The sequence below is a fragment of the Mycobacterium sp. NGS33 genome (assembly GCF_059812885.1).
In genome coordinates this window covers 1-115,343 of record NZ_JCALDN010000001.1, presented here as the reverse complement: position 1 = coordinate 115,343, position 115,343 = coordinate 1, and the positions used below count along the sequence as shown (strand labels likewise).

Annotated in this window: 88 protein-coding genes, 1 tRNA gene and 2 pseudogenes (1 of these 91 running past the window's edge); 58 read left to right on the top strand and 33 right to left on the bottom strand. The window is 69.3% G+C overall.

Annotation, left to right across the window (positions count from 1 at the left end):
* The 3 genes from ligD to AC5Y5B_RS00445 form a co-directional block, all read right to left on the bottom strand.
* Positions 1-380, bottom strand: partial view of a non-homologous end-joining DNA ligase gene (ligD, locus tag AC5Y5B_RS00455; RefSeq protein WP_500002603.1) — the 5' end (the start) only. 619 nt of this gene lie to the left of the window's left edge; the window shows 380 of its 999 coding nt (coding positions 1-380); its start codon is at positions 378-380; its stop codon lies off the left edge, out of view.
* Entirely contained in the window at positions 377-838 is a 462-nt protein-coding gene (locus AC5Y5B_RS00450; RefSeq protein ID WP_165821861.1) for a ribonuclease FAU-1 family protein, read from the bottom strand. Before AC5Y5B_RS00450 ends, ligD begins: the two co-directional genes overlap by 4 nt.
* A gap of 93 nt (positions 839-931) precedes the next feature.
* The gene (locus tag AC5Y5B_RS00445) at positions 932-3,691 is read right to left on the bottom strand and encodes an FHA domain-containing protein (protein ID WP_500002601.1); all 2,760 of its coding nucleotides are present in this window, start codon (positions 3,689-3,691) and stop codon (positions 932-934) included.
* Between the two features lie 307 nt (positions 3,692-3,998).
* Here AC5Y5B_RS00445 and AC5Y5B_RS00440 point away from each other — a divergent pair, with 307 nt between their 5' ends.
* From AC5Y5B_RS00440 to AC5Y5B_RS00430, 3 genes are all read left to right on the top strand, one after another.
* Positions 3,999-6,068 carry a serine/threonine-protein kinase gene (locus AC5Y5B_RS00440; RefSeq protein WP_112634455.1) on the top strand — a complete coding sequence of 690 codons (2,070 nt, stop codon included), beginning with the start codon at positions 3,999-4,001 and terminating at the stop codon, positions 6,066-6,068.
* Positions 6,069-6,164: 96 nt separating this feature from the next.
* The gene (gene uvrB, locus AC5Y5B_RS00435) at positions 6,165-8,336 is read left to right on the top strand and encodes an excinuclease ABC subunit UvrB (RefSeq protein WP_112634454.1); all 2,172 of its coding nucleotides are present in this window, start codon (positions 6,165-6,167) and stop codon (positions 8,334-8,336) included.
* Positions 8,337-8,393: 57 nt separating this feature from the next.
* Positions 8,394-9,812 (top strand): MFS transporter, encoded by a 1,419-nt coding sequence (locus tag AC5Y5B_RS00430; RefSeq protein WP_500002597.1) that lies wholly within the window; start codon positions 8,394-8,396, stop codon positions 9,810-9,812.
* 9 nt (positions 9,813-9,821) lie between these two features.
* On the opposite strand, the gene AC5Y5B_RS00425 is transcribed toward AC5Y5B_RS00430, so the two are convergent.
* Entirely contained in the window at positions 9,822-11,405 is a 1,584-nt protein-coding gene (locus tag AC5Y5B_RS00425; protein ID WP_500002595.1) for a mannosyltransferase, read from the bottom strand.
* 284 nt (positions 11,406-11,689) lie between these two features.
* Here AC5Y5B_RS00425 and AC5Y5B_RS00420 point away from each other — a divergent pair, with 284 nt between their 5' ends.
* Positions 11,690-12,133: a universal stress protein gene (locus AC5Y5B_RS00420; protein WP_112634451.1), complete on the top strand. Its 444-nt coding sequence runs from the start codon at positions 11,690-11,692 to the stop codon at positions 12,131-12,133.
* An 18-nt stretch (positions 12,134-12,151) separates the two neighbouring features.
* Here the strand turns inward: AC5Y5B_RS00420 and AC5Y5B_RS00415 are convergent, their stop codons facing one another.
* Positions 12,152-12,829 carry an MBL fold metallo-hydrolase gene (locus AC5Y5B_RS00415; RefSeq protein WP_500002587.1) on the bottom strand — a complete coding sequence of 226 codons (678 nt, stop codon included), beginning with the start codon at positions 12,827-12,829 and terminating at the stop codon, positions 12,152-12,154.
* Positions 12,830-12,972: 143 nt separating this feature from the next.
* Here AC5Y5B_RS00415 and uvrA point away from each other — a divergent pair, with 143 nt between their 5' ends.
* Complete coding sequence (uvrA, locus tag AC5Y5B_RS00410) at positions 12,973-15,885, top strand: excinuclease ABC subunit UvrA (RefSeq protein ID WP_500002582.1); 2,913 nt, start codon at positions 12,973-12,975, stop codon at positions 15,883-15,885.
* A 9-nt stretch (positions 15,886-15,894) separates the two neighbouring features.
* Here the strand turns inward: uvrA and AC5Y5B_RS00405 are convergent, their stop codons facing one another.
* Entirely contained in the window at positions 15,895-16,143 is a 249-nt protein-coding gene (locus AC5Y5B_RS00405; protein ID WP_500002578.1) for a hypothetical protein, read from the bottom strand.
* Between the two features lie 266 nt (positions 16,144-16,409).
* On the opposite strand from AC5Y5B_RS00405, the gene AC5Y5B_RS00400 reads away from it, so the two are divergent.
* Both AC5Y5B_RS00400 and AC5Y5B_RS00395 read left to right on the top strand, forming a co-directional pair.
* Positions 16,410-17,126, top strand: a complete 717-nt coding sequence (locus AC5Y5B_RS00400; RefSeq protein WP_500002575.1) for a hypothetical protein — start codon at positions 16,410-16,412, stop codon at positions 17,124-17,126.
* A 125-nt stretch (positions 17,127-17,251) separates the two neighbouring features.
* The gene (locus AC5Y5B_RS00395; protein ID WP_112634447.1) at positions 17,252-17,854 is read left to right on the top strand and encodes a class I SAM-dependent methyltransferase; all 603 of its coding nucleotides are present in this window, start codon (positions 17,252-17,254) and stop codon (positions 17,852-17,854) included.
* 24 nt (positions 17,855-17,878) lie between these two features.
* On the opposite strand, the gene AC5Y5B_RS00390 is transcribed toward AC5Y5B_RS00395, so the two are convergent.
* Both AC5Y5B_RS00390 and AC5Y5B_RS00385 read right to left on the bottom strand, forming a co-directional pair.
* The gene (locus tag AC5Y5B_RS00390; protein WP_112634446.1) at positions 17,879-19,744 is read right to left on the bottom strand and encodes a putative bifunctional diguanylate cyclase/phosphodiesterase; all 1,866 of its coding nucleotides are present in this window, start codon (positions 19,742-19,744) and stop codon (positions 17,879-17,881) included.
* A gap of 152 nt (positions 19,745-19,896) precedes the next feature.
* A complete protein-coding gene (locus AC5Y5B_RS00385; RefSeq protein ID WP_112634445.1) occupies positions 19,897-21,288 on the bottom strand; it encodes a cytochrome P450 in 1,392 nt (463 codons plus the stop codon).
* A 273-nt stretch (positions 21,289-21,561) separates the two neighbouring features.
* Here AC5Y5B_RS00385 and AC5Y5B_RS00380 point away from each other — a divergent pair, with 273 nt between their 5' ends.
* The gene (locus AC5Y5B_RS00380) at positions 21,562-22,404 is read left to right on the top strand and encodes a class I SAM-dependent methyltransferase (RefSeq protein WP_500002571.1); all 843 of its coding nucleotides are present in this window, start codon (positions 21,562-21,564) and stop codon (positions 22,402-22,404) included.
* A 43-nt stretch (positions 22,405-22,447) separates the two neighbouring features.
* Here the strand turns inward: AC5Y5B_RS00380 and AC5Y5B_RS00375 are convergent, their stop codons facing one another.
* The 5 genes and pseudogenes from AC5Y5B_RS00375 to lysX form a co-directional block, all read right to left on the bottom strand.
* Positions 22,448-24,580 carry an Rv1355c family protein gene (locus AC5Y5B_RS00375; RefSeq protein WP_500002569.1) on the bottom strand — a complete coding sequence of 711 codons (2,133 nt, stop codon included), beginning with the start codon at positions 24,578-24,580 and terminating at the stop codon, positions 22,448-22,450.
* Positions 24,581-24,640: 60 nt separating this feature from the next.
* Positions 24,641-25,305, bottom strand: a pseudogene (locus AC5Y5B_RS00370) (TetR/AcrR family transcriptional regulator).
* A gap of 76 nt (positions 25,306-25,381) precedes the next feature.
* Positions 25,382-25,801, bottom strand: coding sequence for a DUF6653 family protein (locus AC5Y5B_RS00365; RefSeq protein ID WP_500002563.1), 420 nt, complete (start codon positions 25,799-25,801; stop codon positions 25,382-25,384).
* A gap of 4 nt (positions 25,802-25,805) precedes the next feature.
* On the bottom strand, positions 25,806-27,287 hold the full coding sequence (locus AC5Y5B_RS00360) for an alpha/beta hydrolase (protein WP_500002560.1): 1,482 nt from the start codon (positions 27,285-27,287) through the stop codon (positions 25,806-25,808).
* A 77-nt stretch (positions 27,288-27,364) separates the two neighbouring features.
* A complete protein-coding gene (gene lysX / locus AC5Y5B_RS00355) occupies positions 27,365-30,751 on the bottom strand; it encodes a bifunctional lysylphosphatidylglycerol synthetase/lysine--tRNA ligase LysX (RefSeq protein ID WP_500003771.1) in 3,387 nt (1,128 codons plus the stop codon).
* A gap of 428 nt (positions 30,752-31,179) precedes the next feature.
* Here lysX and infC point away from each other — a divergent pair, with 428 nt between their 5' ends.
* The 4 genes from infC (at position 31,180) to AC5Y5B_RS00335 (ending at position 33,337) form a co-directional block, all read left to right on the top strand.
* A complete protein-coding gene (infC, locus tag AC5Y5B_RS00350; protein ID WP_112634441.1) occupies positions 31,180-31,785 on the top strand; it encodes a translation initiation factor IF-3 in 606 nt (201 codons plus the stop codon).
* Between the two features lie 67 nt (positions 31,786-31,852).
* Positions 31,853-32,047, top strand: a complete 195-nt coding sequence (rpmI, locus tag AC5Y5B_RS00345) for a 50S ribosomal protein L35 (protein ID WP_066882282.1) — start codon at positions 31,853-31,855, stop codon at positions 32,045-32,047.
* A gap of 80 nt (positions 32,048-32,127) precedes the next feature.
* Positions 32,128-32,523 (top strand): 50S ribosomal protein L20, encoded by a 396-nt coding sequence (rplT, locus tag AC5Y5B_RS00340; RefSeq protein ID WP_007776071.1) that lies wholly within the window; start codon positions 32,128-32,130, stop codon positions 32,521-32,523.
* Between the two features lie 13 nt (positions 32,524-32,536).
* Positions 32,537-33,337 (top strand): TrmH family RNA methyltransferase, encoded by an 801-nt coding sequence (locus AC5Y5B_RS00335; RefSeq protein ID WP_112634440.1) that lies wholly within the window; start codon positions 32,537-32,539, stop codon positions 33,335-33,337.
* On the opposite strand, the gene AC5Y5B_RS00330 is transcribed toward AC5Y5B_RS00335, so the two are convergent.
* Complete coding sequence (locus tag AC5Y5B_RS00330; RefSeq protein WP_500002558.1) at positions 33,324-34,403, bottom strand: oxygenase MpaB family protein; 1,080 nt, start codon at positions 34,401-34,403, stop codon at positions 33,324-33,326. The genes AC5Y5B_RS00335 and AC5Y5B_RS00330 overlap by 14 nt on opposite strands.
* Positions 34,404-34,603: 200 nt before the next feature.
* Between AC5Y5B_RS00330 and AC5Y5B_RS00325 the strand changes: the two genes are divergently transcribed.
* From AC5Y5B_RS00325 to AC5Y5B_RS00245, 17 genes and pseudogenes are all read left to right on the top strand, one after another.
* Complete coding sequence (locus AC5Y5B_RS00325) at positions 34,604-35,521, top strand: adenylate/guanylate cyclase domain-containing protein (RefSeq protein ID WP_500002555.1); 918 nt, start codon at positions 34,604-34,606, stop codon at positions 35,519-35,521.
* Positions 35,522-35,530: 9 nt separating this feature from the next.
* On the top strand, positions 35,531-36,355 hold the full coding sequence (locus tag AC5Y5B_RS00320) for a rhomboid-like protein (RefSeq protein WP_112633790.1): 825 nt from the start codon (positions 35,531-35,533) through the stop codon (positions 36,353-36,355).
* A gap of 148 nt (positions 36,356-36,503) precedes the next feature.
* A complete protein-coding gene (gene pheS, locus AC5Y5B_RS00315; protein WP_500002552.1) occupies positions 36,504-37,547 on the top strand; it encodes a phenylalanine--tRNA ligase subunit alpha in 1,044 nt (347 codons plus the stop codon).
* On the top strand, positions 37,547-40,057 hold the full coding sequence (pheT, locus tag AC5Y5B_RS00310) for a phenylalanine--tRNA ligase subunit beta (RefSeq protein WP_500002550.1): 2,511 nt from the start codon (positions 37,547-37,549) through the stop codon (positions 40,055-40,057). Before pheS ends, pheT begins: the two co-directional genes overlap by 1 nt.
* A gap of 30 nt (positions 40,058-40,087) precedes the next feature.
* Positions 40,088-41,147: pseudogene (argC, locus tag AC5Y5B_RS00305) on the top strand (N-acetyl-gamma-glutamyl-phosphate reductase).
* 26 nt (positions 41,148-41,173) lie between these two features.
* Entirely contained in the window at positions 41,174-42,415 is a 1,242-nt protein-coding gene (gene argJ, locus AC5Y5B_RS00300) for a bifunctional glutamate N-acetyltransferase/amino-acid acetyltransferase ArgJ (RefSeq protein ID WP_500003768.1), read from the top strand.
* A complete protein-coding gene (gene argB / locus AC5Y5B_RS00295) occupies positions 42,412-43,299 on the top strand; it encodes an acetylglutamate kinase (protein WP_112633794.1) in 888 nt (295 codons plus the stop codon). Before argJ ends, argB begins: the two co-directional genes overlap by 4 nt.
* Complete coding sequence (locus AC5Y5B_RS00290; protein ID WP_500002544.1) at positions 43,296-44,492, top strand: acetylornithine transaminase; 1,197 nt, start codon at positions 43,296-43,298, stop codon at positions 44,490-44,492. Before argB ends, AC5Y5B_RS00290 begins: the two co-directional genes overlap by 4 nt.
* Positions 44,485-45,411, top strand: a complete 927-nt coding sequence (argF, locus tag AC5Y5B_RS00285) for an ornithine carbamoyltransferase (RefSeq protein ID WP_500002540.1) — start codon at positions 44,485-44,487, stop codon at positions 45,409-45,411. Before AC5Y5B_RS00290 ends, argF begins: the two co-directional genes overlap by 8 nt.
* The gene (locus tag AC5Y5B_RS00280) at positions 45,408-45,902 is read left to right on the top strand and encodes an arginine repressor (RefSeq protein ID WP_112633796.1); all 495 of its coding nucleotides are present in this window, start codon (positions 45,408-45,410) and stop codon (positions 45,900-45,902) included. The genes argF and AC5Y5B_RS00280 overlap by 4 nt, the downstream gene beginning before the upstream one ends.
* A 27-nt stretch (positions 45,903-45,929) precedes the next feature.
* Entirely contained in the window at positions 45,930-47,147 is a 1,218-nt protein-coding gene (locus tag AC5Y5B_RS00275; RefSeq protein ID WP_500002532.1) for an argininosuccinate synthase, read from the top strand.
* On the top strand, positions 47,144-48,562 hold the full coding sequence (gene argH / locus AC5Y5B_RS00270) for an argininosuccinate lyase (RefSeq protein WP_500002529.1): 1,419 nt from the start codon (positions 47,144-47,146) through the stop codon (positions 48,560-48,562). The genes AC5Y5B_RS00275 and argH overlap by 4 nt, the downstream gene beginning before the upstream one ends.
* Positions 48,563-48,673: 111 nt before the next feature.
* On the top strand, positions 48,674-49,735 hold the full coding sequence (locus AC5Y5B_RS00265; protein ID WP_500002526.1) for a type III polyketide synthase: 1,062 nt from the start codon (positions 48,674-48,676) through the stop codon (positions 49,733-49,735).
* Positions 49,736-49,805: 70 nt separating this feature from the next.
* A complete protein-coding gene (locus AC5Y5B_RS00260) occupies positions 49,806-56,201 on the top strand; it encodes a type I polyketide synthase (protein ID WP_500002525.1) in 6,396 nt (2,131 codons plus the stop codon).
* A 19-nt stretch (positions 56,202-56,220) separates the two neighbouring features.
* The gene (locus AC5Y5B_RS00255; protein ID WP_500002523.1) at positions 56,221-62,577 is read left to right on the top strand and encodes an SDR family NAD(P)-dependent oxidoreductase; all 6,357 of its coding nucleotides are present in this window, start codon (positions 56,221-56,223) and stop codon (positions 62,575-62,577) included.
* A 1-nt stretch (position 62,578) separates the two neighbouring features.
* Positions 62,579-65,662 carry a type I polyketide synthase gene (locus AC5Y5B_RS00250; RefSeq protein ID WP_500002521.1) on the top strand — a complete coding sequence of 1,028 codons (3,084 nt, stop codon included), beginning with the start codon at positions 62,579-62,581 and terminating at the stop codon, positions 65,660-65,662.
* 157 nt (positions 65,663-65,819) lie between these two features.
* Positions 65,820-66,881, top strand: a complete 1,062-nt coding sequence (locus AC5Y5B_RS00245) for a type III polyketide synthase (protein WP_500002516.1) — start codon at positions 65,820-65,822, stop codon at positions 66,879-66,881.
* Positions 66,882-66,918: 37 nt separating this feature from the next.
* Here the strand turns inward: AC5Y5B_RS00245 and AC5Y5B_RS00240 are convergent, their stop codons facing one another.
* From AC5Y5B_RS00240 to AC5Y5B_RS00200, 9 genes are all read right to left on the bottom strand, one after another.
* Positions 66,919-68,691 (bottom strand): ABC-F family ATP-binding cassette domain-containing protein, encoded by a 1,773-nt coding sequence (locus AC5Y5B_RS00240; RefSeq protein WP_500002513.1) that lies wholly within the window; start codon positions 68,689-68,691, stop codon positions 66,919-66,921.
* A 24-nt stretch (positions 68,692-68,715) separates the two neighbouring features.
* On the bottom strand, positions 68,716-69,402 hold the full coding sequence (locus tag AC5Y5B_RS00235) for a PAS and ANTAR domain-containing protein (RefSeq protein ID WP_500002511.1): 687 nt from the start codon (positions 69,400-69,402) through the stop codon (positions 68,716-68,718).
* Positions 69,403-69,507: 105 nt separating this feature from the next.
* Positions 69,508-70,623: an enolase C-terminal domain-like protein gene (locus tag AC5Y5B_RS00230; protein ID WP_500002508.1), complete on the bottom strand. Its 1,116-nt coding sequence runs from the start codon at positions 70,621-70,623 to the stop codon at positions 69,508-69,510.
* The gene (locus AC5Y5B_RS00225) at positions 70,620-71,636 is read right to left on the bottom strand and encodes an SDR family oxidoreductase (RefSeq protein ID WP_500002506.1); all 1,017 of its coding nucleotides are present in this window, start codon (positions 71,634-71,636) and stop codon (positions 70,620-70,622) included. Before AC5Y5B_RS00225 ends, AC5Y5B_RS00230 begins: the two co-directional genes overlap by 4 nt.
* 31 nt (positions 71,637-71,667) lie before the next feature.
* Positions 71,668-73,458, bottom strand: a complete 1,791-nt coding sequence (locus AC5Y5B_RS00220; RefSeq protein ID WP_112633807.1) for a glycoside hydrolase family 15 protein — start codon at positions 73,456-73,458, stop codon at positions 71,668-71,670.
* Complete coding sequence (locus tag AC5Y5B_RS00215) at positions 73,451-75,148, bottom strand: GMC family oxidoreductase (protein ID WP_500002502.1); 1,698 nt, start codon at positions 75,146-75,148, stop codon at positions 73,451-73,453. Before AC5Y5B_RS00215 ends, AC5Y5B_RS00220 begins: the two co-directional genes overlap by 8 nt.
* Positions 75,148-75,894 carry a gluconate 2-dehydrogenase subunit 3 family protein gene (locus AC5Y5B_RS00210; protein WP_112633809.1) on the bottom strand — a complete coding sequence of 249 codons (747 nt, stop codon included), beginning with the start codon at positions 75,892-75,894 and terminating at the stop codon, positions 75,148-75,150. Before AC5Y5B_RS00210 ends, AC5Y5B_RS00215 begins: the two co-directional genes overlap by 1 nt.
* A 19-nt stretch (positions 75,895-75,913) precedes the next feature.
* The gene (locus AC5Y5B_RS00205; protein ID WP_112633810.1) at positions 75,914-76,417 is read right to left on the bottom strand and encodes a hypothetical protein; all 504 of its coding nucleotides are present in this window, start codon (positions 76,415-76,417) and stop codon (positions 75,914-75,916) included.
* Between the two features lie 394 nt (positions 76,418-76,811).
* Positions 76,812-77,666 (bottom strand): SDR family NAD(P)-dependent oxidoreductase, encoded by an 855-nt coding sequence (locus AC5Y5B_RS00200; RefSeq protein WP_500002498.1) that lies wholly within the window; start codon positions 77,664-77,666, stop codon positions 76,812-76,814.
* Positions 77,667-77,756: 90 nt separating this feature from the next.
* Between AC5Y5B_RS00200 and AC5Y5B_RS00195 the strand changes: the two genes are divergently transcribed.
* The 3 genes from AC5Y5B_RS00195 (at position 77,757) to AC5Y5B_RS00185 (ending at position 81,048) form a co-directional block, all read left to right on the top strand.
* Positions 77,757-79,130, top strand: coding sequence for an HNH endonuclease signature motif containing protein (locus AC5Y5B_RS00195; RefSeq protein WP_112633812.1), 1,374 nt, complete (start codon positions 77,757-77,759; stop codon positions 79,128-79,130).
* A 665-nt stretch (positions 79,131-79,795) separates the two neighbouring features.
* On the top strand, positions 79,796-80,047 hold the full coding sequence (locus AC5Y5B_RS00190) for a hypothetical protein (RefSeq protein ID WP_500002489.1): 252 nt from the start codon (positions 79,796-79,798) through the stop codon (positions 80,045-80,047).
* 203 nt (positions 80,048-80,250) lie between these two features.
* The gene (locus tag AC5Y5B_RS00185) at positions 80,251-81,048 is read left to right on the top strand and encodes a hypothetical protein (protein ID WP_500002487.1); all 798 of its coding nucleotides are present in this window, start codon (positions 80,251-80,253) and stop codon (positions 81,046-81,048) included.
* Positions 81,049-81,313: 265 nt separating this feature from the next.
* Here AC5Y5B_RS00185 and AC5Y5B_RS00180 read toward each other — a convergent pair whose 3' ends face one another.
* A complete protein-coding gene (locus AC5Y5B_RS00180; protein WP_165821821.1) occupies positions 81,314-81,694 on the bottom strand; it encodes a phage major capsid protein in 381 nt (126 codons plus the stop codon).
* On the opposite strand from AC5Y5B_RS00180, the gene AC5Y5B_RS00175 reads away from it, so the two are divergent.
* The 3 genes from AC5Y5B_RS00175 to AC5Y5B_RS00165 are packed head-to-tail and all read left to right on the top strand — an operon-like array spanning position 81,678 to position 85,311.
* Positions 81,678-82,043: a hypothetical protein gene (locus AC5Y5B_RS00175; protein WP_112633825.1), complete on the top strand. Its 366-nt coding sequence runs from the start codon at positions 81,678-81,680 to the stop codon at positions 82,041-82,043. The genes AC5Y5B_RS00180 and AC5Y5B_RS00175 overlap by 17 nt on opposite strands.
* A gap of 29 nt (positions 82,044-82,072) precedes the next feature.
* Complete coding sequence (locus tag AC5Y5B_RS00170) at positions 82,073-85,099, top strand: acyl-CoA synthetase (RefSeq protein WP_112633815.1); 3,027 nt, start codon at positions 82,073-82,075, stop codon at positions 85,097-85,099.
* The gene (locus tag AC5Y5B_RS00165; protein ID WP_112633816.1) at positions 85,096-85,311 is read left to right on the top strand and encodes a Trm112 family protein; all 216 of its coding nucleotides are present in this window, start codon (positions 85,096-85,098) and stop codon (positions 85,309-85,311) included. The genes AC5Y5B_RS00170 and AC5Y5B_RS00165 overlap by 4 nt, the downstream gene beginning before the upstream one ends.
* On the opposite strand, the gene AC5Y5B_RS00160 is transcribed toward AC5Y5B_RS00165, so the two are convergent.
* The 4 genes from AC5Y5B_RS00160 to AC5Y5B_RS00145 all read right to left on the bottom strand — a co-directional run bounded on the left by AC5Y5B_RS00160 (position 85,277) and on the right by AC5Y5B_RS00145 (position 88,865).
* Positions 85,277-85,900, bottom strand: a complete 624-nt coding sequence (locus AC5Y5B_RS00160) for a TetR/AcrR family transcriptional regulator (protein WP_112633817.1) — start codon at positions 85,898-85,900, stop codon at positions 85,277-85,279. The genes AC5Y5B_RS00165 and AC5Y5B_RS00160 overlap by 35 nt on opposite strands.
* A 40-nt stretch (positions 85,901-85,940) precedes the next feature.
* Positions 85,941-86,759, bottom strand: a complete 819-nt coding sequence (locus AC5Y5B_RS00155) for an ABC transporter permease (RefSeq protein ID WP_112633818.1) — start codon at positions 86,757-86,759, stop codon at positions 85,941-85,943.
* Positions 86,693-87,457: an ABC transporter ATP-binding protein gene (locus AC5Y5B_RS00150; RefSeq protein ID WP_112633826.1), complete on the bottom strand. Its 765-nt coding sequence runs from the start codon at positions 87,455-87,457 to the stop codon at positions 86,693-86,695. The genes AC5Y5B_RS00155 and AC5Y5B_RS00150 overlap by 67 nt, the downstream gene beginning before the upstream one ends.
* A gap of 130 nt (positions 87,458-87,587) precedes the next feature.
* The gene (locus AC5Y5B_RS00145) at positions 87,588-88,865 is read right to left on the bottom strand and encodes an ammonium transporter (protein WP_112633819.1); all 1,278 of its coding nucleotides are present in this window, start codon (positions 88,863-88,865) and stop codon (positions 87,588-87,590) included.
* 108 nt (positions 88,866-88,973) lie between these two features.
* Here AC5Y5B_RS00145 and AC5Y5B_RS00140 point away from each other — a divergent pair, with 108 nt between their 5' ends.
* The 14 genes from AC5Y5B_RS00140 to xerD all read left to right on the top strand — a co-directional run bounded on the left by AC5Y5B_RS00140 (position 88,974) and on the right by xerD (position 102,661).
* Positions 88,974-89,615, top strand: coding sequence for a DNA-3-methyladenine glycosylase (locus tag AC5Y5B_RS00140; RefSeq protein ID WP_112633820.1), 642 nt, complete (start codon positions 88,974-88,976; stop codon positions 89,613-89,615).
* A 32-nt stretch (positions 89,616-89,647) separates the two neighbouring features.
* Complete coding sequence (gene tyrS / locus AC5Y5B_RS00135) at positions 89,648-90,928, top strand: tyrosine--tRNA ligase (protein WP_112633821.1); 1,281 nt, start codon at positions 89,648-89,650, stop codon at positions 90,926-90,928.
* A gap of 98 nt (positions 90,929-91,026) precedes the next feature.
* Entirely contained in the window at positions 91,027-91,389 is a 363-nt protein-coding gene (locus AC5Y5B_RS00130) for a DUF732 domain-containing protein (protein ID WP_165821822.1), read from the top strand.
* Positions 91,390-91,417: 28 nt separating this feature from the next.
* Positions 91,418-92,218, top strand: a complete 801-nt coding sequence (locus tag AC5Y5B_RS00125; RefSeq protein WP_500002467.1) for a tetratricopeptide repeat protein — start codon at positions 91,418-91,420, stop codon at positions 92,216-92,218.
* Between the two features lies 1 nt (position 92,219).
* Entirely contained in the window at positions 92,220-93,254 is a 1,035-nt protein-coding gene (locus AC5Y5B_RS00120; RefSeq protein ID WP_500002464.1) for an HAD hydrolase-like protein, read from the top strand.
* Between the two features lie 23 nt (positions 93,255-93,277).
* Entirely contained in the window at positions 93,278-93,463 is a 186-nt protein-coding gene (locus AC5Y5B_RS00115) for a hypothetical protein (protein ID WP_066989244.1), read from the top strand.
* 8 nt (positions 93,464-93,471) lie between these two features.
* Positions 93,472-94,281 (top strand): TlyA family RNA methyltransferase, encoded by an 810-nt coding sequence (locus tag AC5Y5B_RS00110; RefSeq protein ID WP_500002461.1) that lies wholly within the window; start codon positions 93,472-93,474, stop codon positions 94,279-94,281.
* Positions 94,278-95,207 (top strand): NAD kinase, encoded by a 930-nt coding sequence (locus AC5Y5B_RS00105; protein ID WP_112634885.1) that lies wholly within the window; start codon positions 94,278-94,280, stop codon positions 95,205-95,207. Before AC5Y5B_RS00110 ends, AC5Y5B_RS00105 begins: the two co-directional genes overlap by 4 nt.
* 25 nt (positions 95,208-95,232) lie before the next feature.
* Positions 95,233-96,993: a DNA repair protein RecN gene (gene recN / locus AC5Y5B_RS00100; RefSeq protein WP_500002459.1), complete on the top strand. Its 1,761-nt coding sequence runs from the start codon at positions 95,233-95,235 to the stop codon at positions 96,991-96,993.
* A 113-nt stretch (positions 96,994-97,106) separates the two neighbouring features.
* Entirely contained in the window at positions 97,107-98,288 is a 1,182-nt protein-coding gene (gene steA / locus AC5Y5B_RS00095; protein ID WP_112634883.1) for a putative cytokinetic ring protein SteA, read from the top strand.
* A complete protein-coding gene (locus AC5Y5B_RS00090) occupies positions 98,289-99,233 on the top strand; it encodes a copper transporter (protein WP_500002458.1) in 945 nt (314 codons plus the stop codon).
* A gap of 122 nt (positions 99,234-99,355) precedes the next feature.
* A complete protein-coding gene (gene pyrG, locus AC5Y5B_RS00085; protein WP_112634881.1) occupies positions 99,356-101,107 on the top strand; it encodes a CTP synthase in 1,752 nt (583 codons plus the stop codon).
* Entirely contained in the window at positions 101,100-101,723 is a 624-nt protein-coding gene (locus AC5Y5B_RS00080) for an NUDIX domain-containing protein (RefSeq protein ID WP_112634880.1), read from the top strand. The genes pyrG and AC5Y5B_RS00080 overlap by 8 nt, the downstream gene beginning before the upstream one ends.
* A complete protein-coding gene (gene xerD / locus AC5Y5B_RS00075) occupies positions 101,720-102,661 on the top strand; it encodes a site-specific tyrosine recombinase XerD (protein WP_112634879.1) in 942 nt (313 codons plus the stop codon). Before AC5Y5B_RS00080 ends, xerD begins: the two co-directional genes overlap by 4 nt.
* Positions 102,662-102,680: 19 nt before the next feature.
* On the opposite strand, the gene AC5Y5B_RS00070 is transcribed toward xerD, so the two are convergent.
* A complete protein-coding gene (locus AC5Y5B_RS00070; protein ID WP_500002452.1) occupies positions 102,681-103,433 on the bottom strand; it encodes an O-methyltransferase in 753 nt (250 codons plus the stop codon).
* Between the two features lie 216 nt (positions 103,434-103,649).
* On the opposite strand from AC5Y5B_RS00070, the gene AC5Y5B_RS00065 reads away from it, so the two are divergent.
* From AC5Y5B_RS00065 to AC5Y5B_RS00035, 7 genes are all read left to right on the top strand, one after another.
* The gene (locus AC5Y5B_RS00065; RefSeq protein WP_066872253.1) at positions 103,650-104,513 is read left to right on the top strand and encodes a ParA family protein; all 864 of its coding nucleotides are present in this window, start codon (positions 103,650-103,652) and stop codon (positions 104,511-104,513) included.
* Complete coding sequence (locus AC5Y5B_RS00060) at positions 104,510-105,325, top strand: segregation/condensation protein A (RefSeq protein ID WP_500002450.1); 816 nt, start codon at positions 104,510-104,512, stop codon at positions 105,323-105,325. The genes AC5Y5B_RS00065 and AC5Y5B_RS00060 overlap by 4 nt, the downstream gene beginning before the upstream one ends.
* A 1-nt stretch (position 105,326) precedes the next feature.
* A complete protein-coding gene (scpB, locus tag AC5Y5B_RS00055; RefSeq protein WP_112634876.1) occupies positions 105,327-106,034 on the top strand; it encodes an SMC-Scp complex subunit ScpB in 708 nt (235 codons plus the stop codon).
* Entirely contained in the window at positions 106,034-106,777 is a 744-nt protein-coding gene (locus tag AC5Y5B_RS00050) for a pseudouridine synthase (protein WP_112634875.1), read from the top strand. The genes scpB and AC5Y5B_RS00050 overlap by 1 nt, the downstream gene beginning before the upstream one ends.
* Positions 106,774-107,445 (top strand): (d)CMP kinase, encoded by a 672-nt coding sequence (gene cmk, locus AC5Y5B_RS00045; protein ID WP_500002446.1) that lies wholly within the window; start codon positions 106,774-106,776, stop codon positions 107,443-107,445. Before AC5Y5B_RS00050 ends, cmk begins: the two co-directional genes overlap by 4 nt.
* Positions 107,442-108,842, top strand: coding sequence for a ribosome biogenesis GTPase Der (der, locus tag AC5Y5B_RS00040; RefSeq protein ID WP_500002444.1), 1,401 nt, complete (start codon positions 107,442-107,444; stop codon positions 108,840-108,842). Before cmk ends, der begins: the two co-directional genes overlap by 4 nt.
* 176 nt (positions 108,843-109,018) lie before the next feature.
* Positions 109,019-109,092: transfer RNA gene (locus AC5Y5B_RS00035), tRNA-Pro, on the top strand.
* A gap of 40 nt (positions 109,093-109,132) precedes the next feature.
* On the opposite strand, the gene AC5Y5B_RS00030 is transcribed toward AC5Y5B_RS00035, so the two are convergent.
* The 3 genes from AC5Y5B_RS00030 to AC5Y5B_RS00020 form a co-directional block, all read right to left on the bottom strand.
* Complete coding sequence (locus AC5Y5B_RS00030) at positions 109,133-110,338, bottom strand: tyrosine-type recombinase/integrase (protein WP_033720053.1); 1,206 nt, start codon at positions 110,336-110,338, stop codon at positions 109,133-109,135.
* On the bottom strand, positions 110,338-110,547 hold the full coding sequence (locus tag AC5Y5B_RS00025; protein ID WP_008257535.1) for a helix-turn-helix transcriptional regulator: 210 nt from the start codon (positions 110,545-110,547) through the stop codon (positions 110,338-110,340). Before AC5Y5B_RS00025 ends, AC5Y5B_RS00030 begins: the two co-directional genes overlap by 1 nt.
* A gap of 204 nt (positions 110,548-110,751) precedes the next feature.
* Positions 110,752-111,186: a hypothetical protein gene (locus tag AC5Y5B_RS00020; RefSeq protein WP_008257533.1), complete on the bottom strand. Its 435-nt coding sequence runs from the start codon at positions 111,184-111,186 to the stop codon at positions 110,752-110,754.
* Between the two features lie 1,364 nt (positions 111,187-112,550).
* Between AC5Y5B_RS00020 and AC5Y5B_RS00015 the strand changes: the two genes are divergently transcribed.
* Positions 112,551-112,844, top strand: a complete 294-nt coding sequence (locus tag AC5Y5B_RS00015; protein WP_129560197.1) for a hypothetical protein — start codon at positions 112,551-112,553, stop codon at positions 112,842-112,844.
* Between the two features lie 562 nt (positions 112,845-113,406).
* Positions 113,407-113,685 carry a helix-turn-helix domain-containing protein gene (locus tag AC5Y5B_RS00010; protein WP_036428947.1) on the top strand — a complete coding sequence of 93 codons (279 nt, stop codon included), beginning with the start codon at positions 113,407-113,409 and terminating at the stop codon, positions 113,683-113,685.
* 468 nt (positions 113,686-114,153) lie between these two features.
* Here AC5Y5B_RS00010 and AC5Y5B_RS00005 read toward each other — a convergent pair.
* A partial coding sequence (locus AC5Y5B_RS00005) for an AAA family ATPase (RefSeq protein WP_500002438.1) occupies positions 114,154-115,343 on the bottom strand: 1,190 nt, incomplete at its 5' end.

Sequence of the window (115,343 nt, the reverse complement as noted above, 5' to 3'; positions counted from 1 at the left end):
CGCACCGGGGAGGCGCGGGCCAGTTCGGGGTCGGTGATGCCCAGCCGGCCCTGCAACCGGGCAAAGCTGGTCCGGCGACCCTCGAACGCCACCACCTCGCCGTCCACGACGAAGCGAGTGGTGCGCTGGGCGGCGAGCGCATCCACCAGCTCAGGATAGGTTCCGTTGAGCGGCTGACGGTTTCGCGACAACAGCCGTATCCGGTCGCCGTCGCGAAACGCCAGGCAGCGCATGCCGTCGAACTTGCGCTCGAAGATCCAGTGCGGATCGCAGAATCGATCCTCGGTGAGCGTGGCCAGGGTGGGGGCCCGCCAGTCCGGCACGGGCTCGTCGCGCAGCGCCGCGCGCACCGCGGGAGGCAGACCGGCGAAGTCCGTCATGACCCGTCCGGCGATGCGGGCCGCCCGCGCCAAGTCAACTCCATGCCGTGGTGTGCCAGCCACCGCGACAGGTCATAGCTGTTGTGGGCCAGCCCGTCGACGGCGGCCACCGCGCGCCGCACCGCCTGCGCGGCGACCTCGGGGGTCAGCAGGCCGTGGCGGACGGCGTCCAGCAGCTCGTCGACGTCGGTGAGGTCCGCCCCGATGCCGGTGCGGACCTCGATGTCCAGGTAGTGGTCCTCGGAATGCCACGCGGTGGGGCCGGGCGAGTATTCGCCGACATCGAGGTAGAAATCGAGGTCGCGTTCGTGGCCGGGGTTGAAGTGAAACACCGTGGCGCGCAACCCCAACGACGGCAGCAGCCACGACTCGAGGTAATGGAACTGCGCGCGACCGGGAGTGGGCCGGGCGACGTAGAGGCCCCACGGGTGCACGGCGTACTCGTCGACGGTCCGCACGATGCCCTTGGGATCGGTGTTCGTGCGGGCCACCAGGTCGAACGTCTCGTGCTTGGGCGGGTGAATGGTGTCACCCTACCGCCGGCGGGCTCGTTACCGGCGCAACCGGATCTTCCATCGCACGAAGCCGGCGTAGAAGATCGACAAGGCGGCGAGCATGCCCATGTCGAGCAGCCACATCTTCGGCGTGTGCTGCCAGAACCGGTCCTGGGACAGCAGAGTGTCGGGCACCAGGTGACGCAGATCCACCGTCGACGACGCCGCGGCGTAGCCCCACCGCGCCGGCATCGCCCACGACAGCTGGTTCAGGCCGAGCCGCCCGGTCACCGGCACCATCCCGCCGCACAGCACCAACTGCGCCATCACCGCCACCACGAACAGCGGCATGATCTGCTCGCTGGAGCGCACCAGCGACGAAATCGCCAGTCCCAGAACGGCCGAGGCGACGCACGTCGCCGCGACGGTGGCGAACAGTTCGACGGTGGCCCCGACGCTCGAGTGGCCGAACAGCACCGCGCCGCGCGTCGGGGCGCTCTTGCCGATCACCACGATCGCCGTCACGATCGCCGACTGCAGTATCGCGAACCCGCAGAACACCGCGCTCTTGGCGAGCAGGTAGGCGGTCGTCGACAGGCCCACCGCCTGCTCACGCTGGAAGATGGCGCGCTCGCCGACCAGGTCGCGAATTGTCAAGGCGGTGCCCATGAATGCCGCGGCCGGCATCAGCAGGGCCAGTATCTGCGCGGCCTCATCGGGCGTCCCCGCGTTCGGTGCGGGAACGTGAAAGCCGTTGCTGCCCGGGACGGTCAACGACAGCGAGCCCAAAATGAACGGCAGCAGCGCCAGGAAGACGAAGTACGCGCGGTCGGCGATCACCAGGCGAACCTGCCGTCGGGCGATCGTCGAAATCTGGCGCCGCACGCTGGTGTGCACCGGTTCCCCGAGGCTGCTCGGCTCGTCGGTCTTGTCCGGCAGGTACCGCTGCGGCCGCTTCTGGGCCTCGTTCTGTTCCAGGAAGCGGCGATTGGCTTCTTCCGGGTCGGCGCCCACCTGGGTGAAGATCTTCGCCCAGTTGGTGGTGCCCATCGCCCCACCGATCTGGTCCGGCGCGCCGCAGTAGGCGGTCTTCCCGCCGGGGGCCATCAGCAGCACCTGGTCGCAGACGTCCAGGTAGGACAGCGAGTGCGTCACCACCAGCACGACCCGGCCGGCGTCGGCCAGCTGCCGCAGCATCGTCATGACCTGCAGATCCAGCGCGGGATCCAGCCCGGAGGTCGGCTCGTCGAGGATCAGCAGCGAGGGCCCTGTCAGCAGTTCCAGGGCCACCGAGGCGCGTTTGCGCTGCCCGCCGGAGAGCTTTTCGACGCGGGTGTCGGCGTGCCGGGTCAGGTCGAGTTCCTCGAGCACCTGGGCGACCACCCGCGCCCGGTCGGCCTTGCTGGTGTCGGGCGGCAGCCGCAGCTCGGCGGCGTAACCGAGCGCCTGGTTGATGGTCAGCTGGCGGTGCACCACGTCGTCCTGCGGGACGATGCCGATCCTGCTGCGCAGGGACGCGTATTCGGCGTGAATGTTGTGTCCCTCGAACGTCACTGAGCCCGACGTCGGGGTGGTGTATCCGGCGATCAGCCGGGCCAGCGTGCTCTTGCCCGCACCCGAACCGCCGATGACGGCGGTCAGCGTGCCGGGTCGCGCGGTCAGCGAGATGTCGTCGAGCAACTGCTTGCCGTTGTCGACGACGTAGCCGACGTTGCGCACCTCCAGGCCGCCGGTGCGGGTGGCGGCGCCGCCGCGTTCGGTCAGGGTGCCGTCGCGGAACACCAGGTCGACGTTGCCGATGGTGACGATGTCGTCCTCGGACAGGATGGCCGACCCGACCCGGGTGCCGTTGACGAACGTCCCGTTGACGCTGTTGTCGCGGATCTCGGTGCCCAGCTGAGTGGGCACCAGCATGGCGTGCTGACGGGAGGCCAACACGTCGGAGACGACGATGTCGTTCTCGGCGGCCCGGCCGATCGTCATGGCGCCGACGGTGCCCGCGGCGGACGACGCGCGCGGCGAGAGCAATTTCACAAAACGCGTCGCCAGGTTCGACACGTCGGCCGTCTTGGCGTCGATCACCGTGAATTCCGCTGCGGGCGTTGCGGCTACCGGTGGTGGGGAGTCGGTTTCGCTCGCGGGGGGCGGGGTGACCTGCAGCCTTGCCGGTGAGCCGGGGTCGATGACGGTCCGCTCCTCGGGCGGCGTGCCGCGCGGCGCCGGTGGCGGCGGGATGCGGGGCGGTGGCGCCTGGCGAGGCGGCACCGCCGGCTGTCGCGGGGGCGCGTTCGGCGGCCTCGCCGGTTGCCACGGTGGCATGGGGCGCGACGGCGCGGCCTGCGGGCCGCCGCGGGCCGCGCCCCTGTTCGGGCCGCCGGGCCGGCCCTGCGGGGGTCGCGGCGGGTGCGTCGGATTCGTTTGCTCGGCAAGCGCGCCCCAGGCCAGGGTCGGCGGCCCGGAATCGTGACTCGGCCGGGTCCGTGGCGGCTGGCCGGCATGACCCTGCTGTGGACCGACCGCGAAGGTCAGCCGGGGCCCCTGCGGGTTTCCGAGGTGAATGCTCTGCCCGTCGTGAATGTCGACCACCGGCATCCGGTAGCCGTTGAGGTAGGTCCCGTTCAGCGAGCCGTTGTCGATTGCCAGCCAACGGCCTTGATCGAACCGCAGGATCAGATGCGCGCGAGAGATCCGCGGATCGGCGATGCGCACATCGGCCTGCGCGTCGCGCCCGACGACCACCTCGTGGCCGGCCGCGAAGGATCGCTGGGACCCGTCGTGCCGGATTGTCAGGATGGGCGGGGCGGGTCGAGTCACCACTCAAGTATCGACCAGCGTTGGTAGTGCCCTCTATTGGAGCCGCCTGTGACTTCCCTTTGTCTCGATGCGGCCACTCATAGCCTCCTCATAGCCTGCTGAGACGAATCGCCTACTGCCGTGCGGCATTATTCGAACGAAAGGGGTGCAAGAAGGGTTGCGTCCGCGCGCGTCGTGCACACTGTTGTGCCGGCGGCGACGCAGACGGCGTAGAGGGCCCAATCGCGATGCGCATGCCCGGGGTGCTGCGATCCGCATCACAGTGCGGGACACCGGGGGCGGCGCCGGGACACGAGGGGGCGGGGCATTGATGAACGAGCACAAGGGAACTACTCGGCGCATCGGCGCCGGGCGACGGCTGAGCCCGCGACAAGCGCGGGAGGCGTTGCGGGCGGGCTTTCACTCGTTGCCCGCCATGCCGATCGGGCAGCTGTTCCGCCGGATACCACCGGTCGATTCGGCCCCGCACGCGGAACCCGCCGTCGCGCAACGGCTCAACGAGTCGAGCGGGCAGCGCCTTGCCGTGGGCAACGGCGCCTCGTTCGCCGGTTACACGATCTTGCGGCAACTCGGCGCCGGCGGCATGGCCGAGGTTTACCTGGCGTTGCACCCCCGGCTGCCCCGCCGCGACGTGATCAAGGTGCTCGCCGAGGCGGTGACCGCCGACCCCGAGTTTCGCGAAAGGTTCAACCGCGAGGCCGATCTCGCCGCGACACTGTGGCACCCGCACATCGTGGGCGTGCACGACCGGGGTGAATTCAACGGGCACCTGTGGATTTCGATGGATTATGTCGAGGGCACCGACGCCTCCCGGCTGGTCAAGGAGAACTACGCCGAGGGGATGCCGATCCACGAGGTGTGCGCCATCGTGCACGCGGTGGCGGGCGCGCTGGACTACGCCCACGACCGTGGCCTGCTGCACCGCGACGTCAAACCGGCCAACATCTTGCTCACCCATCCCGAAGCGGGGGAGCGTCGAATCCTGTTGGCCGACTTCGGTGTCGCGCGCCACCTGGGCGATATCAGCGGGATCACCGAAACCAACGTCGCCGTCGGAACGGTGGCCTATGCCGCGCCCGAGCAGCTGACGGGTTCGCCCATTGACGGTCGGGCCGACCAATACGCCTTGGCCGCAACGGCTTTCCACCTCCTCACCGGCGCGCCGCCGTTCCAGCATTCCAACCCGATCGCGGTGATCAGCCAGCACCTGCACGAGGACCCGCCGCGGCTCAGCGATTTCCGCCCCGATCTGGCCGAGCTCGACGGGGTGTTCGCCCGGGCCCTCGCCAAGCGACCCGAGGACAGGTTCGAGCGGTGCCGCGCGTTCGCCACCGCCGTCAGCGAGTCCTTCGGCGCCGTCGGCGACTCCGGGCGGGGCGCCGCCGCCGGCGCCGTCGTAGCGACCGGGCATCGCAGGCGCGGACCGGTGCACATGATTGCCATTCTGGGGCAACGGGTTTCGTCGAAAGCGCGCTGGGCGACCGCGCTGGTGTGCGCGGTGCTGATCGCCGTCGCGGCGACCTGGTCCATCCTCTACTCCGTCCAGCCCGACCCGCCCCCGAGCAACCCGGCCCTCGCCTCCAAACCGTCCGCGCCCGCCGCCAGCGCGGCACCGACCGCGGGCGGGCCGGTGCTCAACGGGACCTACCGGCTTGCCTACGACCAGACGAAGCGCACCACCAACGGCATCTCGATCCGGCACGACGGGGCCGCGACCGGCTGGTGGGCCTTCCGGTCGGTATGCACCACCAAGGGGTGTGCGGCCACCGGCACCCAGCTGGACGACGCCACCCATCAGGTGGCCGACACCACCGATGGCGGACAGGCGGACACCCTGCGCTTCGTGGGCGGCTACTGGCAGGGTGCGCCCGTGCAGCAGCGGGTGGGCTGCACTCAGCCCAATGGACAGGTGCGGGCCACGCAGCAGGAAACCATCGCGTGGTCGCTGGCGCCGCAGGCCGACGGCACCCTGCGCGGCACCCGGACCGAGACCGTGCTCAGCAACGAGTGCGGGGCCCAGGGGGCGGTGGTGCGGGTGCCCGTGGTGGCCACCCGGGCTGGCGATGTGCCGGCGACGGTGGCGTTGGGGGATCCCACCCAGGTCATCAACGCCTCGACCACCGCGTCCGCCCCGGCGCCGCCGGTGCTCGGCGGCCTTTGCAGCGACGTCGGCAAGGTCGCCTACGACCCGACCAACAACGAGCAGATCGTCTGCGAAGGCAGCAGCTGGGCCAAAGCGCCGATCACGATGGGCGTGCACGCCGCCGGCAGCTCCTGCGACCGGCCGGGCACCTCGGTGTTCGCCATGAGCACGTCCAGCGACGGCTATCTGCTGCAGTGCGATCCGGTCACCCGGACGTGGACGCGCCCGGCGGGATAGTCGGCCTGCGGGTACCCCGAGGCCAGTTTCACACCCCGCCCACCTGGTAAAACCGCCTCCAGCACACTTGTCGGTGATCGCCTCTACCCTGGTGGCATGGCATTCGCCACGGAGCATCCCGTTGTAGCGCATTCGGAATACCGGCCGGCCGAAGAGGCCGTCAAAGGGTTGGTGCGCGTCGGCGGCGACTTCAAGGTCGTCAGCCCGCACGCCCCTGCCGGCGACCAGCCGGCCGCCATCGAGGAGCTGGAACGCCGGATCAGGGCGGGGGAGCGCGACGTCGTGCTGCTCGGCGCCACCGGTACCGGCAAGTCGGCGACCACCGCCTGGCTCATCGAGCGGCTGCAGCGGCCCACCCTGGTGATGGCGCCCAACAAGACGCTGGCCGCGCAGCTGGCCAACGAGCTGCGGGAGATGTTGCCGCACAACGCCGTTGAGTACTTCGTCTCGTACTACGACTACTACCAGCCCGAGGCGTACATCGCGCAGACCGACACCTACATCGAAAAGGACAGCTCGATCAACGACGACGTGGAGCGGCTCCGGCACTCCGCGACGTCGTCGCTGCTGTCGCGCCGCGACGTGGTCGTGGTGGCGTCGGTGTCCTGCATCTACGGCCTCGGCACGCCGCAGTCGTATCTGGATCGCTCGGTCGAGTTGCGCGTCGGCAGCGACGTGCCCCGCGACGGGCTGCTGCGGCTGCTGGTCGACGTCCAGTACAGCCGCAACGACCTGTCCTTCACCCGCGGCTCGTTCCGGGTGCGCGGCGACACCGTGGAGATCATCCCGTCCTACGAAGAGCTGGCCGTGCGCATCGAGTTCTTCGGCGACGAGATCGAGGCGCTGTACTACCTGCACCCGCTGACGGGTGACGTCATCCGCCAGGTCGACTCGCTGCGGATCTTCCCGGCCACCCACTACGTCGCCGGCCCGGAGCGGATGGCGATGGCGATCTCGACGATCGAAGCGGAGCTGGCCGAGCGGCTGGCCGAGCTGGAGGGCCAGGGCAAGCTGCTTGAGGCGCAGCGGTTGCGGATGCGCACCAACTACGACATCGAGATGATGCGGCAGGTCGGCTTCTGCTCGGGCATCGAGAACTACTCGCGCCACATCGACGGCCGGGGTCCGGGCTCCCCACCGGCCACCCTGCTCGACTACTTCCCGGAAGACTTCCTGCTGGTCATCGACGAATCGCACGTCACCGTCCCGCAGATCGGCGGGATGTACGAGGGCGACATGTCGCGGAAACGCAACCTGGTCGAATACGGCTTCCGGCTCCCGTCGGCGTGCGACAACCGCCCGCTGACCTGGGAGGAGTTCGCCGACCGGATCGGGCAGACGGTGTACCTGTCGGCCACCCCCGGCCCGTACGAGCTCAGCCAGTCCGGTGGCGAGTTCGTCGAACAGGTGATCCGTCCCACCGGCCTGGTCGACCCGAAGGTGGTGGTCAAACCGACCAAGGGGCAGATCGACGACCTGATCGGCGAGATCCGCAAGCGCACCGAGGCCGACCAGCGGGTGCTGGTCACGACGCTGACCAAGAAAATGGCCGAGGACCTCACCGACTATCTGCTCGAGATGGGCATCCGGGTGCGCTACCTGCACTCCGAGGTCGACACGTTGCGCCGGGTGGAGCTGCTGCGCCAGCTGCGGCTGGGAGAGTACGACGTGCTGGTCGGCATCAACCTGCTGCGGGAAGGCCTGGACCTGCCCGAGGTGTCGCTCGTCGCGATCCTGGACGCCGACAAAGAGGGCTTCCTGCGGTCCTCGCGCAGCCTGATTCAGACCATCGGCCGCGCCGCCCGCAACGTCTCCGGTGAGGTCCACATGTACGCCGACACCATCACCGACTCGATGAAAGAGGCCATCGACGAGACGGAACGGCGCCGGGCCAAGCAGGTCGCGTACAACGAGGCGCACGGCATCGACCCGCAGCCGCTGCGCAAGAAGATCGCCGACATCCTCGACCAGGTCTACCGCGAGGCCGACGACAGCGAGACCGTGGAGATCGGCGGGTCGGGCCGCAACGCGTCCCGTGGCCGGCGCGCGCAGGGCGAGCCCGGCCGCGCCGTCAGCGCCGGTGTGTTCGAGGGTCGCGACACGGCCAGCATGCCGCGCGCCGAACTGGCCGACCTGATCAAGGACCTCACCGCGCAGATGATGGCCGCGGCGCGCGACCTGCAATTCGAGCTCGCGGCGCGGTTCCGCGACGAGATCGCCGACCTGAAAAAGGAACTGCGTGGGATGGACGCCGCCGGCCTGAAATGAGTTTGCTGGTAACCGATCTGCGGGCCCGCTCGCCGCGTGACCCCATACGGTGGAGGAGTGACCGACGCGGCGACTATCACCGGCGGCTGGCGTGAGCTGCTGGGCCCGAGGTATCTGAGGACTTCCATCCTGCTGGCCGGCGGGGTAGCGCTCTACGCCACCAACGAGTTCCTGACCACCAGCTTGTTGCCCAACACCATCGCAGAAATCGGCGGCAGCCGGCTCTACGCGTGGGTGACGACCCTATATCTCGTCGGGTCGGTGGTCGCGGCGACGATGGTCAATCCGATGCTGCTGCGCGTCGGCGCTCGGGCGTCGTATCTGCTGGGACTTGTCGTGTTCGGCATCGCCAGCCTGGTTTGCGCTGCCGCCCCGACCATGCACGTGTTGATTGCTGGACGGGCCATGCAGGGGGTGGCCGGGGGCTTGCTGGCCGGCCTGGGCTACGCGGTGATCAACTCCGCCTTGCCCCGCTGGTTGTGGACGCGGGGCTCGGCGCTGGTGTCGGCGATGTGGGGGGTCGCGACCGTCGTCGGGCCCACGACCGGCGGCCTGTTCGCGCAGTTCGGCATCTGGCGCTGGGCGTTCGTCGCGATGGCCGTCCTGACCGTGCTGATGGCGCTGCTGGTCCCGGTCGCGCTGGCCCGCGTCAGCCCCACCACCGGCGTCCCGAGGATGAGGGTGCCGGTGTGGTCGCTGCTGATCATCGGGGTGGCCGCGCTGGCCGTCAGCGTCGCGCAGATTCCGCATAACACCGCCGCGACGTATGGGCTGCTGGCGGCGGGCATCGGCCTGGTCGGCGTGTTCGTGATCGTCGACTGGCGCATGCACGCGGCCATCCTGCCGCCCAGCGTCTTCTCGCCCGGGCCGCTGAAGTGGATCTACCTCACCATGGGCGTGCTGATGGGCGCGGCGATGGTGACCACCTACGTGCCGTTGTTCGGGCAGCGACTGGCCCACCTGACGCCGATCGCGGCGGGGTTCCTGGGGGCGGCGCTCGCGGTGGGCTGGACGGTCAGCGAAATCGTCAGCGCTTCACTGGAGCACCCGCGGACGATCGGGCGGGTGGTCCTGGTGGCGCCGATGGTGGTGGCGGCGGGCCTGGCGCTGGGTGCGGTGGCACGCCACGGTGACGGTTCGGCCGGCACCGCGGCGCTCTGGGCGGTCGCGCTGCTGGTCGCCGGCATCGGGATCGGGATGGCCTGGCCGCACCTGTCGGCCCGCGCGATGGCGTCCGTCGCCGACCCGGCCGAGGGCAGCGCGGCGTCCGCGGCGATCAACACCGTGCAGCTGACCTCCGCAGCGATCGGAGCCGGGTTGGCCGGCGTCGTCGTCAACACCGCCACCGGCGGCGAGGAGATGGCGGCGCACCTGTTGTTCACGGTGTTCACCGCGTTGAGCGCCGCCGGCGTGGCGGTGTCCTACGCCGCCACGCGCGCGACGCGCCAAGCCCAGCCGGTCGCCACCAACGGCTGAACGCCGACATCACCGCGTGGACTTGACGACCTGCGAGTAATGGAATTGCCACCGTTCGACAATGCGGAAGCCCAGATAGCCCGGGAATCGATACGCCGGCGCGCGCCCGAACGCGGTGCCCGGCGGTAGCGACGGGCCCGCTTGATGGTCCGGCAGCGAATTGTCTTTGTTGGTGATCGTCCAGATCGCCGGGCATTTGTTGATTTTGGCGGTCGTCAGCCACACGGCGACGTGCCCGTCCCACAGCGATCCCACCTTCGGCCCGTACACGCCGCGCTCCACGTCGATCAACGACCGGAAGGCCGCCGGGCGGGTGGCCAGCAACGCACGAATCGGCCCGGGCCGCCACGGCACGGTGTTGTCCACCATCAGGCAGTCGCCGGGGGCGGCGTGCGAGCTGATCAGGTCGGCGACCTGGCTGTAGTCCCAGCCCTCCTTGGCGTACGGCCACCGCTGCACGAACAGGTAATTCGGCACGGCGGCGACGGCGAACACCAGCACCGCGCCGGCGATCGGCCAGGGTCGGCGGGCGACGGTGACGACGCAGACGGCCAGGACGACGGCCATCGCGGGCGCGGTGAAGATCAGGTAGCGCGGGTAGTAGATCGGCTCGATGACGGCCGAATAGACGACGACCAGCGCGGTGGGAATCACCGTCCATGCCGTGGCGATGATCAGCAGCCGGCGTAGGTCGCCGGCCGGGGACGGCACGCCGGCCAGCCGGGTCGCGACCGCCGCGACGATCAGGACCGCGCTGGCGATGGCGAAGGCCACGCTGTGGTCGAAGTACTGGCGCAGGATGATGTCGAACGCGTAATGCCAGCTGACGGGGTAGATCCAGTTGACCTGCCACACCTGGTTGTGCGCGAAGAGGATGAACGGCGTCATGGCGGCCACCGCGACGACGGAGCCGCCGGCCCACCAGAGCACCCGAGATCTGCGGGCGCCCTTCGGTGCGAGCAGCGGCAGCATGGCCCCGTACACCGGCACCAACAGCACCAGGTTGAGGTTGAGCAGTATCGCCAGCATCAACCCCAGCGCGTACCACACCCATCCGCGCGGCCTGCCGCGCCGGACGGCGGCGACGAACAACACCGTCAGCCAGGCCGCCGCGGCCGCCACGAAGGCATACGGACGCGCCTCCATGCCCGCCCAGGTGGTGCGCGGCAGGATGGCGAAAATCGCGCCCGCGCATATCGCGGTGGGCCGGGTGGAGAACTGCTTGGTGAACACCGTGACCCCGGCGGCGGCGGCCCCGACGGCCAGCGAGCTCGGGAAACGCGACCAGAACTCGGTGGGCGGGAAAAGGGCGAACCAGCCGTGCATCAGCAGGTAGTACGCCCCGTGGACGGCGTCGATGTGGCCGAGCAACCGCCACAGCTCCGGCAACGTCCGGCTGGCCGACGCCGATATGGTCGCCCCCTCGTCGAACCAGAGCGACGGACGACAGGCCCACGCGGCGCTGACAGCGGTGGCGAACAGGGCGATCGCCCACGGGTCCAGCAATCTGCCGCGGGTCCTCGCGGGCCCGGGCTCGGCGGCGGCATCCCCGGCGCGCGGCTCGAGGGTGGGCTCGAGGGTGGGCATGGACATGATGCTTGTTACTTTAAGGCGCGGCCCACCGAAGGGCTCACAAACTGCGTCCGGCGCATCCATTGTTCGTGGCGATATTCACGAAAAGCGGCTTAATGCAATGTTTTCCACGTTGGCCGCGCGCTTTTGATTGTTTTGCCATTGCCGATATTGTCCGTTGGCCCAGCCCACACCCGTAAATTGCGGGCGCGCCACGCCGCGCGGTGTGGCTAATCTGTCTCCTGCGCATCGAGCAAACGCGCTACTGTCTTGGGTTGGCTGACCAACCGAAACTGGGAGGGTAAATGGGCGCCTATCGGACTGTGGTGGTAGGAACCGATGGCTCGGATTCGTCGATGCGCGCGGTAGAGAAGGCGGCACAGATCGCCGGGTCCGACGCCAAGCTGATCGTGGCGTCGGCGTATTTGCCCCAACACGAGGACGCCCGGGCGGCCGATGTCCTGCGGGACGAAAGCTACAAGGTTTCGGGGACCGCGCCGATTTACGCGATTCTGCGTGACGCCAAGGACCGCGCCCACGCCGCCGGTGCGAAGAACATCGACGAGCGACCCATTGTCGGGGCCCCGGTCGACGCGTTGGTGCACCTCGCCGAGGAGGAGCAGGCCGACCTGCTCGTGGTCGGCAACGTCGGCCTGAGCACCATCGCCGGCCGGCTGCTGGGGTCGGTGCCGGCCAACGTCTCGCGTCGGGCCAAGACCGACGTGCTGATCGTGCACACCACGTCCTAGCGTCCCGACGCCGGGCGGCTACCAGCCCCGCTCGCGCCATTCGCCCAGGTGGGGACGCTCGGCGCCCAACGCCGTGTCGTCACCGTGGCCGGGGTAGATGACGGTGGAGTCGTCGTAGACGTCGAACACCCGGGTGCTGACGTCCTCGATCAGCTGGGTGAAATCGCCGGGCTGCCAAGTCTTGCCGAGGCCGCCCGGGAACAGGCAGTCGCCGGTGAACAACTGGGTGACACCGCCGGTCGCCGGGCCGTCCAGGGCCAGCGCGATCGATCCCGGGGTATGCCCGCGCAGGTGGATGACGTCGAAGGTCAGCTCACCGATCTGCACGGTGTCACCGCCCGACAGCAAACGGTCCGGCTTGACCGGCAGCGGCTCCGCGTCGATCTCGTTGGCGGCCGTCGGCGCGCCGGTGGCGGCGGCCACCGCCTCCAGTGCCTGCCAGTGGTCGAAGTGCTGATGGCTGGTCACGATCAGCGACAGCTTCGGCGCGTTCTGCCGGATCAGATCGAGCAGGAGGTCCGCGTCGTTGGCGGCGTCGATCAACAGTGTTTCGCCGGTAGCGGAACAAGTGATCAGATACGCATTGTTGTCCATGGGGCCGACCGAGACCTTTAGGATCGTGGCGCCGGGTAGGGTCCGGCGGGCCGCGGTGCCGGGGTCGACGTGTCCGGTGTAGTTGTCGTCCACTGCAGTCATACCGGTCACGCTACTGGTCAAAACTTGCTTGTCGGTATGGGCACATAGCATGGAATGCGCCGTGCGCAATTCCGGTTCGGGATGCGCACTTGGGCTACCAGGAGGCCACGAGAAGTTGCCAGAGAGTTCTGAGAGGGGCAGCGTTGGCTGACCGTCTGATCGTCAAGGGCGCCCGCGAACACAACCTGCGCGGCGTCGATCTCGACCTGCCCCGCGACGCGCTGATCGTCTTCACCGGGTTGTCGGGTTCGGGGAAATCGTCGCTGGCCTTCGACACGATCTTCGCCGAGGGGCAGCGCCGCTACGTGGAGTCCCTGTCCGCCTACGCGCGCCAATTCCTGGGCCAGATGGACAAGCCCGACGTCGACTTCATCGAGGGACTGTCGCCGGCGGTCTCCATCGACCAGAAGTCGACCAACCGCAACCCGCGATCGACCGTCGGCACCATCACCGAGGTCTACGACTACCTGCGGCTGCTCTACGCGCGGGCCGGCACGCCGCACTGCCCGATCTGTGGCGAGCGGATCGCCCGGCAGACCCCACAGCAAATCGTCGATCAGGTCCTGGCGATGCCGGAAGGCACCCGATTCCTGGTGCTCGCGCCGGTGGTGCGCACCCGCAAGGGCGAATTCGCCGACCTCTTCGAGAAACTCAACGCCCAGGGCTACAGCCGGGTGCGGGTCGACGGCGTCGTGCACCCGTTGACCGACCCGCCCAAGCTGAAGAAGCAGGAAAAGCACGACATCGAGGTGGTGGTGGACCGCCTCACCGTCAAGGCGTCCGCCAAGCAGCGGCTCACCGATTCCGTGGAGACCGCGCTGAACCTGGCCGACGGCATCGTGGTGCTCGAGTTCGTCGACCACGAACACGACGCGCACAACCGGGAGCAGCGGTTCTCCGAGAAACTGGCCTGCCCCAACGGGCACGCGCTGGCGGTCGACGACCTGGAACCGCGGTCGTTCTCGTTCAACTCGCCCTACGGCGCCTGCCCGGAGTGCAGCGGCCTGGGCATCCGCAAGGAGGTCGACCCCGATCTGGTGGTGCCCGACCCGGAGCGCACCCTGGCCGAGGGCGCGGTGGCCCCGTGGTCGACGGGCCACACCGCGGAGTACTTCACCCGGATGATGGCCGGCCTCGGCGACGAGCTGGGCTTCGACGTCGACACCCCGTGGCGCAAGCTTCCGGCCAAGGCCCGCAAGGCGATTCTGGAGGGCTCCGACCACCAGGTGCATGTGCGGTACCGCAACCGGTACGGGCGCACCCGGTCCTACTACGCCGATTTCGAAGGCGTGCTGGCGTTCCTGCAGCGCAAGATGGCGCAGACCGAATCCGAGCAGATGAAGGAACGCTACGAAGGATTCATGCGTGACGTGCCCTGCCCGGTCTGTGAGGGCACCCGGCTCAAGCCGGAGATCCTGGCCGTGACGCTCGCCGCGGGGGACCGGGGCGCGAAGTCCATCGCCGAGGTCTGCGAACTGTCGATCTCGGACTGCGCGGACTTCCTGAACGCACTCACCCTCGGCGTCCGCGAGAAGGCGATCGCCGGTCAGGTGCTCAAGGAAATCCAGTCGCGGCTGGGCTTTTTGCTCGACGTCGGGCTGGAGTACCTGTCGCTGTCGCGCGCCGCGGCCACGCTGTCCGGCGGTGAGGCGCAACGCATTCGGCTGGCCACCCAGATCGGGTCGGGTCTGGTCGGCGTCCTCTATGTGCTCGACGAGCCGTCCATCGGGCTGCATCAGCGTGACAACCGCCGGCTCATCGAAACCCTCACTCGCCTAAGGGGTTTGGGCAACACGCTGATCGTCGTCGAGCACGACGAGGACACCATCGCGCACGCCGACTGGATCGTCGACATCGGCCCGCGGGCCGGTGAGCACGGCGGCGAGATCGTGCACAGCGGCACCTACAGCGAGCTGCTGGCGAACAAAGACTCGATCACCGGCGCCTACCTGTCGGGCAAGGAACGCATCGAGATGCCCGCGAAGCGGCGCCCGGTCGACAAGCGGCGGCTCACCGTCGTCGGCGCCCGCGAGCACAACCTGCGCGGCATCGACGTCTCGTTCCCGCTCGGCGTGCTCACCTCGGTGACCGGGGTGTCGGGTTCCGGCAAGTCGACCCTGGTCAACGACATCCTGGCGGCGGTGCTGGCCAACCGGCTCAACGGCGCCCGCCAGGTTCCCGGCCGGCACACCCGGGTCACCGGGCTCGACCACCTGGACAAGCTGGTGCGGGTGGACCAGTCGCCGATCGGCCGCACACCGCGGTCCAACCCGGCCACCTACACCGGGGTGTTCGACAAGATCCGCACCCTGTTCGCCGCCACCACCGAGGCCAAAGTCCGTGGCTATCAACCGGGTCGGTTCTCCTTCAACGTCAAGGGCGGCCGCTGCGAGGCGTGCACCGGTGACGGCACCATCAAGATCGAGATGAACTTCCTGCCCGACGTGTACGTGCCGTGCGAGGTCTGCCACGGCGCCCGCTACAACCGCGAGACCCTCGAGGTGCACTACAAGGGCAAGACCATCTCCGAAGTGCTGGACATGTCCATCGAGGAGGCGGCGGAGTTCTTCGAGCCCATCACCGGCATCCACCGCTACCTGCGCACCCTGGTCGACGTCGGGCTGGGCTATGTGCGGCTCGGCCAGCCCGCGCCCACACTGTCCGGCGGCGAGGCGCAACGCGTCAAGCTGGCCGCCGAACTGCAGAAGCGCTCGACCGGGCGCACCGTGTATATCCTCGACGAGCCCACCACGGGTCTGCATTTCGACGACATCCGCAAGCTGCTGAAGGTCATCAACGGCCTTGTCGACAAAGGCAATACGGTCATCGTCATCGAACACAACCTGGACGTGATCAAGACCTCCGACTGGATCGTCGACATGGGTCCGGAAGGCGGCGCCGAGGGCGGAACCGTTGTCGCGGAAGGCACTCCGGAGGATGTCGCCGCGGTGCCGGAGAGCTACACCGGCAAGTTCCTCGCCGAGGTGATCGGCAGGGGCCCGGCGGCATCGGGCGCCCCGCAGCGATCGAACCGGCGTCGCAAAGTCACCGCCTGAGCCCGCGCGTCAACCTTTCTCGGGCTTCATCGCGTCGCGAATCTGGGCCAGCCGCTCGGCCGCGGCGCGCCGTCGTTCGTCGTACTGTTTGTCGACCGAGCGGCCCTCGGGTGATTCCGCATCGAGCTCGGCGGCGCCCTGCGCCGTCGCGTACCGGGCCTCGATCTGATCGCGCACCGACTCGAAGGTCGGCACACCGGAGTCGTCGTAGTCCGGGCCGGGTCCGCCGGCCCCGGAAGTGGTTGGTGTGTCGGGCATGCCGTCACGGTACTGCGACGAGCGGTCGAAATCGCGTCGGCGTTTTGAATGCGGAAGCGTCAATATCGGTGTCGCCGGACGGTCGCGGCCCCGCCCACCAAAACAAAAGGTACACAAGGGTCTTTTGCGCCCTATGCCCTGGCTGAGCGGTCGAATTCGTCCGTTTATGTCACAATCCCTTTGGTTAATTCGTCGCGAGTCGAATTAGCAAACCAAACCGTTCAAAAAAATACCCGTTAGTAACGGCGAATAAGCGGAGGTCACGTATGGAAGCGGCGCAAATCGCGGAGCCCGGGATTGCCGGCCCGTGGTCGGAATCGGGGTTCGGTTGGCACGATCACGCGACGGGGTGCCGGGTCATCGCGTCGACACCGGCCGCGGAGCCTGATCTGTGGAATCAGTACTTGGAAGGCGCGCTGAACAGCTATCGCCGGCACGGGCTGGATTGGGTGCTTGACCTCGAGCACATTCAGGACGGGGTCGACACGTCCCTGTTTTTTGCCGCGCTCGACCCACACGGGCGCGTCGTCGGCGGTACGCGTGTCGTCGGGCCTTTGCGCTCGCCGGAGGACTCCCACGCTCTCGAGGAATGGAAAGGCAACCCGGGTCTTCCGTTGCTGCGCCATATGATTTCCAACCGGCTTCCGTTTGGCGTCGTGGAGGTGAAAAGCGCGTGGACTAATTCTCGCGAATATGGCAATCGGGCGTTGTCCACGGTGCTGGCCCGCACCGCGCTGCCGATGATGACGTTGCTGGGTGTTCAGTTCGTGATGGCCACCGCGGCGGCGCACGTGCTCGAGCAGTGGCAGTCCTCCGGGGGTGTCGTGGCCAACCGGGTGCCTGCGGCGGCCTATCCCACCGAGGACTACCGAACCAAGGTGATGTGGTGGGACCGCCGCACCATTGCCACCCACGCGGAACCCGGTCAATTCAAGCTGATGTGCGCAGAGAACGCCGAAATCCTCAACCGCATCTCGGCGTAGCGGGAAATGACGTGGTGCCGAGGCGTTCCCGGCTGCCCGCGACAGTGTGCTAGGTCGTCGCATCCCACCGGTGAAACCGGGAAGCCGCTGTCGGGCCGGTTGGCGCGAATGTCATCATTGCGGCTATGGCTTCTCGACACACGCGATTTCGGTTCTTCTACCGGATCGGCTTCACGCCGTGGGAGGGCCACCCGATCGGCCAAGGTCTGCGGGATCTCGTCGAGGGAACTGGGGACACGCCCGCGCTGCGCACCGGGCGGGCCCTCGACGTCGGCTGCGGGACCGGGGACTGCGCCGTCTACCTTGCCCAGCGGGGCTGGCAGGTCACTGCGGTCGACTATGTCGCGAAGCCGCTTGAAAAGGCGCAAGCGAAGGCCGGCAAAGCCGGTGTCTCGGTCGACTTCGTCCGTGCCGACGTGACGCAGCTGAGTCAGTCCGGGATCGGAACAGGCTTCGACTTGATCGTCGACAACGGTTGCATCCACAACATGAGTGGCGCCGACCGTGAGGCGTACGTCCGGGAAGTCGGCGCCGTGGCGGCACCGGGCGCGCGGTTGTTCATTGCCGCGTTCCCTCCCGGAGGCCGGTTCGGCGTGCCCGGCATCAGTCACGCCGAGATCCAACAACGTTTCACTCCCGACTGGACGCTGTTGTTCACCGGCGACGAGCAGGAGCTCGACGATAGGAAGACCCGGGCGTATTACTACCTGCTGCAATATCGCGACTGAGCGCGTGCCGTGGGTTCGGCGGGTTTACACCGCGTTCCCTGTTCCCGGGAACCGGGTGGTGGAGAAGTTCATCGGTATGGCGCGCTTGGCCAGGAGCGACTCCATTGCCACGCTGTCGAGGGGGCGTGACAGCAGAAAACCTTGTGCGCGATGGCATCCCAGGCTGAGCAGCCTCTCGGCCGCGGCCACGGATTCCACCCCCTCGGCGACGACATCGAGCCCGAACGCGTCGGCCAGGGCCATCGTCGAGCGCACGATCGCCAAATCGCCGGCGTTGGTATCCAGATTTTGGACAAACCCTTTATCGATCTTCAGCGAATCGACGGGCAGAGATTTCAGATAGGTCAACACGCTGTAGCCGGTGCCGAAGTCGTCGATGGCGATCTGTACCCCGACGTCCTTCAAGCCGAACAAGGTCTGACGTGTGGCGTCGATATCCTGGACCACAACGCTTTCGGTGATTTCCAGACATACGGTGCTGGGATCCAGCCCGAACTCGTCGAGGGTGGCCGCGACCGTGTCGACGATACCGGCGGTGACGAGCTGCACGGGGGATACGTTGATGCGAAGCACCATGCCGTTGCCGACACCGTGTGACCGCCAGAGCCCGAATTGCGCGCACGCCGAGCGCATTACGAGGCGGCCCAGTTTGGCACCGAGGTTGATCGATTCCACGACCTGGATGAACGAATCGGGCATCAGCAGCCCCAGAGTCGGGTGTTGCCAACGTATTAGCGCCTCGGTGCCGAGGATCTCGCCGGTGCGCATGTCAAACTCCGGGAGGTAGTGCAGCACCAACGCGCCGCCACCGCCCTCGATCATCCCTTCCAGGTGCAGCTCGATGTCGTTGCGGATCATGTCTGTCGTCGACATTTCCGGGCGGAAGGTCGCGACGCTGTTGCCGCCGGACGCCTTGGCCGACCGGGTGGCCTGGTCGACCCGCCGTAGCAGGTCCGACGTGGTCTCGTCCCCGGGTAGGCCGGCCGCGACGCCGATACTCACGGTGCGACTGAGCGTCTCACCGTCGATGGGAATCGGCAGGTGGACCCGATCGTGCAGCGAGCGGGCGAACGTCTCGGCGGCCTCGACATCCATGGCCGCGGCGGGCACGACGCCAAACTCGTCACCGCCGAAACGGGCGATGACGGAGGGAATCTGGGTGGCCTCGCGCAGCAGCGCGGCGAAGTTCTCGATGAATCGATCGCCAGCGTCTTGGCCGAGGCGACCGTTGATGACCTTGAAGCGGTCTATGGCGAGGAACACGACGGAAACCGGCCCGGGCTGCCCCTTCTCGAGCCGGTCGTCGAGGTACGCGATGAGCGCCCTGCGGTTCAGCAGTCCGGTGAGTTCATCGTGCTCAGCGAGGTAGTGAATTTGCTGTTCGGCGACGACGCGGGCCTGCAGTTGCGCGAAAAGCGCGGCGATCGCCTGTAGCGCGTTGAGTTCTTCGGCTAACCATTCACGGTCGCCGAGCTTGCCGAAGGCGAGCGTGCCGGTGGTGACGTCGCCGGACAGCAGCGGAACAGCGGCCAGCGAGACGGCGGGAGCGCCAGTGCCCTCTTCGATCCGGTGCTGATAGTCGGCGTTCTCAGGCTCGGGACGGACCACCTCGGGCGCCTTGAGGTGTTCGGTGCGCGCGAAGATGGAGTCGGCGTCGGCGAAATACACCAGACCGATCGGGTCCGGGTCGGCGTTGCGTGGCGGGAATTCGGCGATGAGGCGCGTCGCGCGGATGGTGTGGTCGTTGTGGCGCAGGAAGCTGAAGTCCACCCCCAGGTCGCGAACCAGGTTGCCGAGCACGCGTTGGCTGATCGCGGCAGAGTCCGCCACGGTGGCCGCCATCAACTCGGCGGCGGCAGCGGTGACCAGGTGGTCCAGGGTGCCCGACATTGCCCTAACCGTAGCGGTAACCGCTGCGCTGCGTTTGGCATTGCATAGGGTGTCTAGCAATGATTCGCTCACGTTGACGCCCGAGTGTGATCAAGACCGCATGGGCTCGGCTCCGATGAGCTTTCTCGACGAGGGAACGCGGCGCAAGCGCGTTAGCTGGTCGGCGCACCGGGCGAGCGACGCGGTCGAATGCGAGCGCGCACCGGACCGCCGGCAATCATGGTGAAGTGCAGCGCGAGCGGAAATTCGTCGTCGAGAGAGCGGATTTCGGCTCCTCGGATGAGGGTTGCCAAGGCGAGCGTCACTTCGAGCATGGCGAAATGGTCGCCGATGCAGGAGCGCGGTCCGCCACCGAAAGGCACGTATTGCCACCGATCGAGCGCCTTGAAGTGGTGGGGACTGAACCTGTCGGGGTCGAACCGGAGGGGATCCTCCCAAAGTTGCGGGTCGCGCTGTACGGCCATCCGCCCAACGATGAGCATGGTGCCCTTGGGCACCCGATAGCCGGCCACCGCGACGTCGCGAGAGGCCATGCGCGTGCCGGTGGGGGCCGGCGGGCACAGGCGAAGCGACTCCCGTATCACCTGCATCGTGTATGCGAGGTGGGGTAGGTCGTCAGACGTCAGTGGCCGATCCGGTAGGGCTGCGACTTCGGCGGCAACGCGCTCTTGGTAATCGGGGTGATGTCCCAGCGCCCAGAGGGCATAGGTCAAGGCCGTCGTCGTGGTGTCGTGGCCGGCGAAGAGGAACATGACCAACTCGTCGCAAATCTCCTTATCGGTCAACCGCTTTCCGGTTACCGGATCCTGCGCCGCGATGAGCGCGTGGACCAGGGGTGCGACTCGTGTCGGGTCGGCGCGACAGTCCCGCAAGATCTCTTCCGTCAGAGCGTGGAGTTTGGCGCTTGCCGATCGGGCGCGCCGCCGCGCCGGTGTGGGCAACCAGCGAGGCGCCCGAAGCGGATTCGTCGCGCGCCTGACCGCGTAGGCCAACGCGACCCGTAGCGGCTCGACAACCTCGCCGGCCCGTTCTTCCAGGTCGAGTCCGAGCACCGACCGGCCAAGCGCGCGCAACGTGATCGTGCGGCATTCGGCGTCCAGATCGATGACGGCGCCCTCCTGCCACCCCTCGCTCACCGATTGCGCCGCCTGTTCCATGTGACCGCCGAACTCGCTCACCCGCTGTTTGGTGAACACCGGCTGTAGGGTGCGCCGACGTGACTTCCATGGCTCGAAGGGAAGATCGGTGAGACTGGCACCGATGATGTGGCGCACCTGCTCGAAGACCGGTGTGGTCTTGTCGACGGAATCGTCTTTGGTACTGAGGATGTCGCGGATGGCTTCCGGAGACGTCGCAAGCACCATCGGTGGCATCAGCCATCGCGGCCCCAGGGTGAAAAAGCTCACCCGGCCGCCGGCGTCTCGCAGCCTTTCCGTTCCCGTGCTGAATTCGCGCACCGCCGCGAGGCGCTGACGAAAGGGCATCGGGTTCACCGGCGGCAGGGGTAAGTACTTGATTTCGTCACTCGCAAGGGCCTGAACCACGCCTACCTCCCGCGGATAATGATGTTGCCTGTGCCGATCCAATGGGACCGCGCAGGCCAAAAGCTTGCCGGCCCCCGCTGACCGGACAAGTATTCCAGCACATCCGTTTCGACGCGGCGAATTCACCGGGCTGCCAGTGAAATTGCAGGGACGGGTTGATAATCATGTACGACAGTTGGCCCAGTGCTCGTCGGTAGCCAGAACCTGACTCGAAATCGATGACGCGGACTCCATGAAAGGTCGAGGGTGAAGAGAATTCGGCCCCTGTGGCGGATGCCCGGCATCGTCTTGCGTGAGCGGTCGCATCCGGCGGGGCGTGAGCGCATTCCTGAGCCGATGGTGGTGGACGACCCGGAGTCGGTGGCCCAGTTTCACACCGGTGGCGGATCCAACCCGGGGATGCTCGCGGTGTACGACTTGTGCGCTCGCGCGCTTGATGCGCTGCTGCCGCCCGGCGGCCACCTGCTGGACCTCGGCGTCGGGTCAGGCCGCGCGCTCAGCGCCGTCCTGCGCCGACGGCCCGACGTTCGGGCCACCGCCGTCGATCTGGCCCCGAACATGCTGTCCACGGCGCGAGAGCTGTTCGACGCCGAGGGCCTGGGGGAGCGTGTCGACCTTCGGCAGGACGACATCACCGCATTGCCGGATCAGATTTCAACACGTCGGTGGGACGCCATCTCCTGCATGTGGACCCTGCATCAGCTACCGGACTTCGACACCCTGCGTGGCGCCCTCCGACAGATCGCCGACCTCCAACGCCGCAGCGGTGCGGCGGTGTGGATTTCCGATTTTCAGCGCCTGCGCGACCCGGAGGCCGCCCCCAAGATGCTGGAGATCGCCGACCCCGCCTCGCCGCCCGTCCTGCGCCAGGATGCCATTGCAAGCGAGGCGGCGGCGTTCACCTTCGCGGAACTGTCGACAGAGCTCGCGGCAGCAGGACTGCACGAAATGCATTGCGGCCATTCGACACCGGTGCCCTATCTGCAGGCGTACTGGACATTCGGGTCGCGCGGCGAACCGCACGGTGTGACCGGCACGCGCGACCCCGCATTGCGGGGGAGGGCCCGCCGCGAGTCGGCCTTGTTGCGGTGGGGATTCACGGCGAAACCGTTCTGAGGTGCTGTGGCGCCGATGGCGCTCGCCGCGCGACGGTGGCACGTCAGAGGCCTTGGAAACGGACCCGGCTCAGGCTGCGGCGACTGGATACAGACGCCGGCGGTGCGGCGGTCAAGCGCAAGGCCAGCACGATGGATTCGTCGGGAGCGGTCGAGGTGAGGCGCACGAAATCGTCTTGTAATCGCGCTAATTCGTCGGCGAAGCCGGCTGACAACTCATGGAGTTCGGCGGCATTTCGCGCGTGCAAGAAGACAGGTGACAACGGCCGGACGGCGAGGCCTTCGCGCTGGGCGACGATCCATACCGCCTCCACGGCCGACCCGCCGCGGACGTAGTCGCTGAGGCGGCCCCCGGTCACGGTGAGCACCGCCAGCGCAGAACTGCCGAGGACTTCGTCGCGCATGCCGTCACCCAAGGCGCTGCCGGCGTTCCAGTCGGCGAGGTAAGCCATGACGTCGGGGCGGCGCACAATGTCCATCAGCGCCAGGTCGCTGGCGTCGAGTTCGAGGGAACGCACGTCGATCCCGGTGTCGGGGTCGGGATCCCCGGGCCAGCGCAGTTCCGAGACCATCTCGGTGTGTAGTTGCCGCGTCAGGTACCGGATGCGGTCGGCCGCACCGAAAATCGTTGCGGCCCGCGAAAGGTCGTCTCGCTCGGTGACTAGGTGCAGACGCGCGCCCTCGCGCTCGGCGGTGACGGCGAGCATTTTTTTCGTGTGATCGTCAAGTGGTTGTGGCGTTCCGCGATGGCGGTTGGTCTCGCGCACGACCATCGGTTCATACAGATCGGCCAGGGCAGGGTCGCTACCGTTTCCGAATTGCATGGTGGCCCGTACCGGCGAACCGTCTACGTCTTCGGAAACGCTCACCGGGCCGAGCATCTGACGGGCGGCGGCGGCGATCCTGACGTTGTACAGGGCGGCCCCCACCGCGACGGCGCTGCCGCGGAAGCCCACGTCCATCGCCGAAGTATGTTCTGGGGCGACGCTTATGGTGAGCCTGGCCGGTTGCGCGTCGATGCACCACGGCTGGCTGTTTCCCCCCGAGGGGGCGCGCATCGCGGCGGCGACGATCGTGTCGTCGACTGCGGGACCGGCCGGGTCGCTTCCCGGTTCGTTGTCACGCGCGGGGTGATGCTGGGGCGTCTCGACTTCGCCCAGTTGGTCGAGCGCCCAGCCGGTGTCGATGCGGCAGCGGCCGGATCTCAGGTCCTCACCCAAGCCGATCCTGCGCACGGCCTCGGCCATTGCCGCGGCGCCCACGATGACATCGGACGCCAACTGCGGCCACGTCGACAGCGATCGGTCGATCTCGAGGAGCGATGCGGCGGTGCGGGGCGAGATGTGCTCGGCTTCGTCGTAACGCAGCATGTGCGGGAGCTTCTCGCGGTTGCTCATGCCCGCCACCTGCTCGACATCGAGCTGGTCCAGCAACCCGTGCATGACGGGACGGTCGGGATTGTGATCGAACCGTTCGACGTCGACCCGCCCCCGGTCGCTGGTCGCCATTAACACGGGAACACGCCTGGCGCGGGCCGCCATCCGCAGGGCGACCTTCATGTCGAGCGAATCGCACTCTTCGATGACGATGTCCAACCCATCCAGAAAGGCGTCGATCGTGTCCGCGGTGATTCCCGCATCGAACACATCCACCGCCAGGTAGGGATCGAGTTCGGCAATCCTGCGTGCCGCGACCTGAGCTTTGTTCAACCCGAGGTCGAACACGGTGGCGGGCACGCGATTCAGATTCGACAGTTCCAGGTGATCGAAATCCGCCAGGCGAAGGCGGCCACACAATCCCTGCATCGCCAAGGTGTGCGCGATGACATGGCCGACGCTCAGACCGGCGACGCCGATGGTCAGCGAGCCGAGCTTGGTCTGTTCCTCAATGGTGATGTTGTTTCTGTTGCGATCAAGTCGTAGCGCCCGAAACCCGTGCGGCCCCAGCACCGCAACGACGGCACGCCGCCACGGGTAGTACGCCCACCGCGTCCCTTCGCCGAGGAGCGTCGAATCCGGCGCTGGGCGCAGGCCGCGCAGATTGGCCAATTGCGCGTCGAGCCGGTCGACGATCTCGACGGCGGGATCGGCGCGCAGCCGCTCCAATATCAGACGGTCGCCGGGCTCATCGGTGTCGAGAATGTGTGCGCTGTACGCGGTTACCGTGCGCTCGTCCATGGTGTTTCGTGTATAGCACCTGACTGGTGTGCCGGCCGCGGTAACGCGGCGTTTGGCCGCTCACTGAGCGATCATGTCGTTCTCCCGCAGCTCCGTTCGCTCGGCGAACTGCCCGCGCCGTATCAGGCTCGTGACCGCGGCGTCCCAGCGCCGCAGCTGTGGCTCGCTGAAGAACGCCTCACCCAGGTAGAGCTCGATATAGGGATGCAGAATGATCGCGCCGATGCGCAAGATGAGCGGGTTGAGCGCCCCCCAATCGGGATCGAGGTCTGCTCGCAGCTTGCCCTGTCGCCCGAACTGTTCGCCCTGGCCCGCGCTGATACCCACCAGCCCGGTGAAGATGACCCAGCCTAATGCGCTGCCCTCGGCGAGCGCACGGCCGAGATAGGTCATCACGTCGGGACGTTCGACCATCAGTGCGGTCAGACGGCGCCCGGCCTCGTTGAGACTGTCGGAGGGCGGCTCGGACAGCGTGGGGGCTTCCAATGCCTCGCTCACCGTCTGCAGGACGTACTGATCGACGGCGGCTGTCAGTGCGGCCTTGGTGCGAAAGTGGTGCTGTATCAGCCCAATCGAAACGTCCGCGGCCTCGGCGATTGCGCGCAGCGTGGTTGCGGCGATGCCGCGAACAGCAAAGCAGCTCAGTGCGGCGTCGCGAACCGCTCCTTGAGCGTCGGCTCTGCTGGAGGGGGCGGGTCATACGGAAACAGCCGGGTCAGTCCCACGGCCGGACAATACACCCGTATCGCGTCGCGGTACGGGTGTATCGGACAACCGTATCCGCGCATCAGATCCCGTGCGTCACTGCGACTGCCGCTCGAAATGCCGGACCATCTGTTCCCAGTACACCAGCGTCAACGCCATCTGCAGGGCGACGGCGATCAGCGCCGGGAGCAGCCGATGCCGGCGCGCGGCGACTATCCCCACCATGGCGGCCGCCGACGAGGCCGCGCTGACCACCATCGCCGCGTCGCGGGGCCGGCGGGTGATCCACAGCTCCTCGCCCAGCATCGCCCGCGTCGACCATGCGTGATGGTGCGCCGGCGCGCCAAACACCACCGGATTGACGGCCAGCCACAGCGCAATCCAGGCTGCGTGGCGCCACCGTCGCGTCCAGACGGGCACCAGGATCAGCGGTGTGCTCGCCCACCGCGTCCATGCGCTCAGCGGGTGGCAGTGCCGCGAGAACACCGCACGCCGAACGCGCGCAACGGAATACACCGGGCTATCGCTTGGCGGTGTTGGAATGCTCGGCCGGCACGACCACCGGGGCGCCGGCGCCGGGCGCGGACGCGGCGGGCAACGGTGTCCGCGGGATTCCCGGCGTGCCCAACTCGCCGGCCAGCCAGGGCAGCGAGGCCGCGAATACCCGGTCCGCGAAGGGCCAGTCGTGCTTGCCGGGCTGCGGGACCACCGCGCAGTCGATTCCGTTGGAGCGGCCGATCGCACACAGCGAATAGGCGGCCGCGGTCTGATTGCCGGGGTTGGCGGCCGCCTCGCGTCCGGCGAGGCGGATGGCGCCGGTGTCGGCCAGTTGCAGATCACGGCGGGGCGGCGGGCCGTCGGACGAAATCGCGAACCAGCCGGCCACGTCGCGATACGGCCCGTGCCGGCTGATCACCGTGGTCGGGTCGAAAGCGGCCCAGGCGTCGGCGTTTCCACCGAACAGCCTGGCGATGGTCTGGGCCTTGTTCCCCGCGTTGGGAAAGAAATCACCGGCGACGTCGACGAACGCGCTGAACAGCTCGGGGTGCATGACGGTCAGATCGACCGCGCAGGTGCCGCCCATGGACCAGCCCGCGACGCCCCAGTTGGACGGGTGTGTGCTCACCGCGAAGGTCGAAATCATAAATGGCACAACGTCTTTGGTCAGGTGATCGGCGGCGTTGCCCCGAACCCCGTTGACGCATTCGGTGTCGTTGTTGAACGCGCCGCCGGAATCGACGAACACCAGCACCGGCGCCTTGCCGTCGTGCGCGGCCGCGAAGTCGTCGATGGTCTTGACGGCGTTGCCCGCGCGGGTCCAGTCCGCGGGCGTGTTGAACTGCCCGCCGATCATCATCACCGTCGGCAACGCCGGCGGCGGGGTGGTCGCGAACCATTCGGGCGGCAGGTAGACCAGCTCGCCGCGGTGTTTGAAGTGCGACCCGTCGGAAGGGATCGCCACCGGCACGACGGTGCCGTGCGCGGGCCGGATTCGGCTGGCGGCCATCGCCGTAACGGTGGCCTGATCGGTCTGATCGGGCAGCGGGCCCGACGTCAGCTGGCTCCACGCCGACTGCACGGTGGGGAAGTAGCCGACCCACAGGTTGAGCACCAGCGCCGCGCTGAGCAAGCACAGCGGTACGGCCAGCACCGCGGCGCCGCGCCGCCAGCGGCGCGCGGTGCGCCAGCCCAGCACCAGCACGGCCGCGGCCATGCCCGTCAGCGTGATCCACAGCCACAGCGCCGCCGGGGCGGGGTCATCGGAGAGCCCGTGGTCGACGATGTACCAGTGCGTGAGGTAGGCCGCGACGCCGCCGGCCAGCGCGGCCACCGGCAGCCACACCGTGCGCCAGCGGCGCGAGCGCCAGCCGACCGCCGCGACCAGCGCCACCGCGGCGAGCGCCTGGATCGTCACCGGCACCCAGCCATGCATCAGCGAGGTGTGGCTACTTGCCAGGAACTGCGCCGCAGGGCTGTCGGTCGGGGCTGTCACGTGACTCATTGTGATCTAAAGTTAACCGGCCTGGAACGGATTCACCCAATGTTCGCTCTGCGCTGCACGGACGTTCGGGGCCGCCGCTAATGCGGCTTGGCCAGCGGAAATGGCAATGTCTCCCGGATGCTGCGGCCGGTTATGAGCATGACGAGCCGATCGATACCCATCCCGAGTCCGCCGGTGGGCGGCATCGCGTACTCCATCGCCTGCAGGAAGTCTTCGTCGAGCTCCATCGCCTCGGGATCCCCGCCGGCAGCTAACAGCGACTGCTCCTGCAGGCGGCGGCGCTGCTCGACCGGATCGGTGAGCTCGCTGTAGGCGGTGGCCAGCTCAACTCCCCAGGCCACCAGGTCCCACCGCTCGGCGACGCCCGGTGCGCTGCGGTGCGGCCGGGTCAGCGGCGACACCGAGGTCGGGAAGTCGATGTAGAACGTCGGCTCCTCGGTCCGGTCCTCGACCAGGTGCTCGTACAGTTCCAGCACCACCGCGCCGGCATCCCAGTGCGCCCGATAGGGGATGTGCGCGGCGTCGGACAGCTTGCGCAGGACGGACAGCGACGTGCCGGGGTCGACGTGCTCGCCCAGCGCGTCGGACACGGCGTCATAGACGGTCTTGACCGCCCAGACCCCGGAGATGTCGACAGGTTCCAGCCGGCCGTCGCCCCCGGCGCCGCGCCGCAGCACGACCTGCTCGCCGTGCGCCGCCTCGGCGGCGTTCTGAATGATCTCCCGGCAGCCGTCGATCCACACCGTGTAGTCGGCGTGGGCCTGGTAGGCCTCCAGCAGGGTGAACTCCGGGTTGTGGCTGAAGTCGACGCCCTCGTTGCGGAAGGCGCGGCCCAATTCGAAGACCCGTTCCACGCCGCCGACGCACAACCGCTTCAGGTAGAGCTCGGGCGCGATGCGCAAAAACAGGTCCAGGTCGTAGGTGTTGATGTGCGTGACGAAGGGCCGCGCGGTGGCGCCGCCGTGGATCTGCTGCAGGATCGGGGTCTCGACTTCGATGAAATCCTTGGCGAACAGCGTCTGCCTGACCGAACGCAACACGTCGCTGCGCGCCTTGATCAGCTCGCGTGAGTCGGGGTTGACGGCCAGGTCGACGTAGCGGGTCCGCACCCGCGCCTCCGGGTCGGTCAGCCCCTTCCACTTGTTCGGCAGGGGCCGCAGGCACTTACCGATCATCCGCCAGTCGGCGACGATCAGCGAGCGGCTTCCCTTCTTGGAAAAGCCCATGTGCCCGGACACCTCGACCAGGTCACCCAGGTCGATGGCCGCGGTGAAGTCGGCGGTCCGTCCCCGCTGCAGCTGCGAATTGTCCAGCAGCACTTGCATTTCCCCCGACCAGTCGCGCAGTTGGGCGAACAGCACCCCGCCGTAGTCGCGGATCCGCAGAATCCTGCCCGAGACGGTGATGTCCTCGCGATCGTCCGCGTCGAGCGCCTTGGCGACGGTGTGGGTGGGCGGGACCCCCACCGGATACGCGTCGACGCCGTTGCGTTGCAAGATCTTCAGCTTGGCCAGGCGCACCCGAACCTGCTCGGGGAGCCGAGACCTGGACTCCTCCTCGTCGGCGGACTCGCGGCGCTCCCGCAGGCCGCTGACGTCCGGGGCGCTGCCGTCGTGGTGCAGCAGTCCGGATTCGGCCAGCCTGGCCGGAACGGCGGGGTAATGGCCGGTGTGTGTCTTGCGCCGGCCGAACGGCAGCACCAGGAACCCCTCGGCGAGGGCCGAAGCGACACCGACTCGCGGAATCAGGCGGGCGTCTTCGTAGCAGGCGTAGCGCGGCACCCAATCGGGCTGGTACTTCATGTTGGAGCGGTACAGCGTCTCCAGCTGCCACCACCGCGAGAAGAACAGCAGCAGCCCGCGCCAGAGGCGGGCGACGGGCCCGGCGCCCAGCTGGGCGCCCTGTTCGAATGCCGAACGGAACATCGCGAAGTTCAGCGAAATGCGGGTGATGCCAAGGGCTTCGCCGTTGAGCGCCAGGTCGCTGACCATCAGCTCGATGGTGCCGTTGGGGGACTGCGGCGAACGGCGCATCAGGTCCAGGGAGACGCCGGTGGTGCCCCACGGAACCAGCGACAGCATCGCGACGACGCCGCCGTCGCGGTCGAGCGCCTCGACCAGCAGGCAGTCCCCGTCGGCGGGGTCGCCCAGTCGGCCCAGCGCCATGGAGAAGCCGCGCTCGGTCTGGGTGTCGCGCCACGCGTCGGCGCGGGTGATGGTCTCGGCCATCGCGTCGGCGGTGATGTCGCGGTGGCGCCGGATCCGCACGGTCAGGCCCGCCCGGCGGGCGCGGGTCACGGCCTGACGGACCCCGCGCATGTCGGGCCCGGAGAGCTTGAATTCGGAGGTCCGCAGGATGGCTTCGTCGCCGAGTTCGAGCGCGTTGAGACCGGCCTCGCGATAGGCGCGCGCCCCCTGGGTGCTGGCCCCCATCACCCCGGGGGCCCACCCGTACGTCTGGCACAGACCCAGCCAGGCGTCCACGGCCTGCGGCCACGCCCTCGGGTCGCCGATCGGGTCACCGCTGGCCAGGCAGACGCCGATCTCGACGCGGTAGGTGACGGCGGCGCGTCCGCTGGGGGCGAAGACCACCGACTTGTCGCGGCGGGTGGCGAAATAGCCCAGGGAGTCGTTCTTGCCGTAGAGCTCGAGCAGCCCGCGGATGGCCGATTCGTCCTCGCCGGTCAGTGCGTTCTCGGCGCGCTGGGACTGGAAGAGCACGATCGTCGCCAAGATCAGCGCCAGCGCCCCGAACAACCCGAAGATCGCGTTGAGGAAGACGTGCGGTCGGCCGGTGAACAGGTCCGGATCCGCGAGCGCGAAGCCGACCACCCGGTTGGCCACGTACGGGAGGCGATCCTGGCGGGCCAGCGTTCCCGGGAACATCTCGACTAGGCCCCAGGACACTGCGATCCCCACCACGTCGCCGGCGACGAGCACCGCGGCCGCCTTGACCAGCGCGCCCTTGCGGACCTTGGCCCAGAACTCCCGGTAGGCCAGCACCAGCAGCACGATCGCCACGATGTGGACGGCGAAGCCGAGGTTCTCGCCGAAAATCTCCGCGGCGGTGTTGTCGCCCGCCGCGATGTCGGCGGCGTTCAGCGCGGCGGCCAGAATCATGTTGGCCAGCAACAGCAGCCAGGCGATGCGCTTGCGTGCGGTCAAGGCCGCGGCCAGCAGGGCCAGGATGAACGACCACGCGATGCTGGTGTCCGGGAAGTTGAACAGGTAGTCGTTGATGAACTCGCGGGGGACCTTGATCAGGTAGCGGATCAGCGGGGACACGCTGCCCAGCAGCGACACCGTCGCGATGACGCCCACGGTCCACCCGGCCGCCGCCGGCACCCAGCGGTACCGCGAGTTCGACCGGCCGCCAGGCCCCGAACGCGGGCCCGAACGAGGACCCGAGCCGGGCCTCGAACCAGGAGATGCGAGTGTCACAGACCGCGAGGATATGCCCTCAATCCGTGAAAAGCTTGTCGAAGCGCTAAGAGTGGCGGCACCGAGTTTGGCGGCTGATTTCGGGCCCGGGTGGCGCCCGTCGCGGCGGGGTCGTCCGGCCGAAGTGCTAAATGCCACCTCAAGGCTGCTAAACTAGCGGCTGCGACCATCCCGGCGAATGCCAGGAACAGTTAAGTGGAGTCCCACTCCCACCGCCAGCCGATGAAATCCCGTTGCGGATCTTCCAAGGTTAAGCGGTCCGGTCACAGGCATCGCGTATGCCTGTTCCGCGGGTGACGCGGGCGGCTCGGGTAGTTTCCAGCCGCGATCGGTCGGCATTGGGCCCTGCTTGTGCAGGGCTTTTTTGCTAGTGGTGTGGTGTCTCCGCCGCTGGTTCCCGGACCGACCCAGGCGGTCGTCACCGGACATACAAGCCCAACAAGGGAGGCCCCATCAGCACTGAGACCCGCGTCAACGAGCGCATTCGCGTACCTGAAGTCCGATTGATCGGCCCAGGGGGAGAGCAGGTAGGCATAGTGCGCATCGAAGACGCACTGCGCGTCGCTGCGGACGCCGATCTCGACCTTGTCGAAGTTGCCCCGAACGCCAGACCGCCGGTCTGCAAGATCATGGACTACGGCAAGTTCAAATACGAAGCGGCGCAAAAGGCGCGCGAGTCCCGCCGGAACCAGCAGCAGACGGTCGTCAAAGAACAGAAGCTGCGACCGAAGATCGACGATCACGACTACGAGACCAAGAAGGGTCACGTCATCCGCTTCCTGGAGGCGGGATCGAAGGTGAAGGTCACCATCATGTTCCGCGGACGTGAGCAGTCGCGGCCCGAGCTGGGCTATCGGTTGCTTCAGCGCCTGGGAGCCGACGTCGCCGAATACGGCTTCGTCGAAACGTCCGCCAAGCAGGACGGCCGCAACATGACGATGGTGCTGGCACCGCACCGCGGCGCGAAGACTCGCGCCAAGGCGCGCCATCCGGAAGGACCCGGGGGCGGCGCGGCACCGGACGCCGACGCCGCCGACGCCGAACCTTCGTCGAACTGACCCAACGCGAGACTTTTTCGAGAGCCCGAGCACCCACCACTCGAGCACTGCATAGAACAGAGGAAACATGCCCAAAGCCAAGACCCACAGTGGGGCGTCGAAGCGGTTCCGGCGCACCGGAACCGGGAAGATCGTTCGCCAGCAGGCCAACCGCCGGCACCTGCTCGAGCACAAGCCGACCAAGCGAACCCGGCGCCTCGACGGCCGCACCACGGTGTCGGCCAACGACACCAAGCGCGTCAACAGCCTGCTGAACGGCTGACCACCGCGCCGGCCAGACCCGCATCGCGAGCTGGCACGGCGACCCGACCAACCAATTGTGAACGAGAGTAGGAACATCCAATGGCACGCGTGAAGCGGGCGGTCAACGCCCACAAGAAGAGGCGCAGCATCCTGAAGGCCTCGAAGGGCTATCGCGGCCAGCGATCCCGGCTCTACCGCAAGGCCAAAGAGCAGCAGCTTCATTCACTGAACTACGCCTACCGCGACCGTCGTGCGCGCAAGGGCGAGTTCCGCAAGCTGTGGATCTCGCGGATCAACGCGGCGGCGCGCGCCAACGACATCACCTACAACCGGCTGATCCAGGGCCTCAAGGCCGCCGGTGTGGAAGTGGACCGAAAGAACCTGTCCGACATCGCGATTGCCGACCCGGCCGCCTTCACGGCGCTGGTCGACATCGCGCGGGCCGCCCTGCCCGAGGACGTCAACGCTCCCTCGGATTCGGGAGAAGCGGCCTAACACGCGACGGCAGGTGCTGACCGAACGTTCGGCCAGGGTCACCGCGGCGGTCAAATTGCACCGCCACGTCGGCCGCCGCCGGGCGGGCCGATTCCTCGCCGAGGGCCCGAACCTCGTCGAGGCCGCCGCCCGCCGCGGCTTGGTTAGCGAGGTCTTCGTCACCGAAGTCGCCCAGCAGCGTCACGCGGCGCTGCTGGCGTCGTTGGCTTCCGCGCGATGCCCGGTTCATCCGGTCACCGAACGCGCGGCAAAAGCGTTGTCCGACACCGTCACTCCGGCCGGCCTGGTCGCCGTGTGCGAAACGCCGGCGACCCGCTTGCACGACGTGCTGGCCGGCACGCCCGCGCTGGTCGCGGTGGCCGTCGAGATCAGCGAGCCGGGCAACGCAGGCACGCTCATCCGACTCGCCGATGCCCTGGGCGCGGCCGGTGTGATCCTGGGCGGCCATAGCGTCGACCCGTACAACGGCAAGTGCCTGCGCGCGTCGGCCGGCAGCATCTTCTCCGTCCCGGTGGTCGTCGCGCCCGACACGCTCGCCGCCGTCGACGCGTTGCGCGCCGCGGGCCTGCGGCTGCTCGCCACCACCGTGGACGGTGAGACGCGGCTCGATGAGGCCGGCGACCTGCTCGGGGCGCCGACGGCGTGGCTGTTCGGCCCCGAATCACACGGTCTGCCAAGCGAAATCGCGGCCGCGGCCGATCACCGGATGCGGATCCCGATGGCCGGTGGGGCGGAGAGTCTCAACGTGGCGTCCGCCGCCGCGATCTGCCTGTATCAGAGCGCCCGCGCGCTGAACCTGCCTACGCGGCCGTAACGGTCCGCTTCGGCCGGCCCCGGCCGGCGCGCAGGCCGGCCAGCGACAGCGTCGTGTGCACCAGGGAGCCGGCGCGTTCCATCAGGGCCCGGGCCGGTTGCAGCGCGGGGTCCAGCGGCGAGCGGGCCGACGGCGGAAAGTAATGCATCGGCAGTCCGCGCCGGTCGCGCGGCGGCGCCATGAACGGCGGGGCCTCCACCAGCGGCGCGTCGCTGGGCAACCGCCCCTGGGCGCGGCGGTAGGCCGCCAGCGCGCGCGGGTGCAGCCGGATCTCGTCGGGCACCGCCAGGAAGGCCAATTCGACGAGCTTGCCGAACAAGCGCAGCAACACCTCGTCGCCCGGTGTCCAGTGCAGTCCGGCCTTCTCGCGGACCGCGGGCTCGAACAATCCCGCCGCGATCCAGCGCTGACCGGCGACCAGCGGCTTGAAGATCTGGTCCCAGATCGGGGTGGGCATCAGCACGAATTTCGGCTTGGGGATTCGCATTTGGAAGATGTCCAGCGTCGCCCGGTTGATCTCCAGCGTCTCGCGGCCGGTGCGCTCCCAGTACTCCTGGAATTCCTCCCAGGTTTCGGGCACCGGGCGCATGCTCATGCCGTACATCCGGTACCACTGGACGTGCTCGGCGAACAGCTGCCGCTTCTCGGCCTCGGTCAGACCGCCGCAGAAGTACTCGGCCACCTTGACGATCAGCATGAAAAAGGTGGCGTGCGCCCAGTAGAAGGTCTCCGGGTTCAGCGCGTGATAGCGCCGCCCGGCGGTGTCGGTGCCCTTGATGGTGTGGTGGTAGCTGGTGATCTGCCGGCCGGTCTGCGATGCCCGGTCGCCGTCGTAGACCACGCCCATGATCGGGTAGACCGACCGGGCGACCCGCTGCAGCGGCTCCCGCAGCAGGATCGAGTGCTCCTCGACGGCCGCGCCGAGTTCGGGGTACATGTTCTGGATCGCCCCGATCCACACGCCCATCATTCCGGTGCGCAGGTCGCCAAAATACTTCCAGGTCAAAGAATCTGGTCCGAGCGGATCGGCGGGTTCGATCCCGCCCGCATGCACAGTGCCAGTCATCGCGGCCTCCTGCTCCGATTGCGCTCACGATAACTTTGACAACGCGCGTTGTCTACGATTTCGGCGATGTGTCGACCCGGGTGTTATCGAGCTTCCACACCGGTGTGGCAGCACCGTGATCAGGCGGTTTGATGCGACGTCTGACACATACGGCACGGCCGTCATTGCCTGCCTCGAAGAAAACCAAATAACCTGGCCAGGTGGAACTCGCGCGTCGCGATCTGGACCCGGGTGAGCCCGAAGAATCCGAGGCGCAGTCCGCTCCGTCGCGCTCGCCTCTGTCGGTGCACAGCGCGAGTCAATGGCTGCACAGCCGCAACCGCAGTCCCGGGGCGGTTGCGTTCATCCGGCGTGCGCGCCGACTGCTGCCCGGCGACCCCGAGTTCGGCGATCCGCTGTCCACGGCGGGCGAGGGCGGTCCGCGCGCCGCGGCGCGCGCCGCCGACCGGCTGCTGGGCGACCGCGACGCGGTGTCGCGCGAGGTCGGCCTCGGGGTGCTGCAGGTGTGGCAGGCGCTGACCGAAGGGGTGTCGCGCCGGCCGGCGAACCCGGAGGTGACGCTGGTCTTCACCGACCTGGTCGGGTTCTCGACGTGGTCCCTGCAAGCCGGCGACGACGCGGCGCTGGTGCTGCTGCGACAGGTGGCGCGGGCGCTCGAGCCGCCCCTGCTCGACGCCGGCGGTCACATCGTCAAGCGGATGGGCGACGGCCTCATGGCGGTCTTCGGCGATCCGATGGTCGCGGTGCGCGCCGTGCTGGCGGCCAAGGACGCGCTGAAATCGGTCGACGTGGACGGCTATACGCCCAGGATGCGGGTGGGAATCCACACCGGGCGCCCGCAGCGGCTGGCCGCCGACTGGCTCGGCGTCGATGTGAATATCGCCGCACGAGTTATGGAAAGAGCCACCAAGGGTGGAATCATGGTGTCGAGTTCAACGTTAGATCTCATACCGCAAAGCGAGTTGGACGCGTTAGGCGTCGAGGCCAAACGCACGAGGAAGCCGGTCTTCGGGCCGAAGCCCGCCGGCATTCCCGACGATTTGGCGATATATCGCCTCAAGACTCTTAAGGAGTTGTCAGGCCCTGATGACACAGCCGAGACAAAACCGCAGCCATAATGGATGCCAATGCTAGGGGGCATCGTGTCCCGGCTCGCCCGGGTCCAATTCACTGTGGGGTATGCGGCGCTGCTGCTCGCCATCAGCTGCGCCATCCTGGCCCTCGGCCCGCACGCCCATGACGTCATCGTCCAGCGCGCCAGCACCAACGTGCACAACCTGGCCCACGGCCACCTGGGCACGCTGCTGGGCAGCGCGCTCGTGGTCGACGCCGGCCCGCTGTACTTCTGGCTGCCCTTCCTGACCTGCCTGCTGGCGCTCGCCGAGCTGCATCTGCGCACCATCCGGCTGGTGGTGGCGTTCCTCGTCGGCCACATCGGCGCGACGCTGCTGGTCGCCGCCGCCCTGGCGGCGTCCGTCGAGTTCGGCTGGCTCCCCGTGTCGATCACCCGGGCCAGCGACGTCGGCATGAGCTACGGCGCGCTGGCGGTGCTCGGCGCGATGACGGCGGTCATCCCGTCGCGCTGGCGGGCCGCCTGGGTCGGCTGGTGGGTGTCGGCGGGCATCGCCTCGGCGATCATCGGCGGCGACTTCACCGACGCCGGCCACACCGTCGCCGTGATCCTGGGCGTCCTGGTGTCCGCCCGGTTCCGGCAGCCGATCCACTGGACGCCCGCGCGCTACCTGATGCTGGCGTTGTCCTCGGGCTTCGGCTTCCTGATGCTGGCCCACCACTGGGGGACCATGGCGGCGACGCCGGTGTTCGGTCTCGTGGGTGCGTTCGTCGCCTACAAGCTGGCGAAGCTCGCCGGCACTCGGGGCGTCGCCACCCCGGAGGTCCCCGCGCTGGGTGACGAGACGCTGGGCGGGCCGCAGCCGGCCGTCGCCGGCTAGCCCATCACCGCCGTCGGCGGCCCAACACCAAGCGCCCGGCGGGCGCCACGCGCCGAATCACTATGATCAGCACTCGACCCGTGCCGCGCGGAAGCACATCGATGCGGGTAGCCCCGACCAGCCTCGTCAGCAAGGAGAGTGTCGCCGCGTGGGTGATCAACCCGTCGATCTGTCGCCGGAAGCCCTGACCGCAGCGGTCAGCGCCGCCCGGGAGGCCTTCGCGCGGGCCGGCGATCTCGACGCACTGGCCCGGGCCAAGACCGAGCACCTCGGCGACCGCGCACCGCTGGCCCTGGCTCGCCAGGCGCTCGGCGGCGTCCCCAAGGACCAGCGCGCCGATGCGGGCAAGCGGGTCAACGCCGCCCGGACCGACGCCCAGCAGGGCTACGACGAGCGGCTGGCGGTCCTGCGGGCCGAGCGCGACGCCGCGGTGCTGGTCGCCGAGGGCGTCGACGTCACGCTGCCGTCGACCCGGCAGCCGGCCGGCGCGCGGCACCCGATCACGATCCTGGCCGAGCACATCGCCGACACGTTCATCGCGATGGGCTGGGAACTGGTCGAGGGCCCGGAGGTGGAGACCGAGCAGTTCAACTTCGACGCGCTGAACTTCCCGGCCGACCACCCCGCGCGCAGCGAGCAGGACACCTTCTACATCGCGCCCGACGGTTCCCGGCAGCTGTTGCGCACCCACACGTCGCCGGTGCAGGTGCGCACCCTGCTCGCCCGCGAGCTGCCCGTCTACATCGTCTCGATCGGCCGCACCTTTCGCACCGACGAACTCGACGCCACCCACACCCCGGTGTTCCACCAGGTCGAAGGCCTGGCGGTGGACCGCGGCCTGACCATGGCGCACCTGCGGGGAACGCTGGACGCGTTCGCGCGCGCCGAGTTCGGTCCCGAGGCGCGCACCCGGATCCGGCCGCATTTCTTCCCGTTCACCGAGCCGTCGGCCGAGGTCGACGTCTGGTTCGTCGGCAAGAAGGGCGGCCCCGGCTGGGTGGAATGGGGCGGCTGCGGAATGGTGCATCCAAACGTGTTGCGCGCCGCGGGGATTGACCCGGACGTCTACTCCGGCTTCGCGTTCGGCATGGGGCTGGAACGAACCCTGCAGTTCCGCAACGGGATTCCGGACATGCGCGACATGGTCGAGGGCGACGTGCGGTTCTCGCTTCCGTTCGGGGTGGGTGCCTGATGCGCGTCCCGTACAGCTGGCTGCGCGAGATCGTGGCGGCCGGCGCACCGGATTGGGACGTCGCCCCCGCCGAGCTGGAGCAGACGCTGGTGCGCATCGGCCACGAGGTCGAGGAGGTCGTCACCCTGGGACCGGTCGCCGGCCCGCTGACGGTGGGCCGGGTCACCGGCATCGAAGAACTCACCGGTTTCAAGAAGCCGATCCGGTTCTGCCACGTCGACGTCGGTGAAGGCCAGGACCGCGAGATCGTCTGCGGCGCAACCAACTTCGCTGTCGGTGACCTCATCGTTGCGGCACTGCCCGGCGCCACACTGCCCGGCGACTTCACCATCGCCACCCGCAAGACCTACGGCCGCACCTCCGACGGAATGATCTGCTCGGCGGCCGAACTGGGCCTGGGCGCCGACCATTCCGGGATCCTGGTGCTGCCGCCGGGTACCGCCGGCCCCGGCGCCGACGCCGCCGCGGTGCTGGGGCTCGACGACGTGGTCTTCCACCTGGCGATCACACCGGACCGCGGTTACTGCATGTCGTTGCGGGGCCTGGCCCGCGAGGTCGCCTGCGCCTACGACCTGGACTTCGTCGATCCCGCCGGCAGCCAGGTGATCAAGCCGCTGCCGGTCGACGGCGAGGCCTGGCCGCTGACCGTGCAGCCCGGCACCGGGGTGCGGCGGTTCGCGCTGCGCCCGGTCACCGGCATCGACCCCGCCGCCGTGTCGCCGTGGTGGCTGCAGCGCCGGCTGCTGTTGTCCGGCATCCGCGCGACCTCCCCGGCCGTCGACGTGACGAACTACGTGATGCTCGAGCTCGGACACCCGATGCACGCCCACGACCGCAACCGCATCACCGGAACCTTCGCCGTGCGCTTCGCGCGGCCCGGGGAGACCGTGGTGACCCTCGACGACATCGAACGCACACTCGACCCGGCCGACGTCCTCATCGTCGACGACACCGCGACCACCGCGATCGGCGGCGTGATGGGCGCGGCGAGCACCGAGGTGCGCGCCGATTCGACCGACGTGCTGCTCGAGGCCGCGGTCTGGGACCCGGCCGCGGTGTCGCGCACCCAGCGCCGGCTGCATCTGCCCAGTGAAGCCGCCCGCCGCTACGAGCGGGGAGTGGATCCGGCCATCTCGGTGGCCGCGCTGGACCGCTGCGCCACCCTGCTCGCCGACATCGCCGGTGGCGTGGTCGCCGGCGCCCTCACCGACTGGCGCGGCGACCCGCCGCGCGACGACTGGTCGCTGCCGCCAATCGACATCGCCGCCGACCTGCCGGACCGCCTGGCCGGGGTGGGCTATGCGCCGGGCACCACCGCCAGGCGGCTCGCCCAGATCGGGGCCGACGTGGCGGGCCCAGAGGAGGGGCGAGGGGGAGGCGTGCTGACGGTGACGCCACCCAGCTGGCGTCCCGACCTGCTGCAGCCCGCCGACCTCGTCGAGGAGGTGCTGCGGCTGGAGGGGCTCGAGGTCATTCCGTCGGTGTTGCCGTCGGCGCCGGCCGGCCGGGGCCTGTCCGCCGTGCAGAAGCGCCGCCGCGCCATCGGCAGATCGCTGGCCGAGTCCGGCTTCGTGGAGATCCTGCCGACCCCGTTTTTGCCCGCGGGCGTGTTCGACCTGTGGGGCCTGCCGGCCGACGACCCGCGACGCACCACCACCGACGTGCTCAACCCCCTCGAGGCCGACCGCCCGCACCTGGCCACCACGCTGCTGCCGGCATTGCTGGAAGCCTTGGTGCGCAACGTCTCTCGCGGCCTGGTCGACATCTCCCTGTATGCCCTGGCGCAGGTGGTCCGGCCGACCGCGGACACGCGCGCGGTGGACCTCGTCCCGGTCGACCGCCGGCCCACCGACGCCGAGATCGCCGCGCTCGACGCGTCGTTGCCGCGCCAACCCCAGCACGTCGCCGCGGTGCTGACCGGCCTGCGCGAACACCGCGGGCCCTGGGGCCCCGGCCGCCGCGCCGAGGCCGCCGACGCGTTCGAGGCGGTGCGCATCATCGCCCGCGCCAGCGGGATCGACGTGCGATTGCGGGCGGCGCAATATTTGCCCTGGCATCCGGGGCGGTGCGCCGAGGTGCTCGTCGGCGACACCCTGGTGGGCCACGCCGGCCAGCTGCATCCGGCGGTGATCGAGCGCTCCGGGCTGCCCAAGGGCACCTGCGCCCTCGAGCTCGATCTCGACGCGATTCCCATCCCCCTGACACTGCCGGCGCCGCGGGTGTCGCCGTTCCCGGCCGTCTTCCAGGACCTCAGCCTGGTGGTGCCCGCCCAGGTGCCGGCCCAGGCGGTGGCCGACGCCGTGCGCGAGGGCGCAGGGGAGTTGCTCGAAGACCTGCAGCTGTTCGACGTGTTCACCGGCCCGCAGGTCGGCGAGGACCGCAAATCGCTGACCTTCGCGCTGCGCTTCCGCGCCCCCGACCGCACGCTCACCGAGGACGACGCCACCGCGGCTCGCGACGCCGCGGTGCGCCGCGCCGCCGAGGCGGTCGGCGCGGAGCTGCGCGGCTAGCGGAATGGATTTGCAAAGCACTGCATAACCATGCAGAATCGGCGGAATGGCCGACGAAATGAAGGTGGCGGTTGCCGGTGCCAGCGGCTACGCGGGCGGTGAAATCCTGCGCCTGCTGCTCGGCCACCCGGCCTACGCGCACGGGCGCCTGACGATCGGCGCGGTGACCGCCGCCGCCAGCGCCGGCAGCACGCTCGGTGAGCACCACCCGCACCTCACCCCGCTGGCCCAGCGGGTGGTGGAGCCGACCGAGCTCGACGTGCTCGCCGGCCACGACGTGGTGTTTCTGGCCCTGCCGCACGGTCATTCGGCGGCGCTGGCCGAACGGCTCGGCCACGACACACTGATCGTCGACTGCGGCGCCGACTTCCGGCTCACCGACGCCGACGCGTGGGAGCGGTTCTACGGGTCCCCGCACGCCGGCAGCTGGCCCTACGGGCTGCCGGAGCTGCCCGGCGCCCGTGAGCGGCTGCGCGGCGCCCGCCGCATCGCGGTGCCGGGTTGCTACCCGACCGCGGCGTTACTGGCGTTGCTGCCCGCGGTGGCCTCGGACCTCATCGAGCCCGCCGTCACCGTGGTCGCCGTCAGCGGGACGTCCGGTGCCGGTCGGGCGGCCAAGACCGACCTGCTGGGCGCGGAGGTCATCGGGTCGGCGCGGGCCTACAACATCGGCGGCGCGCACCGGCACACGCCCGAGATCGCCCAGGGCCTGGGGGCCGCCGCCGGCCGCGACGTCACGGTGTCGTTCACCCCGGTGCTCATCCCGACCTCCCGCGGCATCCTGGCCACCTGCACCGCGCGCACCCGCGCGCCGCTGGCGCAGCTGCGGGAAGCCTACGAAAAGGCTTACCACGCAGAGCCTTTCATCTACCTGATGCCCGAGGGACAACTGCCCCGCACTGGAGCGGTGATCGGCAGCAACGCGGCGCACATCGCGGTCGCGGTGGACGAGGCGGCGCAGACCTTCGTCGCGATCGCCGCGATCGACAACCTGGTCAAGGGAACCGCCGGCGCGGCCGTGCAGTCGATGAACCTGGCGCTGGGTTGGCCGGAGACCGAAGGACTCTCGGTGATCGGGGTGGCGCCGTGACGCGCGCCAGCGACGATGACGCCGGCGTGGCCGGGGGAGCGGGAGCGGCGCCATCTGTCGTAGCGGCCGGGCAGTCGCGGTTGCTGCGGGAACAGGGCGTCACCGCGCCGGCGGGATTCCGGGCCGCCGGCATCGCCGCCGGGATCAAGGCCTCGGGCAACCGCGACCTGGCCCTGGTGTTCAACGAGGGCCCCGACTACGCCGCCGCCGGGGTGTTCACCCGCAACAAGGTCAAGGCGGCACCGGTGCTGTGGAGCCAGCAGGTGCTGAGCAGCGGCGCGCTGCGCGCGGTGATCCTCAACTCCGGCGGCGCCAACGCCTGCACCGGACCCGGCGGATTCCAGGACACCCACGCCACCGCCGAGGCCGTCGCGGCCGCCCTCTCGGATTGGGGAACCGAAACCGGGGCCATCGAGGTCGCGGTGTGCTCCACCGGGCTGATCGGTGACCGGTTGCCGATGGACAAGGTGCTCGCCGGCGTGCGCACGATCGTGCAGGACATGGCCGGCGGCCTGTCCGGCGGTGACGAGGCCGCCCAGGCGATCATGACCACCGACACCGTGCCCAAACAGATTGCGCTGCACCATCCGGACAACTGGATGGTCGGCGGGATGGCCAAGGGCGCCGGCATGCTCGCACCGTCGCTGGCGACGATGCTCTGCGTGCTCACCACCGACGCGGCCGTCGACGCGGCGGCCCTGGACCGCGCGCTGCGCCACGCCACCGCCCGCACCTTCGACCGGCTCGACATCGACGGCGCGTGCTCGACCAACGACACGGTGCTGCTGCTGACGTCGGGCGCCAGCGGGATCGCGCCCAGCCAGGCCGCACTCGACGGCGCCGTGCTGCGGGTGTGTGACGACCTGTGCGCGCAACTGCAGGCCGACGCCGAGGGCGTCACCAAGCGGGTCAACGTCACCGTGCAAGGGGCGGCCTCCGAGGACGACGCCCTGGTCGCGGCCCGGACGATCGCTCGCGACAGCCTGGTCAAGACGGCGGTGTTCGGGTCGGATCCCAACTGGGGCCGGGTGCTGGCCGCCGTCGGGATTGCGCCCATCGACCTGGATCCGGACCGGATCACGGTGTCGTTCAACGGGTTTGCGGTCTTCTCGGGCGGGGTTCCGGTACCGGGCGCGCGCGAGATTGACCTGTCGGGGGCCGACATCGACATCACGGTCGACCTGCGGCTCGGCGAGCAGCGGGCCACCATCCGGACCACCGACCTGTCGTACGGGTACGTCGAAGAGAATTCGGCCTACAGCTCATGAGCTCCGCCACCGAAGCGTTGTCGACCGTGGTCAAGGCGCAGGTGCTCGCCGAAGCCCTGCCCTGGCTCAAACAGCTGCACGGCAAGGTCGTCGTCATCAAGTACGGCGGCAACGCCATGACCGACGACACGCTGCGGCACGCCTTCGCCGCCGACATGGCGTTCCTGCGCAACTGCGGCGTCCATCCGGTCGTCGTGCACGGCGGCGGCCCGCAGATCACCGCGATGCTGCGCCGACTCGGCATCACGGGTGACTTCAAGGGCGGATTCCGGGTCACCACACCCGAAGTGCTCGACGTGGCGCGGATGGTGTTGTTCGGGCAGGTCGGCCGCGAACTGGTCAACCTGATCAACGCGCACGGACCGTATGCCGTCGGGATCACCGGCGAAGACGCCCAGCTGTTCACCGCCGTGCGGCGCAGCGTCACCGTGGACGGCGTGGCCACCGACATCGGCCTGGTGGGCGACGTCGAACGGGTGAACACGGCCGCCGTGCTGGATTTGATTGCGGCGCGCCGCATTCCGGTGGTGTCGACGCTGGCGCCGGACGCCGAGGGCGTGGTGCACAACATCAACGCCGACACCGCCGCGGCGGCGCTGGCCGAGGCGCTGGGGGCCGAGAAGCTGCTGATGCTCACCGATGTCGAAGGCCTGTACACCAGCTGGCCCGACCGCGGTTCGCTGGTCAGCGAGATCGACACGGCCACATTGTCGCAACTGCTACCCACGCTGGAGGCGGGCATGATCCCCAAAGTCGAGGCGTGCCTGCGGGCGGTCACCGCGGGTGTGCCCAGCGCGCACGTCATCGACGGTCGGGTCGAACACTGTGTGCTGGTCGAGCTTTTCACCGATGCGGGCACCGGCACCAAGGTGGTGAGCGCATGAGCGCGACGGCGACGGCCGCTGTGAAGCAGCGCTGGGAGGCCGTGATGATGAACAACTACGGCACCCCGGCGATGGCCCTGGCCAGCGGCGACGGCGCCGTGGTCACCGACGTGGACGGGAAGACCTATGTCGACCTGCTCGGCGGTATCGCGGTCAACGTGCTCGGTCACCGCCACCCCGCGGTGATCGACGCGGTCACCACCCAGCTCAACACGCTGGGCCATACGTCCAACCTGTATGCCACCGAGCCGGGTATCGCGCTGGCCGAGGCGCTGGTCGAACAGCTCGGGGTCCAGGCGCGGGTGTTCTTCTGCAACTCGGGAACCGAGGCCATCGAGGTGGCCTTCAAGATCACTCGCCTGACCGGAAAAACGAAAGTCGTTGCCGCGCAAGGCGCTTTCCACGGCCGCACCATGGGGTCGCTGGCGCTGACCGGCCAGCCGGCCAAGCAGGCGCCGTTCGAGCCGCTACCGGGCAGCGTCACCCATGTGCCCTACGGCGACGTCAAAGCGCTTGCCGGCGCCGTCGATTCGACCACGGCGGCGGTCTTCTTGGAACCGATCATGGGAGAGGGTGGCGTCGTGGTCCCGCCCGAGGGGTATCTGGCCGCCGCGCGCGAGCTCACCGCACGGCACGGCGCCCTGCTGGTGCTCGACGAGGTGCAGACCGGGGTGGGGCGCACCGGAACGTTTTTCGCCCACCAGCATGACGGCATCGTCCCGGACGTGGTCACGCTGGCCAAGGGGCTCGGCGGCGGCCTGCCCATCGGCGCCTGCCTGGCCGTCGGGCCGGCCGCCGACCTGCTGACCCCGGGCCTGCACGGCAGCACCTTCGGCGGCAATCCCGTCTGCGCCGCCGCCGCCCTGGCGGTGCTCAAGGCGCTGGCCGAGGGCGATCTGATCACTCGCGCCGCCATGTTGGGCAAGGCGCTGAGCCACGGCATCGAGGAGCTGGGTCATCCGCTCGTCGACCACGTGCGTGGCAAGGGGCTGCTCCAGGGCGTGGTTCTGACCGCGCCGAAAGCCAAGGACGTCGAGGCCGCGGCCCGCGACGCGGGCTTTCTGGTGAACGCGGCCGCCCCCGACGTCGTCCGGCTGGCGCCGCCGCTGATCATCACCGAAGCCCAGATCGACGGCTTCGTCGCGGCGCTGCCGGACATTCTCGACACCGCTGGGAGTGGCGCAGATGACTAGGCATTTCCTCCGCGACGACGACCTATCGCCCGCCGAGCAGGCCGAGGTGCTGGCGCTGGCCGCCGAACTCAAGAAGGACCCGCTGCGCGCCCGCCCGCTGGAGGGCCCCCGCGGGGTCGCGGTGCTGTTCGACAAGAACTCCACCCGCACCCGGTTCTCGTTCGAGGTCGGCATCGCCCAACTGGGCGGGCACGCCGTCGTCGTCGACGCCCGCAGCACCCAGCTGGGCCGCGACGAAACCCTGGAGGACACCGCGCGGGTGCTGTCGCGCTACGTCGATGCCATCGTCTGGCGCACGTTCGGGCAGGAACGCCTCGAGGCGATGGCCGCGACCGCGACCGTGCCGGTGGTCAATGCGCTTTCCGACGAATTCCATCCCTGCCAGGTGCTCGCCGATCTGCAGACCATCACCGAGCGCAAGGGGTCGCTGCGCGGCCTGACGATGACCTACCTCGGCGACGGCGCCAACAACATGGCGCACTCGCTGATGCTGGGTGGGGTCACGGCCGGCATCCACGTCACGATCGCCGCCCCGGACGGTTTCACGCCCGACCCGGCGTTCGTGGCGGCGGCCCGGCGGCGCGCCGAGGACACCGGCGCCTCGGTCACCGTCACCGCCGACGCCGATGCGGCCGCGGGCGGCGCGGACGTCCTGGTCACCGATACCTGGACGTCGATGGGGCAGGAGGACGACGGGCTGGACCGCCTCACACCGTTTCGGCCCTACCAGATCAACGCCCGCCTGCTGTCGCTGGCCGACCCGGAAGCCATTGTGCTGCACTGCCTTCCGGCCCACCGCGGCGAGGAGATCACCGACGAGGTGATGGACGGCCCGGCCAGCGTTGTCTGGGACGAGGCCGAAAACCGGTTGCACGCCCAAAAGGCGTTGCTGGCATGGCTTTTGGAGCGGCGCTCATGACCCGCTCGAAAGCCACACCCGAGACCACCCGGGCTGGCCGCCAGGACCGCATTGTGGCGATCCTGTCGTCGGCGTCGATCAGCAGCCAAAGCGAACTGGCGGCCCGGCTGGCCGACGAGGGAATCGAGGTCACCCAGGCCACCCTGTCGCGGGACCTCGAGGAGCTGGGCGCGGTGAAGCTGCGCGGCGCCGACGGCGGTGTCGGCGTCTACATCGTGCCCGAGGACGGCAGCCCGGTGCGCGGCGTATCGGGCGGCACCGCGCGCCTGTCCCGGCTGCTCGGCGAGCTGCTGGTCTCGGCCGACGCCAGCGCGAACCTCGCGGTGCTGCGCACCCCGCCCGGCGGTGCCAACTATCTGGCCAGCGCGATCGACCGTGCGGCGCTACCGTACGTCGTCGGCACCATCGCCGGCGACGACACCGTCTTCGTGGCCGCCCGAGAGCCGATGACCGGCGCCGAGCTGGCCACAACGTTGGAAAAACTCACCTAAGCGCTTCAAGTGTAAGGAGATTGGTTCATGTCAGAACGCGTCATCCTGGCGTATTCCGGCGGTCTGGACACCTCGGTGGCCATCAGCTGGATCGGCAAGGAGACCGGCCGCGAGGTCGTAGCGGTGGCGATCGACCTCGGCCAGGGCGGCGAAGACATGGAGGTCATTCGCCAGCGCGCCCTGGACTGCGGCGCGGTGGAGGCCGTCGTCGTCGACGCACGCGACGAGTTCGCCGAGGGGTACTGCCTGCCCACCATCCTGTCCAACGCTCTCTACATGGATCGCTACCCGCTGGTGTCGGCGATCAGCCGGCCGCTGATCGTCAAGCACCTGGTGACGGCGGCCCGCGAGCACGGCGGCAGCATCGTCGCCCACGGCTGCACCGGCAAGGGCAACGACCAGGTCCGGTTCGAGGTCGGATTCGGCTCGCTGGCACCCGATCTCGAGGTGCTGGCGCCGGTCCGCGACTACGCCTGGACGCGGGAGAAGGCCATCGCGTTCGCCGAGGAGAACGCCATCCCGATCAACGTCACCAAGCGCTCACCGTTTTCCATCGACCAGAACGTGTGGGGCCGGGCGGTGGAAACCGGCTTCCTGGAACACCTTTGGAATGCGCCGACCAAGGACGTCTACGCCTACACCGAAGATCCCACCCTCAACTGGAGCACGCCCGACGAGGTGATCGTCGGTTTCGAGCGCGGCGTGCCGGTGACGATCGACGGCAAGAAGGTGTCGGTGCTGGGCGCCGTCGAGGAACTCAACACCCGCGCCGGCGCCCAGGGCGTCGGCCGCCTCGATGTCGTCGAGGACCGGCTGGTGGGCATCAAGAGCCGCGAGATCTACGAGGCGCCCGGTGCCATGGTGCTCATCACCGCGCACACCGAGCTCGAGCACGTCACGCTGGAGCGCGAGCTGGGCCGGTTCAAGCGGCACACCGATCAGCGTTGGGCCGAGCTGGTTTACGACGGGCTGTGGTATTCACCGCTGAAGGACGCGCTGGAGAGCTTCGTCGCCAAGACCCAGGAACACGTGACCGGCGAAGTGCGAATGGTATTGCACGGCGGCCACATTGCCGTCAACGGCCGGCGCAGCGCCGAATCCCTGTACGACTTCAACCTGGCCACCTACGACGAGGGCGACAGCTTCGACCAGTCGGCCGCAAAGGGTTTCGTCTACGTGCACGGACTGTCGTCGAAGATCGCGTCGCGCCGGGACCAGGCGCCGAAGGGCCCGGCCGACGCGTGAGCACTCGCGAAGGATCACTGTGGGGCGGGCGGTTCGCCGACGGCCCGTCGGATGCGCTGAGGGCGCTGAGTAAGTCCACCCACTTCGACTGGGTGCTGGCCCCCTACGACATCGTCGCCTCGCGGGCCCACACCGTGATCCTGTTCCGCGCCGGGCTGCTGGACGAGGAGCAGCGCGACGGGCTGCTGGCCGGCCTCGACCAGCTCGCCTCCGACGTCGCCGACGGCAGCTTCTCGCCATTGGTCACCGATGAGGACGTGCACGGGGCGCTGGAACGCGGACTGATCGACCGGGTGGGACCCGACCTGGGCGGGCGGCTGCGGGCCGGCCGGTCGCGCAACGACCAGGTGGCCACCCTGTTCCGGATGTGGCTGCGCGACGCGGTGCGCCGGGTCGCAGCCGGGGCGCTCGACGTCGTCGGCGCGCTGGCCGCCCAGGCCGCCGCCCACCCCGGCGCCATCATGCCGGGCAAGACCCACCTGCAATCCGCCCAACCGGTGCTGCTGGCCCATCACCTGCTGGCCCACGCCCACCCGCTGCTGCGCGACGTCGACCGGATCGTCGACTTCGACCGGCGCGCCGGGGTGTCGCCCTACGGCTCGGGGGCGCTGGCCGGCTCGTCGCTGGGCCTGGACCCCGACGCGATCGCCGCGGAACTGGGTTTCGCCGCCGCCGCCGACAACTCCATCGACGCCACCGCATCCCGGGACTTCGCCGCGGAGGCCGCCTTCGTGTTCGCCATGATCGGCGTGGACCTGTCCCGGCTGGCCGAGGACATCATCCTGTGGAGCTCGACGGAATTCGGCTACGTCACGCTGCACGATTCGTGGTCGACCGGCAGCTCGATCATGCCGCAGAAGAAGAACCCCGACATCGCCGAGCTGGCGCGCGGCAAGTCCGGCCGGCTGATCGGAAACCTGACCGGCCTGCTGGCCACGCTGAAGGCCCAGCCGCTGGCCTACAACCGTGACCTGCAAGAAGACAAGGAGCCGGTGTTCGATTCGGTCGCCCAGCTCGAGCTGGTGGCACCGGCGATGGCCGGGCTGGTGGCCAGCCTGACCTTCGACGTCGAGCGGATGGCCGCCCTGGCGCCGGCCGGCTACACCCTGGCCACCGACATCGCCGAATGGCTGGTGCGCCAGGGGGTGCCGTTCCGGTCGGCGCACGAGGCCGCCGGGGCCGCGGTGCGCGCCGCCGAGCAGCGGGCCGTCGGACTCGACGAGCTGACCGACGACGAATTGGCCGCCATCAGCCCCGACCTCACGCCGGCGGTCCGCGAGGTCCTGACGATCGAGGGCTCGGTGTCCTCGCGCGACGCGCGCGGCGGCACCGCGCCGGTTCGGGTCGCCGAGCAGATCGAAAGCGTCCTGGCCAGCGCCGATCGGCTCAAGAGCCGGCTGGGTGGTGGCGGCTGAGATGGCGTTGTTTTCCCTGACGGGCAGGGACAGGCAGACTAGACTTCGGGCTCAAAGCGATCCGGTTGAACGCTACGGGCCGGGTCCTCGTCACCAAGGGGTGGGAGAACAATGAGCGTCGTCGCCGGCGTCTTCGGTGCGTTACCGCCGCACCGATACTCCCAGCGCGAGCTCACCGACTTCTTCGTCAGCATCCCGGAGTTCGAAGATTACGAGGACATCGTCCGGCAGCTGCACGCCAGCGCCAAAGTCGGCAGCCGCCACCTGGTGCTGCCGCTGGAGCAGTACCCCGCGCTGACCGACTTCGGCCTGGCGAACCGGATCTTCACCGAACACGCCGTCAAGCTGGGCGCTGAGGCGCTGTCCGGCGCGCTCGACGAGGCGGGCCTGCGGCCCGAGGACGTCGACGTGCTCATCACCACCACCGTCACCGGCCTGGCGGTGCCCTCCGTGGACGCCCGCATCGCCGCGAAGCTCGGCCTGCGCGACGACGTGCGGCGGGTGCCGCTGTTCGGGCTGGGCTGCGTGGCCGGCGCCGCGGGTGTGGCCCGCATGAACGACTACCTGCGCGGCGCACCCGACGCCGTCGCCGCCCTGATCTCCGTCGAGCTCTGCTCGCTGACCTATCCCGGATACACGCCGTCGCTGGCCGGCATGGTCGGCAGCGCCCTGTTCGCCGACGGTGCCGCGGCCGTGGTGGCCGTCGGGCAGCGGCGCGCCGAGCAACTGGTGGCCAGCGGGCCCAGCATCCTCGACTCACGCAGCCACCTGTATCCCGATTCCCTGCGCACCATGGGCTTCGACGTGCGCGCAGGCGGTTTCGAACTGGTCCTGTCCAAGGATGTCGCCGCCGTCGTGGAGCAATACATCGAGGACGACGTCACCGGATTCCTCGGGTGCCACGGGTTGACCACGGCGGACATCGGCGCGTTCGTGAGCCACCCCGGCGGCCCCAAGGTCATCGAGGCGATCAACTCCGCGCTCGACCTGCCGCCCGAAGCCCTCGAACTGACCTGGCGGTCGCTCGGCGAGATCGGCAACCTGTCGTCGGCCTCGGTGTTGCACGTGCTGCGCGACACCATGGCCAAACCGCCGCCGAGCGACAGCCCCGGTCTGATGCTCGCCATGGGGCCTGGGTTCTGTTCCGAGCTGGTGTTGTTGCGTTGGCACTGATCCTCGTCCGCGTTTTTTGCGGTGCGACGGCAGGAAGTATCGCCATGAGTGACATGAGGGGCCGCCTGCCATGAACGGCAACACCGAAGAGCTCGTCCGGGCCCTTCGCCATTCGCTGAAGGAAAACGACCGGCTCAAGCGCGAAACCCGCCAATACCTGGCCTTGTTAGCGGATAGCGCAGCCGAACCGGTGGCGGTGGTGGGCATGGGCTGCCGGTATCCGGGTGGAGTGAATTCGCCAGAGGCGTTGTGGCAGATGGTCGTCGAGGGCCGCGACGTGGTCACCGAATTCCCCGCCGACCGCGGCTGGAACCTGACGGGCCTGTTCGACGACGACCCCGACGCGGTGGGCAAGTCCTACGCGCGATGCGGCGGATTCCTCTCGGACGTCGGCGATTTCGATGCCGCGTTCTTCGGCATCGCGCCCAGCGAGGCGCTGGCGATGGACCCGCAACAGCGACTGCTGCTCGAGGTGTCCTGGGAGGCGTTGGAGCGGGCCGGAATTGACCCCGTCACCCTGCGCGGTTCGGCGACCGGTGTGTTCGCCGGCATATTCCACGGCTCCTACGGGGGCCAGGGCCGGGTGCCGGGCCACCTGGAGCGCTACGGCCTGCGCGGCTCGACGCTGAGTGTGGCCTCGGGCCGGGTGGCCTATTCGCTGGGGTTCGAGGGCCCGGCCGTCTCGGTGGACACGGCGTGTTCGTCGTCGTTGGTGGCACTGCATCTGGCGGCGCAGTCATTGCGTGCCGGCGAATGCGATCTGGCGCTGGCCGGCGGCGTGACCGTGATGGCCACGCCGGCGATGTTCATCGAGTTCAGCCGCCAGCGCGCCCTGGCCGCCGACGGCCGGTGCAAGGCGTACGCGGGTGCCGCCGACGGCACCGGGTTCTCCGAGGGCGTCGGCGTGCTGGTGCTGGAACGGCTGGCCGACGCGCGGCGGCACGGGCACTCGGTGCTCGCGGTGGTGCGCGGGTCGGCGGTCAATCAGGACGGCGCCTCCAACGGCCTGGCGACGCCCAACGGGCCGTCGCAGCAACGGGTGATCCGGGCGGCGCTGGCCAACGCGCGGCTGGGCACCGCCGACGTCGATCTGGTCGAGGGCCACGGGACGGGCACCACGCTCGGCGATCCCATTGAGGCCCAAGCGGTACTGGCCACCTACGGCCAGGACCGGCCGGACGATCGGCCGCTGTGGCTGGGCTCGATCAAATCGAACATGGGTCACACCTCGGCCGCCGCGGGCGCCGGCGGGGTGATCAAGATGGTGCAGGCGATCCGGCACGGGGTGATGCCCAAGACGTTGCACGTCGATGAGCCGACGCCGCACGTGGATTGGACGGCCGGGGCGGTGTCGCTGCTGACCGAACAGCGGCCCTGGCCGGCCGTGGACCGGCCGCGGCGCGCGGGCGTCTCGTCGTTCGGCATCAGCGGCACCAACGCGCACGTCATCGTGGAGCAGTACGTCGAGGAGCCGGAAAACGCCGCGCCCACAGGCGATGACGTCATCGTGCCGTGGGTGCTGTCGGCCCGTTCGGGTGAGGCACTGGCGAACCAGGCCGCGCGGCTGCTGGCCCGCGTGAAGGCCGATCCCCGGGTGCGGGTCCTCGACGTGGGCTGGTCGCTGATCGCGACGCGGTCGCGCTTCGAGCACCGGGCGGTGATCGTGGGCGCCGACGGCGCGCAGTTGCTGCGCGGGCTGGCGGCCCTGGCGGCCGGCGAGCAGGGCGCGGGCCTGGTGGTGGGCCGGGCGCAGCAGACGGGCAAGACGGTGTTCGTGTTTCCCGGCCAGGGTTCGCAATGGGTCGGCATGGGCGCCCAATTGCTGGACAGTTCACCGGTGTTCGCCGAGCACCTGCAGCTCTGCGAGAAGGCGCTCGCCGAACACGTCGACTGGTCGCTGATCGACGTCATCCGCAGCGCGCCGGGCGCACCCGGACTGGACCGGGTCGACGTGGTGCAGCCGGCGCTGTGGGCGGTGATGGTGTCGCTGGCCGAGCTGTGGCGCTCGGTGGGCGTGACGCCCGACGCGGTGATCGGCCATTCGCAGGGCGAAATCGCGGCGGCCTGCGTGGCGGGCGGGCTGTCGCTGGAAGACGCCGCCCGCGTGGTCGCGCTGCGCAGCCGGCTGCTGGTGCAGTTGTCGGGCCGGGGCGGCATGGTCTCGCTGGCCTGCAGCCTGTCGCGCGCCGAGCAGCTCATTGCCGACTGGGGCGAACGACTCAACATCGCGACCGTCAACGGCGTTGCGGCGGTGGTGGTCTCGGGTGAGGTGGACGCCCTGGCGGAGCTGATGCAGCGATGCGAGGCCGACGACATCCGGGCCCGCAAGATCGACGTCGACTACGCGTCGCATTCGGCGCAGGTGGACGCGATTCGCGAATCCCTCGCCGCCGCTCTGGAGGGCCTGGCGCCGCGATCGTCCGCGGTCGCCTTCTTCTCCACGGTCACCGGCGAACCGATGGACACCGCGGGCCTGAACGCCGACTACTGGTTCCACAGCATCCGCCACACCGTGCAATTCGAAAAGGCGGTGCGCGGCGCGTGCGATGCGGGCTATCGGGTATTCGTCGAATCCAGTCCGCACCCGGTGCTGATGACCGCCATCGAAGAAACCGTGCCCGCGGGCGAGGGCGCGTGCGTCATCCCGTCGCTGGGCCGCGAGGACGGTGGCCTGCACCGCTTCTGGCTGTCCGCCGCGGCGGCCCACGTCGCCGGGGTGGGGGTGGACTGGCGCGCCGCGCTGTCCGGCCTCGGTGGCCGCCGCGTCGACCTACCGACGTACGGGTTTGTCCGGCAGCGCTTTTGGCTTCCCGGCGGATCGACCGGGTCGCACGACGTCGCCGCGCTGGGCCTGGCGGCCGCCGAGCACGGCTTGCTGGGAGCGGTGGTGCCGCGGCCCGATTCCGGTGGCGTGGTGCTGACGGGCCAATTGTCGACGGCGGCCCACCCCTGGCTGGCCGATCATGCGGTGGGCGAGACGGTGTTGTTCCCGGGTGCGGGAATCGTCGAGCTGGCCATCCGCGCGGGCGACGAGGTCGGTTGCGCGGTGATCGACGAGCTGACCCTGTCGGCTCCCTTGCTGCTGCCCGCGGCCGGGGCCGTGGATGTGCAGCTGGTAGTCGGCGGCCCCGACGAGTCGGGCCATCGGCGGCTGGCCGTGTATTCGATTGATGCGCAGCCGAATTCGGAGTGGGTGTTGCATGCCGAGGGGATGCTGCGGCCGGGTGAGGTGACACCGGCCGCGGACTTCTCGATCTGGCCGCCCGTCGGGGCGACCGCGGTGGACGTCGCCGGCGCCTATGCAAGCCTGGCGCAGCGGGGCTACGCCTACGGCGACGCCTTCAAGGGCCTGCGGGCGATGTGGCAACGCGGGGACGAACTCTTCGCCGAGATCGCCGTGCCCGACGCCGCCGCCCCCGACGGCGGCTTCGGAATACACCCCGTGCTTTTGGACGCCGCGTTGCACGCTATCGGCGTCGCCGCCGGCCAGGACGACACCGTGCTGCCGTTCTCCTGGCAGGGCGTGTCGCTGCACGCGTCGGGTGCGTCGCGGGCGCGGGTCCGGATCGCACCGACCGGCGCCGGCGCCGCCTCGGTCGAATTGGCCGACGGCGCGGGACTGCCGGTGCTCTCGGTGCGGTCGTTGGCCATGCGCCCGGTCACACCCGGGCAGTTGACGGCGGCGGCCCCCACCCGGCGCTCGCCCGCCGAGGGGCTGCTCGACCTCACCTGGTCGCCGGTGGCGCTCGGCGGCGGTGGCGCCGCCGCCACGCTGTGGGAGCCGGGCGTGGACGGTGGCGACGTGGTGAAGGCCGTGCACGCCGCGGCCACCGAGGCATTGGCGGTGCTGCAATCCTGGCTGCGCGACGACACCGCAGGGGTGCTAGCCGTGCGCACTCGTGGGGCCGTCGCCCTGGCCGGCGAGGACGTTGCGGACCTGGCCGGCGCGGCGGTGTGGGGCCTGGTGCGCTCGGCGCAAGCGGAGCACCCGGGCCGGGTGGTGCTGATCGACTCCGATGACTCCGTCGACGTCGACGCGGTGATCGGTTGCGGCGAACCCCAAGTCGTGGTTCGTCAGGGCGTGGCCTATGCGGCGCGATTGCGACCGGGGCGCGCGCGCGGCGCGGTCGAGTTGCCGTCCGCGGACTGGCGATTGGACGCCGGCGGCGAGGGCACCCTGGAGGACCTCGTGGTAAGCCGTTGCCCGCGAGCGGAATTGACCGCGGGGCAGGTGCGGGTGGCGGTGGCCGCGGTCGGGGTCAACTTCCGCGACGTCCTGGTGGCCCTGGGGATGTATCCGGGCGGGGGCCAGCTGGGTGCGGAGGGTTCCGGCGTCATCGTCGAGGTGGGGCCCGACGTGACGGGCCTGGCCGTCGGCGACGCGGTGATGGGGCTGCTCGGGGTCGTCGGTTCCGAGGCGGTGGTGGATCAGCGCGTGGTGACGCCGGTGCCGCCGGGGCTGTCGCTGGTCGCGGCCGCGGGCGTGCCGGTGGTGTTCCTGACCGCGCTGTACGGATTGTCGGTGCTGGGCGGGCTGCGCGCCGGTGAGCGGGTCCTGGTGCACACCGCCACCGGTGGGGTGGGCATGGCCGCGGTGCAGCTGGCGCGGCATTGGGGCGCCGAGGTGTTCGTCACCGCCAGCCGCGGCAAGTGGGACACCCTGCGCGCGATGGGGTTTGACGACGATCACATCGGCGATTCCCGCACGACGCAGTTCGAGAACACGTTCGCGTCGTCGACCGGCGGGGCCGGCTTCGACGTCGTGCTCAATTCCCTGGCCGGTGAGCTCACCGACGCGTCGTTGCGGCTGTTGGCCCCCGGCGGTCGTTTCATCGAGATGGGCAAGACCGACGTACGGGATCCGGGCGTCGTCGCCAAACAATATCGGGGCGCGGTGTACCAGGCGTTCGACCTGATGGAGGCCGGACCCGACCGCACCGCAGCCATGCTGGCCGAGATCAACGGACTGCTGGCGGACGGGGTGGTAAAACCGTTGCCGCTGAAGATGTTTGACGTTCGCTGCGCCGCAGCGGCCTATCGGTACGTCAGCCAGGCACGCCACATCGGCAAGGTCGCGCTGACCGTCCCGTCCGGGCCCGGCGAGGTGCTCAGCGGCTGCGGCGGCGGACTGGCGGGGGCCAGCGTGGTGATCACCGGCGGCACCGGCATGGCCGGTTCCGCGCTGGCGCGCCACCTCGTCGACCGCTACCGGGTGGCCCATGTGGTGCTGGTCAGCCGGACCGGCGACCGGGCGCCGGGGGCCGCCGACCTGGTGTCCGACCTGCAGCGCTCCGGCGCGCAGGTGTCGGTGGTGGCCTGCGATGTCGCCGACCCCGAGGCGGCCGCGGCGATGCTGGCCGACATACCGGCGCGGTATCCGCTGCGCGGAATCATCCATGCCGCAGGCATTCTCGACGACGGGTTGATCTCATCGCTGACCCCCGACCGGGTGGACGCGGTGCTGCGCGCCAAGGTCGACGGGGCGTGGAACCTGCACGAGCTCACCCGGCACTGCGATCTCTCGGCGTTCGTGGTGTTCTCATCGATGGCCGGGATCGTGGGAACCCCGGGGCAGGCGAACTACGCGGCGGCCAACAGCTTCCTCGACGGGCTGGCCGCCCACCGGCGCGCCCACGGACTGCCCGGCCAGTCGCTGGCCTGGGGCCTGTGGGAGCAGGCGTCGGCGATGACCGCGCACCTCGGGGACCGCGACAAGGCCCGGATGAGCAGGATCGGGCTGGCGCCGCTGTCCACCGAGCAGGCGCTGGCCGCGTTCGACGCCGCGATGCTGGCGGACGCTCCGGTGCTGGTGGCCGCGCGGGTGGACCGGGCCGCCCTGTCCGACAACGTCGCCGCGCTGCCCCCGCTCCTGTCCGAACTCGTCGCCGGCCCCACCCGGCGCGTCATCGTCGACGCGGACGTCACGGCGTCGACGACGGGCCTGTCGGCGCGCCTGCACGGGCTGAGCCCCGAGGCGCGACAGCGCGAGCTGGTCGACCTGGTCTGCGCCAACGCCGCGATGGTGCTGGGGGTGCCCAATCCGGCGGACATCAACACCGGCAGCGCCTTCCGGGAGCTCGGCTTCGACTCACTGACCGCCGTCGAACTGCGTAACCGGCTCAAAAATGCTACCGGACTTACCCTTTCGCCGACGCTGATCTTCGACTACCCGACGCCCACCGTGCTGGCCGCGCATCTCGACACCGAACTCGCCGGCACCGCCGGCGGCGACGAACCGCCGAATCTGATGGGCCGCTTCAACGACATCACCCGCGAACTGCAGGCGCTGCTCGGCGCGCCCACCTGGAATGCCGACGACCGATCCGTGCTGCGGGCGCGCATTCAGCGCCTGCTGGCCGCGCTGCCGCCGAGCGACCTCTCCGACGCCGAACACCTCGACGACGACCTCGACGCCGCCACCGAAAGTCAACTCTTTGCGATCCTCGATGAAGAACTCGGCCGCTGACCCCCCGCAAGGAGCAACGATGCCGGGCACCTCGCAGCACGTCGACTACCTGAAACGCCTGACGGCGGATCTGCGGCGGACCCGGCGGCGCGTCGCGGAACTGGAGGGCCGGCTTTCCGAACCGATCGCGGTGGTCGGCATGGCGTGCCGCTACTCCGGCGGCGTCGAATCGCCAGAAGACCTGTGGGAATTGGTGATCCAGGGCCGCGACACGGTGTCGGACTTTCCGGCCGACCGCGGCTGGGACGTGGAGGGATTGTACGACCCCGACCCCGACACCAAGGGAAAGATGTACACCCGCCACGGCAGCTTCCTGCGCGACGCGGGCGACTTCGACGCCGGGTTCTTCGGCATCGGGCCCAGCGAGGCGCTGGCCATGGATCCCCAGCAGCGGATGATGCTGGAGATCTGCTGGGAAGCGTTGGAGCGGGCCGGCATTGACCCCTTCGCGCTGCGCGGCTCGGCGACCGGAGTCTTCGCCGGGGTCATCCACGCCGGTTATGGCGGAGAGGTCAAGGGGGAGCTGGAGGGTTACGGTCTCACCGGCTCGACGCTCAGCGTGACCTCGGGCCGGGTGTCCTACGTGTTGGGGCTGGAAGGCCCCGCGGTGTCGGTGGATACGGCGTGCTCGTCGTCGTTGGTCTCCATGCACCTGGCCGCGCAGTCGCTGCGCTCGGGGGAATGCGATCTGGCGCTGGCCGGCGGCGTGACCGTGATGGCCACCCCCGCGGCCTTCGTGGAGTTCAGCCGCCAGCGCGCGCTGGCGCCCGACGGTCGCTGCAAGGTGTACGCCGGTGCGGCGGACGGGACTTCGTGGTCGGAGGGTGCCGGCGTCCTGGTGCTGGAGCGGTTGGCCGACGCCCGGCGCCTGGGACATCCCGTGTTGGCCGTGCTGCGCGGCACCGCGGTGAATCAGGACGGCGCGTCGAACGGCCTGACCGCGCCCAATGGGCCGTCGCAGCAGCGGGTGATCCGGGCGGCGCTGGCCAACGCGGGGCTGACGGCCGCGGACGTGGATGTGGTCGAGGGCCATGGCACCGGGACGGTGCTCGGGGACCCGATCGAGGCGCAGGCCCTGCTGGCGACCTACGGGCAGGATCGCGCCGTGGATCGCCCGCTGTGGCTGGGGTCCATCAAATCCAACATCGGCCACACCTCGGCCGCCGCGGGGGTGGCGGGGGTGATCAAGATGATTCAGGCGATCCGGCACGGGGTGCTGCCCAAAACGCTGCACGTGGACGTCCCGTCGCCGCACGTGGATTGGTCGGCCGGTGCGGTGTCGCTGCTGACCGATTCGCGGCCGTGGCCGGATCACGGCGGGATACGGCGGGCGGGTGTCTCGTCGTTCGGGATCAGCGGCACCAACGCGCACGTCATCGTGGAGCAGGCCCCCGCGCCACCCGAGGGAGACGCCGAATCCGTCGAGGTCACATCCGATCCTGTTGTTCCATGGGTGGTTTCGGCCCGATCGCCCGAGGCGCTGGCCGGTCAGGCGCAACGGCTGCTGGACCGGCTGACCACCGACGCGGGGCCGCGGTCGGTGGACGTGGGCTGGTCGCTGGCGACCACCCGGGCGGCCTTCGAGCATCGCGCGGTGCTGGTCGGTGCCGACCGCGCCGCCCTGACCGCGGGGTTGGCCGCGCTGGCGTCCGGGCGCCCGGATCCGGCCGTGCTGGTCGGCCGGGCCCGGTCGGTGGGCAAGCGGGTGTTCGTCTTTCCCGGTCAGGGGTCGCAGTCGCTCGGCATGGGCGCCGAGTTGTACGAGCGGTTCCCGGTGTTCGCCCGCGCCTTCGATGAGGCCATCGCGGCGGTGGATGCGCACGCCCGGCTGCCGCTGCGCGAGGTGATGTGGGGCACCGACCCGGAGCTGTTGCAGAGCACCGAATTCGCCCAGCCGGCGCTGTTCGTGGTGGAGATCGCGCTGGCCGCGCTGTGGCAGTCCTTCGGTGTGACACCGGATGTGGTGATCGGCCACTCGGTGGGCGAGGTCGCCGCGGCGTGCGTGGCCGGAGCGCTGTCGCTGCCCGACGCGGCCCGGCTGGTGGCGGCGCGCGGACGGCTGATGGCGGCGCTGCCTGCCGGCGGGGTGATGGTCGCCGTGGCCGCGACCGAGGCCGAGGTGGCCCCGATGCTGAACGGTGCCGTGAGCGTCGCGGCGGTCAACGGCCCGCAATCGTTGGTGCTCTCCGGTGAGCAGGCCGCGGTGGGAGCGGTCGCCGACCGGTTGGCCGCCGGCGGCGCGCGGGTGCACCGGCTGGCGGTCTCGCATGCGTTTCACTCGCCGTTGATGGAACCCATGATGGACGACTTCGCGGCGGTGGTGGCCGGGATCTCGCCGGCCGAGCCGCGAATTGCCTTGGTGTCCAACCTGACCGGGCAACAGGCCGGCCCCGATTATGGCTCGGTCGGGTACTGGGTGGACCACGTGCGGCGGCCGGTGCGGTTCGTCGAGGGCGTTCAGCTGGCCGAATCCCTGGGTGCCGGCGTGTTCCTGGAGGTGGGACCGGGCGCGGCGTTGACGTCCGCGGTGGAACAGTCCCTGACAACGGACCGTGCGTCGACCGTGGTGACGATGGCCAAGGGCCGCCCCGAGGTTGACTCGCTGCTGCGGGCGGCGGGGGAGATGTTCACCGGCGGCGCCGAGGTCCGGTGGGCCGCGGCCTTCGCAGATCTGCACGCCCGGCGTATTGAGCTGCCCACCTACGCCTTTGTGCGACGGCGCTTTTGGCTGTCCGGCGATGCGGTGGGTTCGGCCAACATCGCCAGCCTCGGCCTGGCCGAGGCCGAGCACCCGTTGCTGGGCGCGGTGGTGGACCGGCCGGATTCCGGTGGCGTGGTGTTGACGGGGCGGCTCTCGGTGGCCGCCCAGCCATGGCTGGCCGACCACGCCGTCGCCGGCACGGTGCTGTTTCCCGGCGCCGGGTTCGTGGAGTTGGCGTTGCGGGCCGGCGACGAGGTCGGCTGCTCGATGGTCGAGGAGTTGACGCTGTCGGCGCCACTGGTGGTTCCGTCGCCGCCGGCGGCCGGCGTCGTGCACCTGCAGGTCGTGGTGGCCGCGGCCGGCGAGGCGGGCACCCGCTCGGTCGCCGTCTATTCGCGTGCCGCGCAAGCCGATTGGGTGCTGCACGCCGAAGGCGTACTCAGCGACGGATCGCCGCCCGCACCGGCCGCCGACCTGTCCGTGTGGCCGCCGCTGGGCGCGGACGCGGTGGACGTGACCGGCGCGTACGACGGCCTGGCCGCCCGCGGCTATGGATACGGACCGGCCTTCCGGGGGCTGCGCGCCGTATGGCGCACGGGCACCGAGACTTTCGCCGAGGTCGAACTCCCGCAGCAGGCCGGCGTCTCGACCGGCGGCTTCGGCATCCATCCGGTGGTCCTGGACGCGGCGCTGCACGCCCTGGGGGTGGCCGACGAGCGGATCGAGACGGTGTTGCCGTTCTCGTTGCAGGGCGTGAGCCTGTATGCCGCGGGCGCGTCGCGGGTGCGGGTCAGGCTGGCACCGGCCGGTCCCGGTGCCGTCTCGGTCGAGCTGGCCGATTCGTCGGGCCTGCCGGTCCTGTCGGTGCGCGAGCTGGTCACGCGCGCCGTCACGGCCGACCAGTTGACCGCGGCGGTGGCGGCCCGGTCGGGCAGCGGCGAGCTGCTCGACGTGGTGTGGTCGCCGGTATCGTTGCCGGACAACGGCATTGGTGCAGAGGTCACCGTCTGGGAGTCCCCGGCGGCGGATGCCGACGCGGTGGCGTCCGTGCACGCGGCGGTGCACGAGGCCCTGGGGGTGCTGCAAGACCGGCTGGCCGGCGACCTGGACGGGGTCCTGGTGGTGCAGACCCGCGGCGCGGTGGGGCTGGCCGCCGACGACGTCGAGGACCTGGCCGGTGCGGCGGTGTGGGGGTTGACGCGTTCGGCGCAGGCCGAGCACCCCGGTCGCGTGGTGCTGGTCGACACCGACGGAACGCTCGATGTCGCGACCGTGATCGGTTGCGGCGAGCCGCAACTGGTGGTGCGCGACGGGGTGGCCTACAGCGCCCGGCTGAAGCCGGCCGACCGGCGACCCCCGCTGCGGCTGCCCGATCCGCCGTCGGCGTGGCGGCTGGCCGCCGGCGACGCCGGAACGCTCGAAGACCTGGCGGTGCAGGAGTTTGCGCCGCCGCCGCTGGAGGCCGGCCAGGTGCGGGTGGCGGTGGCCGCGGCCGGGGTGAACTTCCGCGACGTGCTGGTGGCGCTGGGTATGTACCCGGGCGCCGCCCAGCTGGGTGCGGAGGGTGCGGGGATCGTCACCGAAGTTGGCCCGGGCGTCACCGATGTGGCCGTCGGGGACCCGGTCATGGGGATCTTCGGGCTGGCGGGCTCCGAGGCGGCCGTCGACCGCCGATTGGTGACCCGCGTGCCGCGGGGCTGGTCGATGGCCCAGGCCGCGGCCGTGCCGGTGGTGTTCTTGACGGCCTATTACGGCCTGTCGGTGCTGGCCGGCCTGAGCGCCGGGCAGCGGGTGCTGGTGCACGCGGCCACCGGCGGGGTGGGCATGGCCGCGGTGCAGCTGGCCCGGCACTGGGGCGCGGAGGTTTACGCGACGGCCAGCCGCGGCAAGTGGGACACCCTGCGCGCCATGGGGTTCGACGACGCGCACATCGCGGATTCCCGCACGCTCGACTTCGAGCAGAAATTCGCCGCCGGGGGCATCGACGTGGTGCTCAACTCGCTGGCCGGGGAGTTCAACGACGCGTCGCTGCGGCTGCTGGGTCCCGGCGGCCGCTTCATCGAAATGGGCAAGACCGATCTGCGCGATCCGGATGCGGTGGCCCGGGCCCATCCCGGCGTGACGTATCGCGCATTCGACCTGATGGAGGCCGGCCCCGACCGCCTCGCCGAGATGCTGGCGGAATTGATCCGGTTGTTCGCGGCCGGCGCCCTGACTCCCTTGCCCGTCAAGGCCTTTGACGCGCGCAGCGCCGCCGACGCCTACCGGTTCGTCAGCCAGGCCCGCCACATCGGCAAGGTCGTGCTCACCATGCCGGACAGGCCCGCCGGGCTGGCCGGCGGCACCGCGCTGATCACCGGCGGGACCGGCATGGCCGGTTCGGCGCTGGCACGTCATCTCGTCGAGCGGCACCGGGTGCCCCACGTGCTGCTGGTCAGCCGCAGCGGCGAACGCGCCGACGGCATGGCCGAGCTGGCCGCCGAACTGCGCGGCGCGGGAGCATCGGTGTCGGTGGTCGCGTGCGACGTCGGCGACCGCCAGGCCGTCGCGGCCCTGCTGGCGCAGGTGCCGGAGCAGTACCCGGTGCGTTCGGTGTTCCACGCCGCGGGCGTGCTCGACGACGCGGTGATCGCCTCCCTGACGCCGGCGCGTATGGACACGGTGCTGCGGGCCAAGGTCGACGGCGCCTGGAACCTGCACGAGCTGACCCGGGAACTGGATCTGTCGGCGTTCGTGACATTTTCGTCGATGGCCGGCATCGTGGGCGCCCCCGGCCAGGGCAACTACGCGGCGGCCAACAGCTTCCTCGACGCGCTGGCCGCGCATCGCCACGCTCACGGGTTGCCGGGGCTCTCGGTGGCCTGGGGGATGTGGGAGGAATCCTCGACGATGACCCAGCACCTCGGCGAGCGTGACAGGGCCAGGATGAGCCGCGCCGGGCTGAGCGCGTTGACCACCCGGCAGGCGCTGGACCTGCTGGACGCCGCGCTGCTCGGCGAACACCCCATGGTGGTGGGCACCCGACTCGACCGGGGCGCGCTGGCGCACCACAGCGCCACGCTGCCGCCGCTGCTGAGCCAGTTGGCCACCCGCCCGGCCCGCCGGATGTTGGAGCACACCGACATGGTGTCCCTGACGGGGCTGCGGGCGCGGCTGGACGGCATGACTGCCGAGCAGCGGCACGGCGAATTGGTGGAACTGGTCTGCAGCAACGCGGCCACGGTATTGGGGCATAGCACCGCCGACGTCAGCGCCGACGATGCGTTCGGCGACCTCGGGTTTGATTCGCTGACCGCCGTCGAGCTGCGCAACCGGCTCAAAATCGCCACCGGCCTTACCCTTTCGCCCACGCTGATCTTCGATCACCCCACGCCGGGCGCGCTGGCCGAACACCTCGGCGCGCAGCTGACCACCAGCGGGCCCGCCGCGCCGCCCGATCGGACGGCCCGCTTCGACGACATCGTCCGGGAACTGCAGGCACTGCTCAACCAGCCCGGCCTGAGTCCCGGCGACAAGGAGCGGCTCGTCACCCGGCTGACAGGCCTGTTGGGCACGGTGCCGGACCCGGCACCGGCGCCGATCCCCGAACACCCCGAGCACGCGTTCGACGACGACATCGCCACCGCCACCGACAGTCAGCTGTTCGCCATCCTCGACGACGAAGTCGGCCCCTGACTTGCCCCCGACAGACGTCGCGATCATCGGGCTGGCCTGCCGGTTTCCGGCCGCGGCCGACCCGTCCGCGTTCTGGCGCCTGATCCGCGACGGGCGAGAGGCCACCCAGTTCGCCGGGGACGCTGGCGAATTCGACGCCGACTTCTTCAACCTGTCGCCCCGCGAGGCGTCCGCGATGGACCCCCGGCAGCGCCTGGCCCTCGAATTGACCTGGGAGTTGCTCGAAGACGCCTTCGTGTTACCGGAAACGGTTCGGGGACAAGAGGTCTCGGTGTTCCTCGGGGCGATGGCGGACGACTATGCGGCGCTGATGCTGCGCGATCTCGCCGACAACCTCGATCACCACAGCTTCACCGGGATCAGCCGGGCGATGATCGCCAACCGCATCTCGTACGCCTTCGGGTGGCGCGGACCCAGCATGACCGTCGACTCCGGCCAGTCGTCCTCGTTGGTGGCGGTGCACCTCGGCTGCGAAAGCGTGCGCACCGGGCGGTCGACGCTGGCCGTCGCGGGCGGTGTCCACCTCAACCTGTCCGACGACATCGCCATGCTGGAACGGGAATTCGGCGCGGTGTCGGTCTCGGGCCACACCTACGCGTTCGATCGCCGCGCCGACGGCTACGTGCGGGGCGAAGGCGGCGGACTGGTGCTGCTCAAGCCGTTGGCCGCCGCCCTGGACGACGGCGACCGCATCCACGCCGTCATTCGCGGCAGTGCCGTCGGCAACGCCGGGCACGGCGGCACCGCCCAGACCGTCCCCTCGGCCGGCGGCGAAGCGGGCGTGATCCGGCGCGCACTCGCCGATGCCGGCCTGGGCGTCGGCGACATCGACTATGTCGAGGCGCACGGCACCGGGACGAAGGTGGGCGACGCGGTCGAAGCCCGGGCGCTGGGCGAGGTCTTCGCCGAGCGCGCGGCCGGCCCGGTGCGGGTGGGATCGGTGAAGACCAACATCGGCCACGCCGGAAGCGCCGCGGGAATCGCGGGCCTGCTCAAGGCCGTCCTCGCGGTCGAACATGCCGCGATCCCGCCCAGCCTCAACTACGCCGAGCCCGAGACAGACTTGAATCGCCTTGGGCTGCACGTCAATACCGCACTGGCACCGTGGCCGTCCGGGGATCGCCCGCGGCGGGCGGGGGTGTCCTCGTTCGGCATGGGCGGCACCAACGCGCACCTCATCGTCGAGCAGCCCCCGGGCCGGCCGGAAACCGCGCCACCGCAATCGCCCTCGGACGAGGCGGTGCCTTGGGTGCTGTCGGCCCACTCCGAACGGGCGCTGGCCAACCAGGCCCAGCGGTTGTCGGCCGCTCTGGCCGACCGCGACGATGTGCGGCCCCTCGACGTGGGCTGGTCGCTGGTCAGCACCCGGACGCTCTTCGAGCACCGCGCGGTGGTGGTGGGCGGTGACCGTGCGGCGCTGGCAACCGGGTTGGCGGCGGTCGCCGCGGGGGAGCCGCGGCCGGGCGTCGCGGTGGGCCGGGCGGTACCGGTGGGCAAGACGGTCTTCGCGTTCCCAGGTCAGGGCTCGCAGTGGCTGGGCATGGGGCGGCAACTCTACGACCGGTTCGACGCGTTCGCCCGCGCGTTCGACGAGGCCGCCGCGGCGGTGGACGCGCAGCTGCGGTTGCCGGTGCGCGAGGTGATGTGGGGCACCGACCCGGAGTTGCTGCGCAGCACCGAGTTCGCGCAGCCCGCCTTGTTCGTCGTGGGCCTCGCGCTGGCGGCGTTGTGGGAGTCCCTCGGTGTGACACCGGATCTGGTGATGGGGCACTCGGTCGGTGAGATCGCCGCGGCGTGCGTGGCCGGGGTGCTGTCGCTCGCGGATGCGTCGCGCCTGGTGGTGGCTCGTGGACGGCTGATGGCGCAGCTGCCGGCGGGCGGGGTGATGGTGGCCGTCGAGGCGGGCGAAGCCGAGGTGGCCGGGCTACTGGCCGACGGGGTGAGCCTCGCGGCGGTCAACGGTCCCCACGCCGTGGTGCTGTCCGGCGCGCAGTCCCCGGTGGAAGCGGTGGCGGACAGGCTGTCCCGGATGGGCCGGCGCGTGCATCGGCTGGCGGTGTCGCACGCGTTTCATTCGTCGCTCATGCAGCCCATGGTGGCGGAATTCGCCGCGGAGGTGGCCGACGTCGAGGCGAGGGAGCCGCGAATCGGGTTGGTGTCCAACCTGACCGGCCGCCCAGCCGGGGCCGGGTACGGCTCGCCACAGTACTGGGCGGCGCATATCGGCCAGCCGGTGCGCTTCTTCGAGGGGGTGCGCGCCGCCGAGGCGGCCGGCGCCGGGATCTTTGTGGAACTGGGCCCGGGTGCGGCGTTGACCGCGGCCGTCGACCAGTCGTTGACCGCCCCGGGCGCCGTATCGGTGCCCACCATGACCAAGGACCGCCCCGAAACGGAATCGGTGCTCGACGCGGCCGGCCGGGTGTTCACCCGCGGCCTCGACCCGAACTGGGCCGGGGTGTTCGCGGGGCTGCACCCGCGGCGGATCGAGTTGCCGACGTATGGCTTTGCGCGGCAACGCTTTTGGCTGGGATCCGCGCGAGCCGCCGCGGCGCCGCCCGCCACGGCCACTCGGGCACCCGACCTGGCGCACCGGCTGCACGGATTGGCCGCCGCCGACCAGCACCGCGTGTTGCTCGAACTGGTCTGCGAGCACGCGGCGGCCGTGTCGGGGCATCCGGACGGCCACGCCATCGCTCACGACCGCGCGTTCGCCGACCTCGGGTTCGACTCGATGATCGGGGTCGAACTGCGCAACCGTCTCACCAGCCATACCGGGCTGGCCTTGTCGCGGACGCTGATCTTCGATTACCCGACGCCGGCCGCGCTGGCCGATCATCTGCGCCGGCAACTGCTGCACGACGAGCCCGAATCCGACGACGAAAGAATTTGGTCGACGCTGCGTAAGATTCCGGTGCGCGAGCTTCGAAGAACGGGACTGCTCGAGAAACTTTTATTGCTTGCCGGCGCACCGGAAACCCCGGCCGCCGACGCAAATCCCGCCGCCGACGAGATCGACTCATTGAGCCCGGATGCGCTGATCGCGATGGCGCTGAGCTCGGCGGATGAGGAAGACGGCGAACGATGAATTCCCCGCTGGCGGATATGATTACGCGAACACAAAGGCATGCTAATAAGGCATGTGTTGAATACGGGAAACTTTTGCACGGCCACCCCGGGCCGCATAAACTTTCGGCATTAAGGGGAGTCCTGTTTGCGCTGGTTGGCAGTCAAGAGAGCAGAGCATGAGCGTCATCGCGGGTGTATTCGGCGCGTTGCCGCCGCATCGCTACAGCCAACGCGAAATCACCGACCAGGTGGTCAAATTCCCCGCGCTGGCCGAACACGAAGACGTCGTCCGGCGCCTGCACGCCGCCGCCAAGGTCAACAGCCGCCACCTGGTGCTGCCCCTCGAGCGCTACCACGAGCTCACCGACTTCGGTGCCACCAACGAGATCTTCATCGACAAGGCCGTGGAGCTGGGCTGCGACGCGCTGCTGGGTGCGCTCGACGAGGCCGGGCTGCGACCGCACGACATCGACATGATCGCCACGACGACGGTGACCGGCATCGCGGTGCCGTCGCTCGACGCGCGGATCGTAGGCCGCCTGGGTCTGCGCCCGGACGTGCGGCGGATGCCGCTGTTCGGTCTGGGTTGCGCGGCCGGGGCGGCCGGCGTGGGGCGGCTGCACGATTACCTGCGCGGTGCCCCCGACGGCGTCGCCGCGCTGGTGTCGGTCGAGCTGTGTTCGCTCACCTTTCCCACGGTCCGGCCGACCGTGTCGGGTCTGGTCGGGACGGCGATGTTCGGCGACGGCGCCGCCGCGGTGGTCGCCGTCGGCGATCGTCGCGCCCAGCAACTGGATTCCGCCGGGCCCGACATCGTCGATTCGCGCAGCCGCCTGTACCCCGAATCGCTGCACATCATGGGCTGGAACATCGGCTCGGACGGCATGCAGCCGGCGATGTCGCCGGAGCTGCCGAACGTCATCGACCGTTACCTGGCCGACGACGTGCACACCTTCCTCGCCGCGCACGGGCTGACGACGGACGACGTCGGCGCCTGGGTCACCCACCCCGGCGGCCCCAAAGTGATCGACGCGATCGCCAAGACCCTCGAACTGCCCCCGGAGGCGCAGGAACTGACCTGGCGCTCGCTCGGGGAGGTCGCCAACCTCTCGTCGGCGTCGGTGCTGCACATCCTGCGCGACACCATCGCCAAGCCGCCGCCGAGCACCAGCCCCGGCCTGTTGCTCGCGATGGGGCCCGGCTTCGGTTCCGAACTGGTGCTGCTGCGCTGGCACTGAGCGCCCGTTCGCATGGTGAATCCCTTGCGCGCCAGGGTTATTCGAGCAACTCGGAGAGTTCCAGCCAGCGACCCTCCGTGGTGGCGACCTCGTCCTCGAGCGCGCGCAGCTCCTGGGTGAGCCGGGTGATGCCGACATGGTCGGACTGCTCGTGGGCGGCCAGCTCGTGGTGTTTGTCGGCGATCCGGTCCGCGAGCCGCGCGAGCTGGCGATCGAGGGAGGCCACCTCCTTCTCCGCGGCGCGGCGCTGCGCGCCGGACATTCCCGACGGAGCGGCCGGCGTCGGCTCGGGCGGTTGCGCGGCGGTCCGCTGTTCGGCGAGCCGCAGATACTCGTCGACGCCGCCGGGCAGGTGCCGCAACCGGCCGTCGAGCACCGCGTACTGCTGATCGGTGACCCGCTCCAGCAGGTAGCGGTCGTGCGAGACGACGATCAGCGTGCCCGCCCACGAGTCCAGCAGATCCTCCATGGCGGCCAGCGTGTCGGTGTCGACGTCGTTGGTCGGCTCGTCGAGCAGCAACACGTTGGGCTCGGAGAGCAGCGTGAGCATCAGCTGCAGCCGCCGCCGCTCGCCGCCGGAAAGATCCTCGACGCGGGCCGACAGCTGGCCGCGGGCGAAGCCGAGCCGCTCCAGCAGCTGCGCCGGGGTGGCCTCGCGGCCGTCGACCTGATAGCCGCCCGGCAGCCGGCCCAGCACATCGGCGATCCGGTCGCCGCCGAGCGCGGCCAGCGCGTCGCCCTGCTGGTCGAGCACCGCCAGGCGCACGGTCTTGCCGCGCTTGACGCGGCCCGCGTCCGGCTCGACGGTGCCGTCGATCAACCGCAGCAGGGTCGACTTGCCGGCGCCGTTGGCCCCGACGATGCCGGTGCGCTCACCCGGGGCGATCCGCCACTCGACATCGCGCAGCACCGGGCGCCCGCCGAAGGAGACCGACACGTCGAGCAGATCGACCACGTCCTTGCCCAGCCGCGCGGTGGCCAGCTTGGCCAGTTCGACGGTGTTGCGCAGCGGCGGCACGTCGGCGATCAGCTGGTTGGCCGCCTCGATCCGGAACTTGGGTTTGGAGGTTCGCGCCGGCGCGCCGCGGCGCAGCCACGCCAGCTCCTTGCGCATCAGGTTCTGCCGCTTGGCCTCGGCGACGGCGGCCATCCGGTCGCGCTCGACGCGCTGCAGGACGTAGGCCGCGTAACCGCCGTCGAACGGCTCGACGATGCCGTCGTGCACCTCCCACGTCGTGGTGGCGACCTCGTCGAGAAACCAGCGGTCGTGGGTCACCAGCAGCAGGCCGCCGGAGTTGCGCGCCCAGCGTTGCCGCAGATGCCCGGCCAGCCAGGTGATGCCCTCGATGTCGAGATGGTTGGTCGGCTCGTCGAGCGCGATGACGTCCCATTCGCCGATCAGCAACCGGGCCAGCTGCACGCGGCGGCGCTGGCCGCCGGACAGCGTGGAAACCGTTGCCTCCCAGTCGATGTCGGAGACTAGCCCGGCGACCACATCGCGGACCCGCACGTCGCCGGCCCACTGGTGTTCGGCCGTCTCGCCCACGAGCGTGTGGCCCACGCTGCGGTCCGGGTCCAGGGTGTCGGCCTGGCTCAGTGCGCCGACCCGCAACCCGCTGCGCCGGGTGACCCGCCCGGCGTCGGGCCGTTGCTGGCCGGTCAGCAGCCGCAGCAGGCTGGACTTGCCGTCGCCGTTTCGCCCGACGATCCCGATGCGGGCGCCGTCGTTGACCCCGAGCGTGATCGAGTCGAAGACCACCTGAGTCGGATATTCGAGGTGTACGGCCTCGGCCCCAAGTAGGTGCGCCACCGGGCCGACCCTAGCGTCCCGCCGCTAGCCGAGGGTCAGCAGCGCCTGGTCCACCTGGCTTTGCGTTTCCGCCGACGCCTTGCTGGCCACGGCGTCCAGGAAGCGACCGGCGACGTCGCGCAGCTTGAGGTTCGCCTCCTGGGAACGCCACACCAGGATGTCGAAGGCGCGCTCGGCCGAGATGCCGTAGGCGATCATCAGCACGCCCTTGGCCTGCTCGATGCGCGCGCGCGAATCCGCCACCGCCGACAGCACGTTGGTGATGTCGGTATGCAGGGAGTCGGTGACGTCGACGTAGAACCCGGACGTGCCGGCCAGCTCCCCGGTGGCGTCGACCATCCGATCGCCGGCGACGACGACGCAGCGGGTCCGTCCGGCGGTGTCGATGATCCGGTGCCGGCTGCTGAACGGCTTTCCCTTCATCACCCGGTCCAGCACGTCGGCCACCCGCTCCCGGTCGTCAGGGTGCTTGTGTTGCAGCAGCAGTTCCGTGGTGGGCGTGACCTGTCCCGGTTTGTAGCCGTGCATGCGCGCGACCGCATCGGACCACTCCCAGCGTTGGCCGTCGATATAGAACCAGAACCTGCCGACGCGCTGCGGCTCGCCGAGGCCCAGCACCAGGTCGACCGCACTGAAATCGCGTTCGGGGACGACGTCCGACACCAGCGCCGCAGGGCGTTCGACAGTCTCGTCGTTGGAGTTCACCGTCATCGTGCGATTCCCCAATCCCTCTTGTGAAAACCTTGGCATATCAATTCCCGTTTTTGCGCGCGCCCATTCCTGCCCCTACCGGGGCATTTGGCGGCTGTTCGCCGGTCAGGCCACCCGGTACCGCTCGGCGTCTTGGCGTTTGAACTCCAGCCCGAAGCCCGGGCGGTGTTGATCGGGCCGCAACGCCCCGCCCTCGGGGGACAGGGCGCCCTCGAAAAGCAGGTGTTCGATGCGGTGGTGGTCGTGGAAGTACTCCAGGTGTCGCAGGTTCGCGACGGTGGTGGCGACGTGGGCGTGCAGGTTGGGAGCGCAGTGCCCGGACACGTCGACGTTGTAGGAGGCGGCCAGGCCCGCGGCGCGCACCCAGTCGGTGATGCCCCCGCAGCGGGTGACGTCGATCTGCAGGCAGTCGACCGCGTCGGCGGCGAGCATCCGGTTGAAGTAGGCCAGGTCGTAGCCGTATTCGCCGGCGGTGACGTCCGGGCTGACCTGGTCGCGCACCTCGCGCAGTCCGGCCAGATCGTCGGAGGAGACGGGCTCTTCGAACCAGGTGACACCGTGGTCGGCCATGGCGTGGGCCACCCGGATGGCCTGCTTGCGGCGGTAGCCGCCGTTGGCGTCGACATACAGTTCGGTGTCGGGCCCGATCACCTTGCGGGCCAACGCGATTCGATCGAGGTCGCGGCCCACGTCGGAGCCCCACGACTCGCCGATCTTGATCTTCACCCGCGGGATCTTCCACTCGTCGACCCACCGTTCGAGTTGGGCGCGGGTCTGGCGTTCGTCGTAGGTGGTGAAGCCGCCGCTGCCGTAGATCGGCACTTCGGGATGCGCCATGCCGAGTAGCCGGCACACCGGTAGCTCCAGCAGCTTGCCCTTGAGGTCCCACAGCGCGGTGTCGAGCGCCGAGATCGCGCACGACGCCAGCCCGGGCCGCCCGTTGTTGCGCATCGCGATGACCATCGATTGCCACCGGGCCGGGATGTCCACGGCGCTGTGTCCGGTCAGCGCGCCGGCGAGCTTGCCGTTGATCAGCGCGGCGCATGCGCCGTCCGCATAGGTGTAGCCGATACCGCGCCGGTCGCCGGCCGCCACCTCGGCGAGAACCAGCGTGGTCGACGACCACGACAGGGTGCCGTCGGCTTCCGGTGCGTCGGTGGGGATCTCATAGGCCTGCGCGGTGACCGCTTCGATGGCCGCGTCGACGCGCTCGGCTGTCATCGCGCCCTCCGGCGGGCCGCCCGGGCCGCCAGCCACGCGCCCAGCCCCGCCGCGCTCAGCGCGCCGGTACCGCTGACGACCGGATGCTGGGACGCCCACACTTGCGGGCTGTGCGTGTGCGCCTCGTCGTCGAACTGGCCGTGCGCGCCGTGGTCGGTGCCCGGTTCGGAGTCCAGGGGCTGCCACAGGTTGTGGGGCCGGCCGGGGCCGACGTGTTCGTCGGTCTGCTGGGAGTCGTAGCCGGTGCGGCCGAGGTAGCGGTCCAGCAGCGGCGCGACGAACTTCTGCCCGAGCAGCGTCACCAAGGTGGAATCGCCGACCCAGTATTGCTTTCGCCCCGGATGATCGGCGGCGTAGAGGACACCGCGGGCGGCGACCTCGGGCTGGTAGATCGGCGGCACCGGCTGCGGATGGCGGGGCAGCCGGGACAGCACCCAGGAGAATTGCGGGGTGTTGACCGCCGGCATCTGCACCACGGTGATCCGGACCTTCGAGCCCTCGTGGAACAGTTCGCAGCGCACCGATTCGGTGAACCCGTTGATCGCGTGCTTGGCGCCGCAGTAGGCCGACTGCAGGGGGATCGACCGCTGACTGAGCGCCGAACCGACCTGCACGATGGTGCCGCGGTTGCGGGGGCGCATCTTGGCCAGCGCCGCCATGGTGCCGTGGACGTACCCGAGGTAGGACACCTCGGTGACGCGTTTGAACTCCTCGGCGCTGATCTCGCTGAACGGCGCGAACACCGACGTGAACGCGACATTGACCCAGACGTCGATGGGGCCGAACGCGGATTCGGCCTCGTCGGCGGCGGCGACGACGGCCGCGTGGTCGGCCACGTCGGTCGGGATGGCCAGCGCCTTGCCGCCGCCGGCCTCGACATCGCGGGCGGCGCCGTCGAGCCCGGCCGCGCCCCGTGCGAGCAGGACGACATTGGCACCGCGCCGCCCGAACTGCTGCGCGGTGGCGCGGCCGATGCCGGCGCTGGCTCCGGTGATCACCACTGTCTGTGTCATCGCAGAACTGCCTTTCGCTCGCTCGGATTGGTCACTGATGTTGGGCGTCGTCGTCGGTGAGGGTGGCCGTGCATTCGAGCATCAGGGCGTGCGCGAACGCCTGGGGCAGATTGCCGCGCAGCTGGCGCTGCCGCACGTCGTACTCCTCGCAGAACAGCCCCGGCGGGCCGCACGCGGCGCGGTTGCGTTCGAACCAGCGCATGGCGCAATCGCCATGGCCCAGTTGGTCTTCGGCCAGCGCCATCATGAACCCGCAGAGCAAGAACGCTCCCTCGGCGTCGCCGAGCTCGCGCTCGTCGTGCCGGAAGCGGTAGACGAACCCGTCCTCGGTGAGCTCGCGGCGGACGGCGTCCAGGGTGGCCCGGGTGCGGGGATCGTCAGCGGGCACGGCGCCGCGCACCGGCGGCAGCAGCAGCGACGCGTCCACCCCCGTCAGGCGCGGGCTGCGTTGCCAGTAGCCGTGCGGGTGCAGGCTGCTCGACGCGGTGTCGGCCAGTATCGCGTCGGCCAGCGAGGCGCAGGTGGTGACCTCGGGACCGGCGCCGGCCAGCTTGGCGACGGCGCGCAGCCCGGCCACACAGGCCAGCCGGGACTGTGTCCAGTGCTCGTTGTCGATTTCCCACACCCCGGCGTCCGGCTCACGCCAGCGCTTTTCGATCGCCCGGACGGCGGTCTGCACCGCGCGCCATCCGTCGGCATCGAGCCGGTCCGCGGCGCCCGCCTTGGCGAGCAACTGCAGCGCCTCGCCGAAGACGTCGAGCTGGAACTGCTGGTTGACCCAGTTGCCGACCTTGTCGGCCCCGCCGGGATAGCCGGGCAGGTCGAGCGTCTCCTCGCCGGGCACCGGGCCGCCGGTGACGGTGTAGGCGGGCTTGAGGTTGGGGCCGTCGTCGAGCAGCCGGGCGCCGACGAATTCGACCGCCCGGTCCAGCAGTTCGGTGGTGCCGACGGCGGCGGCGGCCATGCCGGCGTACACCTGGTCGCGGATCCAGGCGTAGCGGTAGTCGTAGTTCTGGTTGGTGTGCGCGCGTTCGGGCAGGCTCATGGTCGCGGCGGCCACCATGCCGCCGCCGCTGCTGGTCAGTCCGCGCAGCACCGCGTAGGAGTGGCTGCCGTCGCGGGGGGCGATGGTGCAGCTCAGCCGGGGGACGCTGCGCTGCCAGGCGGCCGCGGTGGCGTCCCAGGCGAGGTCGGGGTCCGGCGGCTCGTCGGGCAGTGCCCGTTCGGACAGCTCCAGCACGAGATCGTGTTGCCCGCCCTCCTCGAGGGTGATCTCACAGGTGAGCAGCTCGCTTTTGTCGTGCGCGGCTTTGATGGTGCGGGCCCGGCAGCCGGCCAGCCACCGCCAGCGCAACGGGCCCGACCGGCCGCTCCACACACCGCCCTCGCAGGACGGCTGGCCAAGGCCGTGCTTGCCGAATCCCGCGCCCGGCGCCAGCAGCACCCGCACCCGCGCCGCCCCGCGGCACACCGTGAGGCGGCGCAGCAGCACCACCCGGTCAGGGTCGCCCGGGAAGGCCAGCGCCTCACGGCATTCCACGGTGCCGTCCCGGGTGATCCAGCGGTTGCGCCAGATCAGGGTGCCGGGCTCGTAATAGCCGCCCCACACGTGCCGGATGTCGACCGGAGTGATCGCGTAAACCCCGCCGCCGCCAATGAGATTGGAGAAGACGGCGTCGGAGTCCCAGTGCGGCGCGCACATCCACGCCATGTCGCCCTGCGGCCCGATCAGCGCGCCGCGCTCGCCGTCGGCGAGCAGCGCGTACTCGCGCAGCACCCGGGGGGCGAAGGTCGTCTCGACGTCGATCGTTCGGTCAGCCACGGGCTCCCGCCTCCGACCTCCGTCCGGCGGTGGTATCGATCTTCCCCCCGGCCAGCCGTTCGGCGAGCCGCGAGGCCAGCGCCATGATGGTCAGCGCCGGGTTCGCCGAGCCCTGCGTGGGACACACCGAGCCGTCGGCCAGAAACAGGTTCGGAACGCCCCACACGCGCTGATCGGAGTCGACGACCGAATTGTGCGGGCTGGTGCCCATCCGGGCGCCGCCGATCAGGTGGGCGAACCGCTCGATGGTGAGCACGTCCTGGGCGTCGGCGGCGTGCAGGATGTCGCCGATCACCTTCGTGGAGTACGCCATGTTGGCCTTGTCGTTGTCGCACAACGTGTAGTCGAAGCGGGCCACCGGGATGCCGTACGGGTCCTTCTCGTCAGCCAGCGTGACACGGTTGTCCGGCAGCGGCAGCAGCTCGTTGAGCACGCCGACGGTCGCCCAGTGGTTGTAGTCGCGCATGTATTCGCGCAGCGCGCGGCCCCAGTGCCCGTCGGCCAGCACGTGTTCGGCCCAGCCGATGGGCATCGGCGACACGGTCTGGATGGCGAAGCCGCGGGCGAAGCCGCGGGATTGGTCGGTCTCGTAGAACTGTTCGGAGGTCACCTCGGGGGGCGGCGCCTTGTACATCCGGGCCTCCTCGGACCACCGGCCCGCGGATTGGGTGGCGCCCTGCACCATGACGTAGCGCCCGACCTGATCGTCGTTGTTGCCCAATCCGTTCGGGAACCGGTCGCTGACCGAGTTCAGCAACAGCCGCGGTGTCTCGATCGAATACCCAGCCACGGCAACGACTTTGGCGCGCTGCAACCGCTCCTTGCCGCCGACCTCGTCGTAGTAGACGACGCCGCGGGCGGCGCCGGTCTCGTCGAGTTCGACCCGTGAGGCCATGCAGTTGGCGCGGATCTCCACGGCGTGGGCCAGGGCGTCGGGCAGGTGCGTGACGTACGGGCTGGCCTTTGCGTTGACCTTGCAGCCCTGCAGGCAGTAGCCGCGGTAGATGCAGTGCGGGCGATTGCCGAAGGTGCCGTTGACGATCCCGACGGGCCCCACCCGCATTTCGATGCCGAGCTTGAGCGCGCCCCGCCATATCTTGGCGGCGGCGCCCGAAATCGGATGCGGGGCAAAGGGGTAGCGATGCGGGTCGCCCCACGGCCAGTTCTGGCCGGCCACCGGGAGTTCGAGCTCGACGCGCTCGTAGTGGCTGCGGATGTCCTCGTAGCGGATCGGCCAGTCCGCCCCGACCCCGTCCCGCGTGTAGGTCTCGAAGTCACTGGGGTGGAACCGTGGGGTGTATCCAGCGTAGTGCACCATCGAGCCACCCACGCCGCGCCCGGAGTTGTTCTTGCCCAACTCGATTGGGTCGTCACCGCCGATGATGCGTTTCTGTGTCCAGTACAGCGCATGCGATCCGGCCTCGTCGGACACCCAGTCCTCGTCGGGATGCCAGAACGGGCCGGCTTCGAGGATCACTACCCGCCAGCCCTCGCGGGCCAGCCGCTGCGCCAGCACCGAGCCGCCGGCTCCGGCGCCGACGACCACCAGATCGACCTCGTCGTCATCGGCGTAGCGCCGCATCGTCTTTTCGCCGGGCAGATCGCGGGTGTGCACGTCGAGCAGGAACCGCGAATCATTGTCCTTCGGTTCGACCGCTCCCTTGAACAGACCCCGCAAGAAGTCGCCCATCACAACTCCCCGTTGTTCACGATTTGCACCGGGTCTTCGTCGGTGGCGCCGGGAGTCTCGTATGGTTCGCGCGCGGCGGCCGGTCCGGTGGCGCCGCCCAGGCGCATGAACCCGCGCGGGTAGGCCGGGCCGCCGAACCCGATCTCGTTCCACGCCCATGGGTGAGAGTAGAAGCCCGACAACGTCATTCGCATGCACACCGACCACGCCCGCTTGACGTTCAGGCTCTCCCACGCCCCGCCCTGTAAGTCGCCGTGCGAGAACTTGTCGACGATCGCTTCGCGGGTGGTGATGTCGGCGTCGGCAAAGGAGATTCCGCCGTAGTGGGCAGCCGCCGTCTCGTCGAGCCCGCGCAGCACCAGGCGCCAGGTGTCGCGGTCGTCGGGCATGTCGGCGTACTGGTAGCCGTCGAGGCGCCCGTCGGCGAGCTTGGAGTCCACCGACTCCGCGGCCGGCACCCGCGGCTCGACGTCCTGCGCCAGCACCGTGTCGCAGAACGCGCGCAGGCACGGCTCCTCTTCGGGGGTGAAAAACCGTAGCGGCCCGGGCGGTTCCAGCCGAGCCAGCACGACCTTGCGGGTGGCCTCGTCCCACTTGTCGGCGGTCTCGAGCACGTCGTAATCGGGGTAGCGCCCGATCATCTGCGGCGTGGTGCCGCGGCGTTGCTTGGGCAGCCAGGACGGGTGCGGCGGCTTGCCGTCGGGGCGCAGGTGGGGCAGGTGGTCGGGGCGTGAGGTGTTGGCCATCTCGGAAAATCCCAGCGCCCTAGTCCCGGAACCGTTCGCGGCGCAGGATCGACGCCAATAGCCCCATCCCGCCGACCATGCACATCAGCCCCGGCGCCGCGATCGGCGGCCCCATGGGCACGTTGTAGGAGGCGTTCTTCCACCCGCCCGGTTTGCGGGCAACCCCGCGCGCGTGCAGGTATTCGCCCATCAGCCCGTTGGCCGTGTAGATGCCCGCGGTGATGGGCAGCCAGAGCTTGGCCCAGCGCCGGGAGAACACCCCGCCGATCCCGGCGACGACCACCGGCGGGGTCACCACGATCGGGCTCCACATCCATTTGTTGCCGAAGCTGGCTTTGTAGTGCTCGAAGTAGATTTCGGCGGTCGTGACCAACGCAGCTATGGCCGTCAGACCGGACAGCGAGCGTTCGAAACGGCCGTGCGCGACGTCGTACAGCGCTCGCCCGGCCAAATGTTGGACCTCGCCGAGTCCGTCGCCGGCGGTGCGGCCCTTGTGCCGTCCGCCGTTGCCCAGCAACAACATTTGTCTCCCTTTCTCGCGCGCGTTTGCCTGGGCCGGCGATTACCGGTCCGGGCTGGTTTCGTTGGTGAAGCGATCGGCGGTCTGTCGCTCGCCGAGCAATTCCGTCGTCGTATCCAAAAGCGACCTCGCCTTCGGGCTGGAAGGAAACACGGTCTGGCGGGCTCCGGCCCCGCACTGTCGGTGCAGTAACGGTCGCCAAAGCCGCCCAGAAAACTGGGAAGCGCCCAGCTGTGTCTTTCAACCGAGGAGGTCCCGACGACGCGTCGCGACCGAAGCGCATTCGCTGTGTACCCTGCGCCACGCTGCGCAAACGGGTTCGCAGCCGGTTCTCAGCGTGCCTTCAGGAGCGCAGGTCGCGGTGACAAATCCGTCGACTTCGCCGACGGTCGGCGGATCACGATGCGCTGGAATCCAATTCGCGCATGCGTCTGAGCACGAGTCGCGCCATCCCTGACGAAAGGGTCGGTGACAGCCGGTCCAGGTACCACAGCGCCTTCCACCACGCCGGCACGATGACGATCGCGTCGTTATGCAACACGGCGCGAAGGACACGCTCGGCGAATTTCTCCGGCGCCATCGGCCGCGTCGGCTCCCAGGATTTGAGGATGTCCCCTTCGCTGGCGCGCATATTCGTCATCCGGCCGTAGACGCCGCCGGTGAGGATCGGAGTGCGGATGGCGCCCGGACACAGCACCGACACCTTGACGTTGTGGCGTTCGGCCTCCAGCCGCAGCGCCCTCGACAGCGCCACCACGGCGTGCTTGGAGGCGGTGTAGCTGACGGTGCCGGGGCCCGCCAGCAATCCCGCCATCGACGCCGTGTTCACGATGTGGCCCGACCGCTGCCGGATCATGATCGGGTAAACCGCCTGGATGCCGTGCACGACACCGTGCAGGTTCACGTCCAGCACGTCGTTCCAGTCCTCGAGGCTGTAGGAGTCGACCTCACCGCCGACGCCGATGCCGGCGTTGTTGAACAGGTAGTCGATCCGCCCGGATGTCCGCACGGCCTCGGCGACGGCGGCCTCGAACGCGGGGTAGTCGCGGACGTCGAGTTCGACCGCGTGGGCCTTTCCGGCCTTTTTGTCACCGGTGCCGAGGCGCTGCGCCAGCCGCCGGGCCGCCTCGAGTTGGCGATCGGCCAGCCAGACCTCCGCGCCGCCATCGACCAACTTGGTGGCCAGCGCGGCGCCGATGCCCGACGCACCGCCGGTGATGAACGCGACCTTGCCCGAAACGCTCGACGCCATGGGGGAAGGATAGGCGCCATCTGTGCAGCTAGGGCCGTTCTTCGGGCGCTGTCGCGACTATTGTCGGTGACGGGTGACATTATCGAACGTATGTTCGAAGAGGTGATCGCCAGCTTCGATGAGCTGTTTGAACGGCACCATCCGTCGGCAACGCCGGCGTCGGCGGCGCTGTTGGAGCGGATCGGTGTGTTTGCCCGCGTGGAGAACCGCGCCGCGGCCGAGCAGCTGACAGCGATCGGGGAGTTGTTTGCCTACCGGCTCTCGCGTTGTTCCGAGTGCGAGGACTGGGCAGTCGATACCGAGGCGGCCGTCAGCGCGGAAGTGGCCGCGCAGCTGCGCATCAGTCAGGGGCTGGCCGCAAGCCGCGTGCGATATGCCCGGGCGATGCGCGAGCGGCTTCCGAAGGTGGGCGAGGTCTTCAAAGCCGGGGATATCAACTACCGGATGTTTCAAACCATCGTGTTCCGGACCGATTTGATCACCGATCCCGACGTGCTCGCGCAGGTCGATGGACAAGTGGCGGCCAACGTGGCGCGCTGGCCGTCGATGACCCAGGGGCGGCTCGGGGCGCAGGTCGACAAGGTGGTGGCCCGCGTCGACGCCGATGCTGTCCGGCGACGGCTGCAACGCCAGTCCGACCGCGCCATTTGGATCGGCGAGGTGTACGAGGGAGTGGCCGAGCTCAGCGGCAGCCTGCTGGGGCCCGACGCGCACGCCCTCGACCAGCGGTTGGACGCGTTGGCGGGCACGGTGTGTGAGCACGACCCGCGCAGCCGCGACCAGCGTCGCGCCGACGCGCTCGGCGCGCTGGCCGCCGGGGCGGATCGGCTGGGGTGCCGCTGCGGGCGCGCCGAGTGCGCGGCCGGCAAGCGGCCCGCACCGGGCCCGGTGGTGATCCACGTGATCGCCGAGCGGCCGGCGCTGGAGCGGATGGGTGCCGCGCCGGCGTCGGAGCTGGGCGCCGACGGGCTCATCCCTCCCGACCTGATCACCGAGCTGGCCGCGTCCGCGAGGTTGGTGCCGCTGATCCACCCCGGCGACGCCGCCCCCGAGCGCGGTTACGTGCCCTCGAAGGCGCTGGCCGATTTCGTGCGGTGCCGCGACCTGACCTGCCGCTGGCCCGGCTGCGATCGCCCAGCCACGGACTGCGACCTCGACCACACGATTCCGTACGCCGCCGGCGGCGCCACGCACGCGTCCAACCTCAAATGCCTGTGCCGCACCCTTCGGCGGCAACATGGCCGACGACATCATGGAAGCGCGGTCGCTGGTGCCGGTGAGCGAGTGGCGGCTGTTGCCTCGGCCGGGACGCCTCACGCCGTGGCAACGGAAAACCATCGCGGGCTGCCCATGGTGCGACACCCTCGGCCTGGTCGACGGCGAGGACGGCGAGCCGGTGTTCTGCGACCACCGGGCGGCGGACGCGGCTGTGGTACGCATCTGCCAGCAGTGACCTGGCAGTAATTCACTCCTGCCCCACCTGTCACAAATTCCCGGCCATTCCCACGGCGTGTCGCACACCGGCGGAGCGCTCGATCCCCCATGATGATTGCGGTTTCTCAGGATTTTCGGAGACACGGCGCGCCTGCACGGCCAATGTCCGCCCGGTCCGATATCTTTGCCGTAATGGAAGCAAGGCCCCAGGCCCGCGCCTGGGAGGCTTTGGGTCCTGAGGCTTTGCAACCTACGTGGTGGTAGACCGTCAAAGTATCAGGTGAAGCTGTGCCAGTCGCGCCGACTGGCCAGATTCGGCACCCAGCCACTCTCCTTGCTGCCGTTGCGGGCTGCGCATTTCGCGGGCGCAGTCCAGAACGAACGCGAGGAGAGGAGGTGATCACCATTACTGCTTCTACTGGTCAACTTTGTCCCGCGAGCGGGGTCTGGCAGTCCTTGGACTACCCCAGCACCACCGCTCCGATCGCGAAGGGTAACCGCATGCCGCCCCACAACGGCAAGTCGGTTACCTGGCAGCTGATTCAGTACGCCTAACGGCGTCAACCGAGGGGCGGCACCAGCGCGGGATGGTGTCGTCCTTCTCGTTCTCCATACGACAGCAGGTTACGGGTCACCACCGACATCAGATTGGAGGCCGACGTGCCAAGGACCCCCACCGGACGCGGAAGGTAGCCATGTCCAAGGAAAGTCGCGCGCGACAAGCAGCGCGTGAGCAGAAGCGGGCGCAGAAGAAGCGAGCGCGCCGCGTCCAGCGTGATCAGCGCCGCTCCGAAGTCAGAATGACGGTGGTCAATTCCAGCGCGGACGTCGAGAACGCGATGTCGTTGGTGCACGAAGTGCAGATCTGCAATTCCGCGCTGCTCTACGGCGACGAGGTCACTCTCGTCAGTCCCCGGGCGGCGCTGCTGAGAACGCTCAAGACGTAACGGAAGCTAGCGGCATCGAACTGCTTCGAATCTTCAAAAACGTTGCGCCGAAGTTCTTTCCAGATGTCAGCGAACAACTTCGCTCGACCCTCGACGTCATTGACAGTCTGCCGCCGCGATCACAACTTCCGCGGCACCTTCGCGACGAATTCGACTCGCAGGTCCGTTTTCTGGAAGAGGGATTGCGGCCAATTCGAAAGACGATGCAGGACAATGTCACTCAGATGTTTGGTGAATCGGGGTATGACCAACTTCAGGAAGCCATCGATCTCGGGATCCTGACCGTGGACGACGTCGCAGGAGCTGTGGTCGACGACATCAGCGAAGACGACGCGATGGTACTCGGATTCACGGCCAAAATTGACGAGGTCCTCAGTGACGGCGGCCGCTATCCGCTATTTGATGCCAACGCCAGCAACATTGTTCGCTTAGGCGTAGAGGCGGGCTTCTTCTCACCAGTCCCCATGGCTCGGCAGCTGGGCGCTGACGCCGCGATGGCCGATGGGTTGTTCGACCGGCTGCCCAACTTTCAATATGCCAAGCCACGGGAGATCATCGACATCAGAACTGAGCTGAGTAGCTCGCTTTCCGCATTCCGACAGGGTGTCCGTAGTCTGACCGACGGGATCGAATTACCGCCTGAGGACCCAAATTTCGGCAATGAGATCGCCGACGCGTGGAACCAGAAGGTGGCCCCCGCGCTCGATGAAATCGAGGCAACGATTGCTGAAAACCGGAGTATGTCGGACCTGATGCGGCGAACCGTGAAGGATTCCATCGGCGGTGCAGCTATCGGGGGCGCGGTGACGCTCCCGGCAACACTGGCTGTAGCGGCTGGACCCGTAGGCGGTTATATCACCGCCGCTGGAGTTGCTGTCGGGTATGGCGTCGGAACTGCACGCGCCTTGATCGATGAACACCAGGAGATCCGCAGCGCCAAGAAGGCCCAGTTTTACTTCCTGTTCGGGACCAACGAACGACTGCAACCGCCGCGACAATAGGCGGCGTAGTGAAACCCCAGACTGGGGCAGCATGGGAGCGCCAATGCCGACCGGGCCGCCTACCACCCGAGAGGGGGCTGACCGCCCAGGGTCGGCGTGGGGGTGTGCCAACGAGGACCGGCGGCCTGGTCAGTAACCCGGTCCCCGCTGGCTGGTCCGGCCGCTCGATTGACGCGACGTTCCGCCTCGCCGTTCACCGGACGGTTGAGCGGAGCGGGTGGTGGCGTCGTCCCAGGAGCAACCGAACCACCCGCTCCACGTTCTGTTACGGCGTGCTGTCGACGTCCACCACGACCACGCGGCTCGGCTTGGCCACTACTGCTCCGAACCGGAACGTGATGCGCAGTGCCACGCTGTCCCGGTTGAACAGGTAGTCGGTGGAGGTGGCCACCAGCACCTGTCCGTAGGCGGACAGCACCGCACGCTTGTCGAGCACGATGAGCTGGTTACCCGGTACGTCGCGGTCGACGGTCACCGGCACGCCCAGCAGCTGGCGCTGCGGCTTGGCCTGGGCCTCGTTGCCCAGCAGCGACTGCGCGCTGGTGTCGGTCATCTTGAGCTTGGACAGCCGTGCCCACGCCAGCGGGTTGGCGAGGATGTGGCTCGCTGCACCGCCATCCGCTTCCACGATGGCCAGCGCGTCCACCAGCGCGTCCTGGGACTGGCGTGAACAGCAGCTGGCCGATGGCACGCTGATCCTGGTCTCACCGGCCGGACAGACCTACGTCACCACCCCGGGCAGCGCACTGCTGTTCCCCTCCCTGTGCGCACCCACCGGCGACCTGCCACCACCCACGGCGGCCGACACGGACTACTGCACCGAACGCGCCGCGATGATGCCCCGACGCCGCCGCACCCGGGCCCAAGACCGCGCCCAGTGCGTGGCCGCCGAACGACGGCACAACCGCGACGCCCGGCTGGCCCGGGCGGCGCCGTCGGCCGGCCACGCCTGGCCCACCACCCACGGGTTCGACGAGGATCCGCCACCGTTCTAACCGGAACCACCGCCCTTCTAGCTGCCCTGATGTGCCATGATGTCCAAGCTGTCAAGACTCAGGGAGCAGCAGTGGATCTCAATTTTTCGATGGTCACACGACCGGTCGAGCGGCTGATCGCAACCGCGCAGAACGGGCTGGAGGTCTTGCGACTGGGGGGCTTGGAAACCGGTAGTGTGCCGTCGCCGTCGCAGATCGTCGAGAGCGTGCCGATGTACAAGCTGCGGCGGTACTTCCCGCCGGACAGCCGGCGCGGCCAGTCGCCCGCCGGGCCGCCGGTGCTGATGGTGCACCCGATGATGATGTCGGCGGACATGTGGGACGTCACGCGCGAGGAAGGCGCGGTCGGCATCCTGCACGCCCAGGGCATCGACCCCTGGGTCATCGACTTCGGTGAGCCCGACAAGGTCGAAGGCGGCATGCGGCGCACCCTGGCCGACCACATCGTCGCGCTGGGCCAAGCCATCGACACCGTCAAGGATGTGACCGGCAGCGACGTGCACCTGGTCGGCTACTCCCAGGGCGGCATGTGGTGCTACCAGGTCGCCGCCTACCGGCGGTCGAAGGCCCTCGCCAGCATCGTCACCTTCGGATCGCCGGTGGACACGCTCGCCGCGTTGCCCATGGGCATCCCGGCGAATTTCGCCGCGCCCGCCGCCAATTTCATGGCCGACCACGTCTTCAGCCGGCTGGCGATCCCGAGCTGGATGGCGCGCACCGGCTTCCAGATGCTCGACCCGCTCAAGACCGCGAAGGCGCGGGTGGACTTCGTGCGCCAGCTGCACGACCGCGAGGCGCTACTGCCGCGCGAGCAGCAGCGCCGATTCCTCGAGCGCGAAGGCTGGATCGCGTGGTCGGGCCCGGCGATCTCGGAGCTGCTCAAACAGTTCATCGCCCACAACCGGATGATGACCGGCGGCTTCGCCGTCAACGGTCAGATGGTGACGCTCACCGACATCACGTGTCCCGTGCTGGCCTTCGTCGGCGAGGTCGACGACATCGGCCAGCCCGCCTCGGTGCGTGGGATCCGGCGGGCGGCCCCGAACGCCGAAGTCTACGAATACACCATTCGCACAGGACATTTCGGCTTGGTCGTGGGATCCAAAGCGGCGCAACAGAGTTGGCCGACGGTCGCCGAATGGGTGAAGTGGTTGTCCACCGGCGGCGACAAACCCAGCAGCATCGACCTGATGGCCGACCAGCCCGCGGAGCACACCGACAGCGGGGTGGCGATCAGCTCCCGGATCGCGCACGGCCTCGGGGAGGCCTCCGAGGCGGCGCTGGGCATCGCGCGCGGCGCGGCCAACACCGTCGTCGCCGCCAACAAGTCCGTGCGCACGCTGGCCGTCGAGACGGCCCGGACCCTGCCGCGCCTGGTCCGGTTGGGCCAGATCAACGACCACACCCGAATTTCGTTGGGCCGCATCATTGAAGAACAGGCCCATGATGCCCCGCAGGGCGAATTCCTCCTGTTCGACGGCCGCGTGCACACCTACGAGGCGGTGAACCGGCGCGTCAACAATGTCGTTCGCGGCCTGATCGACGTCGGGGTGCGCCAGGGTGACCGGGTCGGGGTGTTGATGGAGACCCGGCCCAGCGCGCTGGTGGCCATCGCCGCGTTGTCGCGGCTCGGCGCCATCGCGGTGGTGATGCGTCCCGACGCCGACCTGGCCGCCTCGGTGCGGCTTGGGGGAGTGACCGAGCTGCTGACCGACCCCACCAACCTCGACGCGGTGCTGCGTTCCGACCGCCAAGGGTTGCGCCAGGTGCTGGTGCTCGGTGGCGGCGAGTCGCGGGACCTGCACCTGCCCGAGGACTCCGACGTCATCGACATGGAACAGATCGACCCGGACGCCGTCGACCTGCCGGGCTGGTATCGCCCGAACCCGGGACTGGCCCGCGATCTGGCGTTCATCGCGTTCACCGCGGCCGGCGGCGAGCTGGTGGCCAGGCAGATCACCAACTACCGCTGGGCGGTGTCGGCCTTCGGTACCGCCTCGACGGCCGCCCTGGACCGCCGCGACACCGTCTACTGCCTGACGCCGCTGCACCACGAGTCGGCGCTGCTGGTCAGCCTGGGCGGCGCGGTGGTCGGCGGCACCCGCATCGCGCTGTCGCGCGGGCTGGACCGGACCCGATTCGTCCAGGAGGTGCGCCAGTACGGCGTCACGGTGGTGTCCTACACCTGGGCCATGCTCCGCGAGATCGTCGACGACCCGGCGTTCGTGCTGCAGGGCAATCACCCGGTGCGGCTGTTCATCGGTTCGGGCATGCCCACCGGACTGTGGGGGCGCGTCGTGGAGGCGTTCGCGCCGGCCCACGTCGTCGAGTTCTTCGCCACCACGGACGGGCAGGCGGTGCTGGCCAACGTGTCCGGCGCCAAGGTCGGCAGCAAGGGCCGGCCGCTGCCGGGCGCCGGGCGCATCGAGCTGGGCGCCTACGACGCCGAGCACGACCTGATCCTGGAGAACGAACGCGGTTTCGTGCAGATCGCCGCGCCCAAGGAGGTCGGGGTCCTGCTCGCGGCCTCCAACGGCCCGATCGATCCGAGCGCCTCGGTCAAGCGCGGCGTCTTCGCCGCCGGCGACACGTGGATATCGACCGAGTACCTGTTCTATCGCGACGACGACGGCGACTACTGGCTGGCGGGCCGGCGCGGCTCGGTCGTGCGCACCGCGCGCGGCCTGGTCTATGCCGAGCCGGTCACCGACGCGCTGGGGTGCATCAACGGTGTCGACCTCGCGGTCACCTATAACCTGCCGGTGGGCGACCACGAGGTGGCGGCCTCGGCGCTGACGCTGTTGCCGGGCGCCTCGATCACCGCGGCCGACCTGACCGAGGCCTTCGCCAACCTGCCCATCGGCCTGGGACCCGACCTCGTGTGCGTGGTGTCGGAGATGAACCTGAGCGCGACGTTCCGGCCGACCGTCAGCGCCCTGCGGGCCGCCGGGATCCCGAAGGCCGGGCGCCACGTCTGGTATTTCGATGCCGAGACCGACCAGTACCGCCGCCTGACTCCCGGTGTTCGTGCCGAGCTGATTGGGGCGCAGTCGTGATCGACGACGCCCTGCTGAACATCCTGGTATGCCCCCAGGACCGGGGCCCGCTGGTGCTCGTGGGGTCCGAACTGCTCTACAACCCCAGGCTGCGGCGGGCCTACCGCATCGAGGACGGCATCCCGGTGTTGCTGATCGACGAGGCCCGCGACGTCGGCGACGACGAGCACGCTCGCCTCATGGCACAAGGCCGTCCGGCAGATCCCCGGTGAGGTAGCGCTGCAGATTCGGCGCGATGGTCCGGGCGACCTGCTCGGGCGGCAGCGACGCGAACGGCTCCAATTGCAGGATGTAGCGCGCCATCACGACGCCCACCAGCTGTGAGGCCACGAATTGGATGCGGATGGTTCCGCTGCCCAGGGGATTGTCGACGCGGGTGCCGACTTCGACGGCGATCACGTCCTCGATGAACGTGCGAAACAGGTTGGTTTCCGACCCGGCGAGCATCGACCGCAGCGTGGCGATGAACGCCGCACCGATCTCGGAGTCCCACAGCGGCAACAACATCGACGGCAGCCGGTAGCCCAGCTCGTCGACGGGGACCTCGCGCAACGGACCGATGACCTCCATCGGGTCGATCGGGATGTGCACGGCCGCGGCGAACAGCTGCTCCTTGGTGCCGAAGTAGTGGTGCACCAGCGCCGAGTCCACCCCCGCCGCCGCGGCCACCGCGCGTATGGAGGTGTTACGAATTCCCTTGCTGGCGAACAGCTCCCGCGCGCTAGCCAGGATGCGATCACGGCTGTCGGAGACCCCGGCCGGCCGCCCCCGACGCCGGCGCCCAGCGCTGGTGGCCGTCACCAGGACAGACCCGCCATTCGCCCTCCATGACGACGCGCCACTAGGGCGTCCGTCGCCGCAGCGTGGCCGCGGCCAGGCACAGCGCCGCCAGGGCGAAGCCCAGCACCACGACGATGTCGCGCACCGCGATGAACGTCAGGTCCGGGTGCGCACCCACCTGCTGCAAGGCCTCCAGCGCGTAGCTGGCCGGCAGCACATTGCTGATCCATTGCAGCCAGTGTGGCATCAAAGCGCGCGGCACGATGATGCCGGCCAGCAACAGCTGCGGCACCATCACCAGGGGAATGAACTGCACCGCCTGAAACTCGGTGCGGGCGAACGCACTACAGAGCAGGCCCAGGCCGACGCCCAGCACCGCGTTGACGATCGCGATGACGAACACCCACGCCGGGCTGCCCGCGGTGTCGAAACCCAGCAGCCAGAACGACACGATGCACGCCAGAATCGCTTGCGCCGCAGCGGCGATGGAGAAGGCGGTGCCGTAGGCGATGAGCAGATCCAGGCGCCGCAGCGGCGTGGTCAGAATGCGCTCCAGCGTCCCGGACGCCCGTTCGCGCTGCATGGTGATCGCCGTGATGATGAACATCACGAACAAGGGGAACAGGCCCAGCAGGATCAGGCAGGCGTTGTTGAACGGGGTCGGCCCGCCCGGGCGGTGCGGGGCGTTCTGAAACATGAAGTACATCAGGCTGATCACCAGGACCGGCACCAAGAGGATCATCGCGACGCTGCGGTGATCGGCGGCCAGCTGCCGCAGGATTCGCGCGGTGGTCGCGGTGTAGCCGCGCAGGGTCAGCCCGCTTCGCGCATGGTGCTGCGCTTGATGATGGACAGAAACGCGTCCTCCAGTGACGTGCATCCGGTGCCCTCTCGCAGTTGGGTTGGGGTGGTGTGGGCGACCAGCCGGCCGTCACGCATGAGCAGCAGGTCGCCGCAGTGGTCGGCCTCGTCCATCACGTGGCTGGAGACCAGCAGGGTGGTCCCGGCGCGGGCCAGGTCGGTGAACTGCTCCCAGAGGTCGGCGCGCAGCACCGGGTCCAGCCCGACCGTGGGCTCGTCGAGCACCAGCAGGTCGGGCTGGCAGACCAGCGCGCAGGCCAGTGACACCCGGGTGCGCTGACCGCCGGACAGGTTGCCGCACAAGGCGGTTCGGTGATCGGTCAGCCCCACGCGGTCGATGGCGGCGTCGGCGGCCTGGCCGTCGAACCCGTACAGCGCGGCGAAATAGCGCACGTTGTCCACGACCCGCAGGTCGTGGTAGATCGTCGGGTCTTGCGGCAGGTAGCCCACCCGGTGGCGCAGTTCGGCGCTGCCGGCGGCCTTGCCGAGCACGGTGACGGTGCCCTTGGTGAGGATCTGGGTGCCGACGATGCAGCGGATCAGTGTGGTCTTGCCGCAGCCCGACGGTCCGAGCAGCCCGGTGATGCTGCCCTTGGCGATCTGCACGGAGAAGTCGTGCAGGGCCGGGCGTTTGCCGCGCACGACGCGCAGGTGATCGATGCGCACCGCCGGCTCCGCGGGCCCGGCAATTAATTCATCACAGGATGAACTCATCATGCGATGAATAATCGTCCCGTCGCGCGGGGTTGTCAAGGGCGCGGGGGTGGACGGGCGGACCCGCTCTCCGCGAGACTGCAACCACCGACCGGTGCACTCGGGCGATGCGTCGGCAGGCGCAGTCTCGCGGCTAGTTGAAGCGCTCGCCGGTCGCGGGGCGGCGCTGCGGCAGGTGCCCGTGCACGCCTTCGGCGTAGGCGGTTTCGGCGTGCTGGGTGAGGTCGACGCCGGTGGTCTCGTCCTCGGCGCTGACCCGGAATCCGATCAGCCGGTCGATCACCTTGCCCAACACGAACGTCATCGCGAACGCGTAGACGGCGACGACCGCGATCGCCAGCGTCTGCTTGCCCAGCTGGCCGAAGCCGCCCCCGTAGAACAGGCCCTGCGGGCCCGTCGTCATGACCGCCGTGGCGAACAAGCCGATCAACGACACACCGACCACCCCGCCGACGAAGTGCACGCCCACCACGTCGAGCGAATCGTCATAGTTGAAGCGCAATTTCGCGCCCACCGCGAACGCGCACACGACGCCCGCCGCCAGCCCGACGACCGTCGCGCCCAGCGTGTTGACGGTCCCGCAGGACGGGGTGATGGCGACCAGGCCGGCGACCACACCCGATGCCGCACCGAACGTGGTGGGGCGGCCGTCGCGGATCTGTTCGACCGAGAGCCAGCCGAGCATGCCCAGGCACCCGGCCACCAGCGTGTTGAGGAAGATGGCCGCGGCAGTTCCGTTGGCCGCCAGGGCGGAACCGGCGTTGAACCCGAACCAGCCGAACCACAGCAGCCCGACGCCGACAAACAGCAGCGGCAGATTGTGCGGCCGCATGGCGTCCTTCTTGAAACCGATGCGCGGCCCGAGCACCAGCGCCAGCGCCAGCGCGGAGGAACCGGAGACGATCTCGACGACGAGCCCGCCCGCGTAGTCGAGCACCCCGAGCTTGGCCAGCCACCCGCCGGGACCCCATACCCAGTGCGCCACAATCGAATACACCGCGATCGTCCACACCGGGACGAAGATCATCCAGGCGGCGAACTTCGCGCGGTCGGCGATCGCGCCGCTCACCAGGGCGGCCGTGATGATCGCGAAGGTCAACTGGAACGTGGCATAGAGCAGTTCGGGAACGGTGCCGTGCACGGTGTCGGGGGTGATGCCGAGCATGCCGAAATGCCTGAGGTTGCCGGCGAGCCCGCCGGCCCCATCCTCGGAGAACGCGATGGTGTAGCCCACCAGCAACCACGCCACCGTCACCAGCGGTATGGAGATGAAGCTCATCATGATCATGTTGAGCACCCCGGTGGTGCGGACCATGCCGCCGTAGAAGATCGCCAGGCCCGGGGTCATCAGCAGGACCAGCGCGGTGCTGGCCAGCAACCAGGCCGTGGCGGCGGGATCGATCGCATGCATCAGGTGGGCTCCTTCTCGCGGCCCTGGGGTCACGGGACACCGGGATACTGCCATGTTCGGCAGGCCGGTAGGTTCGTTGGGTTAAGAAAAGAGGATTCAGGATCTGATGTGGTCGAGGCTCGAGGACGATTTCGCGAAGGCACGGCTGCCCAGCTGTTAGTCGACCCGGTCGAGGCCGCGCGCCGGTTACTGGGCGCCACCCTGACCGCGCGGGGCGTGAGCGGGATCGTCGTCGAGGTCGAGGCCTACGGGGGAGTTCCCGACGGCCCGTGGCCCGATGCGGCCGCCCACTCGTACAAGGGGCTGCGGGCCCGCAACTTCGTGATGTTCGGGCCCCCCGGGCGGCTCTACACCTACCGCAGCCACGGGATCCACGTCTGCGCCAACGTCTCCTGCGGGCCCGACGGCACCGCCGCCGCGGTCCTGTTGCGCGCGGCCGCCATCGAGGACGGCACCGAGGTCGCGCGCGCCCGCCGCGGCGAACTGGTGCACACCGCGGCCCTGGCGCGCGGCCCGGGCAATCTGTGCGCGGCCATGGGAATCACCATGGAGGACAACGGTATTGACCTGTTCGCGCGCGACAGCCCGGTGACCCTGGAACTGCACGAACCGCTGACCGCGACGGCCGGCCCGCGGGTCGGCGTCAGCCAGGCCGCCGACCGGCCGTGGCGCTTGTGGCTGCCCGGCCGCCCCGAGGTCTCGGCGTACCGTCGCAGTCCCCGCGCGGCGGCGCCGGGCGCCAGCGACTAGCCGAACCGATCGGGGGTGGAAGGATCGTGGACATGGGCGAGAAGATCATCGACGAGCTGGGCTGGCGCGGCCTGATCGCGCAGTCCACCGATCTCGATGCGCTGGCCACCGAAGCGCAGCGCGGGCCGATGACGGTGTATGCCGGCTTCGACCCCACCGCGCCGAGTCTGCACGCCGGGCACTTGGTGCCCCTGCTGGCGCTGCGCCGCTTCCAGCGCGCCGGCCATCGCCCGATCGTGCTCGCCGGCGGGGCCACCGGCATGATCGGCGACCCGCGGGACATCGGCGAGCGCACCCTGAACGAGGCCGACACCGTCGCCGAATGGACCGAGCGGATCGGCGGACAGCTGCGACGCTTCGTCGACTTCTCGGATTCGCCGGACTCACCCACCGGCGCGATCGTCGTCAACAACCTGGACTGGACGCGCCCCCTGTCGGCGATCGAGTTCTTGCGCGACGTCGGCAAGCACTTCTCGGTCAACGTCATGCTGGACCGCGACACCGTCCGGCGGCGTCTCGAGGGCGACGGCATCTCCTACACCGAGTTCAGCTACATGCTGCTGCAGGCCAACGACTACGTCGAACTGCACCGGCGCTACGGCTGCACGCTGCAGATCGGCGGCTCGGACCAGTGGGGCAACATCATCGCCGGCGTCCGGCTGGTCCGCCAGCAGCTCGGCGCCTCGGTCCACGCGCTGACGGTGCCGCTGGTGACGGCCGCGGACGGCACCAAGTTCGGCAAATCCACCGGCGGCGGCAGCCTGTGGCTGGACCCGGCGCTGACCACGCCGTACGCCTGGTACCAGTACTTCTTCAATACCGCCGACGCCGACGTCATCCGATACCTGCGCTGGTTCACCTTCCTGACCGCCGACGAGCTCGGCGAGCTGGAACAGGCGACCGCCGAGCGCCCCCAGCAGCGCGCCGCCCAGCGGCGGCTGGCGCGCGAACTGACCGTGCTGGTGCACGGCGAAACGGCCACCGAGGCCGTCGAGCACGCCAGCCGGGCGCTGTTCGGGCAGGGCGAACTGGACCGGCTGGACGAGCCCACGCTGGCGGCGGCGCTGCGCGAGACCTCGGTCGCCGAACTCAAACCCGGTGGCCCCGACGGGATCGTCGACCTGCTGGTCGCCACCGGCCTGTCCGAGAGCCGCAAGGCCGCCCGCCGCACGCTCGGCGAGGGCGGCGTCTCGGTCAACAACGTGCGCATCGACAGCGAGGAATGGGCGCCGCAACCATCGGACTTCCTGCACGGCAAATGGCTGGTGCTGCGCCGCGGCAAGCGCACGGTCGCCGGGGTCGAAAAGCTCTAACCGGGCCGGGCGCCGGCGGGCGCCGCGAAACGCGTGCGTGCACAGATCTTTACCTCACCGTGTCGTCGACGTGACCGTGGGCGACCACTGTTGTCACGGTGATTTTCGCGACGCGCGTGCGGTCCACCGTCCTGCCGACGCTGGGGGTGGTCACCGGCCTGGTGGGGCTCGCCGCGATCCTGTCGGCGCCGATCCGCGCGGACATGCTGGGCAACGCCTTCCTGTCGGCGCTGACCAACGCCGGGATCGCCTACAGCCAGCCGACCAGCACCATGGCGATGGGGCAGTCGGTGTGCCCGATGCTGTTCGAGCCCGGCGGGTCGTTCGACGAGGTGACGTCCAAGATGGCCGAGGGCAACGGGATGTCGTACGAGATGGCGGGCCGGTTCACCATCGTCGCGATCGCGACCTACTGTCCGGCGGTGATCGCACCGCTGCTGGGTAACCGGCTGCAAAGTTAGCCGTGGTGCTGCCCGTATTCTCGGCAGCGTGGTCGACGACAGGCAACGGCAGCGCGGTGAACGCCGCGGGCGGCCGGCATCCAATGGCTGGTCGGGCCCGGGCCGTGCGCGCCCGGCCCAACCGCACAGCGCCGCGCGCCGCGACGCCCCGGCCGAGCGCGCGCCGCACGACGGCCCGCCGATACCGCCCGGCGTGGAAGCCAAGCAGCTGGCGCCCGACATCCGCCGCGAGCTGAGCACCCTGGACCGCGCCACCGCCGATGCGGTGGCGCGCCACCTGGTGGCCGCGGGCGAATTGCTCGACGAAGACCCCGAGGCCGCCCTGAGCCACGCCCGGGCGGCGCGCGCCCGGTCCAGCCGGCTCGCCACCATCCGGGAAGCGGTCGGCATCGCCGCCTACCACTGCGGCGATTGGTCGCAGGCGCTCGCGGAACTGCGCGCGGCCCGCCGGATGGGCAGCAAGTCCCCGCTGCTGGCGCTGATCGCCGATTGCGAACGCGGGCTCGGCCGCCCGGAGCGGGCGATCGAACTCGCCCGCGGACCGGAGGCCGCCGAACTGTCCGGCGACGACGCCGACGAACTGCGCATCGTCGCGGCCGGGGCGCGCGCGGATCTCGGCCAGCTCGAGCAGGCGCTCACAGTGTTGTCCACGCCGCAACTGGATCCGGGCCGCACCGGCACCACGGCGGCGCGGCTGTTCTACGCCTACGCGGACACCCTGCTGGCGCTCGGCCGCGAGGACGAGGCGCTGCAATGGTTCCTGCACTCCGCCGCCGCCGACGTCGACGGTGTCACCGACGCCGAAAACCGGGTCAGTGAACTCGGCTGACATGACCGGAGAACAATCCAAAACCCTTGCGCAGCAATATGATTGCCTGCTCATCGACCTGGACGGCACGATGTTTCGCGGCCGTCGGCCCACCGACGGCGCGGTGCAGGCGCTGGCGCAGGTGCGCAGCCGCGCGTACTTCGTCACCAACAACGCCTCGCGCAGCGCGGACGAGGTCGCCGCGCACCTGACCGACCTGGGCTTCACCGCCGTCGCCGACGACGTCGCCACCAGCGCGCAGAGCGCCGCGCGGCTGCTGGCCGACCAGCTGCCGCCGGACGCGCCGGTGCTGATCGTGGGCACCGAGGCGCTGGCCAACGAGGTCGCCGCCGTGGGCCTGCGCCCGGTGCGCAGCTACGACGACGACCCGGCCGCCGTCGTGCAGGGTCTGTCCCAGAGCATCGGGTGGCCGGAGCTGGCCGAGGCGGCGCTGGCCATCCGCGCCGGCGCGCTGTGGGTGGCCTCCAACGTCGACCTCACCCTGCCCACAGAGCGCGGGCTGCTGCCCGGCAACGGATCGTTCGTGGCCGCGCTGCGGGCGGCCACCGGCGGCGAGCCCCAGGTCGCGGGCAAACCGGCGCCCGGACTGCTGCGGGACGCCGCGGCTCGTGGCGACTTCGCCGCCCCCCTGGTGGTCGGCGATCGCCTCGACACCGACATCGAGGGCGCCAACGCCGCCGAGCTGCCCAGCCTGATGGTGCTCACCGGGGTCAATTCCGCGCGGGACGCGGTGTACGCCAAGCCCGCCCAGCGCCCCACCTACATCGGCCACGACCTGCGCTCGCTGCACACCGACGGCGAGCGGCTCAAGGTGGGGCCGCAGCCGGGCTGGCGCGTCGACGTCGCCGACGCTGCGATCACCGTCCGCGGGGACGGGTCGGACGACGGCGACGGCCTGGCGATCGTCCGTGCGGTGGCCGGGGCGGTGTACGCGCGCCCGGACTCCGGCGCCGGTTCCGGGGACGTGCGCATCGAGGCCGGCGACGACCACGCCCGCGCCGCGCTGGGGCGCTGGTCTTTGGTGCGCGCCGACTGACGGGTGACTAGCGTAGGTACGCGATGACTATCGATCCCGATCAGATTCGCGCTGAAATCGACGCCCTGCTCGCCCGGTTGCCCCAGCCCGGCGACGGAGAAGACCCCGAGAAGGTGCCGTCGCTCGACGAGCTCGAGGAGATCGCCCGCCGCCTGTCCGAGGCGCACGACGTGCTGCTGGCCGCGCTGGAGTCGGCGGAGAAGGGCTGAGTGCGCGGATGTCTCGACGCGCCCGCGTTGACGCCGAGCTGGTCCGGCGCGGCCTGGCCCGGTCACGTCAGCAGGCCGCGGAGTTGATCGGGGCGGGCAAGGTGAGCATCGACGGCATGCCGGCGCGCAAGCCGGGCACCGCCGTCGCCGTCACCGCGGCCCTGACCGTCGCCGAGGACGGCGAGCGCGGCTGGGTCTCGCGCGGGGCGCACAAACTCATCGGGGCCCTGGACGCCTTCGGGATCCCGGTCGCCGGCCGGCGCTGCCTGGACGCCGGCGCGTCGACGGGCGGCTTCACCGAGGTGTTGCTCGATCGCCGGGCAGGCGAAGTGGTCGCCGTCGACGTGGGCTACGGCCAGCTGGCGTGGTCGCTGCGCAGCGACGCGCGGGTGGTCGTCGTCGAGCGGACCAACGTCCGCGACCTGGTGCCCGAGGCGATCGGCGGGCCAGTCGACCTGGTGGTCGCCGACCTGTCGTTCATCTCGCTATCCACGGTATTGCCGGCGCTGGCTGGATGTGCCGCACCGAACGCGGATATCGTTCCCATGGTGAAGCCGCAGTTTGAAGTGGGCAAGGGCCTGGTCGGTGCCGGGGGTGTGGTGCACGACCCCGTCCTGCGCGCCGATGCCGTGCTGACGGTCGCCCGCCGCGCGGGCGAGCTGGGTTGGCACACCGTCGATGTCACCGCCAGCCCGCTGCCGGGGCCGTCGGGCAACGTCGAGTATTTTCTGCGGCTGCGCGCCCAGACCGATCGCCCGCTCGCCGGCGAGGAGCTGGTGGTGGCGGTGCAGCGCGCGGTGGAAAGCGGGCCACAGTGAACGAAGACGCTCCGCGCACCGTCTTGATGGTGGTCCACACCGGCCGCGACGAGGCCACCGAGACCGCCCGGCGCGTGCAAAAAGTGCTGGGCGACAACGGAATCGGGCTTCGGGTACTGTCCGCCGAGGCCGTCGACAAGGGCCCGCTGCACCTGGCACCCGACGACATGCGCGCGCTGGGGATCGAAATCGAGGTGGTCAACGCCGACCCCCAGGCCGCCGAGGGCTGTGAACTGGTGTTGGCGCTGGGCGGCGACGGCACGTTCCTGCGGGCCGCCGAGCTGGCGCGCAACGCCAACATTCCGGTGCTGGGCATCAACCTGGGCCGCATCGGCTTTCTGGCCGAGGCCGAGGCCGAAGCCATCGACCGGGTGCTGGATCACGTTGTCGCACAAGACTATCGAGTGGAGAACCGCTTAACGCTCGACGTGATCGTGCGCCACGCCGGCGACGTCTCCGTGCACGGTTGGGCGCTCAACGAGGTCAGCCTGGAGAAGGGTCCGCGGCTGGGCGTGCTGGGGGTGGTCCTCGAGATCGACGGGCGCCCGGTCTCGGCATTCGGCTGCGACGGTGTGCTGGTGTCGACGCCCACCGGGTCCACCGCCTATGCGTTCTCCGCCGGCGGGCCGGTGCTGTGGCCGGACCTGGAGGCAATCCTGGTGGTACCCAACAACGCTCACGCGCTGTTCGGCCGGCCCATGGTCACCAGCCCGGACGCCACCATCGCGATCGAGATCGAGGCCGACGGGCATGACGCCCTGGTGTTCTGCGACGGTCGCCGTGAAATGTTGATCCCCGCGGGCAGCCGGCTGGAGGTAAAGCGTTGCGACACACCGGTGAAATGGGCCCGGCTGGACAGCGCCCCCTTCACCGACCGGTTGGTGCGCAAATTCCGGTTGCCGGTGACCGGGTGGCGCGGGAACTGACCGCCCCGACACAGGTGCTGACTGAATGCTGACCGAGATCCGCATCGAGTCACTCGGTGCCATCAGCGCCGCGGTGGGGGAGTTCGACCGCGGCCTGACCGTCCTGACCGGCGAGACCGGTACCGGCAAGACCATGGTGGTGACCGGGTTGCACCTGCTCGGCGGCGCCCGCGCGGACGCGACCAGGGTGCGCTCCGGCGCCGATCGTGCCGTCGTCGAAGGTCGTTTCACCACAACCGATCTCGACGAAGCCGTGGTGGTGCGGCTGGACGAGATGTTGGACGCCTCGGGCGCCGAGCGCGACGAGGACGGCAGCGTGATCGCGCTGCGCTCGGTCAGCCGCGACGGGCCGTCGCGGGCCTACCTCGGCGGCCGCAGCGTGCCGGCGAAGTCGCTGGGCGACTTCACCGCCGGGCTGCTGACCCTGCACGGGCAGAACGACCAGCTGCGCCTCATGCGGCCCGAGGAGCAATGCGGAGCGCTGGACCGGTTCGCGAAGGCCGGCCCCGCGCTGGAGCGCTACTGCAAGCTGCGTGACGCCTGGCTCTCCGCGCGCCGCGACCTCCTCGACCGCCGCAACCGGATGCGCGAGCTCGCGCTGGAGGCCGACCGGCTGAACTTCGCGCTGGGCGAGATCGACGCCGTGGACCCGCAACCCGGCGAGGACGACGCCCTGGTCGCCGAGATCCTGCGGCTCTCCGAACTGGACACCCTGCGCGAAGCCGCGGCCGTCGCCCGCGCGGCCCTGTCCTCGGACGAGGCTGACGGGTCGGGCTTCAGCGCCACCGACGGCCTCGGAAGGGCAAGGGCCGCACTGGAATCCACGGGCGACGCCAAGCTGATGGCGCTGGCCGGTCAGATCGGTGAGGTGCTGACCGTCGTCGTCGACGCCGCGGGCGAGCTGAGTGGCTTCCTCGACGAGCTGCCGGTCGATGCCAGCGCGCTGGAATCCAAACTGGCCCGGCAGGCCGAATTGCGCACGTTGACGCGCAAGTACGCCGCGGACATCGACGGGGTGCTCGCCTGGGCCGGCGAGGCGCGGCAGCGGCTGGCCCAACTCGACGTCTCGGAGGAGGGGCTGGCCGCGCTCGCGGCACGGGTCGACGAGCTCGCCCGTGAATTGGCCGGGGCTGCGGTCGATCTCAGCGCCGTTCGGCGCAAGGCCGCCAAGCGGCTGGCCAAGGAGGTCACCGCCGAACTGGCCGGGCTGGCGATGGCCGACGCGCAATTCAGCATCGACGTCGCCGTCGACGCGGTGCCGGACGCCGCGTCGTCCGACGACGCGGCCACGCTCAGGCTGCCGTCGGGCGAGCTGGTCCGGGCCGGCGCCGACGGCGTCGACCGCGTCGAGTTCGGCTTCGCCGCGCACCGCGGAATGGACCAGCTGCCGCTGGCCAAGAGTGCCTCCGGTGGCGAGCTGTCCCGGGTGATGCTGGCCCTGGAAGTCGTGCTGGCCGCCTCGGCGGCCGGCACCACCATGGTGTTCGACGAGGTCGACGCCGGTGTGGGCGGGCGGGCGGCGGTGCAGATCGGGCGGCGGCTCGCGCGGTTGGCGCGCACCCACCAGGTCATCGTCGTCACCCACCTACCGCAGGTTGCGGCCTACGCCGACGTGCACCTGGTGGTCCATGGCGCCGGGCCGAAGGGGACCAGCGTGGTGCGGCGGGTCGCCGACGACGAGCGGGTGGCCGAGCTGGCGCGCATGCTGGCCGGGCTGGGCGAATCCGACAGCGGCCGCGCGCACGCCCGCGAACTGCTCGAGGCGGCGCAGAAGGATGAGATCTAACCGTCCGGAACACGTAATACAGATGTGACTCGTGGGACTCTAGATAACTTATGAGGCTGCTGTTACGGCGCGCCTCCCGTCCTCTCCGAGCCTTCGCGGACAGAATCGCCCCCATGAAGATGTCAGGCCTGCTCTCCCGTAACCCCGCCCGGCCGGGCCTCGTCGGCACCGCCCGCGTTGACCGGAACATCGACCGACTGCTGCGTAGGGTGTGCCCCGGCGACATCGTCGTGCTCGACGTCCTGGACTTGGACCGCATCACGGCGGACGCGCTGGTGGAAGCCGATATCGCCGCGGTCGTCAACGCCTCCCCGTCGGTCTCGGGCCGCTACCCGAACATGGGACCCGAGGTGCTGGTCAACAACGGGGTGACGCTGATCGACGAGGCCGGCCCCGACATCTTCAAGAAGGTCAAGGACGGCGCCAAGATCCGCCTGCACGAGGGCGGGGTGTACGCCGGTGACCGCAGGCTGGTCCGTGGCACCGAGCGCACCGATCACGACATCGCCGACCTGATGCGCGAGGCCAAGAGCGGGCTGTCCGCGCACCTGGAGGCGTTCGCGGGCAACACCATCGAGTTCATCAAGAGCGAGAGCCCGCTGCTGATCGACGGCATCGGCATCCCCGATGTCGACGTCGACCTGCGCCGCCGGCACGTGGTGATCGTCGCCGACGAACCCAGCGCCGAAGAGGATCTGAAGTCGCTCAAGCCGTTCATCAAGGAGTATCAGCCGGCGCTGATCGGTGTCGGCAGCGGCGCCGACGTCCTGCGCAAGGCGGGCTACCGCCCCCAGGTGATCGTCGGCGACCCCGACCAGATCAGCACCGACGCGCTGAAGTGCGGCGCCCAGGTGGTGCTGCCCGCCGACGCCGACGGGCACGCGCCCGGCCTGGAGCGCATCCAGGATCTCGGCGTCGGGGCGATGACCTTCCCGGCCGCGGGCTCCGCGATCGACCTGGCGCTGCTGCTGGCCGATCACCACGGCGCCGCGCTGCTGGTGACGGCGGGCCACACCGCCAACATCGAGACGTTCTTCGACCGCACGCGCGCGCACAGCAACCCGTCGACCTTCCTGACCCGGCTGCGGGTGGGGGAGAAGGTGGTGGACGCCAAGGCCGTGGCCACGCTGTACCGCAACCACATCTCGGCGGGCGCGATCGCGCTGCTGGCGCTGACCATGCTGATCGCCGTCATCGTCGCCCTGTGGGTGTCGCGCACCGACGGCGTGGTGCTGCACTGGGTCACCGACTACTGGAACCACTTCTGCGCGATGGTGCAGAAGTGGGTCACCTAAATGATCTCCTTGCGTCAACACGCCCTGTCGCTGGCCGCGGTCTTCCTCGCGCTGGCCGTGGGCGTGGTGCTGGGCTCCGGCTTCCTGTCGGACACCCTGCTGTCCAGCCTGCGTGACGAGAAGCGGGACCTGACCACGCAGATCAGCGGGCTGAACGACCAGAAGAACGTGCTGAACGAAAAGCTCAGCGCGGCAAACAATTTCGACACCCAACTGGCCGGGCGGATGGTGCATGACGCGTTGGGCGGCAAGTCGGTGGTGGTGTTCCGCACCCCGGACGCCCAGGACGACGATGTGGCCGCGGTGTCGAAGTTCATCGCTCAGGCCGGCGGGACGGTGACCGGGACGGTGTCGCTGACGAGCGAGTTCGTCGAGGCCAACTCGGCGGAGAAACTGCAGACGGTGGTGAACTCGTCGGTGCTGCCGGCCGGGCAGCAGCTGAGCACCAAGCTCGTCGACCAGGGATCGCAGGCGGGCGACCTGATGGGCATCGCCCTGCTGGCCAACGCCAACCCGGCGGTGCCGGCCGTGGACGACGTTGCGCGCAACACCGTGCTGGCCGCGCTGCGCGACACCGGCTTCATCACCTATCAGGCGACCGACCACATGGGCGCGGCCAATGCCGCGCTGGTCGTCACCGGCGGGCCGCTGCCCCAGGACGCCGGCAACAAGGGCGTCAGCGTGGCGCGGTTCTCAGCCGCGTTGGCCCCGCACGGCTCGGGCACCCTGTTGGCCGGGCGCGACGGCTCGGCGACCGGCGGCGCCGCCGTCGCCGTGACCCGCGCCGACGCCGGGATGAACTCGGCCGTCAGCACCGTCGACGACGTCGACGCCGCGCCCGGTCGCATCACCGCGGTGCTGGGCCTGCACGACCTGCTGGGCGGCGGTCACCCCGGGCAGTACGGCACCGGTCACGGGGCGACCTCGATCACGGTGCCTCAGTAGCGGGCGTGTTAGCCGCGGCACAGCGCGGTGGATGTTAGGGTGGATTTCCGTGGGTCGGCAGGCCCATCTAGTTATTCGCTAGAACAATTTTGACGCCCTGCCCGTCTTCACGGAGGTCGCCTGTGCGAAAGCACCCGCAATCCGCCACCAAGCACCTCTTCGTCAGCGGGGGCGTCGCATCCTCGTTGGGTAAGGGCTTGACCGCCAGCAGCCTTGGCCAGCTCCTGACGGCCCGCGGGTTGTACGTGACGATGCAAAAGCTCGATCCGTACCTCAACGTCGACCCGGGCACCATGAACCCGTTCCAGCACGGCGAGGTCTTCGTCACCGAGGACGGCGCCGAAACCGACCTCGACGTCGGGCATTACGAGCGGTTCCTGGACCGCGATCTGTCCGGTTCGGCGAATGTCACTACCGGCCAGGTGTATTCGACGGTCATCGCCAAGGAGCGCCGCGGCGAATACCTCGGCGACACCGTCCAGGTGATTCCGCACATCACCGACGAGATCAAAGGGCGCATCATGTCGATGGCCCAGCCCGACGCCGACGGCAACCGCCCCGACGTGGTGATCACCGAGATCGGCGGCACCGTGGGCGACATCGAGTCGCAGCCCTTCCTGGAGGCCGCGCGGCAGGTTCGTCACGACGTCGGCCGGGAGAACGTCTTCTTCCTGCACGTCTCGCTGGTGCCCTACCTGGCCCCGTCGGGCGAACTCAAGACCAAGCCCACCCAGCACTCGGTGGCCGCGCTGCGCAGCATCGGTATCACCCCCGACGCGCTGATCCTGCGCTGCGACCGTCCCGTCCCCGAGGCGCTGAAGAACAAGATCGCGCTGATGTGTGACGTCGACATCGACGGCGTCATCTCCACCCCGGACGCGCCGTCGATCTACGACATCCCCAAGGTGCTGCACCGCGAGGAGCTCGACGCCTACGTGGTGCGCCGGCTCAGCCTGCCGTTCCGCGACGTCGACTGGACCGAATGGGACGACCTGTTGCGCCGAGTGCACGAGCCGCACGAGACGGTGCGAATCGCGTTGGTGGGCAAGTACGTTGACCTGTCCGACGCCTACCTGTCGGTCACCGAGGCGCTGCGCGCCGGCGGGTTCTCCCACCACGCCAAGGTGGAGCTGCTGTGGGTGCCCTCCGATGACTGCGAGAGCGGAGCCGCCGCCGCGGCGGCGCTGGGTGACGTGCACGGCGTGCTGATTCCCGGCGGGTTCGGCATCCGTGGCATCGAGGGCAAGATCGGCGCCATCCGTTACGCGCGCACCCGGGGGCTGCCGGTGCTGGGCCTGTGCCTCGGCCTGCAATGCATCGTGATCGAGGCCGCCCGGTCCGCCGGCCTGACCGAGGCGAGCTCGGCCGAATTCGACCCCGAGACACCCGATCCCGTCATCTCCACGATGGCCGACCAGGTCGACATCGTCGCCGGCGAGGCCGACCTGGGCGGCACCATGCGACTAGGCGCCTATCCGGCCGTGCTGGAACCGGATTCCATTGTGGCCCAAGCGTATGGCGCCACCGAGGTGTCCGAGCGGCACCGGCACCGCTACGAGGTCAACAACGCCTACCGCGACAAGATCGCCGAGAGCGGCCTGAAGTTCTCCGGCACCTCGCCGGACGGCCACCTGGTGGAGTTCGTCGAATACCCGCCGGACGTGCACCCGTTCATCGTCGGCACCCAGGCGCACCCGGAGCTGAAGAGCCGGCCCACCCGGCCGCACCCGCTGTTCGTCGCCTTCGTCGGTGCGGCCATCGACTACAAGGCGGGCGAGCTGCTCCCCGTGGAAATCCCGGAGCAGTCGTCGAACGGCACCCAGCACCGGGACAGCGCTGCGCGGCCGATACCTGAGCCCGCGACCCGTGGCTGAACACAACTTCGAAACGGCGTCGTCCGAAACGCTGTACACCGGAAAGATTTTCGCGCTGCGCAGCGACCGGGTGCGGATGCCCGGCGGCGAGGTCGTGACCCGGGAAATCGTCGAGCATTTCGGGGCGGTCGCCGTGGTCGCGATGGACGAGAACGGCAACATTCCGATGGTCTACCAATACCGGCACGCCTTCGGGCGGCGGCTGTGGGAATTGCCCGCCGGGCTGCTCGATGTCCATGGCGAGGCGGCCCACCTCACCGCCGCTCGCGAGCTGATGGAAGAGGCGGGGCTCAAGGCCGAGGCCTGGAACGTCCTCGTCGACCTCGACTCCACACCGGGCTTCAGCGATGAGTCGGTGCGCGTCTATCTGGCCACCGGCCTGACTCGGGTCGACCGGCCCGAGGCGCATCACGAGGAAGCCGACATGACAGTGGAGTGGTATTCGCTGGCCGAGGCCGTCCACAAGGTGCTCGCCGGTGAGATCGTCAATGCCATTGCGGTGGCCGGGATTCTGGCCGCGCACGCGGTCACCGAAGGGTCTGCGCGGCCGCGTCCGGTGGACAGCCCCTGGCAGGACAAGCCGACGGCGTTCGCCGCGCGCAAGGCCGCGCAATGACGACGGTGGCGCTGGACAGCCAATTGCAGGGCTACCTTGACCACCTCACGATCGAGCGCGGCGTCGCCGCCAACACGTTGAGCTCGTACAGCCGCGACCTTCGCCGCTACACAAAACACCTGTCGGACCGCGGAATTCACGACCTGGCCAAGGTGGGCGAGAACGACGTGAGCGAATTCCTGGTGGCGCTGCGCCGCGGCGACCCCGACACCGGCGCCGCCGCGCTGTCCGCGGTGTCGGCGGCGCGGGCGCTGATCGCGGTGCGCGGCCTGCATCGGTTCGCCGCCGCCGAGGGATTGGCCGAACTCGACGTGGCGCGCGCGGTCCGCCCGCCCACCCCGGGTCGCCGGCTGCCCAAAAGCCTGAGCCTCGACCAGGTGCTGGCGCTGCTGGAGGCCGCGGGCGGCGAGAGCCCCGCCGACGGCCCGCTGACACTGCGCAACCGGGCGCTGCTGGAACTGCTGTACTCCACCGGCGCACGGATCTCCGAGGCCGTCGGCCTCGACGTCGACGACGTCGACACCCACGCCCGCTCGGTGTTGCTGCGCGGCAAGGGCGGCAAGCAACGGCTGGTGCCGATCGGGCGGCCGGCCGTGGCGGCGCTGGACGCCTATCTGGTGCGGGGCCGTTCGGAGCTGGCGCGTCGTGGGCGCGGGACGCCGGGCATCTTCCTCAACGTGCGCGGCGGGCGGCTGTCGCGGCAGAGCGCGTGGCAGGTCCTGCAGGACGCGGCCGAGCGGGCCGGGATCACCTCGGGGGTGTCACCGCACATGCTGCGGCATTCCTTCGCCACCCACCTGTTGGAGGGCGGCGCGGACGTGCGCGTCGTGCAGGAGCTGCTGGGCCACGCGTCGGTGACGACGACGCAGATCTACACCATGGTCACGGTGCACGCCCTGCGCGAGGTGTGGGCCGAAGCCCATCCCCGGGCCCAATAGCGTTGTCGCACAGGGTCGCTCAACCCAGGTAGTCGGACTCGAGCACCAGGTCGGAAACCAGCGACTGGTATTCCAGGTGCGCCTTGTGCTCGACGGTGTTGAACCGCTGGCCCTGTTGCTGGCGCATGTATTCGCGGTACTTCGGCGCGCCGGGCACCCGCACGTTGTCGGCGACCACGATCGAACCCGGATGCAACCATCCGCGATCCAGGATGCTGGTCAGGTCGTCCAGGTAGGCGTCCTTGTCGTGGTCCAGGAACACGAAATCCAGTGCGCCGGGGGCAAACCCATGCTCGTTGGCCAGCGCATCGAGGGTGCGCCCGCCGTCGCCGATGGTGCCGACCACACACGTCACCCGGTCGGCGACCCCGGCGTGCGCCCAGATCTGGCGGGCGTTGGCCGCGTTGGCCTCGGCGAGTTCGACCGAGAACACCTTGGCCTTGGGGGCGGCCCGCGCGATGCGCAAGGCCCCGTAGCCGACGTAGGTGCCCAGTTCGAGCGCGAGCGCCGGATCGGCGCGCCGCACCGCGGCGTCGAGCAGCTGGCCCTTCTCGTCGCCGACGTTGATCAGCAGCGATTTGTCGTAGGCGAACTTGTCGATGGTGGCCAGCACGTCGTCGATGTCACCGGCCCGGGCGTTGCGCAGGACGTACTCGACGGCGGCCGCCTCGCGCCCGTCACCGATCTGGCCGGTGATGGTGATGTTGCGATTCCCGGCCGCCATGCGCCAGACCGACCACCGCAGCAGAGGTATCCGTCGCTTCAGGTTCATAGCCGCCACCCTAGGCCGGTCGCGGTGCCCGGCCGAGGCCGCGTCGCCGCCCCGGGAATTGGTGCTGATGTGACTGAAGTGAATAGGCTGTCGGGATGTGCGTTCCACCACCGATTTTTGCCCATATTGGCTGGTTAATTGCCTGCGGGTCGCCGGGTTTCGCGCCTCGAACCCGTTAGACTTTCCGACGATGTTCACCTCCCGAACACCCCCGCCATGACCGAGCAGCCGGACAACGGCGTCGAGCTCGGCCTGACCGGGCGGCCGCCGCGGGCGATCCCGGAGCCACAGCCGCGCACCTCGCACGGCCCGGCCAAAGTCGTCGCCATGTGCAACCAGAAGGGCGGCGTCGGGAAGACCACGTCCACCATCAACCTGGGCGCCGCGCTCGCCGAATACGGCCGCCGGGTGCTGCTGGTGGACATGGATCCGCAGGGCGCGCTGTCCGCGGGCCTGGGCGTCCCGCACTACGAGCTGGACAAGACCATCCACAACGTCCTCGTCGAGCCGCGGGTGTCCATCGACGACGTCCTGCTGCAAACCCGGGTCAAGCACATGGACCTGGTGCCCAGCAACATCGACCTGTCGGCCGCCGAGATCCAGCTGGTCAACGAGGTCGGCCGCGAGCAGACCTTGGGCCGCGCGCTGCACCCGGTGCTCGACCGCTACGACTACGTGCTGATCGACTGCCAGCCGTCGCTGGGGCTGCTTACCGTCAACGGCCTGGCCTGCGCGGACGGCGTGGTGATCCCCACCGAGTGCGAGTACTTCTCGCTGCGCGGGCTGGCGCTGCTGACCGACACCGTCGACAAGGTGCGCGACCGGCTCAACCCGAAGCTCGAGATCAGCGGGATCCTGCTCACCCGGTACGACCCGCGGACGGTCAACTCGCGCGAGGTGATGGCCCGCGTGGTGGAGCGGTTCGGCGACCTGGTGTTCGACACCGTCATCACCCGGACCGTCCGATTCCCGGAGACCAGCGTCGCCGGCGAACCCATCACCACGTGGGCCCCGCGCTCCACCGGCGCGATCGCCTATCGCGCGCTGGCCCGCGAATTCATCGACCGATTCGGCGCGTGAACGCGACCGCAACCGGTGAGGCGCCACAGCAGAACGGCTTTCAGGTCCGCCTGACCAATTTCGAGGGCCCGTTCGACCTGCTGCTGCAGCTGATCTTCGCCCATCGCCTCGACGTGACCGAGGTGGCGCTGCACCAGGTCACCGACGACTTCATCGCCTACACCCGCGAAATCGGCCCGCAGCTCGAGCTGGAGGAGACGACCGCGTTCCTGGTGGTCGCCGCGACCCTGCTGGACCTCAAGGCGGCCCGGTTGCTGCCGGCCGGGCAGGTCGACGACGACGAAGACCTCGCGCGGCTGGAGGTGCGCGACCTGCTGTTCGCCCGGCTGCTGCAGTACCGGGCGTTCAAGCACGTCGCCGAGATGTTCGCCGAGCTCGAGGCCACGGCGCTGCGCAGTTATCCGCGCTCGGTGTCGCTAGAGGACCGGTTCACCGACCTGCTGCCCGAGGTGATGATCGGCGTCGACGCCGAACGCTTCGCCCAGATCGCCGCGATCGCGTTCAGCCCGCGGCCCGTCCCGACGGTGTCCGTCGGGCACCTGCACCAGGTGCAGGTCTCGGTTCCCGAGCAGGCCAGGAAGCTGCTGGCCATCCTGGAAGCGCGGGGCAGCGGCGCGTGGGCGACGTTCTCGGAGCTGGTCGCCGATTGTGAGGCGTCGATGGAGGTGGTCGGGCGCTTCCTGGCGCTGCTCGAACTGTATCGGTCGCGGACGGTAGCATTCGACCAGTCAGAGCCGCTTGGCGTGCTCCAAATCTCGTGGACCGGGGAACGTCCGGTCGGTGAAGCCTCGGTAGAAGTGCGGGACGAATAAGTTGAGTGAAAACGGGTCGGACGTCGATATCGACACGGGTCTCGACGCGGGCATCCCCGACATCGCCGAGGTCGCGCCGATGGACTCCGAGGAACTCGGCTCGGTGCTCGAGGCGCTGCTGCTGGTGGTGGACACCCCGGTCACGGCGGAGGCGCTGGCGTCGGCCACCCAGCAGCCGGTGTACCGGATCGCCACCAAGCTGCAGGAGATGGCCGAGCAACTCACCGTGCGCGACAGCGGCATCGACCTGCGCCAAAACAGCGAGGGCTGGCGGATGTACACCCGCGCCCGCTTCGCGCCCTATGTCGAGAAGCTGCTGCTCGACGGCGCGCGGTCCAAGCTCACCCGTGCCGCGCTGGAGACGCTGGCCGTGGTCGCCTACCGCCAGCCCGTGACCCGTGCGCGGGTGAGCGCGGTGCGCGGCGTCAACGTCGACGCCGTGATGCGCACGCTGCTGGCGCGCGGCCTGATCACCGAGGCCGGGGCCGACGAGGACACCGGCGCGGTGACGTTCGCCACCACCGACCTGTTCTTGGAGCGCCTCGGGTTGACGTCGCTGGCCGACCTTCCGGACATCGCCCCGCTGCTGCCCGACGTCGACACGATCGAGGACCTCAGCGAATCCCTGGACAGCGAGCCACGTTTCATCAAACTGTCGGGCGGCCAGTCGCCCGATCAGGCGCTCACCTTTGACGTGGACCAGGATTGATGCACGAGGCTGAGGGGATCCGGCTGCAGAAAGTGTTGTCGCAGGCCGGAATCGCGTCGCGGCGGGCCGCGGAGAAGTTGATCATCGACGGCCGCGTCGAGGTCGACGGGCAGGTGGTGACCGAACTGGGCACCCGCGTCGACCCGGACTCCTCGGTGATCCGCGTCGACGGCGCCCGGGTGGTGCTCGACGACTCGCAGGTGTATCTCGCGCTGAACAAGCCGCGCGGCGTGCACTCGACCATGTCCGACGACCGCGGCCGCCCGTGCATCGGCGACCTGGTCGAACGCAAGGTCCGCGGCAACAAGAACCTGTTTCACGTCGGGCGGTTGGACGCCGACACCGAAGGGCTGATCCTGCTGACCAACGACGGCGAGCTCGCGCACCGGCTGATGCATCCGTCCCACGAGGTGCCCAAGACGTATCTGGCCACGGTCACCGGGTCGGTGCCGCGGGGGCTGGGCAAGAAGCTGCGCGCCGGCATCGAGCTGGACGACGGGGTGGCCACGGTCGACGAGTTCGCCGTGGTGGACGCCATTCCCGGCAAGACGCTGGTGCGGGTGACGCTGCACGAGGGGCGCAACCGCATCGTGCGCCGGCTGCTGGCGGCCGCGGGATTCCCGGTGGAGTCGTTGGTGCGCACCGACATCGGTCCGGTCTCGCTGGGAAAGCAGCGGCCGGGCACCTTCCGGGCGCTGGCCCATCACGAGATCGGCCAGCTGTACAAGGCGGTGGGCCTGTGAATGACGTGGTGGTGGCCATCGACGGACCGGCGGGCACCGGGAAGTCCTCAGTGGCAAGGGGATTGGCTCGGGCGCTCGGCGCCCGCTACCTCGACACCGGGGCGATGTACCGGATGGTGACGCTGGCGGTGCTTCGCGCCGGTGTCGACCCGGCCGACGCGGACGCGGTCGGGCGGATCGGGTCGACGGCGCAGCTATTGGTGGACGGGGATCGGTGTTTGCTTGCCGGAGAGGACGTTTCCACCGAGATTCGCGGGGATGTCGTCACCGGGGCCGTCTCGGCCGTGTCGGCGGTTCCCGCGGTGCGCGCCCGGCTCGTCGAGCTGCAGCGCGAGATGGCCGCCGGCCCAGGCGATGTCGTGGTCGAGGGGCGCGACATCGGCACCGTCGTCCTGCCCGACGCACCCGTCAAGATCTTCCTGACCGCGTCGGCCGAGACCCGGGCGCGGCGGCGCAACGATCAGAACGTCGCGGCCGGACTGGCCGACGACTACGAGGCGGTGCTCGCCGAGGTCCGCCGCCGCGACCACGTGGATTCCACCCGGGCGGTGTCACCGCTGCGGGCGGCCGCGGACGCACTGGTCGTCGACACCAGCGACATGACCGAGGCCCAGGTGATCTCGCACCTGCGGGACCTGGTCAAGCAGCGAAGCGGAGCGGTGCGGTGAGTCAAGACGGCACATGGAGCGACGAAAGCGACTGGGATTCAGTCGATTTCGACTTGGAAGACCAGGAGGAGGCCGGTCCGGCGCCCGTGGTGGCGGTGGTCGGCCGGCCCAACGTCGGCAAGTCGACGCTGGTCAACCGGATCCTGGGGCGGCGCGAAGCGGTGGTGCAGGACATCCCGGGCGTCACCCGCGACCGGGTGTCCTACGACGCGCTGTGGACCGGGCGCCGGTTCGTGGTGCAGGACACCGGGGGATGGGAGCCCGACGCCAAGGGTCTGCAGCAGCTGGTGGCCGACCAGGCCTCGGTCGCGATGCGCACCGCCGATGCGGTGATCCTGGTGGTCGACGCCGTCGTCGGCGCCACCACGGCCGACGAGGCCGCCGCCCGGATCCTGCTGCGGTCGGGCAAGCCGGTCTTCCTGGCGGCCAACAAGGTTGACAGCGACAAGGTCGAGGCCGACGCCGCGATGCTGTGGTCGCTGGGGCTCGGTGAGCCGCACGCGATCAGCGCCATACACGGCCGCGGGGTCGCGGATCTGCTCGACGCGGTGCTGGCCGCGCTGCCCGCGGTGTCCGAGGTGGCGCCCACGTCCGGCGGTCCGCGGCGCGTGGCGCTGGTGGGCAAGCCCAACGTGGGCAAGAGCTCGCTGCTGAACAAGCTGGCCGGCGATCAGCGCTCGGTCGTGCACGACGTCGCCGGAACGACGGTGGATCCGGTGGACTCGCTGATCGAGCTGGGCGACAAGGTGTGGCGGTTCGTCGACACCGCGGGCTTGCGGCGCAAGGTCGGCCAGGCCAGCGGGCACGAGTTCTACGCCTCGGTGCGCACGCACTCGGCCATCGACGCGGCCGAGGTGGTGATCGTGCTGATCGACGGGTCGGACCCGCTGACCGAGCAGGACCAGCGGGTGTTGTCGATGGTCATCGAGGCCGGCCGCGCCCTGGTGCTGGCCTTCAACAAGTGGGACCTGGTCGACGAGGACCGCCGCGAGCTGCTGGAGCGCGAGATCGACCGCGAACTGGTGCAGCTGCGGTGGGCGCCGCGGGTCAACATCTCCGCCAAGACCGGCCGGGCGTTGCAGAAGCTGGTTCCGGCGATGGAGACCGCGCTGGCGTCGTGGGATGCGCGGATTCCGACCGGCCCGCTCAATTCGTGGCTCAAAGAGGTGGTGGCGGCCACGCCGCCCCCGGTGCGTGGCGGCAAGCAGCCGCGCATCCTGTTCGCCACCCAGGCCACCGCCCGGCCCCCGACGTTCGTGCTGTTCACCACCGGGTTTCTGGAGGCCGGATACCGGCGTTTTCTCGAGCGCCGGCTGCGCGAAACCTTCGGGTTCGAGGGGTCGCCGATCCGGATCAACGTGCGGGTGCGCGAAAAGCGGGGGGCCCGGCGGCGCTGAGGTTCTCGGGAGGGTTCCGGGTCTGGCCTCTCCCGGGACCACATGGTGAATCGCGAATCCGCTAGCGGCGGCGCTAGCACGTTCGGGAAGCACGTCGTTCAGCGGAGGTCGCTTGGCGGGGCGGCCGCCCGGTTACGGTAGGCTTTCGACCTGCTGCCGGTGCACGCACCGGCGCGCGGGCTGTGGCGCAGTTTGGTAGCGCACTTGACTGGGGGTCAAGTGGTCGCAGGTTCAAATCCTGTCAGCCCGACTAGACAGAATATGCCCTGGCCTGCGGTGACGCGATTAGGTCAGGATGAGATGACGCGGAGTTGGGGACCATTTGGGGACCACAAGTGCCGCTCAAGCAGGTCGCCCGCCTTGATGACGGATTGCCGGTCGGGGTGCAGATAGCGCTGGGTCGTTGTCAGCGCTCCGTGACCGGCGATCTTGCGGAGGATGTGTACCGGGACACCTGCATCGGCCATCCACGTCAGTCCCGTATGCCGTAAGCCATGGCGCGTGAGCTTTTCGTAGCCGAGCTGGGTGACCACGGCGTCCCAAGAGGTTGCGTCGCGCAGCGTGGCTGTGGTGATCCTTCCGCCCCTGGGGCCGACGAAGAGCCGCGCATCGGGGTTGCTTGCGACGACGTCCATCCGTCGCTGGACGAGTTCGCGGACAGCCGGGATCAACGGGACTTCGCGCGCACGTTTGCCCTTAGTGTTCTTGTCCACCAAGCCACCCGGCGATGGGGTGGTCTGACGGCGTACCGTCCATATCCACTCGTGGGTGTTGATGTCGCGCACCAGGCATCCGGCCACTTCGCCGATGCGGGCGGCCGTGCACGCCTCGAAGATGACTGCGTCACCCCAACCCCGATAACGGCCCGCCGACCGGGCGACGAGTGCATCGGCGAGGGTGGTGAGGGCAGTCCAGTTCGGGAGCGCAAGTGCCCGTGGATCGTCGAGTTCGTCCTCGGCGAGCTTGTATTGGCGTTGCCAACCGGAGACTCGAGCCGGATTGCGGTCAATGATGCCGTCTCGCAGCGCTTGTTCCATGATGCGGACGAGCACGGCGAGGCTGTTCTTGACAGTTGATCGACTGCATTCGTCCGCGATCCACGCGTGCACAGCTCGATCCACTGCACCGTTGGTGACCATGGCAATGGGCAGGTGCCCAAGCGTCGGGACAACGCGTTTGCGCCAGCCGGCCAGGTAGGGATCGGTGGTCTTGGACTCAAGCCCCCGCAGCGCCAATGCCATGTTCGTGGTGCCGTATTCCGCCAGCGTCGTCGTGGCCGTCTTCGGGTCGACCCCGTGCGCCGCGGCGCGTTCCATCCGGGCGGCCCAGTCGATTGCCGCTTCACGCGTTGCAAAGGACGCGGATTTCGAGGTCCGGCCCTTGGTGGCCGGATCGATCCACCGGACCCGAGCGCGGAAGGGAGCAGCCCGGCTGGGGCGCTCCTCGATGTCAACTGATAACGAAACGCCAAGTGGAAGTGTCAGTTCTTCGGCCATCACGCGACCTCGCCGGGGTCAACATGCCGACTAGACAACCAGGCCTCGACATCGTTGGAGTTATACATGTACACCCGGTCCGAAACGCGTACGAAGGCCGGGCCTTTGGGCGGATGCGACGTACGCCAGCGTCGAATGGTGGATGCGTCGACGTGGAGCAGCTCGGCAAGTTCGGCTGAGCTGTACCAGTGCCCGTCTAGCAAGGCCATCGTGCTGCGTTCCCTTCCCGCATCGGCCGGCGCGAGCTTTCGGGCGCCAGTGTCGTGCGGTACCTCGTTTCTAAAGGCTAGAGCCGGCGGTGGCGTTACGCGACGGTCGGCCGTAACGAGAATTGGCGCATGTTCCCGCGCTCACCGGTTCGGTCGGCCGTCGTGCGCCGCCGCTCCACTCCGGCTCGGTGTGTGGCCGCCGGCTTAGTAGCGACCTTTGCGGGCCGCGCGTTCTACTGCGCGGCGCTGCTGGCGGCTGAGCATGACGTCGTGCTGGCCAGCTTGGTGCAGTGGGTAAGCGGCGCTCGCCACGACAGACTCCAATTCCGCCACGCGGATTCGCAATCGCCGCAACTCCTCAGACTCACGGCGCAGGCGGGCCAGTTCCTGGTCGCGCTGATCGGCAGCGTCGACGTCAAGGCGGAGACGCTTGCGGAGCGTCTCGATCTCGTCGCGGGCCTGCCGGTACGACGGATCCTCCGACAGGACCCGGTGGAGATCTACCGAGGCCGCGAACTGCTCCATCGCGGACCGCAACTCGTCGCCGATGTCGCCCGACGCGTGCCGGTGCACAAGGGATTGCAGGAGGGTTTTGCATTGGTAGTCCGAGCTAAGAAACAGGCGCGCCAAGGTCTCCATGGAGGGCAGCGGTAGGCGCGCATCAGGGTCGGGGCGGTGCGCGCGAGGCACCTCGACGACACGCACCGCCGCGCCGGAATCAAGGGCTGCGATGCGCTCCGCGGATGCTCGCCGCCGGCAACGCGCGGAGCACCACAAAGGCCGTCGACCTGGCCCCTTATCGGGTACTTCGAAAGACGTACCGCAGCGCGGGCACACCCGTTCCGAAACCGTTCTTGCCTCCAAGACCACTGCGTCAACGCCCCTTACCACGCTGCTCCTCGAAAACGTCTGGACGAAATGTTATCAATACGAGACCTTAGTGCAAGAGGTGTGATGTTCGGCGCATAGTGAAAATTAGCAGCGCTAAATTCCAAGTAAGTGCGCCCGAGCGCACGGGTCATTTGCAGGGCAAAGAGCGTTTAGCCGGTTGACCGCCAGGAGCGGTTGAATGTGAACCGAAATAATTGGGGCGCGGATGGCTGCGCGAAGGCGCGGTGATGGTTCTTACCGGCGCGCGGCGCTTCCGCGAACCGATGGTCCTCCGTCGTGCGACCTCGAAAAACCGCGCGTCGGGTTATCCCACCACGCTCGAGGCGGCGGAGCGGCTCTGGCACGGACACGACACAGGGCACGCGGAGACGAACGGCCTTCTCGCCCTTCGTTTCGGCCGTCGACGAGGTCTACACCGAGAACGTCAATTGCGGGAAGCACACGTCGAAATGAGGCTGGTCCGCAGCGAGCCAGTCGTCGCTGACGATTCCGTGCACCACTGACAGCGGCACAGGGTCCATCGCAACTAAGGCTCGCGCTAACGCTTGCTCCATCAGCGGCAGACTACCGAGGGCCTCGGGCCCGAACGCGGGTACCGCGTGTGCCAACACGCGGTCCGCGACACGTGGAAGCCTCAACTCGCACCCGCCCGGTTTCTTGGCCGGTGAAACGCGAGGTCGGGTGTCACGATGTACGAGTGGCAGGGGAGCGGCGCGCAGTGGCGGCTTTTCCGAGCTAACGCGCCACCCTGGCGGTGGTCCCGAACAATGATGGCGGCATGTTGGCGCGAGATGGCGACGGCTGGCGGGACTGTGGTCGTGATTGGCTCGCGGAGCGGCGCAGAGTGCGGAGCGGGCAGCGGAACACCTAGCGGCTCCAGCCCCGGACCGAACGAAGGCTTGAATATCGCCCGGCATGCTGACCCACTGGGGGAGTCGTCGGCCGGCGCAGCGGGGTCCGAGCGCCTTGCCGACCGTGGGCGATGCGTCGTTTCCGGTTCTGGAAACGCTGCCGGAGAAGGCCGCCAATCGAAGCGCGCCCTACTAGTAGTACATTCGGCTCCGGAAAGGGTTGCTCCCGTGCTTGTACGGATCGCTTCAGGAAGGCGCGTTATGAGTGGTTCCAAACGGGGGCGACGTAGCGGCTCCGAGCGCCGACGTCTGACTGAGACGGTTGTCGTTCGCCTTGCACCGGCTGAAAAGAAGATCTTGGAAGAAGCGGCGGCGCGGATGGGCATTAGCATCGTCCGCCTCGTGCGCGAGTCCATCAACGGTCATATCCGCGAGCCGGTGCTGGCGACTGGCGAACGGAATGGACCACCGAACATCAAGAAGAGTGAGCGGGGTTCAGCAACCGCTGACAGTGCCTACGCCGAAGAGGTGGTTGTGCCGCTGGGACAGGACTGACGTACTCGCTGCCTCAGTGAGGCTCTTACATGCACTGGGCAGGCGAATGCCCAATTTCGGCGCCAGCATGATTTCCAGCGGCCAGCACCTCGGTCGGGCAGTATCGTGATGCGCACGAATACATCCCGGCCTGGCGGCACTTTGGCTGCATACGTGCCATGACCGACCGGCGTCTCCCTCCTCCTGAAATTGATCAAGCGTCATCGCATCAATCGCAGTGGGATCGGCACCCATTGGTTGCGCAAATGTTCGGATGCCCCCAACGCCGATTCCAGCTACCAGTTTCGTCGAGGTAGCAGATCGACTCCGTGAGCCGGTCAAGGGCATCAACGCTCAACGCCGGCAACCGAGTTGGCCCGATGCGGTAATGCAACGAGTAGCCCGTGCCTCCAGCCATGAGCTGAGCGCCTCACCCTCGGGTGGCCATGAGTTTGAAGTCGGATGGAAAAAGTACGGATAGACCCGATTGATGTCGGTCGGGGCTAAAAGACGCAAAGGCTGGCGGCGGAATGCACTACTAGTAGGGCAGACAGTTGAGCGCTGACGCCGATTACTTGAGAGCGTGCCCACGCGCCCGAGCCAAAACAGTCCGGAGCGGGTCGCCCAGTGGGAACGCTGGCGATCCGTCGTGGGCCACAACATCCGCGAGTTACGGATCCAGCAAGGGATGACTCAAGAGGCGCTTGCATTGCGGTCGGGCGTTACACGCAATGTCCTCATCGATGTTGAGCACGGCCGCCGCGGATTGCTCTATGAGCGCCTTTTCGACATCGCCGAGGCCCTGCAAGTTCCGGTAAACGAGCTATTGGTTGCGCGTGCGCGGCGCCGAAACAAGCGCTAAGCAGGTGTTTTGACGCAACCAGCGGTCTGTTTGGCGCAGGGCCGATGTAACGTCCGGTTCTCCTCGAAAGGCGCCGGTACGTTCGTCAGGCCCTGGGAGGGCAGGCGGGTGCGTCGATTACTTTGGTCGTCCTGCGCGGTCGGTTCCAACCCGAACGCCGACTCTTCGGAACAGCCACACCCAGGGCACTCTCGATCGTACTACTAGTAGTGCTACATCACATCCGTTGCTCGAACGAAAGCGCTTGCGATCACGTTATTCGGATCGCCTTGGCCGCCAATCTGCGACGCCAATCCGATTTACGATTTACGGCGCGTCGCGTCGGTTGACAAGAACATGACCGCGCAGGAGTTCAGCCATCGTTTCCCAATCGACCAAGTCTTCCAGCCCTAGCTGCGCTGATCCGTGCGCTTCTGCGAGTCCGCGGCGCCGATCAGTGACTGGTTGAGCCTAGGACTGCGCTGTTGGTCACAGGTAGTTGCCCTGGGGTAGTTCGGGTTTGAAGCGGCCGGACCGGATGGTGGCCAGGAGCGCGGTGTCGCTGACCGTCCCGGTGGCTAGGACGGTACGCCGAACGATTTCGCGGATGTCGGCGCCGTTGGTTTCGGCGTTGAAGTGGGCGGCGACTTGGCTGGCATCAATGGATTCGGCTCCGGGAATGCCCCGCAGGTAGGTGGTCAGGATCTGTGCGGCCGCCTCGCTTGTGGGATAACCGATCTCGATGATCGAGTCGAATCGTGCGGTCCGGATCGCCGCCGCGTCCAACGCCGCGACGTCGTTTGTGGAAGCCAGCGTCAAGATCGGCGCTGAGGGGTCTGTGTCCATGACAGCCAAGAACTCCGAGAGAGGACGAACCTCGCCGTGGTGGCGGCGATTGCCGACGATGAGGTCGATGTCCTCGAGCACGATCACGGTGGGCCCTAGTGCACGGGCCTCTTTGTACACGGCGGACAGCACTGATTTGCCGGCGCGGGCGTCGACATTGATCACGGTGAACGGCCCGACGAGTTCGGCGGCGATGGTTTGCGAGATCGCGGTCTTGCCGACGCCCGGCGGCCCGGCGAGCAGGATTCCGCGGCGTACTCCCAGCCCCAACTGGGTCATCAACTGCCGGTGGGTGGTCAACGCGGCGATATTGAGGTCGATCTCTTCCCATACCGACTCGGGCACAACCACGTTCGTGCGGCTAAGGGTTGGGATGTCCGTGACCTCAAGAACCAGGCCGTTGTTCTCGGATGCGGTCAACGCTCGGCCACGGTAGAGGTTTTTGGCGCCATCGGCGTCGGTCATGATCGCCTCGATCACGGCGACGGCATGACCGCGATCAGCAGGGGTGGTGTAGACCTGCAGCCGTGGCGTATCGGAATACAGCGTCGATGAACTTAGCCGGACCACGACGGGCGCGGGGGCGAGCTGGCCGGCGGTGAAGAACGCCGACAGCCGCGCAGGCGGCGCAAGGTGTTTGTCGCCAATCTCGATGTGCGCCCAGGTCGGTGGCTCATCGTCGTCGCTGGGCCCGATCGGGGGATCGAAGCGGTCGATCAACGCGGCCAGCGCCAACCCGGCCGCGACGTGTCCGATCGAGGACAGCCGCCGTGACTCACATACCAGATCCGACCCCGATCGGCCCAACATCGCATGCAGAAACCCCGCGAGGG

Bases quoted from the DNA above. Each gene is read 5' to 3' on its own strand.
- AC5Y5B_RS00440 (WP_112634455.1), top strand. From the start codon at position 3,999: ATGAACGAGCACAAGGGAACTACTCGGCGCATCGGCGCCGGGCGACGG.
- uvrB (WP_112634454.1), top strand. From the start codon at position 6,165: ATGGCATTCGCCACGGAGCATCCCGTTGTAGCGCATTCGGAATACCGG.
- AC5Y5B_RS00425 (WP_500002595.1), bottom strand. From the start codon at position 11,405: ATGTCCATGCCCACCCTCGAGCCCACCCTCGAGCCGCGCGCCGGGGAT.
- AC5Y5B_RS00420 (WP_112634451.1), top strand. From the start codon at position 11,690: ATGGGCGCCTATCGGACTGTGGTGGTAGGAACCGATGGCTCGGATTCG.
- AC5Y5B_RS00415 (WP_500002587.1), bottom strand. From the start codon at position 12,829: ATGACTGCAGTGGACGACAACTACACCGGACACGTCGACCCCGGCACC.
- AC5Y5B_RS00405 (WP_500002578.1), bottom strand. From the start codon at position 16,143: ATGCCCGACACACCAACCACTTCCGGGGCCGGCGGACCCGGCCCGGAC.
- AC5Y5B_RS00400 (WP_500002575.1), top strand. From the start codon at position 16,410: ATGGAAGCGGCGCAAATCGCGGAGCCCGGGATTGCCGGCCCGTGGTCG.
- AC5Y5B_RS00395 (WP_112634447.1), top strand. From the start codon at position 17,252: ATGGCTTCTCGACACACGCGATTTCGGTTCTTCTACCGGATCGGCTTC.
- AC5Y5B_RS00390 (WP_112634446.1), bottom strand. From the start codon at position 19,744: ATGTCGGGCACCCTGGACCACCTGGTCACCGCTGCCGCCGCCGAGTTG.
- AC5Y5B_RS00380 (WP_500002571.1), top strand. From the start codon at position 21,562: ATGCCCGGCATCGTCTTGCGTGAGCGGTCGCATCCGGCGGGGCGTGAG.
- AC5Y5B_RS00375 (WP_500002569.1), bottom strand. From the start codon at position 24,580: ATGGACGAGCGCACGGTAACCGCGTACAGCGCACACATTCTCGACACC.
- AC5Y5B_RS00360 (WP_500002560.1), bottom strand. From the start codon at position 27,287: ATGAGTCACGTGACAGCCCCGACCGACAGCCCTGCGGCGCAGTTCCTG.
- rpmI (WP_066882282.1), top strand. From the start codon at position 31,853: ATGCCCAAAGCCAAGACCCACAGTGGGGCGTCGAAGCGGTTCCGGCGC.
- rplT (WP_007776071.1), top strand. From the start codon at position 32,128: ATGGCACGCGTGAAGCGGGCGGTCAACGCCCACAAGAAGAGGCGCAGC.
- AC5Y5B_RS00330 (WP_500002558.1), bottom strand. From the start codon at position 34,403: ATGACTGGCACTGTGCATGCGGGCGGGATCGAACCCGCCGATCCGCTC.
- AC5Y5B_RS00320 (WP_112633790.1), top strand. From the start codon at position 35,531: ATGCTAGGGGGCATCGTGTCCCGGCTCGCCCGGGTCCAATTCACTGTG.
- pheT (WP_500002550.1), top strand. From the start codon at position 37,547: ATGCGCGTCCCGTACAGCTGGCTGCGCGAGATCGTGGCGGCCGGCGCA.
- argB (WP_112633794.1), top strand. From the start codon at position 42,412: ATGAGCTCCGCCACCGAAGCGTTGTCGACCGTGGTCAAGGCGCAGGTG.
- AC5Y5B_RS00290 (WP_500002544.1), top strand. From the start codon at position 43,296: ATGAGCGCGACGGCGACGGCCGCTGTGAAGCAGCGCTGGGAGGCCGTG.
- argF (WP_500002540.1), top strand. From the start codon at position 44,485: ATGACTAGGCATTTCCTCCGCGACGACGACCTATCGCCCGCCGAGCAG.
- AC5Y5B_RS00280 (WP_112633796.1), top strand. From the start codon at position 45,408: ATGACCCGCTCGAAAGCCACACCCGAGACCACCCGGGCTGGCCGCCAG.
- AC5Y5B_RS00275 (WP_500002532.1), top strand. From the start codon at position 45,930: ATGTCAGAACGCGTCATCCTGGCGTATTCCGGCGGTCTGGACACCTCG.
- AC5Y5B_RS00265 (WP_500002526.1), top strand. From the start codon at position 48,674: ATGAGCGTCGTCGCCGGCGTCTTCGGTGCGTTACCGCCGCACCGATAC.
- AC5Y5B_RS00260 (WP_500002525.1), top strand. From the start codon at position 49,806: ATGAACGGCAACACCGAAGAGCTCGTCCGGGCCCTTCGCCATTCGCTG.
- AC5Y5B_RS00255 (WP_500002523.1), top strand. From the start codon at position 56,221: ATGCCGGGCACCTCGCAGCACGTCGACTACCTGAAACGCCTGACGGCG.
- AC5Y5B_RS00245 (WP_500002516.1), top strand. From the start codon at position 65,820: ATGAGCGTCATCGCGGGTGTATTCGGCGCGTTGCCGCCGCATCGCTAC.
- AC5Y5B_RS00235 (WP_500002511.1), bottom strand. From the start codon at position 69,402: ATGACGGTGAACTCCAACGACGAGACTGTCGAACGCCCTGCGGCGCTG.
- AC5Y5B_RS00230 (WP_500002508.1), bottom strand. From the start codon at position 70,623: ATGACAGCCGAGCGCGTCGACGCGGCCATCGAAGCGGTCACCGCGCAG.
- AC5Y5B_RS00225 (WP_500002506.1), bottom strand. From the start codon at position 71,636: ATGACACAGACAGTGGTGATCACCGGAGCCAGCGCCGGCATCGGCCGC.
- AC5Y5B_RS00215 (WP_500002502.1), bottom strand. From the start codon at position 75,148: ATGGGCGACTTCTTGCGGGGTCTGTTCAAGGGAGCGGTCGAACCGAAG.
- AC5Y5B_RS00210 (WP_112633809.1), bottom strand. From the start codon at position 75,894: ATGGCCAACACCTCACGCCCCGACCACCTGCCCCACCTGCGCCCCGAC.
- AC5Y5B_RS00205 (WP_112633810.1), bottom strand. From the start codon at position 76,417: ATGTTGTTGCTGGGCAACGGCGGACGGCACAAGGGCCGCACCGCCGGC.
- AC5Y5B_RS00200 (WP_500002498.1), bottom strand. From the start codon at position 77,666: ATGGCGTCGAGCGTTTCGGGCAAGGTCGCGTTCATCACCGGCGGTGCG.
- AC5Y5B_RS00195 (WP_112633812.1), top strand. From the start codon at position 77,757: ATGTTCGAAGAGGTGATCGCCAGCTTCGATGAGCTGTTTGAACGGCAC.
- AC5Y5B_RS00190 (WP_500002489.1), top strand. From the start codon at position 79,796: ATGTCCAAGGAAAGTCGCGCGCGACAAGCAGCGCGTGAGCAGAAGCGG.
- AC5Y5B_RS00185 (WP_500002487.1), top strand. From the start codon at position 80,251: ATGCAGGACAATGTCACTCAGATGTTTGGTGAATCGGGGTATGACCAA.
- AC5Y5B_RS00175 (WP_112633825.1), top strand. From the start codon at position 81,678: ATGGCCAGCGCGTCCACCAGCGCGTCCTGGGACTGGCGTGAACAGCAG.
- AC5Y5B_RS00170 (WP_112633815.1), top strand. From the start codon at position 82,073: ATGTGCCATGATGTCCAAGCTGTCAAGACTCAGGGAGCAGCAGTGGAT.
- AC5Y5B_RS00155 (WP_112633818.1), bottom strand. From the start codon at position 86,759: ATGCACGTCACTGGAGGACGCGTTTCTGTCCATCATCAAGCGCAGCAC.
- AC5Y5B_RS00150 (WP_112633826.1), bottom strand. From the start codon at position 87,457: ATGATGAGTTCATCCTGTGATGAATTAATTGCCGGGCCCGCGGAGCCG.
- AC5Y5B_RS00145 (WP_112633819.1), bottom strand. From the start codon at position 88,865: ATGCATGCGATCGATCCCGCCGCCACGGCCTGGTTGCTGGCCAGCACC.
- tyrS (WP_112633821.1), top strand. From the start codon at position 89,648: ATGGGCGAGAAGATCATCGACGAGCTGGGCTGGCGCGGCCTGATCGCG.
- AC5Y5B_RS00120 (WP_500002464.1), top strand. From the start codon at position 92,220: ATGACCGGAGAACAATCCAAAACCCTTGCGCAGCAATATGATTGCCTG.
- AC5Y5B_RS00115 (WP_066989244.1), top strand. From the start codon at position 93,278: ATGACTATCGATCCCGATCAGATTCGCGCTGAAATCGACGCCCTGCTC.
- AC5Y5B_RS00110 (WP_500002461.1), top strand. From the start codon at position 93,472: ATGTCTCGACGCGCCCGCGTTGACGCCGAGCTGGTCCGGCGCGGCCTG.
- recN (WP_500002459.1), top strand. From the start codon at position 95,233: ATGCTGACCGAGATCCGCATCGAGTCACTCGGTGCCATCAGCGCCGCG.
- steA (WP_112634883.1), top strand. From the start codon at position 97,107: ATGAAGATGTCAGGCCTGCTCTCCCGTAACCCCGCCCGGCCGGGCCTC.
- AC5Y5B_RS00090 (WP_500002458.1), top strand. From the start codon at position 98,289: ATGATCTCCTTGCGTCAACACGCCCTGTCGCTGGCCGCGGTCTTCCTC.
- xerD (WP_112634879.1), top strand. From the start codon at position 101,720: ATGACGACGGTGGCGCTGGACAGCCAATTGCAGGGCTACCTTGACCAC.
- AC5Y5B_RS00070 (WP_500002452.1), bottom strand. From the start codon at position 103,433: ATGAACCTGAAGCGACGGATACCTCTGCTGCGGTGGTCGGTCTGGCGC.
- AC5Y5B_RS00065 (WP_066872253.1), top strand. From the start codon at position 103,650: ATGACCGAGCAGCCGGACAACGGCGTCGAGCTCGGCCTGACCGGGCGG.
- AC5Y5B_RS00050 (WP_112634875.1), top strand. From the start codon at position 106,034: ATGCACGAGGCTGAGGGGATCCGGCTGCAGAAAGTGTTGTCGCAGGCC.
- AC5Y5B_RS00030 (WP_033720053.1), bottom strand. From the start codon at position 110,338: ATGGCCGAAGAACTGACACTTCCACTTGGCGTTTCGTTATCAGTTGAC.
- AC5Y5B_RS00025 (WP_008257535.1), bottom strand. From the start codon at position 110,547: ATGGCCTTGCTAGACGGGCACTGGTACAGCTCAGCCGAACTTGCCGAG.
- AC5Y5B_RS00020 (WP_008257533.1), bottom strand. From the start codon at position 111,186: ATGGAGACCTTGGCGCGCCTGTTTCTTAGCTCGGACTACCAATGCAAA.
- AC5Y5B_RS00015 (WP_129560197.1), top strand. From the start codon at position 112,551: ATGAGTGGTTCCAAACGGGGGCGACGTAGCGGCTCCGAGCGCCGACGT.